A 111920-nucleotide genomic window follows, 5' to 3' on the forward strand; every position below is an offset into this window, starting at 1 on the left:
TTGCTGGGGCATCTGGCGGATGTGCACGGGATTGAGTACGTGTATTTCCTGTGTTCGTTCCTGCCACTATTTGGCGTACTGGCGATTTTCCTGCCACGCACCAAAAAGGCCTGATCCCACAAACATCCCCTGTGGGAGCGAGCTTGCTCGCGAAGGCGTCGTGTCAGTCGACGAATGCTTTGCTGACACTCCGCTTTCGCGAGCAAGCTCGCTCCCACAAATTGTCAGGTGGTGTGGCGGAGAATATTTCAGGCACAAAAAAGCCGCGTATCAAACGCGGCTTTTTTTTGGGCGTGTCGCTTACACGTTGAAGCGGAAGTGCATCACGTCGCCGTCTTTAACGATGTAATCCTTGCCTTCCAGACGCCATTTACCGGCTTCTTTGGTACCGGCTTCGCCCTTGTACTGGATGAAGTCGTTGTAGGCGATCACTTCGGCGCGGATGAAGCCTTTTTCGAAGTCAGTGTGGATCACGCCGGCCGCTTGTGGTGCGGTGGCACCGACTTTGACGGTCCAGGCGCGGACTTCTTCGACACCGGCGGTGAAGTAGGTCTGCAGGTGCAGCATTTCGTAGCCGGCGCGGATCACGCGGTTCAGACCAGGCTCTTCCAGGCCCAGGGCCTCGAGGAACATGTCCTTCTCTTCGCCGTCGTCGAGCTCGGCGATTTCCGCTTCGATCTTGTTGCAGACCGGAACCACCATCGCGCCTTCTTCCTCGGCAATGGCCTTGACCACGTCCAGGTGCGGGTTGTTCTCGAAACCGTCTTCAGCGACGTTGGCGATGTACATGACCGGCTTGGTGGTCAGCAGGTGGAAGCCCTTGATCACGGCCTTTTCGTCAGCGCTCATGTTCTTCATCAGGCTGCGCGCCGGCTTGGCTTCGGTGAAGTGTGCGATCAGTTGCTCCAGCAGAGCCTTCTGAACCACGGCGTCCTTGTCACCGCCCTTGGCGTTGCGCGCAACTTTCTGCAGTTGCTTCTCGCAGCTGTCGAGGTCGGCGAAGATCAGTTCCAGGTCGATGATTTCGATGTCGCGCTTCGGGTCGACGCTGTTCGACACGTGGATCACGTTGTCATCTTCGAAGCAGCGCACCACGTGAGCGATGGCGTCGGTTTCGCGGATGTTGGCCAGGAACTTGTTGCCCAGGCCTTCACCTTTCGACGCGCCGGCCACCAGGCCTGCGATGTCGACGAATTCCATGGTGGTCGGCAGGATGCGCTTCGGATTGACGATGGCCGCCAAGGCTTCCAGACGAGGATCGGGCATCGGCACGATGCCGCTGTTCGGCTCGATGGTGCAGAAGGGGAAGTTCTCGGCCGCGATACCGGATTTGGTCAGGGCGTTGAACAGGGTGGACTTGCCGACGTTAGGCAGGCCGACGATGCCGCAATTGAATCCCATGGTGTTTCCCCTCGGATTAGAGTCAGGCCTTCTGGCTGTGCAGGTTTTTCATCGCGCGGTTCCATTCCCCGGCGAGGATATCCGGCAGCACGCCGAGGGCAAAGTCGATGCTGGCATCGAGTTTTTCCTGTTCGGCGCGTGGCGCACGACCCAGGACGAAATTTGAAACCATACTGGCAACGCCCGGGTGGCCAATGCCAAGCCGCAGGCGGTAGAACGTATTCTGATTACCCAGTTGCGCGATGATGTCGCGCAACCCGTTGTGACCGCCATGGCCGCCGCCCTGTTTGAGCTTGGCGACGCCCGGAGGCAAGTCGAGTTCGTCATGCGCCACCAGGATTTCTTCAGGCTTGATGCGGAAGAAACCGGCGAGTGCCGCCACGGCCTGGCCGCTGCGGTTCATGTAGGTGGTGGGAATCAGCAGACGAACATCCTGACCCTGATGCGAATAGCGCCCGGTCAGGCCGAAATACTTGCGATCGGCCACAAGGTTCACACCTTGCGCGGCAGCGATGCGCTCAACAAAAAGGGCCCCTGCGTTATGCCGGGTCTGTTCGTATTCGGCGCCTGGATTTCCCAGGCCAACGATCAGTTTGATGGCAGTCACGATAGGGGCCCTTCCTTGGAGTGGTGGATAACATCGCCGCAATCGGAGGCTGCGGCGAAAGTGGACGAAAATTGCTCATTTACCATGAATGTAAACTCCGCGTTCTCGCCCGCTTTCTCGCTACGTTCCAGTCCGCGATGTTACTTGCTCACTCCGGCGTAACAGAGTGAATTACTCTGCTGCGCCTTCTTCGGTAGCTTCTGGAGCAACACGTGGAGCGTGGACGTTGGCAACAGCCTTGTCATCGCCGTGTGCCAGAGCAACGAACTCAACGCCTTTAGGAGCTTTGAGGTCCGACAGGTGAATGATCGAACCGATTTCAGCGTCAGCCAGGTCGACTTCGATGAACTCAGGCAGATCTTTCGGCAGGCAGGTCACTTCGATTTCAGCAACAACGTGCGAAATCTCGCCGCCTTTCTTCACTGGAGCAGCTTCGTTGATGAAGTGCACAGGAACGATAGCGGTCAGTTTCTGGTCAGCGACAACGCGTACGAAGTCAGCGTGCATCACGTGGCCTTTGGCCGGGTGACGCTGCAGAGCTTTGATGATTACGTTTTGCTTGGTGCCACCAACGTTCAGCTCGATGATGTGGCTGTAAGCCGCTTCGTTTTCGAGCAGTTTGGCAACTTCTTTGGCCAGCATGCTGATGGATTCAGGGGCTTTTTCGCCACCGTAAACAACAGCTGGAACCAGAGCGGCGAGACGACGCAGGCGGCGGCTCGCACCTTTCCCCAGGTCGGAACGCACTTCAGCATTCAGAGTAAATTCGTTCATTTTGTATCTCCAAAATAGCCATGACCGAGTGGCGTTTGCGACCAGCGCCAAACACGGTATGGGCAAAAAAGCCCCGCCCCGGCAGGAATGCCGGGGCGGGGCGCTTTTCGTCAACGAGACATTTCGAGAAGGGCAGGGCCCTTAACGGAACATCGCGCTGATCGATTCTTCATTGCTGATGCGGCGAACCGCTTCGGCAACAACCGGTGCGATATCCAGTTGACGGATACGTGCACAGGCTTGTGCTGCAGCGGACAGCGGGATGGTGTTAGTCACCACCAGCTCGTCCAGCACGGAATTTTCGATATTCTCGATGGCCCGACCCGACAGCACAGGGTGTGTGCAGTAGGCAAAGACCTTGGCTGCGCCATGCTCTTTCAGGGCCTTGGCCGCGTGGCACAGGGTGCCGGCGGTATCGACCATGTCATCGACCAGAATGCAGGTACGCCCTTCGACATCACCGATGATATGCATCACTTCAGAGTGATTGGCTTTCTCACGGCGTTTGTCGATGATCCCGAGATCCACGCCCAAGGATTTGGCAACGGCACGTGCACGCACGACGCCACCAATGTCCGGGGACACGATCATCAGGTTTTCGAAGCGCTGATCTTCAATGTCATCCACCAGAACCGGGGAGCCGTAGATGTTATCTACCGGAATATCGAAGAAGCCCTGAATCTGGTCAGCATGCAGATCAACCGTGAGAACACGGTCGATGCCGACTACGGTAAGCATGTCAGCGACGACTTTCGCGCTGATAGCCACACGTGCGGAACGCGGACGGCGATCCTGACGGGCATAACCAAAATAAGGAATAACAGCAGTGATACGAGTAGCTGAGGAGCGGCGGAAGGCATCAGCCATCACTACCAGTTCCATCAGGTTATCGTTGGTCGGGGCGCAAGTCGGCTGAATAATGAAAACGTCTTTACCGCGAACGTTTTCATTGATCTCGGCAGTAATTTCGCCGTCGGAAAACTTACCGACAGAGATGTCACCGAGAGGGATATGCAGCTGACGTACAACACGCCGAGCCAGATCGGGGTTAGCATTCCCCGTAAAGACCATCATCTTGGACACGCGCAGTACCTAGAGGCTGAGGGTAACCTGGATGAGTATAGAAAATGGCAGGGGCGGCTGGATTCGAACCAACGCATGGCAGGATCAAAACCTGCTGCCTTACCGCTTGGCGACGCCCCTGTATCTGTTGCATCAAGTGCCGAGCACTTGGTTCCTTTAGAGCAGACTTTGCAGCTTGCGGTGCAACATTGAAATGTTGCTGCCTTTTGCTACAAACCCTGTAAGGGTCTCTGTCAGAAGGGCCGAGACTTTATCAGCTTCAGCTTTGCTTGGGAAGCCCCCAAACACACAACTTCCAGTTCCGGTGAGCTTTGCTTCGGTAAATTTACCTAACAAATCCAACGCGTTACGCACTTCTGGATAACGCCTTGCAACCACCGGCAAGCAGTCATTTCGACTGTTTCCCTCGGGAACGGGGCGCACTTTAATGGGCGGCGTGTTACGTGTCAACAAAGGATCGGAAAAAATTTCTGCCGTACTTACAGAGACTTGCGGCACGAGCACCAGATACCACGGTTCTTCGGGATCGACCGCGGTCAGTTTCTCGCCCACACCCTCGGCAAACGCTGCATGGCCACGGACGAAAACCGGCACGTCGGCACCCAGCGACAGGCCCAGTGCGGCCAGGCGATCTTCATCCCAGCCCAACTGCCAGAGATGGTTGAGCCCCAGCAGAGTGGTCGCCGCATTTGAACTGCCGCCACCAATGCCGCCGCCCATGGGCAGAACCTTGTCGATCCAGATATCAATGCCCAGCGTGCAGCCGGATTGCTGCTGCAACATTTTTGCCGCGCGCACGATCAGGTTGCTGTCGTGGGGCACGCCGGGGAATTCGGTGTGCAGCTGAATTACACCGTCATCGCGCACGGCGAAGGTGATTTCATCGCCGTAATCGACAAATTGAAACAGCGTCTGCAATTCGTGGTAGCCATCTGCGCGACGACCAAGAATGTGCAGCATCAGATTGAGCTTGGCCGGCGACGGCAGGGTCAGGCGTGCTGCGGTCATGCTTATTGCCCCAGCTTGCGTGGCTGCCAGGTCTTGATCACCAGCGTCACGTCCAGGTCGGTGCCGTGCAGTTTGATGCGCTCGGGCAACCAGTAACCGTTTTGTTCGGTGTAGGCGGTGTATTCGACTGTCCAGCCATCCTGTTCAAGATTGGCCAGGCGGCTGTTAGCGTCCAGATTGAGACGGCTTTTGCTGTTGGGCGCCGGCAGGCCGCGCACCCACCAGGCCAGATTCGAGACCGGCAGTTTCCAGCCCAGCTGTTCTTCGAGCAGCGCTTCCGGCGACTCGGAGTCATAACGACCCTGATTGGCGACTTCCAGCGACACCTTGCCCGGACGCCCGGTCAGGCGGGCCGCGCCACGACCCAGCGGGCCGGACAGGCGAATGTCGTAGTAGTCCTGACGTTGCAGCCAGAACAGCGTGCCGCTGCCCGAGTCTTTCGGGGCGCGAATGCCGATCTTGCCGTCGATCTGCCAGCCGTCGAGGCCAGCCAACTGTTGTTTGTTTGCGGCCCATTGAGCCGGGCTGCCGTGGCCCTCGACCGATTCGCGAGCACCGAAACCCGCGCAACCGGCGAGCAGGGCGATGAAGCTGAAAACAATAACGTGGCGCAAAAACATGAGTTAGAGAGTCTCGGATCCGGTCAGGCGCTTGATGGTACTGCGCAGAATGGTGCTGTCGGGCTGATCCTTGAGGAACTTGCCCCAGATCTGTTTGGCTTCCCGTTGGTTGCCCTTGATCCACAGCACTTCGCCCAGGTGAGCGGCCACTTCGTGATCAGGGAAGCGCTCCAGCGCCTGACGCAGATATTTCTCGGCGTCGTCCAGGTTGCCCAGGCGGAAATTCACCCAGCCGAGGCTGTCGAGTACCGCCGGATCTTCCGGGTTGATCTGGTGCGCCTGCTCGATCAGCGCCTTGGCTTCGGCGTAGCGGGTCGTACGGTCAGACAGGGTGTAGCCCAAAGCGTTCAGCGCCATGGCGTTGTCCGGATCGCGCTTGATGATCAGGCGCAAGTCCTTTTCCATCTGTGCCAGGTCGTTGCGTTTTTCCGCGAGCATCGCCCGGGTGTACAGCAGATTCAGATCGTCCGGGTACTGCTGCAGGGCTTGCTGCAAGACTTTCCAGGCCTTGTCGTCCTGTTTGTTGGCCGACAGGGTTTCCGATTCGATCAGGTACAACTGAATCGCATAGTCAGGCTGGGCATCGCGTTCGGCGGCCAGTTTGCTCTGGGCTTCAGCGGTCTTGCCGTTGTTCATCAGGATGTCGGCCTGACGCAACTGCGCTGGCAGGTAATCGTTGCCCGGGCCGACCTGGGCGTACTCGATGAGCGCGCCTTGCGGGTCGTTGCGTTCTTCGGCGATGCGGCCGAGGTTCAGGTGCGCCGAATCGACGTGGCTCTCACGGGCGATCAGGTCTTCCAGATAACCCTTGGCTTCTTCCCAGGCCTTGGCTTCCAGGCAGACCAGTGCCAGCGAATAGCGCAGTTCGTCGTCTTCCGGGTATTGCTGAACCAGGCTGGAGAACTCGGCCTTGGCGTCGTCCATTCGATCCTGTTCGACCAGCATGCGCGCGTAAGTCAGGCGCAGGCGCTTGTCGTCCGGGTATTTCTTGATGCTTTTTTGCAGCAGCGGCAGGGCTTCGTCGCCACGGTTCAACAGCTGAAGCAGGCGCGCGCGCAGCAGAATCGGCGCGATTTCGCCGTCTTCCGGCGGGTGGTCTTCGAGCAGAGCCAGCGCCGCTTTGTTGTCGCCGTCCTGCTGCAGGAGCAGGGCCTTGCCGAAAATCAGCTGACTGTTGTTCGGGTGACGCTGCAACAAACGGTCGAAACTTTTCATCAGACCGTTGCGGGTTTCCTGATCAGTGTCGGCGGCCGACAGTGCAAGGAAGTCGAAATGGGTGTCGCCCTTGCCCTGCAGGACTTTCTCCATATAGACCATGGAGTCGTCATATCGCCCGGCGCGTGCCAGTTGCACGGCCGCGGCGCGTTGCGCTTCGAGGTCTTCCGGGGCGTTTTTTGCCCAAATGAGTGCGGTGTCCAGCGCCGGTTGATCAGCGCCGAGGTATTCGGCAATGCGGAAAGCACGCTCGGAAACGCCCGGATCCTGGGTATTGATCGCCTGGGTCACGTAGTTGTCCAGGGCAATGTCGAAACGATTGCGCTGGCCGGCGAGTTCGGCGCTCAACAGGCTGAAAACGGTTTCCTCGCTGAACGAGCTGTAAACCTTGGGCTTTTCAGGCGCGGGTGTGGTGCCTTCGACCGGCGGCGTGCCGTCCGGCGAAACGGGGGCCAAGGCCTGGCAGCCGCTGAGGAAGACAAAAGCGAGGAGCAACGCGGAAGATCTATTCATATAGGAAGAGGACGACTAACCTGCGGTCGGATCATCATGACACAAGCTTTCGGCCAAACATAACCGCTGAGGCAATTAAGACATCTGCGCATCTCTATGTAGGTGCAGGCTTCGGCAGCGCTGCCGGGGGCGGTGTGTACATAAACGAGAATGGATCGCAGCAGGCGGTGGATACAATAAGGGTGATAGATATCCAATAGTTGTTCTGAATCTGACGAAGTAGGACAATTGCCGGCTTCACGTCACCATCAGCGACCTTGAATGGCCTTCCTTGCACTCGGTATTAACCACAAGACTGCGTCCGTAGACGTCCGCGAGCGCGTGGCCTTTACGCCTGAGCAGCTGGTTGAGGCCTTGCAGCAGCTCTGCCGACTTACCGACAGCCGCGAAGCTGCGATCCTCTCCACCTGCAATCGCAGTGAGCTTTATATAGAACAGGATCAGCTGTCGGCTGACATCGTGCTGCGCTGGCTGGCCGATTATCACCATTTGAGCCTCGACGAGCTGCGCGCGAGTGCTTATGTGCACGAAGATGATGCGGCAGTTCGTCACATGATGCGCGTCGCCTCCGGGCTCGATTCGCTGGTGTTGGGCGAACCGCAGATTCTCGGTCAGATGAAGTCGGCCTACGCCGTGGCCCGAGAGGCCGGCACCATCGGCCCGTTGCTCGGGCGCCTGTTCCAGGCGACGTTCAACGCCGCCAAACAAGTGCGTACCGATACGGCGATCGGCGAGAACCCGGTGTCCGTGGCGTTTGCGGCGGTCAGCCTGGCCAAACAGATTTTCAGCGACTTGCAACGCAGCCAGGCGCTGCTGATCGGCGCCGGCGAGACCATCACCCTGGTCGCCCGCCACTTGCATGAGCTGGGGGTCAAGCGCATCGTCGTCGCCAACCGTACGCTGGAGCGTGCGAGCCTGCTGGCCGAGCAGTTCGGCGCGCATGCGGTGTTGCTCTCGGACATCCCGGCGGAACTGGTGCGCAGTGACATCGTCATCAGTTCGACCGCCAGTCAGTTGCCGATCCTCGGCAAGGGCGCCGTCGAAAGCGCGCTGAAGCAGCGCAAGCACAAGCCGATCTTCATGGTCGACATTGCCGTGCCTCGGGATATCGAACCGGAAGTCGGCGAGCTCGACGACGTTTACCTCTATAGCGTCGACGATCTTCACGAAGTCGTCGCCGAAAACCTCAAGAGTCGCCAGGGCGCAGCGCAGGCGGCCGAAGAAATGGTCTCGGTCGGCGCCGACGACTTCATGGTGCGCCTGCGCGAATTGGCGGCGGTCGACGTGCTCAAGGCCTATCGTCAACAGAGCGAACGCCTGCGCGACGAGGAGCTGCAAAAAGCCCTGCGTCTGTTGGCCAACGGCGGTAACGCCGAAGACGTGCTGGGGCAACTGGCCCGTGGCCTGACCAATAAATTGTTGCACGCGCCCAGCGTGCAACTGAAAAAGCTTTCTGCCGAAGGCCGCCTCGATGCGCTGGCCATGGCCCAGGAACTCTTTGCCCTCGAGGGCTCACCGGATAGCTTTTCGGATAAAAAACCGCAATGAAAGCGTCACTGCTCAATAAGCTGGACATCCTCCAGGACCGTTTCGAGGAACTGACCGCACTGCTCGGCGACGGCGAGGTCATTGCCGATCAGGCCAGGTTTCGCGCCTACTCCAAGGAATACGCCGAACTCGAACCGGTCGTACACGCCTATAAAAAGCTGCTCAGCGTGCAGGGCGATCTTGAAGGCGCGCAGGCGCTGCTCAAGGATAGCGACCCGGACATGCGTGAAATGGCCGTGGAAGAAGTCCGCGAAGCCAAAGAATTGCTGATCACCCTGGAATCCGATCTGCAGCGAATGTTGCTGCCCAAGGATCCCAACGACGGTCGCAACGTCTTCCTCGAAATTCGCGCCGGCACCGGTGGCGACGAGGCGGCGATTTTCTCCGGCGACCTGTTCCGCATGTACTCGCGTTACGCCGAACGTCGTGGCTGGCGGGTGGAGATCCTTTCGGAAAACGAAGGCGAACACGGTGGCTATAAAGAAGTCATCGCCCGCATTGAAGGCGACAACGTTTACGGCAAGCTGAAATTCGAATCCGGCGCGCACCGCGTACAGCGTGTGCCGGCCACCGAATCCCAGGGCCGTATCCACACCTCGGCCTGCACCGTGGCGGTGTTGCCCGAGCCGGACGAGCGCGAAGCCATCGAGATCAACCCGGCGGACTTGCGCGTCGACACTTACCGTTCCTCCGGGGCTGGTGGGCAGCACGTCAACACGACCGATTCGGCGATCCGCATCACGCACATACCGACCGGCACCGTCGTTGAGTGTCAGGAAGAACGTTCCCAGCACAAGAACCGTGCCCGCGCCATGGCGTGGTTGTCGGCCAAGCTCAACGATCAACAAACCGCTGCGGCGGCCAATGCGATCGCCAGCGAGCGTAAATTGCTGGTGGGCTCGGGCGACCGTTCGGAGCGCATCCGCACCTACAACTTTGCCCAAGGCCGGGTCACCGACCATCGCGTCAACCTGACCCTGTATTCCCTGGATGAAATTCTCGCCGGTGGCGTGGAAGCGGTGATCGAGCCTTTGCTGGCCGAGTATCAGGCTGACCAACTCGCAGCGATAGGTGAATAAATGACCATCATTGCCAGCCTGTTGCGCGCCGCCGAATTGCCGGACTCACCGACTGCGCGCCTCGACGCCGAACTGCTCCTCGCTGCTGCGCTGGGCAAGTCGCGCAGCTTTCTGCACACCTGGCCCGAGCGCATCGTGCCGACAGAGGCCGCGCTGACGTTCGCCGAATACCTGCAACGGCGTCGTGGCGGCGAGCCGGTGGCCTATATTCTGGGGCAGCAAGGTTTCTGGAAACTCGATCTGGAAGTGGCGCCGCACACGCTGATCCCGCGTCCGGACACTGAGTTGCTGGTGGAAGCCGCGCTGGAGTTGCTCCCCGCGACCCCGGCCAAAGTCCTCGACCTTGGCACTGGCAGCGGCGCGATTGCTTTGGCGCTGGCCAGTGAGCGTCCGGCGTGGCGTGTCACGGCGGTCGATCGGGTGCTGGAAGCCGTCGCCCTGGCCGAGCGCAATCGCCAGCGTCTGCACCTGGACAACGCCACGGTGTTGAGCAGTCACTGGTTCAGCGCACTGGCAGGCCAGCGGTTTCAATTGATCATCAGCAACCCGCCCTATATTGCAGCGGCAGACCCGCACCTGGTCGAGGGCGATGTACGCTTCGAGCCGGCCAGCGCTCTGGTTGCCGGCGTGGACGGGCTCGACGATCTGCGCCTGATCGTCGCCCAGGCGCCGGAGCATCTGGAGGCGGGTGGCTGGCTGATGCTCGAGCACGGCTATGATCAAGCCGAAGCTGTGCGCGATTTGCTGCTGACCCGCGGTTTCGAAGAAGTCCACAGCCGCACCGATCTGGGCGGCCATCAACGGATCAGCCTGGGGCGCCTGCCGTGCTGAATGATCAGGAATTGCTGCGTTACAGTCGGCAGATTCTCCTGCAACACATCGACATCGACGGCCAACTGAAGCTCAAAGACAGCCGCGTGTTGATCGTCGGCCTCGGCGGGCTCGGTGCACCGGTTGCGTTGTATCTGGCGGCGGCGGGGGTCGGTGAGTTGCATCTCGCGGACTTCGACACGGTCGACCTGACCAACCTGCAACGCCAGATCATCCATGACACCGACAGTGTCGGCATGAGCAAGGTCGACTCGGCGCTCAAGCGACTGGGCGCGATCAACCCCGAGATTCGGCTGATCGCCCATCGTCAGGCGCTGGACGAGGACTCCCTCGCCGCGGCAGTGGCGGCGGTGGATCTGGTGCTCGATTGTTCCGATAATTTTTCGACGCGCGAGGCGGTCAACGCTGCGTGTGTGGCTGCGGGCAAACCGCTGGTCAGCGGCGCGGCGATTCGTCTTGAGGGGCAGTTGTCGGTGTTCGACCCGCGACGTCCCGAGAGCCCTTGCTACCACTGTTTATACGGGCACGGCAGCGAAGCCGAACTGACCTGCAGCGAAGCCGGCGTGGTCGGGCCGCTCGTGGGACTGGTCGGCAGCCTGCAAGCGCTGGAAGCCTTGAAGGTACTGGTCGGTTTCGGTGAGCCGCTGGTGGGCAGGCTGTTGTTGATCGATGCGTTGGGTTCGCGTTTCCGTGAACTGCGGGTCAAGCGCGATCCGGGATGCAGTGTCTGTGGATCGGCTCATGCGTGACGCACCGATCGCGGTGTTCGACTCCGGTGTCGGCGGCCTGTCGGTGCTGGCGGAAATCCAGCACTTGCTGCCCAATGAATCGCTGTTGTACTTCGCCGATTGCGGACACATCCCCTACGGCGAGAAAACCCCGGAGTTCATTCGCCAGCGTTGCAGCGTGATGGCCGGGTTTTTCCGTGAGCAGGGCGCCAAGGCCCTGGTGATCGCCTGCAACACCGCCACGGTGGCGGCGGTTGCCGAATTGCGCCGCGACTTCCCCGACTGGCCGATGGTCGGCATGGAGCCTGCGGTCAAGCCGGCAGCGGCGGCCACCCGCAGCGGCGTGGTCGGCGTACTCGCCACCACCGGCACTTTGCAGAGCGCAAAATTCGCCGCTTTGCTTGATCGTTTCGCCACGGATGTACGCGTCATTACCCAGCCATGCCCCGGTCTGGTCGAGCTGATCGAAAGCGGCGACCTGCACAGCGCCGAGTTGCGGCAGATGTTGCAAGGCTACGTCGAACCGCTGCTGGCCAATGGTTGTGACACGATCATTCTCGGCTGCACCCACTATCCTTTTCTCAAGCCGATGCTCAAGTCGATGATTCCGCCGGACATCAGCCTGATCGACACCGGCGCGGCGGTGGCGCGACAACTTCGGCGGTTGTTGGCCGAGCGCGATCTGCTTGCCGAGGGCCCGAACCGGGCGGTCAGATTCTGGACCAGTGCCGATCCGCAGTACTTCAAAAGTATTTTGCCGCTGTTGGGGCAAACAGCCGGCGATGTGCAAAACTTCAGCTTGTAAAAATAGTGTGAAATAACTAAAAAAACAGCTGAACTTCTGCGTAGGCCCTGGCTTCTATAGCGGTGATGCAACTAGAAAACCAAACGATCGTTCCGGAAAAGGAAGTTTCAAAGTGAAGCGACTATTCTGCTTGGCCGCGATTGCGGCCGCACTGATGGGGCAAAGCATTACCGCACAGGCTGCTGGCGTCGAGTTCGCCGTCGGTGCAACAAGCGATTCGACCATGACTTATCGCCTGGGGATGAATTTCGACTGGGACAAGAGCTGGCTGCAGAGCGACGTCGGTCGCCTGACCGGTTACTGGAGCGGCGCCTATACCTACTGGGAAGGTGACAAGACCTCCAGCAACAACAGCCTGTCGTTCTCGCCGGTGTTCGTTTACGAGTTTGCCGGCCAGTCGGTCAAACCGTATGTCGAGGCGGGTATTGGCGTGGCGGCGTTTTCCAACACTAAATACGAATCCAACAATATCGGCGGCTCTTTCCAGTTCGAAGACCGTTTCGGTGTTGGTCTGCGTTTCAATGGCGGGCATGAAGTCGGGATTCGTGCAACGCACTATTCCAACGCCGGCCTCTCCAGCGACAACGATGGGGTAGAAAGTTACTCGCTGCATTACACGATGCCGCTGTAACGGCTACATCTAATCCCTGTAGGAGTGAGTAGCGCAGTGTCAGTCAGACCAATGTTGACTGACACTGCGCTACTCACTCCTACATTTGTTTTGGGATGGTTTCGACGTTAGCGATACACCGTGGCAATACCTTTGCGCTCTTCGATGCATTCAGGCGCGCCCATTTCGAACTCGCGACAGATCAGCGGGCGCTTCTCATAGATCGTGCACATCATGGTGTTGCGATCCAGCGCTGCACACCAGCCGTCGTCCAGACGCAGCATCACTTCACCGCCCCAGTCATCGGTATCAATAAAGCGCTCGGGCACGCCAGTGTCGGTGATCAGCATCACTTCCAGCTGACAGCAGCAGGCCGCGCAGGTCGAGCACGTGACCGCAGGTTCGACGATTTGCCGGTGGGGAATGGTTTTCATGGCGGCAGTGTAAGGCAGTGACCGATGCGTGTGTGAACGCTCTGACAGACGCTCAGTGGCTCAACCGTCGGGCCATCGCATGCAGCAGCGGAAACAGCAGCGCCCAGAGCAGGCCGATGCCGATCAGGGTCGGTATCTCGCCATAGGGGAATTGCACGCCGGCCAGCCTTCCGCCGGCGTAATACGACAAGCCGCCGCCGACGGCGCCGAGCATGCTCGCCAGCCACCAGGGCCGTGCGCTCCATGCAAGGCAATGGCGCAGGGTGGTGGCCAGCAGGGCCCAGAGCAGCATCAGCCACAGTGGAATCAGCGGTGAAAGATCCTGAAACTCGAATACGTTCAAACCGCGCAACACGCTGTCCACCGCCGTGCCGACAATCACCACGCTCAGAATCAGCCGGCCTTCCTCCACCCAACTGCTGATCCAGCGCAGATGAATCACCAGCACGGCCAGCGCCAGCAGCAACCACAAACTGTTGCCGCCGAGCACGCAGGCCAGCCAGCCGATCTGGAACAGCAGCGCATTAGCCAGCCGCTCAAGCATCGAAGCGACCGAGCAGTGGCATCGGCATCGCCGCCGGTTTGGCCAGCAACAATTGCGCGGTGCCGATGGTGCGCTCGAGGAAGCCGCCCTCGCAGTAACACAGGTAGAACTCCCACAACCGCAGGAAGTAATCGTCGTAGCCCAACTCGCTCAGGCGCCCGTGGGCGTGGCGAAAGTTTTCGTGCCACATACGCAGGGTGCGCGCGTAGTGCAGGCCGAAATCTTCCATGTGCAGCAGGTTCATGTCGGTGTCGCGGCTGACCACTTCGAGCATTTTCTGCACACAGGGCAGGGCGCCGCCCGGGAAGATGTAACGCTGGATGAAATCGACTCCACGTTTGGCCTGTTCATAGCGCTGATCGCGGATGGTGATCGCCTGCAACAGCATCAGGCCGTTGCTTTTAAGCAGCTGTGCGCACTGCTTGAAGTAGGTCGGCAAAAAGCGATGGCCGACGGCTTCGATCATCTCGATCGACACCAGTTTGTCGTACTCGCCGGTGAGGTCGCGATAGTCCTTGAGTAACAGGGTGACGCGTTCCTGCAAGCCGAGCTGTTCGATGCGTCGTGCGGTAAACGCGTACTGCTCTTTGGACAGCGTGGTGGTGGTTACGCGGCAGCCATAATGCTGCGCCGCGTAGAGCGCCATGCTGCCCCAGCCGGTGCCGATCTCCAGCAGATGGTCAGTGGGTTTGAGCGCGAGTTTCTGGCAGATCCGCTCCAGTTTGTTCAGTTGTGCCTGTTCCAGGCTGTCTTCGGGCGAGAGGAATTGTGCGGCCGAGTACATCATGGTCGGATCAAGAAACTGCTCGAACAGCTCGTTGCCCAGGTCGTAGTGCGCGGCAATGTTTCGCTGCGAGCCCTTGCGCGTGTTGCGATTGAGCCAGTGCAAACCCTGCACCAGCGGACGGCCGAGGCGCGCCAGGCCACCCTCCATCGCGTCGAGCACATCAAGGTTGCTGACGAACACCCGTACCACCGCCGTCAGGTCTGGCGAACTCCAGTAGCCGTGGATAAACGCCTCGCCGGCACCGATTGAACCATTGCCGGCCACCATGCCCCACACGGCCGGATCGTTGACGTGGATTTCCCCGAGCACCGGACTGCCCGGCGTCCCGAACGTCAGGTGCTCGCCTTCCTCAATGACCCGCAGTTGCCCGTGTTTGAGCTGGGCCAGTTGGCGCAACACGCCACGGCGCAATAGCGATCCGGTCAGGCTGTGGGGGCTGAACCGGCTGACCGACAGGCTAGAGGATTTCATGGTGATGTTTCCTGGGAGGGACAGTGGCGGTTTGAAAGCTGCCGTCGGCAGCCTGATGAGCGAAAAGGGGCGCGCGTTTGCACAGCAGGCGCAGTGCTTGCCAATAAATCGCCAGGGCCGTTTTCGCGGTCATCCACGGAAAACGCCGCAGGTAACGGTGCAAGCTGCGGCGGTCGAGAGGCTCGCGTTGCAGGTTGAGGGTGGCGTCGAACAGTTTGTGTTCGCCCTGCCAGTCAGCCATGTGCACACCAAGGGTTTGTGCGGCGGGGCTGAAACTCATGCGGTATTCGAGGTCGCGCGGCAGAAACGGCGACACATGAAACGCCTTGGCCACGGCGAAGTGTTGATGAAAGTCCAACAGGTCGACTGGTGTGCGGGCCGGCAATACATAGTGATAGCGTTCACGCCACGGGGTGTTGGTGACTTCACAGACAATCGCTGCCAGTTGTCCGTCAGCCTCATGGCAATAAAAGAAACTCACCGGATTGAACGACAGGCCCCAACTGCGGGGTTGCGTCAGCAGGCAGACCGACCCTTGCGGGGCATGGCCGATGGCAGCGGCGACCTGCTGACGCACCGCGTCGATCAACCGCACACCGCGCTGGGTGAAGGTTTTGAGGTAATCGGTTTCGCGGAAGGAAAAGGGCGCAAACCTGCTCCGCCCCGCCAGTGGCGACAGCGCAAACACTTCGTCCTGTTCGCTCAGGTCGAGGTAGAGCAAACCGATCTTGTAGCGGAACTCATGCCGGCGCGGCGCGAAGCGCCGATGGCCGATCCAGCCGCTGTAAAGGGCACTGTTCATAAGGTTTCCCCGAACGCCGCAGCCACGCGCAATGCGCTGACCACGCCGTCTTCATGGAAGCCGTTGGCCCAATAGGCGCCGCAATAATGGGTGTGCGCGACCCCGTCCAGTTCGCTCCAGCGTTGTTGTGCCGCCACGGCGGCGAGGCTGTATTGCGGGTGGGCGTAGGTGAAGCGCGCCAGGATTTTGTCCGGGGAGATGCCGGCGCTCTGATTCAGGCTGACGCAGAACGTGGTGTCGCTCTGAATACCTTGCAGGATGTTCATGTCGTAGGTCACGGCGGCCTGGGTGTGACCGGCGCCGCCGAGGCGATAGTTCCAGCTCGCCCAGGCCAGTTTGCGCGTGGGCAGCAGGCCGGTGTCGGTGTGCAGCACCACTTCATTGTCGGCATAGGGCAGGGCGCCGAGGATCGACCGTTCGGCAGCGCTCGGGCTGGCGAGCAGTTGCAGGGCCTGATCGCTGTGACAGGCGAATACGACTTTGTCGAAGTGTTCGATGCCTGCCGGGCTGTGGATAAACACACCATGTTCGTCGCGCTCGACGCGGGTCACTCCACAGTTCAGGCGAATGTTGTCTTTGAACGATTCCGTCAACGGCGCAATGTACGCGCTGGAACCCCCTTCGACGACCCGCCATTGCGGACGATTGCTGACCGACAGCAGACCGTGGTTCTTGAAGAACCGTACGAAGAATTGCAGCGGAAACTTGAGCATCTCGGCCATCGGCATCGACCAGATCGCCGCGCCCATCGGCACGATGTAATGCAGGATGAAGCGCTCGCCATACCCGCCGGCCTTGAGGTAGTCGTCGAGCGTCATGTCGCTGGCGATGCGCCGTTCGGCGAGGTCGCGCTGGGCCTCTTTATTGAAGCGCAGTATGTCGCGCAACATGCCCCAGAACCCCGGTGACCAGAGATTGCTGCGCTGGGCGAACAGACTGTTGAGGTTGTTGCCGTTGTATTCCAGGCCAGTGTCCGGATCGCTCACCGAGAAACTCATCTCGGTCGCTTTGCTCGCCACGCCGAGCTGGTCGAGCAGGCGAATGAAATTCGGATACGTCCAGTCATTGAACACGATGAACCCGGTATCCACCGCGTACTGGCGTCCGTCGACCGTGACCGGCACCGTGTGCGTATGACCGCCGACCCAGTCGCTGGCCTCGAACACCGTGACGTCATGTCGACGATCGAGCAGGTACGCGCAGGTGAGCCCGGCGATCCCGCTGCCGACGATAGCGATCTTCATGTTGGATCCGTCAGCGGAGGCGACTTGCGCACCATGCGCTTGCCAATGGCCAACTGCACACGTGCCGGCAGTTTCGACAACGGCCACAAGGCCGCCATGAACAGCGCCGGAAAAGCGATTTCCAGCGGGCGGTCCTTGAGCCTGGCGAAGATGTGACGTGCGGCTTTATCCACAGGCCAGCTGAGGGGCATCGGGAAATCGTTTTTGGCGGTCAGCGGGGTCTCGACGAAACCGGGGCTGACCACGGTGACTTCGATGCCTTCATCCGCCAGATCAATGCGCAGCGATTCGAACAGGTAACGCAGCCCGGCTTTCGATGCGCCGTAGGCTTCGGCTCTGGGCAACGGTAGATACGTCACCGAACTTGCGACCCCGACTAGGTGCGGTGCGGTGCCTTTGCGCAACAGCGGCAGGGCGGCTTCGATGCAGTAACTGCTGGCGAGCAGATTGGTACGCACCACGTGCTCGACGATGGAGGCGTCGAACTGCTTTGCATCGACATATTCACAGGTGCCGGCGTTGAGAATCACGGTGTCCAGTGAGCCCCATTCGGCGCTGATCTGTTCGCCGATCTCGCGCACTACCTGACTGTTGGTCAAATCGCCCGCGACCACCAGCACTTGCCCTGGATAACGCTGCGCCAACACTTTCAGTGGCGCCACCTGGCGCGCACTGACGGCCAGATGCGCACCGGTTTTCAGGATCTCTTCGGCGAGTGCTGCGCCGATGCCACTGCTGGCACCGGTCAGCCAATAACGCCGGGCAAGGGTACGACTCATCCCATTCTCCTTTTTAGCCACCTGATCAGCTGGCCCAATACGGGTAAATGTTCATACAACAGCGCACCGGCATCGAAATAATCCCGGTGGCGATAAACCTTGTCGTGCCAGAGCAGATGCGAGCAGCCGCTGACACGAATCACCTGGCCCCCCGCCAGTCGCGGATGGCGATAACTCATGACCCAACGCAAGTAGCCTTCGCCGTCGCCGATCGGGTCGAAACCATGAAAGTCGAACCGCAGCTCGCTGACATTGCTGTACAGCTCGCGAAAGTAATCTCGCAATTGCACCAGTCCCTGTACTTCGTGCAACGGGTCGGTGAAGTGAATGTCATCGCTGTACAGCTCGCCCAGGCGGTGCAGGTTGTCTTTATTCAACTGCGCGAATTGCCGGGCAAAACCGTGCAGGAATTCACTCATCACCTGCTCCTGTCGAGCGCGAAGGCAGGCTCTTGAACGCGGCCAATGCGCGATCGCGGGAGGCGCTGAGGTTGACGATGGGCGAAGGGTAGTCCGCCACGCCGAACAGCCCGCCGAGATTGGCCGGATTATGTATTTCCTTTTTATTCAACCGGGCCAGTTCAGGCAGCCAGTGCTTGATGAACAGGCCTTCGCTGTCGAATTTTTCCGACTGGCTCAACGGGTTGAAAATGCGGAAATACGGCGCCGAATCGGTACCGGTCGAAGCACTCCATTGCCAGCCACCGTTGTTCGCTGCCAGATCGCCATCGATCAGATGACGCATGAAAAAACGTTCGCCTTCGCGCCAGTCGATCAGCAGGTTCTTGGTCAGGAACATCGCCACCACCATGCGCAGGCGATTGTGCATCCAGCCGGTTTCGAGCAGCTGGCGCATGGCGGCATCAATGATCGGCAGGCCGGTACGCGCTTGTTGCCAGGCGGCGAGTTCGTCCGGTGCATGGCGCCATGCGAGGGCTTCGGTTTCCGGGCGGAAGGCACGATGGCGCGACACCCGTGGATAGCCGACCAGGATGTGCTTGTAGAACTCGCGCCACAGCAGCTCGTTGATCCAGGTGACGGCACCGACCTTGCCGCTGTCGAACTCGCCCTGATTGCTTTGCAGGGCGGCGTGCAGGCATTGGCGCGGCGAAATCACTCCGGCAGCGAGGTAAGCGGAAAGTTGACTGGTGCCGGGTTTTGCCGGGAAGTCGCGTTCGCTTTGGTAGTAATCGATTTGTGCGTCAGCGAAGGTGTCGAGGCGCCGCCGGGCTTCTTGTTCGCCGGCGGGCCACAGGGCGATCAAGGCCTCGCTCGGTGTTTCGAAACCTTTTATGGCGGCCGGCACCGGATCGCTGTGGATCGCCTGCGCGGCCTGTTTGCCGGGTGTCTTGACCAGCGCCGGCACCGAGCGGTGCAACCGTTCATAGCAGACCTTGCGGAACTGGCTGAACACCTGAAAGTAGGTGCCGGTGCGGGTCAGGACCGTGCCCGGCTGGAACAGCAACTGGTCGAGGTAACTGTGAAATTCGATTCCTTCGGCCTTCAGCACTTCGGCCACGGCGGCATCGCGACGGCTTTCGTGGACGCCGTATTCCTCGTTGACGTGCACCGCCTCGACCTTGAGTTCCCGGCAGAGCTTGAGCAACTGCGCCGGGGCCTGATGCCAATGCCCGGCCGTACGGATCAGTAAGGGAATATTCAGTTTGCCGAGGCTGTCGCTCAGTTCGCTCAGGTTGCGCAGCCAGAAGTCGACCTTGCACGGCGCGTCGTCATGTTCCTGCCACTGCTGTGGGCTCAACAGATAAACGGCCACCGTCGGGCCGCGGGCTGCGGCGGCCGCGAGGGCGGTATTGTCATGTTGGCGCAAGTCGCTGCGCAGCCAGATCAGTTGCATGATGTTTCTCGCAAACGCATTAAATCAACCCACGCTGAAGCAGTGCCTGGTGTGCCGATAACGGATCTTCGGCCAGGTACAAATCAGCGATCTCGGTGGTTCTTACGGACAACTCGGCGTGGTGGATGCATACCGTTGGTCCGGCGATCATTGTTGTGCAATTAATGCCATTCAACAGCTTTGGCAACTGCGCCAGGTTCATCGCTTTGCTGGAGTACAGCAGCACGCCACGGGCCTGCAGGTGCTCGACAGTCAAGGCCAGTTCGCCGGGCGGCAGCGGCCAGTCAAATACTTGCACCGGGCAATCGGTACTGCTGATCAGCCACGCGCATAGCCACAGATGAGGTTCCATGTGCAGGTCTGATTGGTTGATCAAGAGCAACGGTGCGGAATGCAACTGACGGTTGTTATGGTAGATGCGTGCGCCGAATTTGCTGCGTAACCAGGAATAAAAGAATGTGCGCTCCATCTGCGCACCGAACTGTCCCTGCCAGCGTTGTTCGAGTTCGGCCAACAGTGGCATCAGCAATTGCTCGCACAGGGTGCGCGGCGGATACAGCGCCATCGCCTGATTGACGCTGTCATCGAGGGTACGTTCGTTAAGGCGGGTGACGGCGTTCAGCAGGGTCTGGCGCAGCAGGTGCCAATCGTTTTCCACGACTTCGCCGGACGCTGGCGCGGTGTCGAGCAGCGGCTTGACCTGGCTGACGGCGACGCCACGGTTAAGCCAGGTGAGGATGGTCAGAATCCGTTGCACATGCTCGGCGCTGTACAGTCGATGGCCTTTGGGCGTGCGCTGCGGCACGACCAGCCCGTAACGGCGCTCCCATGCCCGCAGAGTGATCGCGTTGACGCCGGTCTGCCGCGCCACCTCGCGAATCGGCAACCAGCCCTCATCAAGGGCTTTCTTGAAGTCGGCGCCGAGGTCTTCCTGGGCGCTGGTGTCGGGTTTATCGTTCATTAAATGGCGTTTCGCAGGCTGAGGTTTTCCGGATGCGGTTGCAGGTAAACCTGCTGCGCAATGTACGGATCCGGATGGAGTCGGAAGTGATGCTTGAGCAGCGTCAGCGGGACTACCAGCGGCACGATGCCGAGGCGGTACTGGCCGATGATGTGTTGCACTTCCTGTTTTTCATCGGCACTGATTGCCTGTTTCAGGTAACCGCTGATGTGCAGCAGAACGTTGCTGTGGGTGCCGCGTGTGGCGCATTTTTTCAACGCCTGCATCAGCTCGCTGAAGTAGCGCGGACCGAGTTCGGCAGGGTCGTTGTTCGCCATGTTGCCCAACAGTTTGCCGAGCGCTTTGTATTGCACCGGGTTGTGGGCCATCAGCAGGTATTTGTAGCGCGAATGAAACTCGGTGAGCGCGCGCCGGCTCAGCCCCTGTTCGAGCAGGTGCTGCCACGCGCTGTAGGCGAAGACGCGGGTAATGAAGTTCTCGCGCAGCACCGGGTCGTTCAGGCGTCCGGCTTCTTCCACCGGCAGGTCCGGGTGTTCGGCGCAGAATGCCTGGGCATAGATGCCACGGCCGCCACCGTTCACCGGTGCGCCGTTGGCTTGATAGACCTTGACCCGCTCCAGGCCACACGACGGTGACTGCTGCATGAAGATATAGCCGCAGATGTCATTGAGTTCGCCGGCCATTTTCTGACCGTACGCGGCGAGGGGTTCGGTGACGTTGATCGACGGGTTGACCGTGCCGATCGCCTCGGGCTGATCGGGATTGCCCACCAGCCGAATCGGCTCGCGAGGAATGCCCAGGCCGATGGCCACTTCCGGGCAGACCGGGATGAAGTCGAAATATTCCGTGAGGGTCCGGCTGCACAAGCGCGATTCCTTGTGTCCGCCGTTGTAACGCACTTCAGCACCCATCAGGCAGGCACTGATCGCGATTTTTGGCCGGGATGAGGAAAGATCGGACATGAACACCTCGAAGCTAAACCTGTACAGTGGACTTTATCTGTACAACATGTGCTTAGCATAGATTCAAAGGTGTACAAGTCAAACTATTTGTATAAGTTTTTGCAGGAGGCGCTGTAGATTCCGATCTTATGGTCAATCTCCAGGATTACGATCAGACGATTGCAGCCTTTGGCAGCGCCTAGAGTTGCCAGCCGAATTTCCAGTGGGCGGGGTTTTGCAGGGCCTGCCAGTCGAGTCGTTCGGTGCGCTTGGTCAGCACCGCCTGCAGTTCGACGGCCAGTACTGTGCCTTCCTCGTCGCGGAACAACTCGGTGACCAGAAAATGTTTTTCACGATTTTGCGGGTGAGCTGCTGTCCATTTCGACAGCAGCAGCTTCTGCGGATTGATTCGATTCATTGCAGATGTTCGTGCAAGCGTCTTGCAGCCTCCTGACCACTGAGCCAGGCACCTTCCACGCGGCCGGACAGGCACCAGTCACCACAGGCGTACAAGCCCAGATCGGCATCGGCCAGCGTACCCCATTCATGGCTGGTGGCCGGACGGGCATAGAGCCAGCGGTGGGCGAGGCTGAACGTGGGCGCGGGCATCGCGCTGTGCAACAGTTCGGCAAAGGCACCGTGCAATTGCTCGATCACCGCTTCCTTGGACAGGTCGATGTGTTGCCGGCTCCAGGCGCTGGTGGCGTGCAGCACCCAGGTGTCGAGGGTGTTGTCGCGTCCGGGTTTACTGCGGTTGCGCGCCAGCCAGTCGAGTGGGCTGTCCTGAACGAAGCAGCCCTCGATGGGCGTATCCAGCGGAGTTTCGAAGGCAAGGGCGACAGCCCAGGTCGGGTCCATTTTCACCCCGGCGGCGGCGCCGGCGAGTTTCGGCGCAGCGGCCAGCAAGGCCGTGGCTTGCGGTGCCGGCGTGGCGATCACGACATGGCTGAAGGGGCCGTGAGTGAATCCCTCGGCATCCTGCAGGTGCCAGTGTTGTTCGCCGCGATAGACCTCGGTGATCCGACAGGCGAAATGCACTTCCAGCCCTTCGAGCAGGCCGCGGGTGATGGCGCTCATGCGTGGCGAACCGACCCAGCGCGTCTGCTCGTCCGGCGACAGATTCAGTTGCCCGCCATGGAAGGTATAGAGCTGCGGTGTCCACTCGGCGACCCAGCCCTGGCTTTGCCAGCGCTGCACCTCGGTGACGAAGCGCCGGTCGCGGGCGGTGAAATATTGCGCGCCCATGTCCAGCGAACCGGCGTCGCTGCGTTTGCTCGACATGCGTCCGCCGCTGCCGCGACTTTTATCGAACAACTGGACGGTGTGCCCGGTCTCTGTCAGAGCCTGGGCCGCCGAAAGTCCGGCGATGCCGGTGCCGATGATTGCGATAGGTACAGTCATAGGGGCCTCGTTTACCTTTCTGTACAGACTACGCCGTGATTGAAACCTGTACAATTTTGTTTTTTGGTATAACTTCTAGCGTTCTCGTTCTGGCAGCTTGGCCTATGGTTAAACAATAGAGCCTGCCCGTACGAAAAGATCCCTGCTTATAAAAATAGACTAGTGATCCGGGTAAAACGCCACGCGAGGAAGATGTCATGCACATATTGCTGACCGGCGGTACTGGTTTGATAGGACGTCAGCTCTGCCGGCATTGGTCGCAGCAGGGGCATCGCCTGACCGTGTGGAGCCGTCGCCCGGAAAAAGTCGCGCAACGTTGCGGCGCGCAGGTGCGTGGCATCGCGCGTCTGGAGGACCTGGGCGAGGAGCCTGTGGATGTCATCGTCAATCTCGCCGGTGCGCCGATTGCCGATCGACTCTGGACCCATCGGCGCAAGGCGCTGTTGTGGAGCAGTCGGATCACGCTCACGGAAACCTTGCTGGCCTGGCTTGAAGCGCGAACGCAGAAACCTGCGCTGCTGATTTCGGGCTCGGCGATAGGCTGGTACGGCGATGGCGGCGAGCGCGAGTTGACTGAAGAGTCGCCACCGGTGATCGACGATTTCGCCAGCCAGCTGTGCATCGCCTGGGAGGAAACCGCGCAACGTGCCGAAGCGTTTGGCGTGCGCGTGGTGCTGGTACGAACCGGTCTGGTGCTGTCGGCCGAGGGCGGCTTTTTGTCGCGGCTGCTGCTGCCGTTCAAGCTTGGACTGGGCGGGCCTTTGGGCAATGGCCGGCAGTGGATGCCGTGGATTCATATCGAGGATCAAATCGCCTTGATTGATTTTCTTCTGCACCGCGATCAGGCCCGTGGTCCTTATAATGCGTGCGCGCCGAAACCGGTGCGCAATCGCGAATTTGCCAAGACGCTGGGCAGCGTGTTGCACCGCCCGGCGTTCATGCCGATGCCGACCCTGGCCTTGAAGGTCGGTCTGGGCGAAATGTCTTTGCTGTTGCTGGGCGGCCAACGGGCGATGCCGGCACGCTTGCTGGAAGCGGGCTTCACTTTCCGGTTCACGGATTTACGCGCGGCTCTGGATGATCTCTCCAGCCGCCTCTGAAATAGGACGTTGCATGACCGATCACGCTTTGCTTCTGGTCAACCTGGGTTCTCCGGCCTCCACCTCGGTGGCCGATGTGCGCAGCTACCTCAATCAATTCCTGATGGACCCGTACGTGATCGACCTGCCGTGGCCGGTGCGGCGTCTGTTGGTGTCGCTGATCCTGATCAAGCGCCCCGAGCAGTCGGCCCATGCCTATGCCTCGATCTGGTGGGAGGAAGGCTCGCCACTGGTGGTGCTCAGTCGCCGTCTGCAACAGCAGATGACAACGCAATGGAGCCACGGGCCAGTGGAGCTGGCGATGCGTTACGGCGAGCCGTCGATTGAAACACGGTTGCTGCAACTGGTTGCGGCAGGGCACAAGCGCATCACCCTGGCGCCGCTTTATCCACAGTTCGCTGACAGCACGACGACCACCGTGATCGAAGAAGCCCGGCGCGTGATTCGCCAGAAGAACCTCGACGTGCAGCTGTCGGTGCTGCAACCGTTTTACGATCAGCCGGAATACATCGAGGCCTTGGCCGCCAGCGCCAGACCGCACTTGCAGCAGGATTACGATCACCTGTTGCTGAGCTTCCATGGCTTGCCGGAGCGGCATCTGACCAAGCTCGATCCGACCGGCAATCATTGCTTCAAGAATCAAGACTGCTGCAAGAACGCATCACCGGCAGTGCTGGCGACCTGTTATCGCGCGCAATGCCTGCGTACAGCGGCATTGTTCGCCGAGCGCATGGGCTTGCCGGATGGCAAGTGGTCGGTGTCGTTTCAGTCGCGCCTGGGTCGAGCGAAATGGATCGAACCCTACACTGAAGCGCGGCTGGACGAACTGGCGAAAAGTGGCGTGAAGAAAATTCTGGTGATGTGCCCGGCTTTTGTCGCCGACTGCATCGAGACGCTGGAAGAGATTGGCGATCGCGGCCAGGAACAGTTCCGCGAAGCGGGGGGCGAGGAGTTGGTGCTGGTGCCGTGCCTGAACGACGACCCGCAATGGGCGAAGGCGTTGGCAACCCTCTGCGAAAGAGCGCCGCTGGCCCTCTGAAAGTATCGTCAGCAGGCTTACTCCTACAGGTAGTGCGTTGACCTTGTAGGAGTGAGCCTGCTCGCGATAGCTATCTGTCAGGCAATAAAAATCTTCAGGCCTTAAATCAGCGGCTCATCCGCCTTCTTGTGCTTCCAGCTGTCATTGCCCGGCAGGATCAGGTTCAGCGCAATCGCCACCACCGCGCACAGCGCGATGCCTTTGAGGCCGAAGTCGTCCGGGCCAGTCCCGGTGCCGACCAGCACACCGCCAATCCCGAATACCAGGGTCACCGAGACGATCACCAGATTGCGCGCTTCGCCCAGGTCGATCTTGTGACGGATCAGGGTGTTCATCCCCACCGCCGCGATCGAGCCGAACAACAGGCACAGAATCCCGCCCATCACCGGCACCGGAATGCTCTGCAGCAGCGCGCCGAACTTGCCGATGAACGCCAGGCTGATGGCGAAGATCGCCGCCCAGGTCATGATTTTCGGGTTGTAGTTCTTGGTCAGCATCACGGCGCCAGTCACTTCTGCGTAAGTGGTGTTTGGCGGGCCGCCAAACAGACCGGCGGCGGTGGTGGCAATGCCGTCACCGAGCAAGGTGCGATGCAGGCCCGGCTTCTTCAGGTAATCGCGACCGGTCACGCTGCCGACTGCAATCACGCCGCCGATGTGCTCAATGGCCGGAGCCAGTGCCACCGGAACGATGAACAGAATCGCCTGCCAGTTGAACTCCGGCGCGGTGAAGTGCGGGATCGCAAACCATGGCGCGGCAGCAATCTTCGCGGTGTCGACTACGCCGAAATAGAACGCCATGGCAAAACCGACCAGTACACCGGAAATGATCGGCACCAGGCGGAAGATGCCTTTACCGAACACCGCCACGATCAACGTGGTCAGCAGCGCTGGCATCGAGATCATCATCGCGGTCTGGTAGTGGATCAGTTCAGCACCATCGCCAGCCTTGCCCATTGCCATGTTCGCGGCAATCGGCGCCATGGCCAGGCCGATGGAAATGATCACCGGACCAATCACCACCGGCGGCAGCAAGCGGTCGATAAAACCGGTGCCTTTGATCTTCACGGCCAGGCCGAGGAAGGTGTAGACGAAACCGGCCGCCATCACGCCGCCCATGGTCGCGGCGAGGCCGAACTGGCCCTTGGCGAGAATGATCGGGGTGATGAACGCGAAGCTCGACGCCAGAAACACTGGCACCTGACGCCCGGTGACGATCTGGAACAGAATCGTCCCCAGACCCGCGGTGAACAGTGCCACGTTCGGGTCAAGGCCGGTGATCAGCGGCATCAGCACCAGGGCGCCGAAAGCCACGAACAGCATCTGGGCGCCGGAGAGCACCGTGCGCCAGAGCGGATCGTTGAACTCTTGCTGCATGGTTACGCGTCCTTCTGCTTGGTGCCGAAGATCTTGTCACCGGCGTCGCCAAGTCCAGGAATGATGTAACCGTGCTCGTTCAAGCGCTCATCAATGGACGCGGTGTAGATGGTCACGTCCGGGTGAGCCTGTTCGACGGCAGCAATGCCTTCCGGCGCGGCGACCAGCACCATTGCGCGGATGTCCTTGCAACCGGCTTTCTTCAGCAGGTCGATGGTCGCGACCATCGAGCTGCCGGTGGCGAGCATCGGGTCGATGATCATCGCCAGGCGTTCGTCGATTTCCGGAACCAGTTTTTCCAGATAGGTGTGCGCTTGCAGGGTTTCTTCGTTGCGGGCCACGCCCACAGCGGAAACCTTGGCGCCCGGGATCAGGCTCAGCACGCCTTCGAGCATGCCGATGCCGGCGCGCAGGATCGGCACGACGGTGATCTTCTTGCCGGCGATTTTCTCGACCGACACGGTGCCGCACCAACCCGGGATATCGTAGGATTCGAGCGGCAAATCTTTTGTAGCTTCATAGGTCAACAGTGCGCCGACTTCCTGAGCGAGCTCGCGGAAATTCTTGGTGCTGATATCGGCACGGCGCATCAGGCCGAGTTTATGACGGATCAGCGGATGGCGGATCTCGAGGATGGGCATGGAAAAACTCCGGCGGCGGGCAAAAAAACCGGCCTAGATTAATCTATCCGAGGGTGATGTCCTATAGGACATACAGTACGTTAGTCCATAAAGGCTTGATTCGGCCGTGCGAGATGCGTACCTTTGCCCGCTTTTCGCGGCTATACCCCCCGCCAACCACCCCCCGGAGAGCGCCATGTCCGCTGATCTCGAGCATATCCGTCAAGTCATGCGAGAGGCTGACTGCCTGTACACCGAAGCTGAAGTCGAGGCTGCCATTGCCCGCGTCGGTGCACACATCAACGAACAACTGGCCGAGAGCAACCCTGTGGTGTTCTGCGTGATGAACGGTGGCCTGATCTTCTCCGGCAAACTGCTGACTCATCTGCAGTTCCCGCTGGAAGCGTCCTACCTGCACGCGACCCGCTATCGCAATGAAACCAGCGGTGGCGACCTGTTCTGGAAAGCCAAGCCGGAAGTCTCGTTCATCGACCGCGACGTGCTGATCATCGACGACATCCTCGATGAAGGTCACACCCTGGGCGCGATCATCGACTTCTGCAAACACGCCGGCGCGCGCAAAGTGCACACCGCCGTGCTGATCGACAAGGATCACGACCGCAAGGCGCGTCCTGACCTGAAAGCCGATTTCGTCGGCCTGCCATGCGTTGACCGTTACATCTTCGGTTACGGCATGGACTACAAAGGCTACTGGCGCAACGCCAACGGGATCTTCGCCGTTAAAGGCATGTAAGAAACCTGCACTATCCCCTGTGGGAGTGAGCCTGCCCGCGATAGCGGTCTGTCAGCAACGTTAATGTTGACTGATACGACGCTATCGCGGGCAGGCTCACTCCTACAGTTGTTTTGTGTGTGCTGATCCATCCGCGACACCCATGCTAGAGTGCTCGGCCCCGCCCCCGGAGCCTGTCATGCGCCTCTTGATCCGCAGCCTTGCCGCCCTGTTATTGACCCTCAGCCTGCCGCTGTCCGCCGCGCCGATGCACAGTCAGTTCCTGCCGCCGGACGACTTGACCCTGCGCGATGCCGAGCCCGAGCAGCAACAACTGTTGCAAGTCACCGATTATTCCGTGGTCGTGGGCGCGCAACGTCAGTCCAATCAGCAACCCATACCGGTGACCTCGTCGCTGATGATCCGCCTTAAAGGCAAATCGCTGAACAAAGGCGCGACTGTCAATCAAGTGCTCGTCAGTTTCGACGGTGAAAGCAAAAGCCTGAAAAAACCGGTGTATGACGATAAAAGCAAAACCCTGACGCTGTTTTACCCACTGGCGCAGTACCGCGTGGTGATTGATCTGTTGCGCAACGATACTGTGTATGTGCAATTCCTCAGCTACGCCAACGGCCATATCTGGGCCGATTTGCACACTGGCAGCGTGCGCGCGCGTTGAGCCCGGTGGCAGGGCAGGGGTAAACTGCCCGCCCCGTGTAATGTCTGCGAGCTGGAGTCGGCAATGCGTAAAGATAAGAAACAGGTGATTGGTGACGAGATCGGCGATGAGCAGATCAAGCTGTTCCTCGATTTTGAACCGGTCGACGCCACTTCGCCGTCGCTGCACAAACTGGTCAAGGCTTACCGTGGTTTGCGCATCGACGATTTCGAGCGCTTTCTGACGTTCTTCGTTGAAGCTGGCTATGACGTGGATGGCAAGGATGAGCAGGGCAAGACCTTCGTTGATCTGATTGCCGATCAGCGTAACGCTCAGGACTATATCGAACTGATCAACAAGTCACGCACCTGAGATTTCCCGATACCTGTGGCGACGGTTCGCTAAATCCCCTCGCCACAAAGGTCCGGGTTTCAAATTTCAGGCATAAAAAAACGCCCCGCACTCACTGAGTACGGGGCGTTTTTTATGCGGCGCGATCAAGCGAAGCTTGGGGTCTCGCTGCTTTCTTCAACCAGTTCCAGGGCAATGTTGTTCTGCGTGTTGATCTTGCGATACAGCGCAGCATCGGTTTCCAGAACCTTCTCGCGGGCCGGGAAGATCTCTGCCAGTTTGGCAGCCCATTCACCCTTGGCCTTGGCCGGGAAGCATTTCTCGATCAGTTCCAGCATGATCGAAACGGTCACCGAGGCTCCTGGCGAAGCACCGAGCAGCGCGGCGAGGGAACCGTCCTTGGCCGCGACCAGTTCGGTACCGAATTGCAGGATGCCGCCCTTTTTCGGGTCTTTCTTGATGATCTGCACCCGTTGGCCGGCCACTTCCAGGCGCCAGTCTTCGGCTTTCGCCTGCGGGTAGAAACGGCGCAGGGAATCCAGACGCTGCTCCATCGACTGCATCACTTCGCTGACGAGGTACTTGGTCAGGTCCATGTTGTTTTTTGCCACCGCCAGCATCGGCCCGATGTTGCCGGCGCGAACCGACAGCGGCAGGTCCATGAAGGAGCCGTGCTTGAGGAACTTGGTGGTGAAGCCGGCGTATGGCCCGAACAGTAGGGACTTCTTGCCGTCGACCACGCGGGTGTCCAGGTGCGGCACGGACATTGGTGGCGAACCCACGGCCGCCTGGCTGTAAACCTTGGCCTGGTGCTGCTTGACCACTTCCGGGTTGTCGCAACGCAGCCACTGGCCGCTGATCGGGAAGCCGCCGAAGCCTTTGCTCTCTTCGATGCCCGAGGCCTGCAGCAACGGCAGCGCCGCGCCACCGGCGCCGAGGAAGACGAACCTGGCGTCGACTTCACGGCTGCTGCCGCTGTTGACGTCCTTGATGCTGACGGTCCAGCCGTTGCCGTTGCGCTTGAGACCGGTGACGCGCTTGCAGTATTTGACTTGCGTGTCGGGTGCGCTGGTCAGGTGCTTGAGCAACTGATTGGTCAGGGCGCCGAAGTTGACGTCGGTGCCGTTCATCACGCGGGTCGCGGCGAGGACTTCGTCCGGCGAGCGGCCCGGCATCATCAGCGGCATCCACTCGGCCATTTTGGCCTTGTCTTCGGTGTACTCCATGTCGGCGAAGGCGTGGTGCTTGTGCAGAACCTCGAAACGCTCCTTGAGGAAGGAAACGCCTTTGTCGCCCTGGACGAAACTCAGGTGTGGCACCGGGCTGATGAACGACTTGCACGAGCCGAAGGTGCCTTTTTTGGTCAGGTACGACCAGAACTGCTTGGACACTTCGAACTGGGTGTTGATGTGCACGGCTTTCTTGATGTCGACGGTGCCGTCGGCAGCCTGCGGGGTGTAGTTCAGCTCGCACAGGCCGGCGTGGCCGGTACCGGCGTTGTTCCATGGGTTGGAACTCTCCGCGGCACCGGAATCCATCAGCTCGACGACTTCCAGCTTGATCGCGGGGTCGAGCTCTTTGAGCAGCACTGCCAGGGTGGCGCTCATGATGCCGGCCCCCACCAGAACTACGTCGACTGCTTCGTTATGCGCCATTTAACGCGTCTCCAAAATCTGCAGCACCAAATTGTCGGCATGGCTGCCAGGCATTCAGGGACAGGTCAATTGTGTCCCGGCTATCCGTGGTCAGGTTCGCCATGTCCGAATCTTCGCAATTTTTCGCAACTTCGACGGATGCAGGCGGCCTGGCTTCAAGAGTCACATGAACTCATTTCAGCACGTGGCTGGCAATTCGACTTATGGTCGAGACATCCGTTTTTGTGCAACCAAATCCGTAGCGGACAGGCTTCAGGCTCCGGTATTCGAGGTATATCCGGTCCTGTGTCGTTGGGCTGTTTCAGACGCTAATGGTGCATGTTCAGACGCAAAACTATTCATTTGCTCGCCACACTCTTGTGAAGTTGTGAAAACCCGTTTTTTTCACGCTCTTTTGAAGACGTGAACCTCAAAAAGGGCTGTCCCAGCCTGGCACCCTGCCCGCAAAGGCAAAACAACGCGGTGGCCGAGCGTATGACAGCTCTGCAGATTCGCGAAAAGCAGGGGTTTTGCCGGAAGAACAGGCAAGCGCGCCAACTTCACTCGATCTGTGTGGGCGGCTCTCTGTGGGCGGTTTTGATGTCGATGCATGCGCATTGACGCTGTCGCGGGGCCCGATCAGGAGACGTCCTTATAATCGGGGGGAGATTGTATCGAAGAAATGCGCGGTGTTGCTCGTGTTTAATGACTTTTATTAGGCATCCGGTCAGATGCTCAACATCGCCTGAGCACGTGCGCGGGGCTGCGACGGTATGACGCGGGCGCTGGCCGGCAGTGGCTGGTGCAACCAGTTGAGGCGGATTTCTTCGATTTCGACCCAGCCGTCGCCCATTGGCTGCAGGCTGCATTGCTTGAACGCCTGGCAATGGCCATTGCGATCGAGCAGGGCAAAGCTGCGGTGAAGTGGGCGTGGAGCGAACAACGAGATCAGATAACGCATGGCCGAGTACCTTGTTGGAGGACTGACTGCAAGGTTGCCGGCGGACCATGACGTCATGGTGTATAGGCAGTGAAGAATGTGTGACAGGAACCGCGTTCGACAGGGTTTGTCAGACATTTCAGTATTCATGGTGTGACGCTGGTGACCCGCAGTGGCCCACCGCTATACTGCCGGCCTGTTTGTGCCTGATTCTGGAGATAAGAGCATGTTGCAACGCCTGTTGTTCGGTTTGATCACTGTGGCCGGTTTGACACTGGCCGGCTGCGCCCACAGCCCGCAACAACTGAGTCCGGAGCCGAAGCTGACCACGCAACTGGCACCGGTCGGTCGTGGCCAGCCAGTCATCGTGCGCGTGGTTGACGGTCGTCCGTCGCCAACCCTGGGCACCCGTGGCGGCCTGTACCCGGAAACCAGCGCCATCACCGTGCAGCGCGAGCAGATTCTGCCGAAGCTGCAGGCTCAGGCGGAAGCGGCCGTACGTTTGCTCGGCTTTACCCCGACCAACAACGCGCCTAACGCTCCACAACTGACCGTGACCCTGGCCGAGCTGAAGTATCAATCGCCCAAAGAAGGCATGTACGTGACCGAAGCGACCATCGGTGCAACGTTCCGCTCCGACGTACAGAATGCCAATCGCCGTTACAGCGGTCGTTATGGTGCGTCGCTGGATCAGCGTTTCGGCATGGCGCCGAATCAGGAAACCAACACCAAACTGGTCAGCGACGTGTTGAGCGACGCCTTGACCCGTCTGTTCAAGGATCCGACCGTGGGCCAGATCCTCGCCGAATAAGTGTTCGGTAGATGTGAAAAAGCCCGGGGCCAGTGATGGTTTCGGGCTTTTTTGTGGGTGCAGAGTTTGAGAATTGTGGTGTCGGGAAGATCCTTTCCCCCTCACCCCAACCCTCTCCCTCAGGGGGCGAGGGGGAAAGGGAGCCGATTTGCGTTGTTCTTGAGGTCTACATTCACCTCGAAGTTTCAGGTCGATGTACCTCGACAGACAACCCGGTCAGTCCTCTCTCCCTCCGGGAGAGGGCCAGGGTGAGGGTGCTTTTGCTTTCAGGCTGCCTGCGAGTAGAAGTCGAGAACGCTGACACCCGTCAGCAAGTCGGTCTCGGGCAAATCCGCATGCTGATGCCCGCCGAGGGCGCAATACACCAGCCAATGGCGATCCTGCACATTGAAGGCGAGACCGCCGACGAGGCTCTGTTGTTCTTCGTAAGGGGTGATGAGGTACAGACGATCCTGGTTTTCAGCGTGAAGCATGTCGCGTTCCATGTGTGTTTCGAGGCGCGCAGGGTGGCGTATCCACATGACGAAGCCGTGACACAGGACAGCCATCGGTCGATTGTCGGGTTATTTGTCGCAAAGGGTAGGGTAGTGAAGGAGGCTTTCGGTAGAATCCGTGCCGCGGTCGTCGATCTGGCGCCTGCCACACCGATTTAGTCTGAGGTCTGTGATGTCGCTGCACTTGATGACGCTGTTTACCGCCCATCCCGCCAAATTGATCAACCTGCTGGCGCTGGCCCTGGCCTTTCCGGGCAGTTGGCTGCTGCACGCGACCCGTCGTCGTGAACAACGCGCCATGGCCAGCATCGCCGCGCAACGCCAGGCCTTGCCAGACGCCGAGCCGATTCTGGATTGGGCGACGTTGCGCATGAACCGGTTTTTCTATCGCTTCGGATTTGCCTGCCTCGGCCTGGCCCTGCTCATCTCCTGGATCAGCACCCGCTTCTGAAGTTGAGTACATGACCCTCGCCACAAAAGTATGAGGCAGGCATAAAAAAACGGCGCCCGAAGGCGCCGTTGTCGCGTCTGGTGCATGCCGCTTACAACGGCAACCCAGCCTTGACCCGGTACTGATTGCGCACCGGCGTCGCATATTGCAGCACCAGATACGGACGGTGCTCTTCAGGGCAGGCGTCCAGTCGGCTCTGCCACTCTTCCTGCGCCTTGGCCAGTTCATCGGCCGGGAACACCTCGGCGGCTTTCGGCACGTTCAGTTGCGGATCGGCATCCGCCCACATCGCATACGCCAGGTAATGCACCGGGAACAGGCGATACCCGCCGAGAATCTGCTTGTCCATCTCGATCGCCAATTGCTTGGTGTCTTCGAACAATTCAGTGATCGGCGCGGCAAAGTTCACGTGCACCCGGCCCTTGTAGCCGGTGATCCCCTTGGCAATGCTTACGTCATCCTCGCCCGGCGCCTTGGCGTAGGTGCCAGTGGTGGCACGGATGTACAGCTCGCGGGCCTTGGCCTGGTCGCACGGGTCGTATTCGTAGCTGATCGACACCGGGGTCAGGTTCAGCGACTGGATGACTTCGCCGAACGGCTCGTCCTTGCGGCTCATGTGGAACATCTTGAGGATCGCCGACTCGGTACGGTCGTCGCCGTCCTTGGCCCGGCCTTCGGCCTGCGCGATCCAGATCGACGCGCAATCGTTGCGGATCGAGTGGTTGATGTACGCCGACAGCAATTGGTACGCGGCCATTTTCTCGCGACGTCCGGTGATCGAACGATGCACGATGAAGCTCTTGTTCAGGCGCATCAGGTCGCTGACGAATGGCTTTTGCAGCAGGTTGTCGCCAATCGCGATGCGCGGGGTCGGCAGGCCGGCGTGGTACACGGCGTAGTTGACGAAGGCCGGGTCCATCACGATGTCACGATGGTTGGCGATAAACAGATAGGCACTGCCGGATTTGAATTGCTCGACACCGGTGTAGGTCACGCCGTCGGTGGCGCGCTCGATGGTGTGGTCGACGTAGAACTCGACTTTGTCCTGCAAAGTGGCCACCGAATTGACGTCGGCGAACTCACGACGCAAACGATGGGCTATAAGAGGTTTGAGCATCCAGCCGAAGGCACCGGCAAAACGCGGGAAGCGGAAGTGGGTGAGGATATCTAGAAACGCCTTGTCGCCGAGCAGTCGTGCCAGTACCGCAGGTACTTCGCTGTCGTCGTAAGGTCGGATGGCATCGAATTCGCCCATCATGCTCTCTTGTTGGAAACGGCTAGGGTAAGTAAAGGTTTTGATCGAAAACCCGCGAGGCACGGTCTGAAAAAGTAGCCAGACAAAAATAGCCCTGCAAATAGACCGGCGATTATACGCACAAGTCACCTGGGAGACCGCGATGCTGGAAAGCGCACTGTATGAATGTCCGTATTGTGGGGAAGAGGTTGAGACGACATTGGACCTGTCCGGTGGCGACCAGATCTACATCGAGGACTGTCAGGTGTGTTGTCGACCGATCAAGTTTGTCTTGCAGGTGCACGACGGGGATTGGTTTCTGGAAGTGTTCAGCGAAAACGAGTGAGGGGCGCCCATGCAGCGAATCTACGAGCCGGAAAACCTGATGGAAGGCGAGATGCTCAAGGGCATGCTCGCCAGCGAAGGCATCGAGGCGCATCTGGTGGGCCGCGATTTGCTCGGCGGCACGGGGGAGTTGCCGATTTTCGGTCTGCTGGGGCTGTCGGTCGATAACGATCAGGCCGAATACGCCCGCGAGCTGATCACCGCGTACAATGCCGCGCTGCCGCTGCCCGGCGATGAACCGGAGAGCTTCCCCGGGACGCTGGTCTGTTAGGCTGACGTTCGTTTTCTTTCTGAGTCGTGTTGCCCCATGTGTGGACGTTATGCCCTGTTTCGCTGGAACCGCGATTTCGCGGCCCTGCCCGGTTTTCCCGCCGATCAGCAGGCGCAGTGGAACATTTCTCCCAATGATTCGGTGTTGATGCTGCGGGCCGAAGCCGATGGCCAGCGCACGCTGGCCCGCGCCCGTTGGGGGCTGACACCGCCGTGGCTGACCGACTTGTCGAAAACCCCGGCGCACGCCCGTGCGGAAACCGTGGCCGAACAACCGATGTTTCGTGAAGCCCTGCGCCAGCGCCGTTGCCTGCTGCCGGCCAACGGCTTCTATGAATGGCGCGGGACCCAGCGCAAACGGCCGTTCTGGCTGACGCCGGGGGAGGGTTCGTCACTGTTTTTCGCGGCGATCTGGGAGGCGTATCCGGTGCAGGAGCAGGTCTGGTTGAGCACGGCAGTGATTACGCAGCCGGCCTCGAGTCAGCGCCGGCCGTTGATTCTCGATGAGGCCGGGCAGGCGGCGTGGCTCGATCCCGAGACGCCTTTGCATGTGTTGCAAGGGTTGCTGGCCAGCGAACCGGCGGCGTTGCGCGAGCGGGTGCTGGCGAATCTGATCAATGATCCCAAGCTCAACGGGCCGGAGTGTCTGACCCCGGGCTGAAGCCTGCAGATCAAAAGCCCCTCACCCTAACCCTCTCCCGGAGGGAGAGGGGACTGACCGAGGTGTCTTGCCCTAACCATCGACCTGAGAAATCGAGTCGATTATGGATTCAAGGCAAAACGTTCAGGTCGGCGTATTCCTTAAGCATCCCCCAATCAGTCCCCTCTCCCTTTGGGAGAGGGTTAGGGTGAGGGCCTTTTGGCTTTTCAGACCTTGAACTGATTGATCAACCGCCGCTGCTGCTCCGCCAGTTTGGTCAAATCCGCGCTCGCCGAACTCGACTCATCCGCACCGCCCGCCACTTCATTCGCCACCTGACCGATATTGATCACGTTACGGTTGATGTCATCGGCCACCGCGCTCTGTTCTTCCGCCGCGCTGGCAATCTGCGTATTCATGTCGTTGATCACCGACACCGCCTGGGTGATCGTCTCCAGCGCCTCGGCGGCTTTTGCCGCGTGCTGCACACTTTCGTCGGTGCGGTTCTGGCTGTCTTCCATGACCCGTACCACATCGCGGGTGCCCTGTTGCAATTGCTGGATCATGGTCTGGATTTCTTCGGTGGCTTTCTGGGTCTTCTGCGCCAGATTGCGTACTTCGTCCGCCACCACGGCAAAGCCGCGACCCTGCTCGCCGGCACGCGCCGCTTCGATGGCGGCGTTCAGCGCCAACAGGTTGGTCTGTTCGGCGATGCCGCGAATGGCGGTGAGGATCGCATTGATGTTCTCGCTGTCCTTGGCCAAGTTCTGCACCACGTCCACCGCTTTACCGATTTCCAGCGCCAGTACGCCAATCGAATTGGACGTGTCGCGCACGATCTGCATGCCCTGACTGGCTGCCTGATCCGCATGGCTGGCGGCTTGTGCGGCCTGAGTGGCATTGCGCGCGACGTCTTGCGCAGTGGCGGTCATTTCCTGCACCGCCGTGGCGACCTGATCGATCTCGGCCATTTGTTTCTGGATGCCGATGTTGGTGCGAATCGCGATATCAGCCGTGTGTTCCGAGGAATCGCTGACGCTCTGCACTGACGTCACCACCTGAGTGATCATCGCCTGCAACTTGGCGAGGAAGGTGTTGAAGCCCTTGGCGATCGAACCCAGTTCATCGCTGCGATCACTGCTCAAACGACGGGTCAGATCGCCTTCGCCCTGGGCGATGTCATTGAGCATCGCAACCATTTGTTTCAGCGGTCGGGCGATGCCGTGGCCGACCAGCCAGATCACCAGCAGGCCGAGGCCGGCGATGATCAGGCCGACCATGGCCATGCCGAAGGTGTCGGATTTGCGCTGGGCCTCCAGATCGCCCTGCAGTTTTTGCAGGTCGGCCATCACCGCGTTGAGCGGTAATTGCAGCATCAATGTCCAGCGTGCGTCGGTCTGGCCGATGCCGAAGGGCAGGTACAGTTCGATGCGGCCCTTGTCCTTGTTCACCGAATAGGTGACTTCGCCGCGCTTGAGACTGGCCATGCTGGCGATCTGTTCGGCGTCGAGAATGTCGCTGACCTTCTCACCGAATTTGCTTGGGTCCTTGGTGTAGGCAACGATCCGGCCATTGCCGCCGATCAGGGCCATTTGTCCGGCGCCACTGTAGAGTTTCTGGTTGGCGCCCAGAAGCATTTCCTGAATGAAGTTCACCGACAGGTCAGCGCCAACGATGCCCTGGAACGCGCCGTTGAGCATGATCGGTTCAATGAACGAGGCGAGCATGACGATCTTGTCGCCGACTTTGTACGGCGCCGGATCGATCACGCAGGATTTCTTGGTTTCTTTCGAGCACAGGTAGTACTCGCTGGCGCGCACGCCGGTGGACAGGGTTTTCTGGTCGTCGACGTCCACCAGTTTGTCCAGGCCGAGGGTGCCGTCATCGTTGCGGAACCACCACGGCAGGAAACGTCCGTTGGCCGCGTCGATCCCTACCACGCTGGTGCCGACATAGGCCGCGTCATTGTGGTCGAGGGCGTTTTTCTCCCAGCCGATGTAGGTGCCGAGAATTTTCGGGTTCTTTTCAACGTTCTCTTTGATCAGGCTGATCAGTTGTTCGCGGCTGACGGTCAGACGTGGCTGGCCGTCGGCACCTGGTGTGCCGAGCAGGGCGTTGACCCGCACCAGGCCGCCGGCAATCAACAGTGGCGCTTCGAGTTCACGCTGGATCTGGCTGACCTGAGTCTGCGCCAGCGAGGTCAGGCGCTGTTCGATGACCTGCTCGAACTGGGTCTGGGTGCGCTGTTGCACCATCTCTTGCGTGCGGGCGCCGGAGAACAGCGCATACAGCACCAGCGCAACGACCACGCTGAGCACGATGGCGCCGGCCAGGGCGGCGACGGAAAACTGGATCGACTTGAACTTCATGGGAGCTCCGCACGCAAGAGGACGTCTGCGCTGTTGTATCGGCAGCCGGCATCGGGCCATGAGTGCGAGCAGGTGCAATTGAAAGCCGATGTCGCAAATGGATCAGTGCGCGACGCAGTTGCACGGGACTTGGCGGTCGCTGTGAATTTTTTACGACAGCGCTGGTGGGAAACATCTGAAAGTCGCTGCAACACGTCCGTTGTATCTGGCGTCGATACAATTACCCGCCTAGGATACGCGGCAGGTTTTCAGGGAGCTTTTGAATGAACAAGACATTGGTTGTAAGTGCACTGAGCGCAGCGCTGTTGCTGGCCGGTTGTCAGTCGGTCAACACCACCAGCGGCGGCGCCGTGGGTGTGGAGCGCAAGCAGTACATGTTCAGCATGCTGTCCTCGCAAGAGGTCGACCAGATGTATGCCCAGTCGTATCAGAAGACCGTCGGCGAGGCGTCCAGCAAAGGTGTGCTCGACAAGACCAGCCCGGAGGCCAAACGGGTGCAGGCGATTGCCAACCGCCTGATCGCCCAGGCGCCGAACTTCCGTCCGGATGCGGCGCAGTGGCAGTGGGAAGTCAATCTGATCAAGAGCGATGAGCTCAACGCCAACTGTGGGCCGGGCGGCAAGATCATTTTCTACACCGGGCTGATCGACAGCCTGAAACTGACCGACGATGAAATCGCCGCGGTCATGGGCCATGAAATCGCCCACGCCTTGCGCGAGCACGGTCGTGAAGCGATGTCCAAGGCCTATGGCATTGAAATGGCCAAGCAAGGCGCGGGTGCACTGCTCGGTCTTGGTCAGGACAGCCTGGCGCTGGCCGACACCGTGGCCAACTACGGCATGACCCTGCCCAACAGCCGCGCCAACGAAAACGAAGCCGACCTGATCGGTCTCGAGCTGGCCGCCCGCGCCGGGTACAACCCGAACGCGGCGATCACCCTGTGGAACAAGATGAGCAAGGCCTCGGAAGGCGCACCGCCGGAGTTCATGAGCACGCACCCGGCGTCGTCCAGCCGGATCGCCTCGTTGCAGGCGGCGATTCCGAAGGTCATGCCGCTGTACGAAAAAGCCCCGAAATCCTGATGGATTTTCAGGGCTGCTGATGGCCCCTTCGCAAGCAAGCTCGCTCCCATAGGGTTTGCGGTGATCACAGACAGTGTGAACTCACTGCAACTTGTGGGAGCTAGCTTGTCTGCGGGCGGCGTTCCGACGAAGAACGATGACTCGGTCTATCGGCTTATGCCGTCAAACCCAGCCACTGCTCTGCATCGCCTTGTACACCGCCACGATTGCCAGAATCATGAATGCCGAGGCCGCGAGGCGACGGATCAAGGTCAGCGGCAATTTGTCCGCAGCGAAGTTACCCGCCAATACCACTGGCACGTTGGCAATCAACATGCCCGCCGTAGTACCGATAATCACCAGCCACAGTTCCGGATATTGCGCGGCGAGCATCACCGTCGCGACCTGAGTCTTGTCGCCCATTTCGGCGAGGAAAAACGCAATCAGCGTGGTCAGAAACGGCCCGAACTTGCGTGCGGTGCTGGTTTCATCGTCATCCATTTTGTCCGGAACCAGCGTCCACAGCGCGGTGGCCGTAAAGCTTGCGGCGAGAATCCAGTGCAGCGTCGCATTCGAGAAGAAGCTGCCAAACCAGGCACCTACCGCACCGGCTGCCGCGTGGTTGGCCAGGGTCGCGGCGACAATACCGGCAATGATCGGCCAGGGTTTGCGAAAGCGAGCGGCGAGAATCAGTGCGAGCAGTTGCGTCTTGTCGCCGATTTCGGCCAAGGCAACGATTGCGGTGGGAACGAGTAACGAGTCCAGCATCAGGATTTCCTAAGGGGCGGGTCGACACGGCTATGACACGTACAGCCTTCCCGCCCCGGGTAAGGTGTGCGTGTCATAGGTCTTGTCAAACCCTGCGAACCGTCTGGTGCGGTCGCTTGGGTCGCATGCGCCATGATCTGAGGATCAAGTATGTTGACGCATGCCGGACGAGCTTGGCGCTCGTGGGAGACTACTCCCCTAGGACGGAGCGGATTCTGCCTAGGCAAATCCGATAGAGCAAGCCTCTTTTTGAAAAGAAGTTTCAGCCGCGCTTGGCCCGGTAAATCCGGAAACCATTGCCTTCGGCCTTGATCGCACACACGCCGAGATGCTCTTCGATCAGTGGCTGATACTTCAGGAAGCTGTTAGCAACTAGCCGCAGTTCGCCGCCGTTTTTCAGATGCTTCGCCGCTTTTCGCAGCAAGTTCTCCGTGGCGAAATAATCCGTGTGCACGCCGACATGGAACGGCGGATTGCTCAGGATCGCGTTCAAACCCATCGGCGCAGCGTCGATGCCGTCGCCAGTGATCACCTCGGCTTCCAGACCATTGGCCGCCAAGGTGAGGCGACTGCTTGCGGCGGCGAAGGCATCGACATCCAGCAGCGTGACCTGATTGTGTGGGTAACGACGCTTGACCGCCGCGCCCAGTACACCGGCACCACAACCGAAATCGAGCAGATGTCCGCTCGGCAGTTTGTCCAGGTGTTCCAGCAGCAAGGCGCTGCCGCGATCCAGTCGGCCGTGGCTGAACACCCCCGGCAGGCTGATGACTTTCAGCGGGCCTTCGGCCAGTGGCAGCTCGTAAGTCTGGGCCAGGCTTTCCAGGGATTTGGCTTCAGGCGCGTTGGCCACGGTGACTTGCCACAGTTGGCAGTGTCGCGCGCTGTCGAGTTTGCGCGGCTTGCCAAACGGGTTGAGTTGCTTGGACGCACCCTCGATGCCACTGCGTTTTTCGCCAACCAGAAACACCTCGCGCCCGGCCAGACGCGAGGCCACGGCGTTTAGGATGTAATCGGTCAGGTCTTTGGACTTGGGCAAAAACACCACGGCGCTGTCGAACTCACGCTGAGGAATCTCCACGCCAAAGTGGCTGCGACCCTCGAAACGCGCGTCGAGTGCGGCTTGATCGCCCGCGTGCCAGCACCAGCCAAACGCATCGGGCAGGCGCCCGAGCAAATCGTCGGCGGGCAAACCGGCGAGCAACAGCGAACCCTGGAATAACTCGGCCTGACGAAGCAGTACTTCACTGCGCGGATCCATAACTGCTCCTCGAAAAAAAAGTGCCGCAGTTTATCAACTGACAACCCGCAGCGCCTTACCGCTGAAGAACGCCTGAGCGTTTTCGGTCAATTGACCCACGATGCGCTGCCGCGCTTCGCGGCTGCCCCAGGCATTGTGCGGGGTGACGATCAGGCGCGGGATGTCGGCGGCCAGCAACGGATTGCCGTTGACCGGTGGCTCGACACTCAATACGTCGGTGGCCGCACCGCCCAGATGACCGTTGCGCAAGGCATCGGCCAGGGCTTGTTCATCGACCAGCCCGCCACGGGCAGTGTTGACCACGAAGGCGCCGGGTTTCATCGACGCCAGTTCGCGGGCACCGATGAAGTGGCGGGTGTGTTCGTTGAGCGGGCAATGCAGGGTCAGGGCATCAATCTGTGGCAGCAATTCGTTCAGGGGCAAGCGATCCGGTCGGGCAGGGCGCCCCGGAATCTGCCCGAGCAGTACGCGCATGCCAAAGGCCTCAGCCAGTCGCGCGACGGCGCCGCCGAGTTCGCCGTGACCGAGCAGGCCGAGGGTTTTGCCTTCCAGTTCGACGATCGGGTAGTCCAACAGGCAGAACTGTTTCGCTTGCTGCCAGCGACCGGCGGCAACGGCTTTCTGGTAATCGGCCAGGCGCGTGGCGAGGTTGAGCAGCAGCATGATGGTGTGCTGCGCCACGGATGGCGTGCCGTAACCCTGACAGTTGCACACCGTGATGCCGTGGTCGCGGGCCGCGTCCAGGTCGACGTTATTGGTGCCGGTGGCGGTGATCAGGATCAGCTGCAGATCCGGGCTGGCGGCCATCGCAGCGGCGTCGATGCGGATTTTGTTGGTGATCGCTACCGTGGCGCCGTGCAGGCGCTCGCTGACTTGTTCGGGCAAGGTCTGGGCGAACAGTTGCAAGTCACTGAAGCAGGCATGCAAAGGGCCAAGGTCGAGATCGCCGAGATCCAGTGAAGGGTGATCAAGGAATACGGCGCGGCGCGGGTTCGTCATCAACTGTACCTTTTGTGCTTGGAACGGAAGGCGTAATCTGCCGAGCCTACCAGATGAAACAATTGGTTACTCAGAGCACAAAAGTCTGATGCGATGCATCGCAATGTGGATAACGCTGTGGCGAGGGGATTTATCCCCGTAGGCGCGCGAAGCGCGCTCTGAAACTGGTAATCGTGTTTAAACAGTGACAGCGCATGCACTGAATTTACGACTGCTGCGCAGCCGAACGGGGATAAATCCCCTTGCCACAGGTTCGAGTTCGCCGCGCATTTATTTTTCACCAAGCTGCCCCAGAGGAGCCCCCATGTACTGGACCGAGTTCTTGACCGTTGCATTGATCCACCTGCTGGCCGTGGCCAGCCCCGGCCCGGACTTTGCCGTGGTGGTGCGCGAGAGCGTGACCCACGGGCGCCGCGCCGGCACCTGGACCGCGCTCGGTGTGGGCACGGCGATTTTCCTCCACGTCGGTTATTCGCTGCTGGGCATCGGCCTGATCGTGTCGCAATCGATCATGCTGTTCAACGCGCTGAAGTGGGCGGCGGCGGCTTATCTGCTGTATATCGGCTTCAAGGCGTTGCGCGCGCAACCGGCGAAAACCGTGACCGATGATCTGCACAAGGAAGCCGGCGTGCGCACAGCCCGAGGTGCGTTCACTTCGGGCTTCGTCACCAACGGCCTGAACCCGAAAGCGACGCTGTTCTTCCTGTCGCTGTTCACCGTGGTGATCAACCCGCACACCCCGCTGGCGGTGCAGGCCGGTTACGGGATTTACCTGGCAGTCGCGACTGCGATCTGGTTCTGCCTGGTGGCGATGCTGTTCAGCCAGCAACGCGTACGCGCTGGTTTCGCCCGCATGGGCCATTGGTTTGACCGCACCATGGGGGCGGTGCTGATCGCGCTCGGCGTCAAGATCGCCTTCACCGAAATGCACTGATCGCACACCCCACGATTCAATACTGTGGGAGCGGGTTGTTTGCGATTTCTAAGCGAGTTCGCTGAGTTTGCTCAGGGTATTCAGATACTCGCGGGGATTTTCCCCAAGCAAACGGCAAAACATCGCACTGAACGCCCGCGCGCTGCCGTAACCCAAGTCCCGCGCCACACGCTGCACGCTGTCCCCGGCGAGCAGGCGTGGCAGGGCTTCCATCAGGCGCAGTTGCTGGCGCCAGGCGTTGAAACTCATCTGCAACTGCTGCTGAAACAGCCGTGCCAACGTGCGTGAGCTGGCGCCGACCTGCTGCGCCCAGTCTTCCAGCGTATTGGGATGGTCGGGGCTATGCAGCAGCGCCAGACAGATGTTTTGCAGACGCCGGTCAGTCGGCATCGGAATGTGCAGGGGCAGGTTTTCCAGGCTGGCGAGTTCTTCCAGCATCAACTGTTGAATCAGTGGATTGTCGGCATGCGGCGGCCCTTGCACCGCGCGCAGAATCAATTCGCGCAGTAACGGCGTCACCGCCAGTACGCAGCAATGTTGCAGGCTGGCGGGCGACAGTTCTGGCGCGATGAACAGCGAACGCATCTGCACATCGCCGCTCATGAAAATCTCGTGCGCGACCTCGGGCGGAATCCACACCGCGCGACTCGGCGGAATCACCCACGCGCCCGATGCCGTGACCACACGCATGATCCCGCTGGCCGCATACAACAACTGCGCCTCGCGGTGCAGATGCAGCGGTTGGTGCGCGCCGTCCAGATAATCCCGGGGGTAAGCGCTCACCGGGCCGTGTTTGAAGTGGCTGATCAACATGTCTGATTCAATGACTTGGTAGGCAGAAATGTGCTTTCCGGCCAACTTAGCATAAGCGGCTCATTACTACGTAAAGCGTGCTGCCATGAATCAATCGACCAATGTCATCCGTTACATCAACGCCGCCCATGTGATCGATCACATGTTCATGCTGATTTTTCCCGCCGCCGTGCTCGGCATGACGCAGGCCTTCGGTCTCGACTACGCCACGCTGATCGGCTTGTCACTGGGCGGTTTCATTGCCTTCGGCGCCTGTTCGCTACCCGCCGGTTGGCTGGGTGATCGCTGGAGTCGGCGGCAGATGATGCTGGTGTTTTTCTTCGGCATCGGTGCCTCGGCTATTTTTACCGGCCTGAGTAACAGCCCGACGATGCTGGTGATCGGCCTGACCCTGATCGGTATTTTCGCCGCGATTTATCACCCGGTCGGTACGGCGATGCTGGTCGCTTACGCGCAGAACCGTGGCCGCGAAATCGGCATCAATGGCATGTGGGGCAATCTTGGCGTGGCGTTTTCGGCGCTGGTCACCGGGCTGCTGGTGACGCAATTTGGCTGGCGCTCGGCGTTTCTGTTACCCGGCGCGGTGGCCGTTGTGCTGGGTTTTGGTTTTGCCTGGCAGGTGCGTGAAGAACCGATTCCGAAACGTCCGCACACGCCTCTCAAAGGCGCCGCCGGACAGCGTATTTCGATGGTCATGGTTTTTGGTGTGCTGGCGCTGGCCACAGCCACCGGCGGCGTGGTGTTCAACGCCACCACCATGACTTATCCGAAACTGTTCCAGGAGCGTTTGCAGGAGCTGTTCGCCTCACCGCAAACCCTTGGCGTGGTGGTCAGTCTGGCCTATGCCTTTGGTGCGGTGGCGCAGTTGAGCATTGGCCGGGTGTTGCACCGGCTCAGCCTGAAGTGGCCGTTTGTCGTGCTGACGGTGTGCCAGGCGCCGCTGCTGTTTGCGCTGGCTTATGCCGATGGCTGGGCGGTGATCGCACTCGGTGCGGCGTTCATGTTCGTGGTGTTCGGTCAGGTCACGGTGAACGATGCGATGGTCGCGAACTTCGTCGCCCCGCAGTGGCAATCGCGGGTGTTTGCCCTGCGTTACTGTTTATCGTTCGGTGCCAGTGCGACGGCGATTCCGCTGATTTCCTATGTCGAACCGCGCCATGGTTTTGTAGGCCTTTACTTGATTCTCGCGGGTTTCGGCGCACTGACCTTCCTCGGGGCAATGGTTTTCCCGCGGACGCCTTCTGAAGAGGCTGTAGGACAAACGGCCTGATAGCTGACGAAAACCGGCAAATGCTGGCGCAAAGCTAGCATTTGTACGGTTCTGCAAATCATTCCTTTGGCTGATTTGGCTGGCGTATAAGGGTTCTAGAGTACCAAGCTCTACGCCAACACCGTGCAGCCAGAAAAGGGATTCATATGTTGCAGACTCGCGTCATTCCCCCGGCCGATGGGGCCTACCAGTATCCATTGCTGATCAAGCGGCTGCTGATGTCCGGCGCCCGTTACGAGAAAACCCGCGAGATCATCTACCGTGACCAGTTGCGCTACAGCTATCCGACCCTGATAGAACGTGTGGCGCGCCTGGCCAACGTGCTGACGGCCGCCGGTGTGAAGGCCGGTGACACGGTGGCGGTGATGGACTGGGACAGCCATCGTTACCTGGAATGCATGTTTGCCATTCCGATGATCGGCGCGGTGATCCACACCATCAACGTGCGTCTGTCGCCGGAACAGATCCTCTACACCATGAACCACGCCGAGGACCGCTTCGTGCTGGTCAACAGCGAGTTCGTCGGGCTGTATCAGGCCATCGCGCCGCACCTGACCACGGTCAAGAAAACCCTGTTGCTGACCGATCTGCCGGAAAAAACCGCCGAGCTGCCGAATCTGGTCGGCGAGTACGAACAGTTGCTGGCCGCCGCGAGTGCGCAGTACGACTTTCAGGACTTCGACGAAAATTCGGTCGCCACCACGTTCTACACCACGGGCACCACCGGCAACCCGAAGGGCGTCTACTTCACCCATCGGCAACTGGTGCTGCACACCATGGGCGTGTCGACCATCATGGGCGCGATCGACAGCGTGCGCCTGCTCGGCACCAACGACGTGTACATGCCGATCACGCCGATGTTCCACGTGCACGCCTGGGGGCTGCCGTACGTCGCGACCATGCTCGGCCTCAAGCAGGTTTATCCGGGGCGTTACGACCCGGAATTCCTGGTCGAGCTGTGGCGCAAGGAAAAGGTCACGTTCTCTCATTGCGTGCCGACCATCCTGCAAATGCTGCTCAACGCCAAAGGCGCGCAAGACGCCGACTTCGGCGGCTGGAAGATCGTCATCGGTGGCAGCGCGCTCAACCGCACGCTGTATGAAACCGCCAAGGCGCGCGGCATCCAGCTGACCGCCGCGTATGGCATGTCCGAGACCGGGCCGCTGGTGTCCTGTGCCCACCTCAATGATGAACTGATGGCCGGCACCGAAGACGAGCGCACCACCTACCGGATCAAGGCCGGCGTGCCGGGGCCGCTGGTCGAGGCGGCGATCGTTGACGCAGAGGGCAACTTCCTGCCCGCCGACGGCGAAACCCAGGGCGAACTGGTGCTGCGTGCGCCGTGGCTGACCGAAGGTTATTTCAACGAGCCGCAGAAGGGCGCCGAGCTCTGGGCCGGCGGCTGGCTGCACACCGGCGATGTGGCCACGCTCGACAGCATGGGCGTGATCGACATCCGCGACCGCATCAAGGACGTGATCAAGACCGGCGGCGAATGGATCTCTTCGCTGGACCTCGAAGACCTGATCAGTCGTCACGCGGGGGTACGCGAAGTAGCAGTGGTGGGCATTGCCGATCCGCAGTGGGGCGAGCGCCCGTTTGCCTTGCTGGTGATCCGTGAAGGGCACGTGATCGGGGCGCGCGAGCTCAAGGAACACCTCAAGCCGTTCGTGGAACTGGGGCACCTGAGCAAGTGGGCGATTCCGAGTCAGATTGCCCTTGTTACCGAAATTCCCAAGACCAGCGTCGGCAAGCTCGACAAGAAGCGCATCCGCCTCGACATCACCGAATGGCAGGCCAACAACAGCACCTTCCTCTCGACACTTTGAGTGTCTGCTGGCGCGCCGAAAACGGCGCGCCAGACCCACCAAGCAAGCGCTTGGCTTGTGAAATCGAAAAAATCAGCCATCCTTGCCGTGCCGACATGCGTCGGCCTGGCGAAAGGACTGTTCCAGAGTGGTTGGCAGCTGCAAATCACACTTTAGAGGGATCAAGCAGTACCACCTGCTGGCTATAGTCCGCTCAAGGATTTTTAAGAACGGGGCACACGCACAAAACGGGGCGATGCATTTTTGGAGTGATTTCGGGTTGTCTCTGGCACCCGGTCCTTCAGGCGTTTTTAAAAGTACTCACTGCCATAACAATAATGCACATGGAGTAGCGTCGATGACCTCAGTAAACCAGTTCTGGCGCCGGGCGAAACTGCCTCTGGCGGTCAGTCTTGCCTCCTCGCTCGCCGGGCCCGCATTCGGCGTCAGTTTCAACGTCGGTGAAATCGAAGGCCAGTTCGACTCATCCCTGTCGATCGGTGCCAGTTGGTCTACCCAGAGCCCGAACAAGAACCTCATCGGCGTCAACAACGGCGGCCACGGCCTGTCGCAAACGTCCGATGACGGTCACGCCAACTTCAAGAGCGGTGAAACCTTTTCGAAAATCTTCAAGGGCATTCATGACCTTGAACTGAAGTACGGCGACACTGGCGTGTTTGTCCGTGGCAAATACTGGTACGACTTCGAACTCAAGGACGAAAGCCGCGAGTTCAAGGACATCAGCGATTCGGGCCGTAAAGAGGGCGCCAAGTCGTCCGGCGGGCAGATCCTCGACGCCTTCGTCTACCACAACTACGCGATCGCCGATCAGCCAGGTTCCGTGCGTCTGGGCAAGCAGGTGGTGAGCTGGGGTGAAAGTACCTTCATCGGTGGCGGCATCAACTCGATCAACCCGATCGACGTTTCCGCGTTCCGTCGTCCGGGCGCCGAGATCAAGGAAGGCCTGATCCCGGTCAACATGTTCTACGTGTCCCAGAGCCTGACCGAAAACCTTTCGGCCGAAGCGTTCTATCAGCTGGAATGGGACCAGACCGTCGTCGATAACTGCGGCACGTTCTTCTCGCAGCCAGACATCGTTGCCGACGGGTGCAACGACAACCTGCGCGTGCTGAACAAGCGTTCGCAAATTCCGGCCATCGCCCTGGGGCCGTTGGCGGCCAACGGTGTCAACGTCAACGAAGAAGGCGTTCTGGTGCGCCGTGGTCCAGACCGCGATGCCCGTGACAGCGGCCAGTGGGGCGCGTCCTTCAAGTACATGTACGAACCGCTGGACACCGAGTTCGGCGCCTACTTCATGAACTACCACAGCCGTGCGCCGATCTTCAGCGCCACCGGTGCTCCGCAATCGGTCTACAACGCCGCGCGCGCGCTGCCGAGGCCGTTTGCGGCACTTGCGCCATTGCTGGTCGCGGGCAACTCGAATTACTTCATTGAGTACCCTGAAGACATTCGCCTCTACGGTCTGAGCTTCTCCACCACCCTGCCTACCGGTACCGCGTGGAGCGGTGAGATCAGCTACCGTCCGAACGCGCCGGTACAACTGAACTCCACCGACATCCTGTTCGCCGGTGTGCGTCCGATCGGCGGGTCACTGACCAACGCTTCGATCCTCAATGGCGTACCGGGTCAGGATCTGCACGGTTACGAGCGCAAGGAAATCACCCAGATCCAGACCACGTTCACGCACTTCTTCGATCAGGTCATGGGCGCCAGCCGTCTGACCCTCGTCGGCGAAGTCGGCGCGACCTACGTCGGCGGGCTGGAAAGCCGTTCCGACAAGCGCTATGGCCGCGATCCGGTGTACGGCCCGGGTGAGTTGCCGGCCACTGGCGGTGTGAATACCTGCGCCAATATTCTCAACGCCAGCACCATCAATGGTGCCGGGCCGGGTTCACCGCAGAACAACCGCAGCCGCAATTGCGACAACGACGGCTTCACCACCTCGATGTCGTGGGGCTACCGCGGTCGCGCCATCTGGGAATACAACGACGTCTTCGCCGGTGTGAACCTCAAGCCGAACGTGGCCTGGTCCCACGACGTCAGCGGTTACTCGCCAGGCCCTGGCGGCAACTTCGAGGAAGGTCGCAAGGCGGTCAGCCTGGGCGTCGACGCCGAGTACCAGAACACCTACACCGCAAGCCTGGCTTACACCAACTTCTTTGACGGCAAGTACACCACCGTGGATGACCGTGACTTCGTTGCGCTCAGCTTTGGCGTGAACTTCTAAGCACTGCATTTTCAGGACGAACGAATTTATGAAAATAACAAAGAGTCTGTTCCACGCCGGTGTTCTGGGCCTGTCATTGCTGGCGACCGGCGTCATGGCGGCGGTGCCTGCCGCCGAAGCCGACAAGCTGGGCAAGAGCCTGACCCCGATGGGCGCCGAAATGGCCGGCAACGCCGACGGTTCGATCCCGGCCTGGAAGCCGCTGCCGAAGAACGCTGGCAGCGTCGACAGCAAAGGTTTCCTGTCCAACCCGTACGCCAGTGAACAGCCGCTGTTCACCATCACTGCCAAAGACGTCGACAAGTACAAGGACAAGCTTGCACCGGGCCAGTACGCGATGTTCAAGCGTTATCCTGACACCTTCAAAATGCCGGTCTATCCGTCCCATCGCGGTGCGACCGTGCCGGATGAAGTGTTTGCCTCGATCAAGAAGAACGCCACCAACACCAATCTGGTGTCCGGCGGCAACGGTCTGGAAAACTTCGAAACGGCGGTGCCGTTCCCGATTCCGAAAAGCGGCGTGGAAGTCATCTGGAACCACATCACCCGCTATCGCGGCGGCAGCGTGACCCGTCTGGTGACCCAGGCCACGCCGCAGCCGAACGGCTCGTTCAGCCTGGTGTACTTCCAGGACCAGTTCGTGTTCCGCGACAAGATGAAGGACTACGACCCGAAAAATCCGGGCAACATTCTGTTCTACTTCAAGCAGAAAGTGACTGCGCCGGCGCGTCTGGCCGGTGGTGTGCTGCTGGTGCACGAGACCCTCGACCAGGTGAAAGAGCCACGTTCGGCGTGGGTCTACAACGCCGGTCAGCGTCGTGTGCGCCGTGCGCCACAAGTGTCCTATGACGGTCCGGGTACTGCCGCCGACGGTCTGCGTACCTCCGACAACCTCGACATGTACAACGGTGCACCGGATCGCTACGACTGGAAGCTTGAAGGCAAGAAAGAGATGTACATCGCCTCCGACAGCTACAAGCTCGACGATCCGAAGCTGAAATACACCGACATCATCAAGGCCGGTCACATCAACCAGGATCTGGCGCGTTACGAGCTGCGCCGCGTCTGGCACGTGGTTGCAACCCTGAAAGAAGGTCAGCGTCACATCTACGCCAAGCGTGACTTCTACATCGACGAGGACACCTGGCAGGCTGCCGTGATCGACCACTACGACGGTCGCGGTCAGCTGTGGCGCGTAGCTGAAGCGCATGCCGAGAACTACTACGACAAGCAAGTGCCGTGGTATGCCCTGGAGACCCTCTACGACCTGCAATCGGGCCGTTACCTGGCGCTGGGCATGAAGAACGAAGAGAAGCAGGCGTATGACTTCGGCTTCACCGCCACCACCAGCGATTTCACCCCGGCCGCGCTGCGTCAGGACGGTGTTCGCTAAACCGTTGTAAAAACCGAGGCCGCATCCTCGTGGAACGCCCCGACCGGTTCGGGGCGTTTTTTTTGCTTTTGCAGGCGTTGCCGGAAGACGTGTGCAGGGGCGTGTAGTCTTTTTGTAGCCATTTGTAGCAGTAACCTTCATAACCGGTTCGTTTAAGGCTAGTCTGCGGACATCTGCAACGCCGCCAACAGCAATTCGAACAAGAGCCGGCCATGACTGATCTGTCCCCGCTTCCGGGTCCCGCAAGTGTTGCCGTCACGGCATTGGACGGGCGTTTTTTTCGCCCGCCGTTGCCGGACGGCTACGTGTTGCGACCACGCCTTTGCGAGCGCCTGCAAGCCGGGCTCGGTGGACGGCTGTTGCTGGTCAGTGCCCCCGCCGGGTTCGGCAAGAGTTCACTGGCGATAGAGTTCTGTCAGAGCTTGCCGGAGCATTGGCAAAGTCTGTGGCTGGGTTTGAGCCCGCGTGACAGCGATCCCGGACGCTTTCTCGAACGTCTGCTCGAAGGCTTGCAGGACTACTTCCCACAATTGGGTAGCCGCGCACTCGGCCTGTTGAAAATGCGCCAACGCCATCAACCCTTTGCCTTCGAGGAATGGCTCGACGGCATGCTCGATGAGTTGGCGCTGCACCTCGACCCTGCGACGCCACTGTTACTGGTACTCGACGATTACCATCTCGCCCAAGGGCCGGTGCTCGACCGCTGCCTGCAATTTTTCCTCAATCATCTGCCGGATGGCTTGCTGGTCATGGTCACCAGCCGCCAGCGCCCGGACTGGCATCTGGCGCGCTTGCGGCTGTCGCGCCAACTGCTTGAACTCAATGAGCAGGATCTGCGCCTGACCCACGACGAAGCCTTGTCTCTGCTTGATCGACACAGCACGTCACTGCGCGGCGAGGCGCTGGAGAACCTGATCCAGCGCAGCGAGGGCTGGGTCGCCGGGTTGCGTTTCTGGCTCCTGGCAGCGTCCGAAGCCGGCAGCGAGGCGGCGTTGCCGCAAGCGCTGAACGGCGGGGAAGGGCTGATCCGTGATTACCTGCTTGAAGAAGTGATTGATTGCCTGCCGCCCGAAGTACAGGCGTTTCTCTACGACACGGCGCCGCAGGAACGCTTCTGCAGCGAACTCTGCGACGCCGTGCGCGAAGCCCATGACAGCGGCGAGATCCTGCGCTTTCTGCTGGCGCACCAGGTGTTTCTGGTGCCGCTGGACGAACACGGCCACTGGTATCGCTATCACCATCTGTTTTCCGATCTGTTGCGCAGTCGGCCATTCGCTCAGGCACTGGTGCCGACCGCCACTCTGCACTTGCGCGCCTGTCGCTGGTTCAACGCACAGGGCTTGCTCGACGAGGCCGTGGAGCAAGCGTTGCGTGCCGGCCATCTCGACGTGGCGGCGAATCTGGTGCAGAACCTGTCCGAGGAGCAATTGCTGGCCGAGCAAAACGTCGGCATGTTGCTGCGCTGGAAAATGGACTTGCCCGACAGCCTGCTGATCAGCACCCCGCGCCTGATCGTGCTGTACAGTTGGGCGCTGGGGCTGGCGTGTCAGCTCGATGCTGCCGAGGAACTTGCCAGCCATTTGAGTCGTTTCCTGCCGGCACCTTCGGCCACCGCGCAAAAGTCGATGCTGGCGCAATGGCTGGCGCTGAGCGGGATCATCGCCCGGGGGCGCGGACATCGAGAACTGACGATCCGATATTGCACCGAGGCTTTGGAGAGCTTGCCAGCCAAGCGCTACGGCCAGCGGTTGATGTGCCTGTCGACATTGTCCAACCTCGCGATTGCCGACGGCGACCTGTGGCGCGCCCGAGGCTTGAATCGTGAATCCCTCGAACTGGCGCAACGCGTCGGCAATCCCTTGTTCGAGGCGCTGGCGCATTACGACCGTGCCCGCGTCCTGCAATCGCGTGGCGAGATTCTGCGCGCACTGGATGAAGTGCATCAGGGCCTGGAGCGCTTGCGTGGCCTGTCGCCGCAACGCTTGTATGCGGTGCGCGCACGGTTGACGTTGTACGAAGGCTTCCTGCTGGCGATGCGCTTGCAGCCTCAGGCCGCACGCGTGCGATTACTGGCCGGTATCGGTGAGGCACGAGCCTGCCGCGACATCAGTGTGTTGATCGGGCACTGCGTGATCGCCAGGCTGGACGGTGCGACTGGCGAGTTCGCCAAGGCCTTCGCCGAACTGGCCGAAGCCGAGCGTCTGATGCACATCTGGGATGTGCCGCCGATTTACTATCTGGCGATGATCACCCTGGTCAAATGCGAATTGTGGCTGGCGCAGGGGCGCACCGATCTGGCCGAGGCCTGGCTGGCGCGACTCGGGCAAACCTATACCGGTGAGCGTGCGGCGGCGCCGCCGGAGTTTCATCCGCAATTGCCGTTGCATGTCGAACTGCAGCAGGCACTGCTCGACATGATTCAAGGGCAACCGATGCTCGCCGAAGGACGCTTGAACGTGCTGCATGAAAACGGCCAGCAGACCGGGCGGCAATTGCTCAGTGTGATGGCGTTGACGCAGAAGGTCGCATTGCTGTTGGCAGGCGCGCGCGAGCCGGAAGCGCGCAGGGCGTTGGGCCAGGCGCTGGAAGCCGCAGCCGGAGGCGTGCTGCAGCCATTCGATGCCTTGATCGCGGGACATGTGGGTTGGTTACGTAGCCAACTGCAGGCTTCACCGTTGCTGACAGGACAACAACTACTTGAACACTTCCCGCCAGTAGCGTCTCGCCCAGTGTTGGATTGCGGAGTGGCCGAACAACTCAGTAGCCGCGAATTGGCGGTACTGCGCCTGATCGCCCAAGGCTGTTCGAATCAGGAGATCAGCGAGCAGTTGTTCATCTCTCTGCATACGGTGAAAACCCATGCCAGCCATATCAACAGCAAATTGGGGGTCGAGCGGCGCACACAGGCGGTGGCGCGGGCGAAGGAGCTGGGATTGTTAATGTGAAAAGTTAGCCATAGGGTATTTCGCTATGGCTACCCTCATTTTGACTATTTCAGTCTATTAGCAACGTCATGAAATTAAGTCTCGCTTTGGAATATTCTGAAATGAAGTCGGTCGCGTCGGGAAAGTTGTCCGATAGGAATTTTGCGCAGCGAGGGAAGTTTCAAACTCAAAGAGTGTGTTGACGCCAGTGGGAACTTCCTGGATGCCATCAGGATATTTTTCTCTCTTGAACGTGAGATAGTAATCCATGTACCCACCAGCTCCCGGGTTCAGAGTTGGGTTGTAGTCATCTTTAGGGAAGATGAACGAAAAATTTTCACCTTTTTTTAGGGGGAGCCTTTTATGGTCGGAGACCAAATACAAGGAGACCTCTTCGATTTTTAGTTTTACCGGGAAGGTACCCTTGTTGGTTAGGAAACAGTTGATGTGCCAAGTCCAGGTGTCATTTTTTTCGCTAGTGCATTTGGTGTCTACATTTGTTGAAAGGTTTGAAATTATTCTTTGAACTTCAATGGCTGTCTTTTTTTCTTCAATGGCGATTTTTGGTTTTTCTACGAGCTGATAGGTGATTGCGAACTGCAGCAATGCACCTATAATGACTCCCGCCAGTCCCGAGGCTATTGAAACAGAGTGTTCTTTCATGGTGTGCCCGTTGTGTTTTTTAGAGCGATAGTGGTGATGTGGGGTGATGGCTATAAAATGTACTTTTTGATAGAGGAAAAATCTAGGCTGTTATTTTTAATTGTTGCAATAATGCTGCTCAAGCAGTAGAGAACAAAATCAACCTCTTCGGAGGTTATTTCTGTTCCAGTGCAGGCGTGGGCAATTTTGTTGCGTAAGTTTTAGTTTTTTTTAATTCTTCCGTTAAGTTTTCCCATACAGAAATCTTCTTGAGGTCTTCAATTTCAATCATGCATGCTTCTTTTGTTGCAATTCTGATTTTTTTGTCGATGCTTAAATGTTCAAGTGCATGGTAGAGTTCTGGGTGTAAGCCTTTTTATAATAGTCAAGCTCTAGTGTTGTGAATGCTTCTAGTTCGGTGAAATAAGTGAAGAAGCTTAGTTTTACATCGCCGCGCTTTTCCAAAAGGAATGCTTCGCATGCCAGGGTTTTGTAAAGATCTAATTTTTTATAAGTGTTAGGTCTGAAGCCGGATATCAGCAGCCTGGCAATCGGGTTGTTGGCGGAGGCGTGGATTATGTCGCCGAATATTCCACCTTCTAATGTTGGTTTCTGATTCTTATGGTCGATTTCAAGTATCTCTAATCGGAGCGGCTCGCTGTCATTTGATCCCAGGTTTTTCTCGAGTTCGTCTTCATCGAAATTCGCGCCGTAGTCTGAAAGTTCTATGTTAGCGATTAATTCGAAATAAACTTCCAGGTAAAGTGATTCTTTTGTCGTGTAATGTTTGTCTTCGGATTTTTTGAATGGTGTAGAGGTGTCAAGTGTCAAGTGTCAAGTGTTCAGTTTTTGTCCGGGAACTCACTTTTGGAATCCGTGATTTTCTCAATTGCACGGAGTTGTTCATTTTTTAGTTTGTGTTTCAATGTTTTCAATTGTCTATTCCTTTAGAGTTTGTTGTCGTGGTCGGCAGGCAGATATTCTACAGGCGGGCGACAGTTTGAGAAACTCCAGCAATGCTGAAGATGCGACTGTTTGCCATCACACTTCATTACCATGGCGCTTAGATGAATATGGTTGTTGATGTCGTTTTTTATCTTGGTTAAAATACTTTAGAACTTTTCACGCAAATCGAAAAAAGGGTTTAGCTCGATCATAAATGTCTACGAATAAACATGATTACTTACTGATCCGCGAAACCTTTCCCGTCGGCCCGCTCCAGTGCAACTGCACCATCATCGGCGACCCGATCACGAAAAAAGCCATCGTCGTCGATCCGGGTGGCAATCCCGATCTGATCATGGCGCGTCTCGACGCTTTGGGTTTGAAGGTGGTCAGCATCATTCACACCCACGCGCATCTCGATCACTTCCTCGCTTCCGGGCAGATGAAAGAAAAAACCGGTGCGACCCTGCATCTGCATAAAGACGATCAGTTCCTCTGGGACAACCTGGAGATGCAATGCCAGATGTTTGGTGTGCCTTACACCCCGGTGCCATCACCGGACCGCTGGCTGAGCGATGACGAAGAGCTGGCGTGCGGCTGCGGCGTGGCGCTGCACACGCCGGGGCATACGCCAGGTTCCATGAGCTTTTGGTTTTCCGAGGCTAAGCTGTTGATTGCCGGCGACACGCTGTTTCGTCGCGGGGTAGGGCGCACTGATTTATGGGGCGGCGATCAGGCCACCATCGTGCGTTCGATCAAGCAGCGGCTGTACACCCTCGACGAAGACGCAATCGTCGTTGCCGGACATGGTCCGGACACGCGTCTCGGGGACGAAATGCGGGAAAACCCGTTCGTGCGTGCCTAAACATTTTGTCATGAGTGTGTGGCGGAATTTTTCGGCATTGTCATGATCCAACGCCCGCACAGGTCTATTGCCTAGGGCCGCTGCCACACAGAATGCGAAAAAACCAGGAGCTCTTCATGTTCACCACGCCTCGTTTGATTATTGTTGCTACCGCTGTGGCCATGTTGGCCGGCTGCGCCTCGCCCAACCCGTATGACAATCAGGGCCAGGCCGACGGTGGCTCGCAAGGCATGAGCAAAACCGCCAAATACGGTGGCCTCGGCGCGCTGGCCGGTGCACTGGCCGGTGCCGCCATCGACCACAACAACCGTGGCAAGGGGGCCTTGATTGGTGCCGCAGTGGTGGGGGCGTCGGCAGCCGGTTACGGTTATTACGCCGACCAGCAAGAGAAAAAACTGCGTGCGAGCATGGCCAACACTGGGGTTGAAGTGCAGCGTCAGGGCGATCAGATCAAGCTGATCATGCCGGGCAACATCACGTTTGCCACCGATTCGGCGAACATCGCGTCGAGCTTCTATCAGCCGTTGAACAACCTGGCCAACTCGCTGAAAGAGTTCAGCCAGAACCAGATCGAAATCGTTGGCTACACCGACAGTACCGGCAGCCGTCAGCACAACATGGACCTGTCCCAGCGGCGTGCGCAGAGCGTGGCCACCTACCTGACCTCGCAAGGTGTCAGCGGTGCCAACCTGTCGGCCCGTGGCGCCGGTCCGGATAACCCGATTGCCAGCAACGGTGACGTCAATGGCCGGGCGCAGAACCGCCGCGTTGAAGTCAACCTGAAGGCGATTCCGGGTCAGCAGTACGGTGGTCAGCAGCAACAGCAGCCGGGTACGGTTCAGCAGTATCCGTAAGCGATTGCCTGAATGAAGAAATGCCCGGTCCTTTGATCGGGCATTTTTGTGTGTGGCCTGCTCGCGATGGCGATCAAATCGGCACCACAAAACCATCAGGCACAAAAAAGCCCCCGGACAACGGAATTGTCCGGGGGCTTTTTGTTGCGCGCGAAGCTGATTACTTCTTCAGACCATAGTGCTCATCGAGCATGCCCGGCGAGTTCGGGGTCTTCGGTGCGTAGTCGCGTGGCGGCTCCTGATCGCGCGGTGGCGTCAGGCGTTCGCGCGGTGCCTGTGCGGCATCGGCGTGCAGGGCGGCGATCAGGCGCTGGCGGGTCTGCTCGTCCAGGGCCAGACGATTGGCGCCCTCGGCGAGATGATCCTGCACTTCCTGATAGCTCTGGGTCAGCTTCTTGACCAGCATCGCGGTGCTGTTGAAGTGGGTGACCACCTCGTTTTGATAACTGTCGAAGCGCTCCTGGATATCATCCAGTTGACGCTGCGTGCGGCTCGGTGCGGCGTTCGGCGCAACGCGCGCGATCAGGAATCCAATGGCGACACCCACAACCAGGGCAAGAGTCGGTAACAACCAAACTAAGAGCGAGTGTTCCACGAGTCCTTCCTCTATAAACGGCTTTGCTTTACGTTAACGGCTCGAACCTGCGCTGTATACCGCGATTCACTCGCAATAGATTGGCACAGACAATTTGCTAGACGAGTCGACCCGATTCGAGGTCACGGAGTTCCTTCCTTGCTGATGCGTGAAACCCCTGTAGTGATTGACGGCCCGGTGGGCCAACTTGAGTCTCTGTACCTGGATAACGAGCAGCCAATCGGCATCGCGTTGATCTGTCATCCGAACCCGGTACAGGGCGGTACCATGCTCAACAAGGTCGTGTCGACCCTGCAGCGCACCGCGCGCGACGCCGGCCTGATTACCTTGCGCTTCAACTATCGCGGCGTTGGTGCCAGCGAAGGTTCCCATGACATGGGCAGCGGTGAAGTCGACGATGCTCAGGCTGCAGCCGCATGGCTGCGGGAAAAACACCCGGATCTGCCACTGACCCTGTTCGGTTTCTCCTTCGGCGGATTTGTTGCAGCAAGTCTCGGCGGTCGTCTTGAGGCCGAGGGCGTGCCGCTCAAGCAGCTGTTCATGGTGGCGCCGGCGGTCATGCGCCTGGGCGATCAGGATCAACTGCCGCAGCACGGCGAGCTGACCGTGATCCTGCCGGAAACCGACGAAGTGATCGATCCGCAACTGGTCTACGACTGGTCGGAAAAACTCCAGCGCCCCCATGAGCTGCTGAAAGTGGCAGAATGCGGACACTTTTTTCATGGCAAGCTGACCGATCTCAAGGATCTGATCCTGCCGCGTCTTTCGAATTGATTGCAGTCTGACAAGCGATTACCCATGACGAACCGTACCCGCATCCTCACCGGCATCACCACTACCGGCACGCCGCACCTGGGCAACTATGCCGGCGCCATCCGCCCGGCGATCCTTGCCAGCCGCGACAGCAATGCCGACTCGTTCTACTTCCTGGCCGACTACCACGCCCTGATCAAATGCGATGACCCGCTGCGCATTCAGCGCTCGCGTCTGGAAATCGCCGCGACCTGGCTGGCCGGTGGCCTGGATGTCGACCGCGTAACCTTCTACCGCCAGTCCGACATCCCGGAAATCCCTGAGCTGACCTGGCTGCTGACCTGCGTCGCCGCCAAGGGCCTGCTCAACCGTGCGCACGCCTACAAGGCCTCGGTGGACAAGAACGTCGAGACCGGTGAAGACCCGGATGCCGGCATCACCATGGGCCTCTACAGCTACCCGGTGCTGATGGCGGCGGACATCCTGATGTTCAACGCACACAAGGTGCCGGTCGGTCGTGACCAGATCCAGCACGTGGAAATGGCCCGTGACATCGGCCAGCGCTTCAACCACCTGTTCGGCCAGGGCAAAGAGTTCTTCACCATGCCCGAAGCGCTGATCGAGGAGAGCGTGGCGACGTTGCCAGGCCTCGACGGGCGCAAGATGTCGAAGAGCTACGACAACACCATCCCGTTGTTCTCCAGCGCCAAAGAGATGAAGGACGCGATCTCGCGGATCGTCACTGACTCCAAAGCGCCAGGCGAAGCCAAGGATCCGGACAACTCGCACCTGTTCACCCTGTTCCAGGCGTTTGCCACACCGGCGCAGGCTGACGAGTTCCGCAGCGAACTGCTCGGCGGTCTGGGTTGGGGCGAGGCGAAGAATCGCCTGTTCCAGTTGCTCGACAACGAACTGGGCGAGGCGCGCGACAAGTATCACCAGTTGATCGAACGTCCGGCAGATCTGGAAGACATCCTGCAGATCGGCGCGAAGAAAGCCCGTGCCGTGGCAACGCCGTTCCTCAACGAACTGCGCGAAGCCGTGGGCCTGCGTTCCTTCGTCAATCAAGTGCAAGTCGCTGCGACCACCAAGAAGAAGGCCGCGAAAGCCGCGCGCTTCGTCAGCTTCCGTGAAGACGATGGCAGCTTCCGCTTCCGTCTGCTGGCGGCCGATGGCGAGCAACTGCTGTTGTCGCGCAACTTCGCCGACGGCAAAACTGCAGGCCAGGTGACCAAGCAACTGCAATCCGGCCAGCCGCTGGATGTGCGCAATGAAGACCTGAGCTTCAGCGTATGGCTGGAAGGCGAGTGCGTCGGCGACAGCCCGGCGTTCGCTGATACCGCTGCGCGGGACGCGGCCGTCGAGGCGTTGCGCGTTGCACTGACCCCGGTTCAGGACTAAACAACGGCGCGGCCCGACCAAGGGCTGATTGCCATTCCCACGGGCCGTCGCTACAGTGACGGCCCGTTTTTGTTGCCTTGCTAACGAATTATGACGCCCCTAGAACGATACCAAGCTGATCTGAAACGCCCGGACTTCTTCCATGACGCCGCGCAGGAAACTGCTGTGCGTCATTTGCAGCGTCTGTATGAAGATCTCATCGCTGCCGACCAGAACAAGCCGGGTTTGCTGAGCAAGCTGTTTGGCAAAAAGGATCAGACGCCGGTCAAGGGTCTGTATTTCTGGGGCGGCGTGGGTCGCGGCAAGACCTACCTGGTCGACACCTTCTTCGAAGCGCTGCCGTTCAAGGAAAAGACCCGCACCCACTTCCACCGCTTCATGAAGCGTGTGCACGAAGAGATGAAAACCCTCGGCGGCGAGAAAAACCCGCTGACCATCATCGCCAAGCGCTTCGCGACCGAGTCGCGGGTGATCTGTTTCGATGAGTTCTTTGTCTCCGACATCACCGACGCGATGATCCTCGGCACGCTGATGGAAGAACTGTTCAAGAACGGCGTGACTCTGGTCGCGACCTCGAACATCGTTCCGGATGGCCTGTACAAGGACGGTCTGCAACGCGCGCGTTTCCTGCCGGCGATTGCGCTGATCAAGCAGAACACCGAGATCGTCAACGTCGACAGTGGCGTCGACTACCGTCTGCGTCACCTCGAACAAGCCGAGCTGTTCCACTATCCGCTCGACGAAGCGGCGCACGAAAGCCTGCGCAAGAGCTTCCGCGCACTGACGCCGGAGTGCACTGCCGCGATCGAGAACGATGTGCTGATCATCGAAAACCGTGAGATCCGTGCCCTGCGCACGTGCGACGACGTGGCCTGGTTCGACTTCCGCGAACTGTGCGATGGCCCGCGCAGCCAGAACGACTACATCGAACTGGGCAAGATCTTCCACGCCGTGCTGCTCAGCGGCGTCGAGCAGATGAGCGTCACCACCGACGACATCGCCCGGCGCTTCATCAACATGGTCGACGAGTTCTACGACCGTAACGTCAAGCTGATCATTTCTGCCGAAGTCGAGTTGAAAGACCTGTACACCGGCGGGCGCCTGACGTTCGAGTTCCAGCGCACGCTCAGCCGTCTGCTGGAGATGCAATCCCACGAATTCCTGTCGCGGGCGCACAAGCCTTAAACAGAATCGGCGTACAAAAAAAGGGCCTGCAATTGCAGGCCCTTTTTATGCGCTGAAGAAAAACTCGAACGCACTGCAATCCCTGTGGGAGCTGGCAAGCCAGCCCCCACAGGTTTTGTATTTGCTTCGGGGGGTTATGCAGCCTGCTGAAACTGCTGCCGATACTGGTTCGGCGACAGCTCGGTGTGCTGGCGGAACAACCGCGCAAAGAAGCTCGCATCGTCGTAGCCGACCTCATAACTGATGGTCTTGATGCTCTTGCGGCTGCCGGACAGCAGGCCCTTGGCGGTCTCGATGCGCAGGCGTTGCAGGTAATGCAGCGGCTTGTCGCCGGTGGCGGTCTGGAAGCGGCGCATGAAGTTGCGGATGCTCATGCCGTGCTCACGGGCGACGTCTTCGAAGCGGAACTTGTCGGCGTAGTGCTCTTCGAGCCAGTGCTGTATCTGCAGGATGATCACGTCCTGATGCAGCTTCTGCCCGCCGAAGCCGATGCGCCCTGGCGAATAGCTGCGCTGCACTTCGTAAAGGATGTCGCGGGCCACGGCTTGCGCCACGTTGGCGCCGCAGAAGCGTTCGATCAGGTAGATATAGAGATCGCACGCCGATGTCGTGCCGCCGGCGCAATACAGGTTGTCGGCATCGGTCAGGTGCTTGTCCTGATTCAGGTAAACCTTGGGGAATCGCTCGGCGAAGGCATTGAAGAAGCGCCAGTAGGTGGTCGCTTCCTTGCCATTGAGCAAGCCGGCCTCGGCCAGCCAGAACACGCCGGTGGCTTCGCCGCAGAGCACGGCGCCACGGGCGTGCTGTTCACGCAGCCACGGCAAGACCTGAGGATAACGGCTGCAAAGGGTATCGAAATCATCCCAGAACGCCGGAAGGATGATCACATCGGCGTTTTCCAGGCCGCCGTCCACCGGCATCACCACGTCACTGAAACTGTTCACCGGTTTGCCGTCGGGGCTGACCAGGCGCGTTTCGAACGCCGGTGTCAGGCCGTGGCCCAGTTGTTTGCCGTAACGCAGGCTGGCCAGGTGGAAGAAATCCTTGGCCTGCATGAGTGTGGATGCGAAAACCCGGTCGATTGCCAGGATGCTGACGCGCCGCAAGGGCGTGGAGACTTGCTTGGACATAATTCAACTTTTGTTTTGTTTTTATAAGGGAAAGTGGTCACCAGACGGCTGGATCGTCTTATTTTTTGTCGGATGTGTCCAGTGTCCTGTATCGGAGGTGAGGCATAGTCTCTGAAGGTCATCTCCCTCCAACAAGAAAGAAAGGTGCCGCATGATCCCCAGAACCTTGTTCAGCTCCGAGCACGAATTGTTCCGCGACAGCGTACGAACCTTCCTCGAAAAAGAGGCTGTGCCGTTCCATGCGCAATGGGAGAAACAAGGCTACATCGACCGCAAACTGTGGAACAAGGCGGGGGAGGCGGGGATGCTCTGCTCGCACTTGCCCGAAGAGTACGGCGGCCTGGGCGCGGACTTTCTCTACAGCACCGTGGTGATCGAGGAAGTGGGGCGGCTGGGGCTGACCGGCATCGGCTTTTCGCTGCATTCGGACATCGTTGCGCCGTACATCCTGCATTACGGCAGCGAGGCGCTGAAGCACAAGTACCTGCCCAAACTGGTCTCGGGCGAGATGGTCACGGCCATCGCCATGACCGAGCCGGGCGCCGGTTCCGACCTGCAAGGCGTGAAGACCACCGCTGTGCTGGATGGCGATGAGTACGTGATCAACGGCTCCAAGACCTTTATCACCAACGGCTTTCTCGCGGATCTGGTGATCGTTGTCGCCAAGACCGATCCGAAGGCTGGCGCCAAGGGCACCAGCCTGTTCCTGGTCGAAGCGAATACGCCTGGCTTCGAGAAGGGCAAGCGCCTGGAGAAGGTCGGCATGAAGGCCCAGGACACGTCGGAATTGTTCTTCCAGGACGTCCGTGTACCCAAGGAAAACCTGTTGGGGCAGGCCGGGGCGGGGTTCGCTTATTTGATGCAGGAATTGCCGCAGGAGCGCCTGACCGTGGCAATCGGCGGGCTGGCTTCAGCCGAAGCTGCGTTGCAGTGGACGCTGGATTACACCCGTGATCGCAAGGCCTTCGGCAAGGCAATTGCCGATTTCCAGAACACCCGCTTCAAGCTGGCGGAGATGGCCACCGAGATTCAGATCGGCCGGGTCTTCGTCGACCGCTGTCTCGAGTTGCATTTGCAAGGCAAGCTGGATGTGCCGACGGCGGCGATGGCCAAGTACTGGGGCACCGACCTGCAATGCAAGGTGCTCGACGAGTGCGTGCAATTGCACGGCGGGTACGGCTTCATGTGGGAATACCCGGTGGCCCGGGCGTGGGCCGATGCGCGGGTGCAGCGGATCTATGCCGGCACCAATGAAATCATGAAGGAGATCATTGCGCGGTCGCTGTAGGTTTTCGGTGGCTGTCAGACCGCTATCGCGAGCAGGTTCGTTCCTGCAAAGGAACGCATTCCCAAATGTAGGAGTGAGCCTGCTCGCGATTTGATTTATGGATTAATCAAGGCGCCGGATTCGGATGATCCTTGTGAATCGCCTCAATCCCGGCCAGCACTTCGTCGGAAAGCTTCAGCTCGAAACTGGCGATGTTGCTGTCCAGTTGCTCAAGGGTCGTCGCGCCAATGATGTTACTGGTGACGAACGGTTGCTGGGTCACGAATGCCAAGGCCATTTGCGCCGGGTCCAGGCCATGTTCGCGGGCCAGGGCCAGGTAACGGCTGCACGCCGCTTCCGACTGCGCATTGAAATAGCGGCTGAAGCGGCTGTAGAGGCTCAGGCGACCTTTTGGCGGGCGGGCGCCACCTTCGTACTTGCCCGACAGGAAACCGAACGCCAGCGGCGAATAGGCGAGCAGGCCGCACTGTTCGCGGATGGCGATTTCCGCCAGGCCGATTTCGAAGCTGCGGTTGAGCAGGTTGTACGGGTTCTGGATCGACACCGCGCGCGGCCAGCCACGGGCTTCGGCCAGAGCGAGGAAACGCATGGTGCCCCACGGGGTTTCGTTGGACAGACCGATGTGGCGGATCTTGCCGGCCTTGACCTGTTCGTCGAGGGCTTCGAGGGTGTCTTCGAGCGGCGTCAGGTTGGCTTCGATCTTGTGCTTGTAGCCCAGCTGTCCGAAAAAGTTGGTGCTGCGCTCCGGCCAGTGCAATTGATACAGGTCGATGTAGTCGGTCTGCAGGCGCTTGAGGCTGGCATCGACCGCTTCGGTGATGTGTTGACGGTTGTGGCGCAGGTTTTTGTCGCGGATGTAGTCGATGGTGTTGCCGGGGCCGGCGATCTTGCTGGCGAGGATCCAGTCGGCGCGGTCACCGCGACTTTTGAAGTAATTGCCGATGTAGCGCTCGGTGGTGGCGTAGGTTTCGGCTTTCGGCGGCACCGGGTACATCTCGGCGGTGTCGATGAAATTGATCCCCGCTTCCTTGGCCCGTTCGATCTGGGCAAAGGCTTCAGCTTCAGTGTTTTGCTCGCCCCAGGTCATGGTGCCGAGGCAGATTGCACTCACGTTCAGGTCGGTACGGCCTAGCTGGCGATAGTCCATCGGGTGCTCCTTGGGCAAAACAATCATAAAAGCAGGTTGAAAATTTTTTCGCAATCTGCATAATTGCCGACCTCTTTCTGCAGTGGAAGTGATGCGCCGCCGCCGAAGAATCTTGCCGTTGAACGGACGCGCCGACCCGAGCCCCCGAAAGCGTCTGTATCCGGCTGCCTTTGACTTGTCAAAGTACGCACTATTCAGTAAGATCCGCCGTCTTATTTACAGGCGGCCCCTGAGGCTATAAAGAATGAAAACTTTTACTGCTAAACCGGAAACAGTAAAGCGCGACTGGTTTGTCGTCGACGCTGCTGGTCAGACCCTGGGTCGTCTGGCCACCGAAATCGCGAGCCGTCTGCGTGGCAAGCACAAGCCTGAGTACACTCCTCACGTTGACACCGGCGACTACATCGTCGTAATCAACGCCGAGCAGATCCGTGTTACCGGCGCTAAAACCACTGACAAAATGTACTACTCCCACTCCGGTTTCCCGGGCGGCATCAAGTCGATCAACTTTGAAAAGCTGATCGCCAAAGCCCCTGAGCGCGTGATCGAGACCGCGGTTAAAGGCATGCTGCCTAAGAACCCGCTGGGTCGTGACATGTACCGTAAGCTGAAAGTCTATGCGGGCGCTGCACACCCTCATACTGCTCAGCAGCCCCAAGAACTGAAGATTTAACGGAATAGTTCATTATGTCGGCGACTCAAAATTACGGCACTGGCCGTCGCAAGACCGCAACCGCACGCGTTTTCCTGCGTCCGGGTACTGGTAACATCTCCATCAACAACCGCTCCCTGGACTCGTTCTTCGGCCGCGAAACTGCCCGCATGGTAGTTCGTCAGCCGCTGGAACTGACCGAGACTGTCGAGAAGTTCGACATCTACGTCACCGTCATCGGCGGCGGCGTAAGTGGTCAAGCTGGCGCAATCCGCCACGGTATCACTCGCGCTCTGATGGACTACGACGAAACCCTGCGCAGCGCTCTGCGCAAAGCTGGCTTCGTTACTCGCGACGCCCGTGAAGTTGAACGTAAGAAAGTCGGTCTGCGTAAAGCGCGTAAGCGTCCGCAGTACTCGAAGCGTTAATTCCGCTTCCACGTTCAAAAAGAACGCCCGATTCCTCACGGAAGCGGGCGTTTTTTTATGCCTGCGATTTATCAAAAGAATTGCGCTGTGACAACTTGCCTCATCCGTAGACCCCCTATACTGCAAGGCTTGGGGGTGGAAGCTCCGGGTAATTCCCTTGTCAGAATTGGGGCTTTTCATTACCATTCGGCAAAATTTTTATAAGTAACATTGATTTATTTAGTAGATGCCTGATTTAACAGGCCACAAAAGCTGATGGGAGAGGACTGAATGAGCAATGACGGCGTGAATGCAGGCCGGCGTCGCTTCTTGGTAGCAGCCACATCCGTGGTGGGTGCTGCAGGAGCGGTGGGGGCTGCGGTCCCGTTCGTGGGGTCATGGTTTCCCAGTGCCAAGGCGAAAGCCGCCGGCGCACCGGTGAAAGTGAATGTCAGCAAAATCGAGCCAGGGCAGCAGATGATTGCTGAGTGGCGCGGCCAGCCGGTGTTCATTGTCCGCCGTACTGCGGAAATCCTGGGGAATCTCAAAAAGATCGAGGGCCAGCTCTCCGATCCGACTTCCAAAAACTCCACGCAACCTACTTATGTCGATCCTGAAGTGCGTTCGATCAAGCCGGAAATTCTGCTGCTGATCGGGATTTGCACGCACCTGGGTTGCTCACCAACTTTCCGTCCCGAAGTGGCACCTGCGGATCTGGGTAAAGACTGGGTCGGTGGCTATTTCTGCCCTTGCCACGGTTCCCACTACGATCTGGCTGGCCGCGTCTACAAGTCGCAACCTGCGCCTTTGAACCTGCCAGTTCCCCCGCATTCCTATGAGACCGATGACCTGATTGTCATTGGCGTCGATACGGAGAAAGCGTGATGAGCAAGTTCATGGATTGGGTTGATGCGCGCTTTCCTGCGACCAAAATGTGGGAAGACCATCTCAGCAAGTATTACGCTCCAAAAAACTTCAACTTCTTCTATTTCTTCGGCTCCCTGGCGCTGCTGGTGCTGGTCAACCAGATCGTCACCGGTGTCTGGCTGACGATGAGCTACACGCCGTCGGCGGAAGAAGCGTTCGCTTCCGTCGAATACATCATGCGCGATGTCGAGTACGGCTCGATCCTGCGTCTGCTGCACTCCACCGGTGCTTCGGCATTCTTCATCGTGGTCTATCTGCACATGTTCCGTGGCTTGCTCTACGGTTCGTATCAGAAGCCGCGTGAACTGGTGTGGGTGTTCGGCATGCTGATTTACCTGGCGCTGATGGCCGAAGCGTTCATGGGTTATCTGCTGCCGTGGGGTCAGATGTCCTACTGGGGTGCCCAGGTGATCATCTCGCTGTTCGGTGCGATTCCGGTCATTGGTAACGACCTGACCCAGTGGATCCGTGGTGACTACCTGATCTCCGGGATTACCCTGAACCGCTTCTTCGCCTTGCACGTTGTCGCGCTGCCGATCGTGATTCTCGGTCTGGTGGTGCTGCACATCCTGGCGCTGCACGAGGTCGGTTCGAACAACCCTGACGGCGTCGACATCAAGAAGCACAAAGACGAGAACGGTATCCCGCTGGACGGCATTGCCTTCCACCCGTACTACACCGTGAAAGACATCGTCGGTGTGGTGGTGTTCCTGTTCATCTTCTGCTTTATCGTGTTCTTCTTCCCGGAAATGGGCGGCTACTTCCTCGAAAAACCAAACTTCGAGCAGGCCAACCCGTTCAAGACGCCAGAGCACATTGCACCGGTCTGGTACTTCACGCCGTTCTACGCGATCTTGCGTGCGATCCCAGACAAGCTCATGGGCGTGATCGCCATGGGTGCTTCGATCGCCTTGCTCTTTGTCCTGCCCTGGCTTGACCGCAGTCCGGTCAAATCGATGCGCTACAAGGGCTGGATGAGCAAGATCTGGCTGGTGGTGTTCTGCATTTCCTTCGTGATTCTCGGCATTCTCGGTGTGCTTGCGCCGACGCCGGAGCGCACGCTGGTATCGCAGATCTGCACCTTCCTGTACTTCGCCTACTTCATTCTGATGCCGTTCTACACCAGGCTCGAGAAGACCAAACCGGTTCCGGAAAGGGTGACTGGCTGATGAAAAAGTTATTTTTTGCTCTGATTTTTGCTGCGCTGCCTGTGCTGTCTTTCGCCGCTGAACACGGTGGTCCAGAACTGGAAAAGGTCGACATTGACGTGTCCGACAAGGCTGCCCTGCAAGATGGCGCGCGCACTTTTGCCAACTATTGCATGGGTTGCCACAGTGCCAAGTTCCAGCGTTACGAGCGGGTGGCCGATGACCTCGGCATTCCACACGAAATGATGCTGGAGAAGCTGGTGTTCACCGGTGCCAAGATCGGCGATCACATGAACATCGGCATGCAGCCGGCGGACGCCAAGACCTGGTTCGGTGCGGCACCGCCGGATCTGACCCTGGTGGCGCGTGTGCGCGGCACCGACTGGCTCTACGGTTACCTGCGCTCGTTCTACGAAGATCCTGCACGTCCATGGGGCGTGAACAACAAGGTCTTCCCGAACGTCGGCATGCCTAACGTGCTGGTCGGCCTGCAAGGTCGTCAGGTGGTTGGCTGCAAACAAGTGCAGATCGTCGAAGACGGCAAGAAGCAATATGATCCGCTGACCGGTACGCCGCTGACTCATGAAGCGTGCGATCAGTTGACCATCGTGCCGAAAACCGGTGCTCTGAACGAAGAGCAGTTCGATGAGAAGGTCAAGAATCTGGTAACCTTCCTGGCTTACTCGGCTAACCCGGTTAAGCTGCAACATCAGCGCATCGGTACTTACGTCTTGCTGTACCTGGCGTTCTTCTTTGTGTTCGCCTACCTGCTCAAGCGTGAATACTGGAAAGACGTGCACTGATACGCTTCAAGCATTGCTGTTAATCGCGCGCGCCCAAGGGCGCCTCTGATAACGCAACGTCTGGTCAGCCAGAGGTTGCGGGAGGCGCCCTCTGGGCGCGCGCGTTTTTCCGGTTCCGACAATTTCAACAAGCGAGGAGGATCGCCATGGGCGTGACCAATCGGTTGGCCTGTTACTCCGACCCCGCCGACCACTATTCCCACCGAGTGCGCATCGTACTTGCAGAGAAGGGTGTCAGCGCCGAGATCATTTATGTGGAAGCTGGTCGCCAGCCGCCTAAACTGATTGAGGTGAACCCTTACGGCAGTCTCCCTACGCTGGTCGATCGTGACCTGGCGCTCTGGGAGTCGACCGTGGTGATGGAATATCTGGATGAGCGTTACCCGCACCCGCCCTTGATGCCGGTTTATCCGGTGGCGCGTGCCAACAGTCGTCTGCTGATTCACCGCATCCAGCGCGACTGGTGTGGTCTGGTGGATCTGATTCTGGATCCGAAAACCAAGGAAGCCGCGCGTGTCGTGGCGCGCAAGGAATTGCGTGAAAGCCTGACCGGCGTGTCGCCGCTGTTCGCCGACAAGCCGTTTTTCCTCAGCGAGGAACAAAGTCTGGTGGATTGCTGCCTATTGCCAATACTCTGGCGTTTGCCGATTCTGGGTATTGAACTGCCGCGGCCGGCCAAGCCGCTGCTTGATTATATGGAGCGCCAGTTTGCGCGTGAGGCTTTCCAGGCGAGTCTGTCTGGCGTCGAACGCGATATGCGCTAAGGCTTAAGGAGCCGCTATGAACTCCAGTCGACCTTATCTGGTCCGCGCGCTCTACGAGTGGATTGTTGATAACGATTGCACCCCGCACATGCTGGTCAATTCCGAATACCCGGCGGTGCAGGTGCCGCAGGGTTTCGCCAGTGACGGACAGATTGTCCTGAACATCTCGCCCAGTGCCGTGCGCCATCTGCACATGGATAACGACGTGGTGACCTTCGAAGGTCGCTTCGGCGGTGTTCCGCACAGCCTGTACGTGCCGATCAGCGCGATCCTGGGGATCTATGCCCGGGAGAACGGTCAGGGCATGGTGTTCGATCTTGAGTCGCCGATGGATGACGAAGACGACATCGAACCGGATGACGACTTGCCGCCGCCGGACAGCGAGCCGCCGCGCCCGAGTGGCCGGCCAAGCCTGAAGGTGGTGAAGTAAAAAAAAGGCGACCCGAAAGGGTCGCCTTTTTTATTGCGCAGGTGCTGCAAATCAGTCGATGTATTCGAACAGCTTCACGATCTTCTGCACGCCAGAAACGCTTTGCACCAGATTGGTTGCCTGTTGCGCTTCCTGCTTGGTCAGCAGGCCCAGCAGGTAGACGATACCGTTCTCGGTCACGACCTTGATGCGCGAGCCAGGAATACTGGCGTCGGTCAGCATCTGAGTCTTGATCTTGGTGGTCAGCCAGGCGTCGTTCTGGCGGGCGAGGAAGCTTGAAGGTGCAATCACTTGCAGTTCGTTGTGCACCTTCTTCACACGCTGGACGTTGGCGGCAGCCTGTTCGGCTTTGGCCTTGAGGTCTTCGCGCGGCGTCTGGCCGGCCAGCAGCACGACGCCGTTGAAGCTGGTGACGACGATGTGCGAGCCGTTGTCCAGGGCCGGGTCGGCCTTGGCCACGTTCACGCCCACTTTGGTTTCGATCAACGAGTCGTCGATCTTGCTGCCGAAGGTGCGGGTGCCGCGGTCGTCTTCGATCGGCGCTTCACGGCTGGCGTTCACCACCGAGGTGCAGCCGCTGATGCCGAGGCACAGGGTCAAGGCCAGAAGGCCAAGGCGATTAGGGGTCATTCTTCACTCCCGAACAGTTGGCTGTCGATCAGATCGCAGAGGCAATGGATCGCCAGCAAGTGGACTTCTTGAATACGTGCAGTGACGTTGGCCGGTACGCGAATTTCGACATCCTCGGGCAACAGCAGCGACGCCATGCCGCCGCCATCGCGTCCGGTCAAAGCTACGACAATCATTTCGCGATCATGTGCGGCCTGGATCGCCTGAATAATGTTCGCCGAGTTGCCGCTGGTCGAAATCGCCAGCAAGACATCGCCCGGCTGGCCGAGCGCACGGATCTGTTTGGAGAACACTTCGTTGTAGCTGTAGTCGTTGGCGATCGAAGTGATCGTCGACGTGTCGGTGGTCAGCGCGATGGCTGGCAGGCTCGGGCGTTCGCGCTCGAAGCGGTTGAGCAGCTCCGACGAAAAGTGCTGGGCGTCCCCAGCGGAGCCGCCGTTGCCGCACGAAAGCATTTTGCCCTCGTTGAGCAGGGCGTTGACCATGATCTGGCTGGCTTGCTCGATGTGCGGTGCAAGTACGTCCATCGCCTGTTGCTTGGTGTCGATACTGGCCTGGAAAAGCTGGCGAATTCGGGATTGCATGTCCATCTGTGTGACCTTAAGTAGCGCGGCTGTCCGGCACATGAATGTGCAGCCCGCAAAGCAAAGAGCAAAATGTGTCGGGTGAAAATCCGGTCGGGTACAGGCGATCAGCTGTCGAACGCATTCTGCAACCAGTTCAGCTGATCCGGATGGCTGTCGATGGCCACCACGTCGAAGCGGCAGGGGGAATTGGCCCAACGCGACTCGCGCTGAAGAAAATACTGCGCAGCGAAAATCAGTTTCTGCTGCTTGCGCTCATCAATGCTAGCGAGCGCGCCACCCCATTGAGTGTTTTTTCTGTAGCGAACTTCAACGAATACTACTGTATCGCCATCAAGCATGACCAGATCAAGCTCGCCGCGTTTACATAACCAGTTCTGCGCCAACAGGCGCAGCCCCTGGTTCTGCAGATGCTCGAGCGCCTGGCGCTCGGCATCCTTGCCGCTTTGCGAGCGTGACCTGTCAGGCATCAGCGCGGAGTGTCCGGCAGGCGTTGAACCTGACCGCTGACGAACTGTGCCCACGGCAGCTGACGCACGACACGCTGGGTCTGGGTCATGCCGAGGCTGCCCGACTCGCCGTCGATGCGGCTGTCCGGCAGTGCCTTGAGCTGACCCAGGCGCGGAGCCAGACGATAAGCATCGACGCCCATGGCGTACAGGCGACCGAGGCTGCCGGCAGCCTGTGGCCACTGTGCAACCACTTGCTGACGCAGCGGGTCGCTGGTTTCCAGCAGCCACGGGGTTTCGCAGAAGCGAATGCCGTTCATGTCGTTGTACTGGTTGACGTCGCCACTGGCGCTGTACACGTGTGAGGTCGCGTACACCGGTACGTCACCGGCGTACTGGAAGTTCAGGGTCGGCTTGATCTGTTGCGCCTGTTGCGGAGTGGCGGCCAGGAAGATGAATTCGATGTCCTGACGACGCGAAGGCTGCGCGGCCACGTTGGTGCCGGCGGCATTCTGCAGACTCTTGGCGCGGGCTTCGCTCTGGCGCAGCTGGAACATGTCGGCGATCTGCTGAGCCAGTTGCACTGGCTGATCAACACGTTCGGTGGCAACGATGCTGCCACCGTTGGCCTGCCAGTCCTGGCTGAACGCACGCAGTACGCGCTCGCCCCATTCGCCTCTCGGTACCATGATTGCGGCGCGATGCAGGCCGTCGGCACGTGCGCGGCGCGAGACTTCGCGGGCTTCGTCTTCAGCGGCCAGACCGAACTGGAACAGCTGCGCCGGGCCTTGATCGCCTTCGCTGTAGTTCAGCGCGAGTGTCGTGATCGGCAGTTGCGGGCGAGTGCTCAGTTGTTTGACCAGCGGTTTTTCCAGCGGGCCGACTACCAGTTGCACGCCGTCAGCCTGAGCCTTGCGGTAGAACTCGTCCATCGAGGTCAGTTTCGAACTGTCATAGAACTCAATGGCTGGCGGCTTCTGGCCGGCCTGTTGGGCCTGGTAGTGCGCAGCCATGAAGCCTTCACGCAGGGCTTTGCCGACCGAGGCCAGCGGGCCATCTTGCGGCAGCAGCAGCGCGATTTTGCTCAGGGGCTGGCTGGCCAGCTCCTTGAGTTTGGTCAGTGGCAGCGGCAGGTTGATCGCGGCCGGGTGCTTCGGATTCTGCGCACGCCAGGCGTCGATCGCGGCTTGTTGCTGTTCCAGGGTGCCCGCGGATTTCACCGCCAGGGCCAGGCCCATCCAGCCGCCGAGGTCGTCGCTGGTGTTCGGTTGCAACTGGTCGGTTGGCAGCGAGCCGATCAGCGTCCAGATCGCTTCGTGGTTCTTGCTCGCCGCCTCGCCTTGCAGCATCGGCGCGATGAACACACGCTCACGGGCGGCGGCCAGTGTCTGCCCATCGGCTTCCAGTGCACGGGCATGCACGGTGCCGGTGCGCACCTGCTGCTCTTCCGGCATTTCGCCCAGGTGTTGCAGGCTTGGGTGGCTCAGGGCAGTCAGCGCGGCTTTCGGCTGATTGCGGGTCATGGCCAGTTCGGCGGACAGGGTGCTGGCGAAAATCTGCTGGCCTGGCTTCAACTGCTCGATTGGCACTTGTTGCAGGATTTGCGCGGACTGGCCGGCATTGCCCTGGCGATAAGCCAGGTCCGCCGCGCTCAGGCGCAACAGGGCAGCTTTTTCCGGGGTTTTAGCCTGGGTGGCCTGTTCGAGCAGTTGCTCGATGCTGGCATCCGGGGTCCGTGGAAGTTCGCCAAGGCTGGAGGAAGGGGAGCTGGCGCAGGCCGCCAGCAAGGCAGCGAGGCAGAGGGCAGTGAACAGCCGCAGGCAAGCGATCATGTAAGTGTTCCTGATACTCGATCAAATTAGCGTCGAATTGTACCCAAGCACTGGCCGGGGCGCGATGTTAGTGGCGTGAAACGGACAATTTAGCTGGAGCAAATGTTGCAGTGGCGCACAGCCGAGGGAAAAGCCGTGCCTGGGCGGAGCGCCGCGCACGCCTCGTGACGCGCTACAATGGCCGCTTTTACCGATCACGAGGTGTGCGCTTTGACTGCTCCAGGTTCCCTGAATTCCGCTGCTGGCTCGCTTTATGTGGTGGCGACGCCCATCGGCAACCTGGACGACATCAGCGCCCGGGCCCTGAAAATCCTGCGCGAAGTGGCGCTTATTGCGGCCGAAGACACGCGGCACTCGGCGCGCCTGATGCAGCACTTCGGCATTGCTACGCCGCTGGCTGCCTGCCACGAACACAACGAGCGCGATGAAGGCAGCCGCTTTATTACCCGTTTGCTGGCAGGCGATAACGTGGCGCTGATCTCCGACGCCGGCACGCCGTTGATTTCCGATCCGGGTTATCACCTGGTGCGTCAGGCCCGCGCCGCCGGGATCAATGTCGTACCGGTGCCGGGTGCTTGCGCATTGATTGCGGCGCTGTCGGCGGCGGGGCTGCCGTCCGACCGTTTTATCTTCGAAGGCTTTCTGCCAGCCAAGTCGGTCGGGCGCAAGGCGCGTCTCGAGGCCGTCAAGGAAGAACCGCGCACGCTGATTTTCTATGAGGCGCCGCATCGCATCCTTGAGTGTCTGCAGGATATGGAAGAGGTCTTCGGCGGTGAGCGCCAGGCTTTGCTGGCCCGCGAGATCACCAAGACGTTCGAGACGCTCAAGGGCCTGCCGCTGGCTGAGTTGCGCGCATTCGTTGAGTCCGACAGCAATCAGCAGCGCGGCGAATGTGTTGTGCTGGTCGCGGGCTGGGCGGCGCCAGAGTCGGAAGATGCGGTCAGCAGTGAGGCGATGCGCATCCTCGATCTGTTGCTTGAAGAGATGCCGCTCAAGCGCGCCGCTGCTTTGGCAGCGCAGATCACCGGCGAGCGCAAAAACGTGCTGTATCAGGTAGCGCTGGATAAACAGAAGGGCGTGTAAGCCGTCGCCCATAGCGGTCTTGAGGCTTTTAGCGCTTGTTCTTCAGGCGCTCTGCCGTTAACCTTCGCGGCGGAGAGTCGATCGGACAGTCGCTGCCCTCTATGAAAATTAGGGGGGGGAGGAAAGTCCGGGCTCCATAGGGCGAAGTGCCAGGTAATGCCTGGGAGGCGTGAGCCTACGGAAAGTGCCACAGAAAATAACCGCCTAAGCGCTTCGGCGCCGGTAAGGGTGAAAAGGTGCGGTAAGAGCGCACCGCACGTCTGGCAACAGTTCGTGGCTAGGTAAACCCCACTTGGAGCAAGACCAAATAGGGTCCCAAGGCGTGGCCCGCGCTGGGACCGGGTAGGTTGCTAAAGATGTCCAGTGATGGCCATCGTAGACGAATGACTGTTCAAGACAGAACCCGGCTTACAGATCGACTCTCCACCTTTTTCTTTTCCCTGCTTGAATTAAAGGCGACAGGGCTGTTTATTATCAGCAGGCCTGGGCTGGATATCCGGCAGCGGCAAACTCAGTAATAGCCATTTCCCACCTTGCTTCAATCAACAGCAGAAGCGCCTTTGTAATACCGAAAAAATCTTACTCTTAACAAATTACTTTAACTTTCGAGCGCAGCTTTCAGTGCTGCCTCAAGTTATGGGTCGAATGCATCCGCCAGATTCTCGTTGCTTCTTCTTTTATGCTCCTAAATCTCCGTTCTGTAAGGGTTTTCCTTTAATCCGCGCCTTGACGGTGTGGTGGGCGCATTCCTATAGTGTGCGCAAGTGGCGGAAAGTGGCATGAAGTGGGTTTTTTGAGCTCAAAACGATAAAAATTGGAGAAACGCTGACGTGTTTCGCGGAGCTAACGCTATCAGTCTCGACGCAAAGGGCCGTCTCGCCATGCCGAGCCGGTACCGTGACGAGCTCGATTCGCGCAGTTCCGGCCAATTGATCGTGACCATTGATGCCGTTGATCCGTGTCTGTGTGTCTATCCGCTCGACGAGTGGGAAATTATTGAAACCAAGTTGCGCGCGCTCCCTTCGCTTCGCGAAGAGAACCGTCGCCTGCAGCGTTTGCTGATTGGTAATGCCGTCGACCTCGAACTCGATGGCAGTGGTCGTTTTCTGGTTCCACCGCGTCTGCGCGAATACGCCAAATTGGATAAGCGCGCGATGCTGGTAGGCCAACTGAACAAGTTCCAATTGTGGGACGAGGATGCATGGAACGCGGTGTCTGCCGCTGACCTTGCTGCTATTCAACAACCGGGCGCGATGCCTGATGAACTGCGTGATTTGATCCTGTGACTATTGATAGCGGCTTTAACCACATCACCGTACTGCTTGACGAAGCCGTCGAGGCTCTCGCTGTACGTCCTGATGGCTGCTATCTGGACGGCACGTTCGGGCGCGGCGGGCATAGTCGGCTGATCCTCAGCCAGCTCGGGACGGACGGGCGGCTCATCGGATTCGACAAAGATCCACAAGCGATTGCCACCGGGCAAGCGCTAGCGGCCGAAGACGGCCGCTTTGTCGTTGTGCAGCGCAGCTTTGCCGAGCTCGGCTCGGTGGTTGCCGAGCGCGGCCTGGCGGGCAAGGTCAGCGGCATTCTGCTGGATCTGGGCGTGTCGTCGCCGCAGCTCGATGACGCCGAGCGCGGCTTCAGCTTTCTCAATGACGGCCCGCTGGACATGCGCATGGATCCGTCCCGTGGCATCAGCGCGGCGGAATTCGTCAATACCGCACCGGTGGAAGAAATTGCCCGGGTGTTCAAGGAATACGGCGAAGAACGTTTCTCCGGTCGCATGGCCCGTGCCGTGGCCGAGCGTCGCGATATCAAGCCTTTCGAGCGCACAGCCGACCTGGCTGAAGTGCTGAAAGTCGCCAACCCGGCGTGGGAGAAGGGCAAGAACCCGGCCACCCGTGCGTTTCAGGGTTTGCGCATTCACGTCAACAACGAGCTGGGCGATCTGGAAGCCGGCCTTGATGCCGCGCTGGAAGCGCTGGAAGTGGGCGGCCGCCTGGTCGTGATCAGCTTTCACTCGCTGGAAGACCGCATCGTCAAACTGTTCATGCGCAAGCTGGTGAAAGGCGAAGCCGACAACCTGCCGCGCAACCTGCCGGTTCGCCACGTGGCGTTCGAACCGAAAATCAAAATTCATGGCAAAGCGCAGACGGCCTCCGATGCCGAACTCAAAGCCAACCCACGTTCCCGTAGCGCCGTCATGCGCGTCGCGGAGAAGTTGCGGTGAGCAAGCTTTTCGCCAAGCCCCTGCCGGGCGGCAGCTTTCTGATGCTGCTGCTGTTTATCGGCGTGCTCGTGTCGGCCATCGGCGTGTCTTACAGCGCGCACTGGAACCGTCAGTTGCTCAACACCCTGTATAACGAGCTCAGCGTGCGCGACAAGGCGCAGGCCGAGTGGGGGCGCCTGATTCTCGAGCAAAGCACCTGGACCGCGCACAGTCGGATCGAAGTGCTGGCCACCGAACAACTGAAAATGCACATCCCTGGCGCGGCTGACGTGAAGATGGTGGCGCCATGATGAAACTCGAAGGGGCACTCTTTCCGTGGCGCTTCCGGTTGATGGTGGCGCTGCTCGGCATCATGGTTGCAGCGATCTGCTGGCGCATCATCGACCTGCAAGTAATCGACCGTGATTTCCTTAAAGGACAGGGCGACGCACGTAGCCTGCGTCACATTCCGATTCCAGCGCACCGCGGCCTGATCACCGACCGTAACGGCGAGCCGTTGGCCGTGAGTACCCCGGTGACCACGCTGTGGGCCAACGCCAAGGAAATGCAGACGGCCAAAGAAAAGTGGCCAGCACTCGCCGCCGCGCTGGGGCAGGATCCGAAAGCCCTGACTGAACGCCTCGAGGCCCAGGCCAACAAAGAATTCATTTATCTGGTGCGTGGGTTGACCCCCGAGCAGGGCCAGGCCGTGCTCGACCTTAAAGTACCGGGTGTGTATGGCATCGAAGAATTCCGCCGGTTCTACCCGGCCGGTGAAGTCACCGCGCACATGGTCGGCTTTACCGACATTGACGATCACGGGCGCGAAGGCGTTGAGCTGGCCTACGACGAGTGGCTGGCCGGGGTGCCGGGCAAACGACAGGTCATCAAGGATCGGCGCGGACGGCTGATCAAGGATGTCCAGGTCACCAAAAACGCCAAGGCCGGCAAGCCCTTGGCGTTGTCCATTGACCTGCGTCTGCAGTATCTGGCCAACCGCGAACTGCGTAACGCCATCATCGAGAACGGTGCCAAGGCCGGTAGCCTGGTGATCATGGACGTGAAGACCGGTGAGATTCTGGCCATGGTCAACCAGCCGACCTACAACCCGAACAATCGGCGCAACCTGCAACCGGCGATGATGCGTAACCGCGCGATGATCGACGTGTTCGAACCGGGTTCGACCATGAAAGCCATCTCGATGAGCGCCGCGATCGAAACCGGCCGCTGGAAGCCGAGCGACACCGTCGAGGTGTATCCGGGTTCGCTGCAGATCGGCAAATACACCATCAAGGACGTGTCGAAGACCGAAGGTCCGGTGCTCGACCTGACCGGCATTCTGATCAATTCCAGTAACGTCGGCATGAGTAAGGTCGCGTTCGATATCGGCGGCGAAACGATTTTCCGCCTCGCGCAGAAAGTCGGCCTCGGCCAGGACACCGGCCTCGGTTTCCCGGGCGAGCGCGTCGGTAACCTGCCGAACTACCGTGAGTGGCGTAAAGCTGAAACCGCAACGCTGTCGTACGGTTATGGTATTTCCGTGACCGCGATCCAGCTGGTGCACGCGTTCTCGGCGCTGGCCAACAACGGTCGTCTGGCACCGCTGACCCTGATCAAAACCGACAAGATGCCGCAGACCACGCAAGTGCTGCCGGAAGCCGTCGCGAAAACCATGCAAGGCATGTTGCAGCAAGTGATCGAAGCGCCGCGCGGCGTTTTCCGTGCGCAGGTGCCGGCGTATCACGTGGCGGGCAAGTCGGGTACTGCGCGTAAGACCTCGGTGGGCACGAAAGGCTACGCGGAAAACTCTTATCGCTCGCTGTTCGCCGGTTTCGGCCCGATGAGCGATCCGCGTTACGCGATTGTTGTGGTGATTGATGAGCCGTCCAAGGCCGGTTACTTCGGTGGTCTGGTTTCCGCGCCGGTGTTCAGCCGTGTGATGTCCGGCACCCTGCGCCTGATGAACGTGACGCCGGACAACCTGCCGACGACGCAACAAGCCAACGCCACCCCGGTCGTTCCGCTGAAAGCCAATGGAGGGCGCGGCTGATGTCATTAAGTCTGAACAAAATATTCCCCCACGCCGGCCACGATCTGTTGATCCGTGAATTGGCGCTGGACAGCCGCAACGTGCGCGCCGGCGATTTGTTCCTCGCGGTGCCAGGCGGCAAATTCGATGGCCGTGCGCACATCGCCGATGCCCTGCAGCGCGGCGCGGCAGCGGTGGCCTATGAAGTGGAAGGCGCCACTGTGCTGCCGATCACCGAAGTGCCACTGATTCCGGTCAAAGGTCTGGCGGCGCAGTTGTCGGACATCGCCGGACGTTTTTACGGCGAGCCGAGCCATCATCTGAACCTGATTGGCGTGACCGGCACCAACGGCAAGACCAGCGTGACCCAATTGGTCGCGCAGGCGCTGGATCTGCTCGGCCAGCATTGCGGCATCGTCGGGACCCTGGGCTCCGGCTTCTATGGCGCACTGGAAAGCGGCCTGCACACCACGCCGAATCCGATCGCCGTGCAAGCGACCCTGGGCGACCTGAAAAAGGCCGGCGCCAAAGCCGTGGCCATGGAAGTCTCGTCCCACGGCCTGGATCAGGGCCGGGTCACGGCGCTGGCGTTCGACGTCGCGGTGATGACCAACCTGTCCCGCGATCATCTGGATTATCACGGCACCATGGAGGCGTACGCCGAGGCCAAGGCCAAGCTGTTCGCCTGGAATGATCTGAAGTGCCGCGTGGTCAACCTCGACGACGATTTCGGTCGGCAACTGGCCGCTGAAAAACGTGAGTCGCGCCTGATCACCTACAGCTTGCTCGACAGCAGCGCTTATCTGTTCTGCCGCGAAGCGCAGTTCGACGACCATGGCGTGCGCGCCACATTGGTGACGCCGCAGGGCGAGCATCATTTGCGCAGCACGCTGCTGGGGCGTTTCAACCTGAGCAACGTACTGGCTGCCGTCGGCGCCTTGCTCGGTCTGGACTACGCCCTCGACGAAATTCTCAAGGTTCTGCCGAAACTCGAAGGCCCGGCCGGTCGCATGCAGCGTCTGGGCGGCGGCACACAGCCGCTGGTGGTGGTCGATTACGCCCACACCCCGGACGCGCTGGAAAAAGTCCTGACGGCATTGCGCCCGCACGTCAAAGGTCAGTTGCTGTGCCTGTTCGGCTGCGGCGGCGACCGTGATCGCGGCAAGCGTCCATTGATGGCCGAAGTGGTCGAGCGTCTGGCCGATCAGGTACTGGTTACCGACGACAACCCGCGCACTGAAGATCCTGCGGTGATTTTCGATGACATCCGCGCCGGGTTCACCGCTGTGGATAAAGTCACGTTCGTGGCGGGCCGTGGTCAGGCGATTGCGCAATTGATTGCCGGCGCGTCGGCTGACGACGTGATCGTCCTGGCCGGTAAAGGTCACGAGGATTATCAGGAAATCAACGGCGAGCGCCACGCGTTCTCCGATCTGGTCGAAGCCGATCATGCCCTCACCGCATGGGAGGTGGCCCATGCTTAAGGCCCTGACATTAAGTGAACTGACCAACGTGCTCGATGCACGTCTGATCAGCGGCGATGCGCGTTTCGACGGCGTCAGCATCGACAGTCGCGCGATCAAGCCTGGCCAGCTGTTCATTGCCCTGACCGGTCCGCGTTTCGACGGTCATGACTACCTGAACGATGTTGCCGGCAAAGGCGCCGTCGCTGCCTTGGTCGAACGCGAAGTCGCTGACAGCACCTTGCCGCAACTGCTGGTCAAGGACACCCGTCAGGCCCTCGGTCAGTTGGGTGCATTGAACCGCGCCGCGTTCACTCAGCCGGTCGCCGCCATTACCGGCTCCAGCGGCAAGACCACGGTCAAGGAAATGCTCGCGAGCATCCTGCGCACTCGCGGCGCCGTGCTCGCCACTCGCGGTAATCTGAACAACGACCTGGGCGCACCGCTGACCTTGCTCGAACTGGCCCCGGAACATACCGCGGCCGTGATCGAGCTGGGGGCTTCGCGCCTGGGCGAAATCGCCTACACCGTGGGCTTGACCAAGCCGCACGTGGCGATTTTGAACAATGCCGGCACCGCCCACGTCGGTGAGTTCGGCGGCCCGGAAAAAATCGTCGAGGCCAAAGGCGAGATCATCGACGGCCTGGCGGCTGATGGTGTGGCGGTGCTCAACCTCGACGACAAGGCTTTCGGTATCTGGAAGCTCCGTGCCGGCGGACGCAAGGTGCTGACCTTCTCCCTGGGCAATCCTCAGGCAGACTTTTACGCCAGTGACCTGAGCACCGATGCCCGGGGTTGCCCGGCTTTCAACCTGCATACACCTGAAGGTGTCGAGCATGTTCAGTTGAACCTGCTCGGTACCCATAACGTCGCCAATGCCATGGCCGCCGCCGCTGCCGCCCACGCCTTGGGCGTGTCGCTGTTCGGCATCGCCACCGGGCTGGGTGCCGTGCAACCGGTCAAGGGCCGCACCGTCGCGCAACTGGCGAAAAACGGCATGCGCGTGATTGATGACACTTACAACGCAAACCCCACCTCCATGTGTGCCGCCGTTGATATACTCGCCGGCTTTTCCGGCCGCACCGTTCTGGTGCTCGGGGATATCGGCGAGTTGGGCGATTGGGCGGAGCAGGGGCACCGCGACGTGGGCGAGTACGCCCGGGGCAAGGTTTGCGCACTTTACGCAGTCGGACCGAACATGGTTCACGCCGTAAAGGCATTCGGTGAACAGGCGCATCACTTCGGCACGCAAGCCGAATTGATCCAGGCCCTCGACGCCGAGCAGGACACAAACACCACCATTTTGATCAAGGGTTCGCGCAGTGCAGCGATGGAAAACATCGTTGCGGCTCTGTGCGGGTCCAGTCTGGAGAAACATTAATGCTGCTGCTGCTAGCGGAGTATCTGCAACAGTTCTACAAAGGCTTCGCGGTCTTCCAGTACCTGACCCTGCGCGGGATCCTCGGTGTACTGACCGCGCTGGTTTTGTCGCTGTGCTATGGCCCGTGGATGATCCGCACCCTGCAGAACCGTCAGATCGGTCAATCCGTTCGTAACGACGGTCCGCAATCGCACCTGTCCAAATCCGGTACGCCGACCATGGGCGGTGCGCTGATTCTGTCTTCGATCGGTGTCAGCACCCTGTTGTGGGCGGACTTGAGCAACCGTTACGTGTGGGTCGTGTTGCTGGTGACCCTGTTGTTCGGCGCCATCGGCTGGGTCGACGATTACCGCAAGGTCATCGAAAAGAACTCCCGTGGCTTGCCGAGCCGCTGGAAGTACTTCTGGCAGTCGGTGTTCGGCCTCGGTGCGGCGATCTTCCTTTATATGACCGCTGCCACCCCGGTGGAAACCACCCTGATCCTGCCGATGCTCAAGGATTACAGCATTCCGCTGGGCGCCGGTTTCATTGTGCTGACCTACTTCGTGATCGTCGGTTCGAGCAACGCGGTCAACCTGACCGACGGCCTCGACGGTCTGGCGATCATGCCGACGGTGATGGTCGGCGGTGGCCTGGGCATTTTCTGCTACCTGTCGGGTAACGTGAAATTCGCCGAATACCTGCTGATTCCTTACGTTCCGGGCGCGGGCGAGCTGATCGTGTTCTGCGGCGCGCTGATCGGTGCCGGCCTGGGGTTCCTCTGGTTCAACACCTATCCGGCACAAGTGTTCATGGGCGACGTCGGTGCACTGGCGCTCGGCGCGGCACTGGGCACCATTGCGGTGATCGTCCGGCAGGAAATCGTCCTGTTCATCATGGGCGGCGTGTTCGTGATGGAAACCCTGTCAGTGGTCATTCAGGTTGCCTCCTTTAAGCTGACCGGTCGCCGTGTGTTCCGCATGGCGCCGATTCACCACCACTTTGAACTCAAGGGCTGGCCCGAGCCGCGCGTGATCGTCCGTTTCTGGATCATCACCGTGATTCTCGTGCTGATCGGCCTTGCCACCCTGAAGCTGAGGTAGAACGAGTGTCTCTGATCGCTTCTGACCACTTCCGCATCGTTGTCGGCCTCGGCAAGAGCGGCATGTCCCTGGTTCGCTTCCTGGCGAACCGGGGCGTCGCGTTTGCCGTGGCCGATACGCGGGAGAATCCACCGGAACTGGCCACGCTCAAGCGTGACTATCCGCACGTGGAAGTGCGTTGTGGCGAGCTGGACGTGGAATTCCTGTGCCGTGCCGACGAGCTCTACGTGAGCCCCGGCCTGGCGTTGGCGACCCCGGCCCTGCAAGCCGCTGCGGTGCGTGGCGTGAAACTGTCCGGCGACATCGAGCTGTTCGCGCGTAACGCGCAGGCGCCGATCGTGGCCATCAGCGGTTCCAACGCGAAAAGCACCGTCACCACCCTGGTCGGCGAGATGGCGGCAGCGGCGGGCAAGCGCGTTGCGGTCGGCGGCAACCTCGGCACTCCGGCGCTGGATCTGCTCAGCGACGACGTCGAGCTGTACGTGATGGAACTGTCGAGTTTTCAGCTGGAAACCACCGACCAGCTCAACGCCGAAGTGGCCACCGTGCTGAACATCAGCGAAGACCACATGGACCGCTACAGCGGCCTGCCGGCGTATCACCTGGCCAAACACCGGATCTTCCGCGGCGCGAAGCAGTTCGTGGTCAACCGTCAGGATGCGCTGAGCCGTCCGCTGATGGGCGAGGGCCAGCCTTGCTGGACCTTCGGCCTGACCAAACCGGACTTCAAGGCTTTCGGTATCCGTGAAGAGAACGGCGAGAAGTATCTGGCCTTCGAATTCCAGAACCTGATGCCGGTGCGCGAGCTGAAGATTCGTGGCGCGCACAACCAGTCCAACGCCCTCGCGGCATTGGCGCTCGGCCATGCGGTGGGCCTGCCGTTCGATGCGATGCTCTCGGCACTGCGCACGTTTGCCGGTCTCGAACACCGCTGTCAATGGGTGCGTGATCTCGATGGCGTGGCGTACTACAACGATTCCAAAGCGACCAACGTTGGCGCCGCTCTGGCCGCCATCGAAGGCCTCGGTGCGGACATCGCCGGCAAGGTCATTCTGATTGCCGGTGGCGATGGCAAGGGTGCCGAATTCAACGATCTGCGCGATCCGGTAGCGGCCAACTGCCGCGCCGTAATCCTGATGGGCCGCGACTCTGACAAGATCGGCGAAGCCATTGGCGACGCCGTGCCGCTGATTCACGCCGGTTCGCTGGTCGAAGCCGTCGAGCAATGCCGTGCGGTCGCCCAACCGGGTGACGTGGTGCTGCTGTCGCCAGCCTGCGCCAGTTTCGACATGTTCAAGAATTACGAAGACCGTGGTCACCAGTTCGTCCGCGCCGTGGAGGATCTGGTATGAGCCTGCGCAATATCATCAAGCCGTACCCGTCGCCGATCATCACCGGGCGTGGCATCGACCTCGACTTCCCGATGCTCGCCGGTTGCCTGGCGCTGCTGGGCCTGGGCCTGATCATGATTGCCTCGGCGTCCACCGAAGTGGCGGCGGCGCAATCGGGCAGCGCGCTGTACTACATGATTCGCCACCTGATCTACGTGGCGCTGGGCCTGGGTGCCTGCATCGTGACCATGATGATTCCGATCGCCACCTGGCAGCGTCTGGGCTGGATGATGCTGATCGGCGCATTCGGTCTGCTGGTGATGGTGATCGTCCCGGGGATCGGTCGTGAAGTGAACGGGTCGATGCGCTGGATCGGTTTCAGCTTCTTCAACGTTCAGCCCTCCGAGATCGCCAAGGTGTTTGTGGTGATCTACCTCGCCGGTTATCTGGTACGTCGTCAGAAAGAAGTGCGCGAAAGCTGGATGGGCTTCTTCAAGCCATTCATCGTGCTGCTGCCAATGGCCGGCCTGTTGCTGATGGAACCGGACTTCGGTGCCACCGTCGTGATGATGGGGGCGGCGGCAGCCATGCTGTTCCTCGGCGGGGTCGGGTTGTTCCGCTTCTCGCTGATGGTGGTGTTGGCGGTCGGCGCCGTGGTCTTGCTGATTCAAATGCAGCCGTACCGGATGGCGCGTCTGACCAACTTCGCCGACCCGTGGGCCGACCAGTTCGGCGCCGGCTATCAGTTGTCGCAGGCGTTGATCGCTTTCGGTCGCGGTGAGTGGCTGGGCGTCGGCCTGGGCAACAGCGTGCAGAAACAGTTCTACCTGCCTGAAGCACACACCGACTTCGTGTTCTCGGTACTGGCCGAAGAGCTGGGCGCGGTCGGTTCGCTGTGCACCGTGGCGCTGTTCGTGTTCGTGTGTATTCGCGGCATGTACATCGGCCTGTGGGCCGAGAAAGCCAAACAGTTCTTCGCCGCTTATGTGGCTTACGGTCTGTCGTTCCTGTGGATTGGTCAGTTCCTGATCAACATCGGGGTGAACGTCGGCCTGCTGCCGACCAAAGGCCTGACCTTGCCGTTCCTCAGTTATGGCGGCAGCTCCCTGGTGATCTGCTGCGCCTGCCTCGGCTTGTTGCTGAGGATCGAGTGGGAGAGTCGAACCCACCTGGGCAGTGAAGAGATGGAATTCCATGAGAGCGACTTCGCCGAGGAGCCGAACCATGGGCGCTAACGTATTGATCATGGCCGGCGGCACCGGCGGCCACGTGTTCCCGGCGCTGGCCTGTGCCCGCGAGTTTCAGGCGCGCGGCTACACCGTGCACTGGCTCGGCACACCACGCGGGATCGAAAACGATCTGGTCCCGGCGGCCGGCCTGGAACTGCACCGCATCCATGCCACCGGTTTGCGTGGCAAGGGCAAGCTGTCGCTGCTCAAGGCGCCGTTCATGCTGCTCAAATCGGTGTGGCAGGCGCGGGCAATCATTCGTCGGCTGAAGCCGGTGTGTGTCGTCGGCTTCGGAGGTTATGTGACCGGTCCAGGCGGTCTTGCCGCGAAACTGGCCGGTGTGCCGGTGATCGTTCACGAACAGAACGCCGTGGCCGGCACCGCCAATCGGTTGCTGGTGCCGTTCGCCGCCCGGGTGTGTGAAGCGTTCCCCGACACCTTTACTCTGTCGGACACCCGCCGTACCACCGGAAACCCGGTGCGCAGCGAGCTGTTCCTCGAAACATCGCGACCTGCCCTGGCCGGCCGCAAAGCGCGTTTGCTGATCCTTGGCGGTAGCCTGGGCGCAGAACCGTTGAACAAGTTGCTGCCTGAAGCCCTGGCCCAAGTCGCTGCCGATTTGCGCCCGGAAGTGTTTCATCAGGCCGGCAAAAACCACGATGAAGTGACTGCAGAGCGCTACCGCGCCGCCGGCGTGGACGCGCAGGTGCAGCCGTTCATCAAAGACATGGCCCAGGCCTATGGCTGGGCTGACCTGGTGGTGTGCCGCGCAGGCGCGTTGACCATCAGTGAGCTGGCTGCCGCCGGTCTGCCGTCGATGCTGGTGCCCTTGCCCCACGCAATCGACGATCACCAGACCCGCAACGCCGATTATTTGGCCCGCGAAGGCGCTGCCTTCCTGATGCCGCAAAGAACGACTGGTGCTGCGGACCTTGCCGCGCGCCTGACAGAGGTCTTGATGCAACCGCAACGACTTGAAGAAATGGCCCGAGCGGCCCGCCGTCTGGCGAAACCCGATGCCACCCGTAGCGTGGTCGACACCTGTCTGGAGGTGGCTCATGGTTGAGAATCAGAAAGCCATGCCACAACCGGAAATGCGCCGCATCCGACGCATCCACTTCGTCGGTATCGGCGGCGTAGGCATGTGCGGCATCGCCGAAGTGTTGCTGAACCTGGGCTATGAAGTGTCCGGTTCCGACCTGAAAGCCTCGCCGGTGACCGAACGCCTGGAATCGTTCGGTGCGCACATCTTTATCGGCCACCGTGCCGAGAACGCCGCGACTGCCGATGTGCTGGTGGTCTCGAGCGCTGTGAACACCTCCAACCCGGAAGTGGCGACCGCCCTCGAGCGTCGCATTCCGGTGGTGCCGCGTGCCGAAATGCTCGCCGAACTGATGCGCTATCGCCACGGCATCGCCGTCGCCGGTACGCACGGCAAAACCACCACCACCAGCCTGATCGCTTCGGTGTTCGCCGCCGGTGGCCTGGACCCGACGTTCGTCATCGGTGGTCGTCTGAACGCGGCGGGCACCAATGCCCAACTGGGCACCAGCCGTTACCTGATCGCCGAAGCCGATGAAAGCGATGCGAGCTTCCTGCACCTGCAACCGCTGGTGGCAGTGGTGACCAACATCGACGCCGACCACATGGCGACCTACGACGGTGACTTCAACAAACTGAAGAAAACCTTCGTCGAATTCCTGCACAACCTGCCGTTCTACGGTCTGGCGGTGATGTGCCTGGACGATCCGGTGGTGCGGGAAATCCTGCCGCAGGTCAAACGTCCGACCGTGACCTACGGCTTCAGCGAAGACGCCGACGTACGTGCGATCAATGTGCGCCAGCAAGGCATGCAGACGTTCTTCACCGTGCTGCGTCCGGATCGTGAGCCACTGGAAGTCTCGGTGAACATGCCGGGCAACCACAACGTACTCAACTCGCTGGCGACCATCTGCATCGCCACCGACGAAGGCGTCAGCGATGAAGCCATCGTCCAGGGCCTGTCCGGGTTCCAGGGCGTGGGCCGACGTTTCCAGGTCTACGGCGAACTGCCGGTGGACGGCGGCAACGTGATGCTGGTCGACGACTACGGTCACCACCCGACCGAAGTCGCCGCGGTGATCAAGGCCGTGCGCGGTGGCTGGCCGGAGCGCCGTCTGGTGATGGTCTACCAGCCACACCGCTACAGCCGCACCCGCGACTTGTACGACGATTTCGTCAATGTCCTGGCCGACGCCAACGTGCTGCTGCTGATGGAAGTCTATCCGGCCGGCGAAGAGCCGATTCCGGGGGCCGACAGCCGCAAACTGTGCAACAGCATCCGCCAGCGCGGTCAGCTCGACCCGATCTACATCGAGCGTGGCGTCGATCTGGCGCCGCTGGTCAAGCCGCTGCTGCGTGCCGGTGACATCCTGCTGTGCCAGGGCGCAGGTGATATCGGCGGACTCGCGCCGAAGCTGTTGAAAAGTGAATTGTTCGCCGGCGCCGTGGCCGCGCCGGTCGAGGGGAAGTTGAAATGACTGCTGCCTACGCCAACCTGTTCTCCACTATCGCGCCGAAAGACTTCGGCCGTGTCGCCGTGCTGTTCGGTGGCCTGAGTGCCGAGCGTGAGGTTTCGCTGAAGTCCGGTAATGCTGTGCTCGAAGCGCTGCAGAGCGCCGGTGTGGACGCGTTCGGCATCGACGTTGGTGCCGACATTCTGCAACGTCTGCTCAGCGAAAAGATCGACCGCGCCTTCATCATTCTTCACGGCCGTGGCGGTGAAGATGGCTCGATGCAGGGCCTGCTCGAAGTGGCGGGCATTCCGTACACCGGCAGCGGCATTCTGGCCTCGGCCCTGGCGATGGACAAACTGCGCACCAAGCAGGTTTGGCATAGCCTCGGGATTCCGACGCCGCGTCACGCCGTGCTGTGCAGCGAAGCCGATTGTATTTCGGCGGCGACGGAACTGGGCTTCCCTTTGATCGTCAAACCGGCGCATGAAGGTTCAAGTATCGGGATGGCCAAAGTGAGTTCTGCGTCCGAGTTGATCGACGCATGGAAAGCGGCCAGTACCTACGATTCGCAAGTCTTGGTCGAACAATGGATTCAAGGTCCGGAGTTCACCATCGCCACCCTGCGTGACCAGGTGTTGCCTCCTATTGCCCTGGGTACACCGCACACGTTCTACGACTACGACGCCAAGTACATCGCCAACGATACCCAGTACCGCATTCCGTGCGGGCTGGATGCCGCCAAGGAACAGGAACTCATGGATCTCACGGCCAAGGCCTGTGAGGCGCTGGGTATTGCCGGTTGGGGCAGGGCGGACGTGATGCAGGACGCCGACGGGCAGTTCTGGTTTCTCGAAGTGAACACCGCTCCGGGCATGACCGACCACAGTCTGGTGCCGATGGCTGCCCGTGCGGCCGGTCTGGATTTCCAGCAACTGGTTCTGGCCATTCTGGCCGCCAGTGTTGAAGACGCTAGAGGTTAAGACGATGCAAGGCGCTCAGCTCAGACATCAGTCACCCGCCCCCGGCCGTAAGCCGGTGCCGCGGGGTGCCAGCCGAATGGTGGCCAAAGAGCCGATGTCTGCGCGCCTGCCGAAAGCCAACTTCGGTTTTCTGAAAAGCCTGTTCTGGCCAGTGCTGCTGGTGGTCCTGGGGTTTGGCACTTACGAAGGCGCGCAGCGGTTACTGCCGTACGCCGACCGGCCAATCACCAAGATCGCCGTGCAGGGCGACCTGAGCTACATCAGCCAGCAAGCGGTGCAGCAGCGAATCGCCCCGTACGTGGCGTCGAGCTTCTTCACCATCGACCTGGCCGGTATGCGCACCGAGCTTGAGCAGATGCCGTGGATTGCCCACGCCGAGGTACGTCGGGTATGGCCCGATCAGGTGGTGATCCGCCTCGAAGAGCAACTGCCCGTGGCCCGTTGGGGCGACGAGTCGCTGCTCAACAACCAGGGCCAGGCGTTTACGCCCAAGGAACTGGCGAACTACGAACACCTGCCACAGCTGTTCGGTCCACAACGGGCCCAGCAGCAAGTGATGCAGCAGTATCAGGTGCTGAGCCAGATGCTGCGGCCGTTGGGCTTCTCGATTGCACGCTTGGAACTGCGTGAACGCGGGAGTTGGTTCCTGACCACCGGTGCCGGCAGTTCCGGCCCCGGCATCGAGTTGCTGCTGGGACGCGGCAACCTGGTGGAAAAGATGCGCCGCTTCATTGCCATCTATGACAAGACGCTTAAAGACCAGATTACGAACATTGCGCGCATCGATCTGCGCTACGCCAACGGCCTCGCCGTTGGCTGGCGGGAACCTGTAGCGCCGACGACAGCCCAACCCGCTGTCGCAAAGAATTAAGAAGAGGCAGGACCCATGGCAAACGTGCAAAGCGGCAAAATGATCGTCGGTCTGGATATCGGCACCTCCAAAGTGGTGGCGCTGGTAGGCGAGGTCGCGGACGACGGCACGCTGGAAATCGTCGGTATCGGTACTCACCCGTCCCGCGGCCTGAAGAAGGGCGTGGTGGTGAATATCGAGTCCACCGTGCAATCGATCCAGCGCGCGATCGAAGAAGCCCAACTGATGGCGGGCTGCCGCATTCACTCGGCGTTCGTCGGCGTGGCGGGCAATCACATCCGCAGCCTGAACTCCCACGGCATCGTCGCGATTCGTGATCGCGAAGTGAGCTCCGCTGACCTCGAGCGTGTACTCGACGCCGCCCAGGCCGTGGCGATCCCGGCTGACCAGCGCGTGCTGCACACCCTGCCGCAGGATTACGTGATCGACAACCAGGAAGGCGTCCGCGAGCCTCTGGGCATGTCCGGCGTCCGTCTGGAAGCCAAGGTTCACGTGGTCACCTGCGCCGTCAACGCCGCACAGAACATTGAAAAATGCGTGCGTCGCTGCGGTCTGGAAATCGACGACATCATTCTCGAGCAACTGGCCTCGGCCTACTCGGTGCTGACCGACGACGAAAAAGAGCTAGGCGTGTGCCTGGTCGACATCGGCGGCGGCACCACCGACATCGCGATCTTCACTGAAGGCGCGATCCGCCACACCGCAGTGATCCCGATTGCCGGTGATCAAGTGACCAACGACATCGCCATGGCGTTGCGCACCCCGACCCAGTACGCCGAAGAAATCAAGATCCGCTACGCCTGCGCCCTGGCCAAACTGGCCGGTGCCGGTGAAACCATCAAGGTGCCGAGTGTCGGCGACCGTCCACCGCGTGAACTGTCGCGTCAGGCTCTGGCCGAAGTGGTCGAGCCGCGTTACGACGAACTGTTCACCCTGATCCAGGCTGAGCTGCGTCGCAGCGGCTACGAAGACCTGATCCCGGCGGGCATCGTCCTGACCGGCGGCACGTCGAAGATGGAAGGCGCCACCGAACTGGCCGAAGAAATCTTCCACATGCCGGTCCGCCTCGGCGTGCCGCATGGCGTCAAGGGCCTGGATGACGTGGTGCGCAACCCGATTTATTCCACTGGCGTGGGTTTGTTGATGTACGGCCTGCAGAAGCAGTCCGACGGGGTTTCGTTCTCCGGCATCGGCAGCCGCGACAGCTACAGCAACGAAGAGCCACAGGCGCCGTTGCTGGACCGATTGAAGAAGTGGGTTCAAGGCAACTTTTAAAAGCAGCTCGGAGCGTCAAGCTTCAAGCGGCACGCAATAGCAGTAGATGCACCGCAACAAACAGCAGTAGGCGAAAAAACTAGAGAATGTAAGGAGAGGGAAAATGTTCGAACTCGTAGACAACATCCCCGCAAGCCCGGTAATCAAAGTTATCGGTGTTGGCGGTGGCGGCGGCAACGCTGTCAACCACATGGTCAAGAGCAACATCGAAGGCGTTGAGTTCATCTGCGCCAACACCGATGCTCAAGCGCTGAAAAACATCGGCGCGCGGACCATCCTGCAACTGGGCACCGGCGTGACCAAAGGTCTGGGCGCTGGTGCCAACCCTGAAGTAGGTCGTCAGGCCGCTCTGGAAGACCGTGAGCGCATTGCCGAAGTCCTGCAGGGCACCAACATGGTGTTCATCACCACCGGCATGGGTGGCGGTACCGGTACCGGTGCTGCGCCGATCATCGCCGAAGTGGCCAAGGAAATGGGCATTCTGACCGTTGCTGTCGTAACGCGTCCGTTCCCGTTCGAAGGCCGCAAGCGTATGCAGATCGCCGATGAAGGCATCCGCATGCTCTCCGAAAGCGTCGACTCGTTGATCACCATTCCCAACGAGAAGCTGCTGACCATCCTCGGTAAAGACGCAAGCCTGCTGTCGGCTTTCGCCAAGGCAGACGATGTACTGGCCGGTGCCGTTCGCGGTATCTCCGACATCATCAAGCGTCCGGGCATGATCAACGTCGACTTCGCCGACGTGCGTACCGTGATGAGCGAAATGGGCATGGCGATGATGGGCACTGGCTGCGCCAGCGGTCCGAACCGTGCACGTGAAGCCACTGAAGCGGCGATCCGCAACCCGCTGCTGGAAGACGTGAACCTGCAAGGCGCGCGCGGCATCCTGGTGAACATCACCGCCGGTCCTGACCTGTCCCTGGGTGAGTACTCCGACGTGGGTAGCATCATCGAAGCCTTCGCTTCTGAGCACGCGATGGTCAAGGTCGGTACCGTGATCGATCCGGACATGCGCGACGAACTGCACGTTACCGTGGTTGCCACCGGTCTGGGCGCGAAAATCGAGAAGCCTGTGAAGGTCATCGACAACACCGTTCACACTTCGATGGCGGCTGCTCAGGTGCAACAACCGGCTCCGACCCGTCAGGAAGCACCCGCGGTGAACTACCGTGACCTGGACCGTCCGACCGTCATGCGCAACCAGGCTCAGGCCGGTGCTGCGGCTGCCGCGAAGATGAATCCGCAAGATGACCTGGACTACCTGGACATCCCGGCTTTCCTGCGTCGTCAGGCTGATTGATGGAATGTATCAGGGCTATGAAGGTGATTGGTGTTCAGCAAAGGCTCGGTCTGCTATCATCGCCAGCCTTTGTTGATACCAGTTCGCAATTTGCGCTGAAGCGGCCCAAGCCATGATTAAACAACGCACACTGAAAAATATTATCCGTGCCACAGGTGTAGGCCTGCACTCCGGTGAGAAGGTCTATCTGACCCTCAAGCCTGCGCCTGTCGACACTGGCATTGTGTTTTGTCGCGCTGACCTCGACCCTGTGGTGCAGATACCTGCCCGCGCGGAAAACGTCGGTGAAACCACTATGTCGACGACGCTGATTAACGGCGACGTCAAAGTGGACACGGTAGAGCACTTGCTCTCGGCCATGGCTGGCCTGGGCATCGATAACGCCTACGTCGAGCTCTCCGCGTCCGAAGTCCCGATCATGGATGGCAGCGCTGGACCTTTCGTATTCCTGATTCAATCGGCTGGCCTGGAAGAACAGGACGCCGCCAAGAAATTCATCCGCATCCTGCGTGAAGTGACAGTGGAAGACGGCGACAAGCGCGCCACTTTCGTCCCTTTCGAAGGGTTCAAGGTGAGCTTCGAGATCGATTTCGATCACCCGGTATTCCGGGACCGCACCCAAAGTGCAAGCGTGGATTTTTCCAGCACTTCGTTCGTAAAAGAAGTCAGCCGCGCCCGTACCTTTGGTTTCATGAGTGATATCGAGTACCTGCGCAAGCACAACCTCGCACTCGGCGGCAGCGTTGAAAACGCAATCGTGGTCGATGCCGATGGCGTACTGAACGAAGATGGTCTTCGCTATGAAGACGAATTCGTGAAGCACAAGATCCTCGATGCCATTGGCGATCTGTACCTGCTGGGTAACAGCCTGATTGGTGAGTTCAAAGGCTTCAAGTCCGGTCATGCACTGAACAACCAGTTGCTGCGCAAGTTGATTGAGCAGACAGATGCTTGGGAAGTGGTGACGTTCGAAGACGCCAGTACCGCACCGATCTCTTACATGCGCCCGGTTGCGGCAGTGTAAGTAAAAAACCTCTCTAGTTTTTTGAAGGCCATCCTCGGATGGCCTTTTTTTATGCCTGTGGTTTCTCTAGTGCCTGATCTGGCCTCTTCGCGAGCAAGCTCGCTCCCACAGGGGAATGCACTTCAAATGTGGGAGCGAGCTTGCTCGCGAAGGCGCCGGTGCAATCGCCACAGACCTTTCAGGTAGCCACCACCACCCGATTGCGCCCACCTTCCTTGGCCTGATACAGCGCCTTGTCCGCCGCAAACAACAGCTGCTCCAGCATCATTTCCTTCGCCGCCGTCCACGTCGCGATGCCAATGCTCACGGTCATCGGCCACTCCGCGCCGTCGACCAACGGCAACTGCTCCACCGCCTGACGAATATGCTCGGCAATCTGCTGTGCGCCATGGCCATCGGTCTCGGCCAGAATCACCGAAAACTCCTCGCCGCCATAGCGCGCCACCAGATCCGCCGGTCGCCGCACATTTTCGGTGATGACCTTGGCCAGCGTTTTCAGCGCCCGGTCGCCGGCCTGATGGCCATGCCGGTCATTGAATGCCTTGAAGTGATCGGCATCGATCATCATCACCGACAACGGCTGGCCTGAACGCTGGGCGCGGAACCACTCGTGGCGCAACGACTGATCGAGCATGCGCCGGTTGGCCACGCCGGTCAGTGCATCGGTGGCGGCCAGTTGCGCCAGCTCGCGCTCGGCGCGCTGGCGCAAACGCAGCTCCCGGGCGAGCAGCCAGGTCAGCCAGAGTAATCCGGCGCAGAGCACGCCGGTGGCACCACTGATCAGTATCGCGGTACGACGCCAGGTGCCGAACACTTCATCGCTGGACAGCGCGACCATCACCGTCAGGGGCAGATTGCCGACCCGGGAATAGGTGTAGAGGCGTTGCTGATGGTCCATGCTCGAGGTGCTGGTGAAACTGCCACTGCCGTCCTTGTCGCCCAATATCCGCACCACGTTTGGTCGGTTGCCGAAACTCTTGCCGATGGAGTCGCTTTGCAGATACGGCTTCTGCGCCAACAGGACGCCGTCGCTGTTGATGATGTTCAGCGTGCTGTCTTTGCCGATGTCGAGGCTGTTGAACAACTGATCGAAGTAGTCGAGCTTCATCGACGCCACCGCCACGCCGACGAACTCGCCGGTGTCCGAGGAGATCCGCCGGCTGAAGCTGATGCGCCACTGGTTGGCCTCGTCGCAATCGCAGCGGGTTTTGAATGGACGACTGATGAACATACCGGTGTCGCGGTTTAAGGCATGGGCGAGGAAGTACTCGCGGTCGGCAAAGTTGCCCGGCTTGGGCACTATCCGTGAAGAGTCGGCGACCACATCGCCGTGCTTGTCGAGCAACAGGATGTCGCCCTTGAAGCGGGCCGCCGTGGAGCGGTCGAACAGCGCCAGATGGCGGATCTGCGGGGTGACGTCGTGCAAGTCATCGCGTTGGGCGGCGGCGATCAGGCCTTGCAGGGTCAGGTCGTACAGTTCGACCGTGCGCAGCACGTCGGCGTCGATCAACTGCGCGATGGTGGTAGCGCTGCGGGTGGCCGTTTCCTGAGCGCTGGCGTGCTCGCGAATCAGTAGAAAAGTGACGATGCACAGAATCGCGATCACCGTCAGCGAACTGCCGCAGATCAGCAGCAATTCGGGGCGTCCGGTCTTGCCCGCAGGTGAGGTACGGTTCGCGATCATGGTGGGGGCTGTCGGTTGAGGAGATCTTGTTAGCGTAGTTGCACAAACACTGAATCGACTGTGGCGAGGGCGCTTGCTCCCGTTGGGCCGCGTAGCGACCCCTCTTTTTTGCGGAGGGGCCTGCTGCGCAGTCCAGCGGGAGCAAGCGGCCTCGCCACAGGATCTGTGCGAGTCGCGCCTGACTTTGGGGTGATCTTAGAAGACGTTGATCGGGTAGTCGATGATGACACGGTATTCATCTGTGTCAGTGTCGATCGCGCCGTAGCCGTTGCCGCCACGGTTGGTCGCCCATTGCAGGCGTATCGCGAGGTCTTTGGCCTGGCCGCTCTGCACCAAGTATTTCAGGTCGATGTCGCGCTCCCAGTGCCTGGCGTTGCGACCGTTGGCGCTGTACCACGAGGCGTAACCTTTGCTGGCCGGGTCGACCTTGGTCAGGTCCACGGTACCGCGTGAGTAGGACACCGCCGAGGTCAGGCCCGGCATGCCGAGACCAGCGAAGTCATACGCGTACTTGAGCTTCCACGAGCGCTCGTTCGGACCATTGAAGTCCGAGTACTGCTGGGAGTTGTCGAGGTAAACGCTGTCACCCTGGCTGATGTAGTCGAACGGCGTGTTGCCGTTGACCCGTTGGTACGCGGCCGTGACGCTGTGGCTGCCGATACCGATGGTGAAATGCAGGCTGTAGGTGTTGTTGTCGATGTCACCCAGCAATGCGTCGCCGGTGTCCTGCGTGTGATAGAAGTGCAGGCCCGGGTTGAGGCTGACCAGATCGTTAAGCGTCCAGGTGTAGTCGAGGTCGTAGTAGTACTGGTTCCAGATGTCCTTCAGCTCGGCGGCGTACAGGTTGCTGGTCAGGCCTTCGACGCCGCTCCAGGAAACCCCGGCCCAGTTCAGATGGCGGCTTTCGTCACCGTCGGCGAGTTGGCCGTACGAGGTGCCGATGCGCTGGCGACCGCTCTGGTTGTAAGGCTTGGTGAAACTGGCCTGGCCACCCTCGAACATCCAGCCGTCGAAGCTGTGGTTGGTCAGGCTGACGCCACGGAAGGTCTGCGGCAGCATGCGGCTGTCACCACCGGCGATCACCGGGTTGGTGAGGAACAGGTCGCCGGCCTTCAACTCGGTATCGAACGCACGCATTTTCAGGGTGCCGCCGGCAGTCGAGAATGCGCCCGGTGCCTTGCCGTTGCCATCGCTCACCGGGAGGATGCTCGAACCATCCGTGCCGCCACCGCCATCGAGCTTCAGCCCGAGCATGGCGTGCGCGTCGATGCCGAAGCCGACGGTGCCTTCGGTGTAACCCGACTGGAAGATCCCGAGAAACCCCTGGCCCCACTCGATGTTGTCGTCCGTCTGCTGCAGACGGTTGCGATTCATGTAGTAGTTACGGGCGTTGAGGTTGAGGCTCGCGCCTTCAACGAAACCTGCTTTGGCCGCTTCGTCGGCCTGGGCGGCGGGAGCAATCGTTGCGGCGATTGCAATGAATAACGGGGTATAGCGGACTGGGTAACGCACTTGCGGTAAAGCTCCTTGGGTCAACTGACCCCTCAATGTCTTGAGGGGCTGGATGTTTCTTGTTGTTACAGACGAACCGGATGGCTTTCAGACCACAACGAAAAAAGGCCGCTGAACATCAGCGGCCTGGAATGACGACGGTTGAACGGGAAGAGCCAAACAACCGCGTCGAGGGAAACGTTGGAACGGCGCGCGACTCAGCTGTCCTTCTCGGACGCTTTAGCCTGGGAAGCGGCGGCCTGCGGGGCTTGTGTGGCGTCTTGCGATTTGGCCATCACTTCTGCCTGAGACTGTTCGAATGCGTGAGCGCGAGCGGCATTCTGCGCTACGAACGACTGCGATTCTTCAGCCATCGCCATCGGCGACAGGATCAACGAGGACAAAACGAAAGCGCTGGCAATACCCATACTGTTGGACATCTTGAAAACCTTCTTGCTTGGCAAGTGCTGTTTGGTGCGGGCAAAGATAAGGTTGCCGGGCGTTGGGAAACAGCGTGATTTTCATAAATGACTGTTACAGCAGAAGCAAAAGTCACCCCCTCACCCCAGCCCTCTCCCCCAAGGGGGAGAGGGGGAAAGGGAGCAGATCTCCATGCTTTTCAAAGCCTGAGTTCGACTGGTTATTTCAGGTCGGCGTACTTTGGAAGAGCAACGCGGTCAGTCCCAGTGGGCTAGGGGGAAAGGGAGCAGACCTCCATGCTTTTCAAAGCCGGAGTTCGACTGGTTATTTCAGGTCGGTGTATTTCGGAAGAACAACGCGGTCAGTCCCCTCTCCCTCTGGGAGAGGGTTAGGGTGAGGGGCTTTTCAGACCGGCAGATAAATCCCGAAGGTATTCATCCCTCGATCGCTGCGCACAAACACATCCCCGCCATGCATCAGCGCAATCGCCTTGACGATCGCCAGCCCCAAACCATGGTTGTTGCCGCTGTTGCTGCGCGACGCATCCACTCGATAGAAGCGCTCGAACAGGCGCGGCAAATGCTCGCTGGCAATCGGCGATCCGGGGTTGGCCACGCCGATGCTCACCTGGTGCTCTTCCACCTCGATGTGCACTTCGATCACCTGGCCCGGCCCGGTGTGCTGCACCGCGTTGCTCAACAGATTGATCAACGCCCGACGCAAATGCGCGATCTCGATCCGCACCTGCGCATCGCCACTCACGTGTACCTGTACTTGCGCGTCTTCGAGGATGAAATCCAGGTACTCCAGCGTGGTCGCCACTTCATCGGCCAGCGAAGCTTCGGTGAGCCTGGTCGCCTTGCTGCCCTGATCGGCGCTGGCCAGAAACAGCATGTCGTTGATGATCGAGCGCAGCCGTTCCAGCTCTTCAAGATTGGATTGCAGCACCTCGAAATAATGCTCGGCAGAGCGCCCGCGGGTCAGTGCGACCTGGGTCTGGCCGATCAGGTTGGTCAGCGGTGAGCGCAGTTCATGGGCCACGTCGGCGTTGAACGATTCCAGCCGCGAATAGGCTTGTTCGACCCGTTCCAGCGTCGAGTTGAACGAGTCGACAAACTGCTCAAGCTCCGGCGGCAACGGCGACATCCGCAAGCGCCCGGCCCGCAGTGGCGGCGCCAGTCGTTGCGCCTCCTGAGACAGTTTGATCAGCGGTTTGAGGCCGATGTGCGCCACCCAGTAACCCAGCGCGGAAGCCATCAACACCCCGGCAATCGCCAGGCCGATCAGGGCGATCAGCAGATTGTGCTGGGTCTCGTGGAAGGTCTCGGTGTCGATGCCGATCATGAAGCGCAGCGGCGGACGCTGATCCTTGGCCGGCAATTCGGTGAGCAGCACTTTCAGCGGATAGGGATGATCGGGCAACTGCAGGTCATGCATGCCCGTCGGGCCTTTGGCGAAGGCGCGGATCAGCGCATCCGGCTGACCATATTCGTAGCCCGGATCACCACTCACCACCCAGAACCGAATGCGTTTGTCCTCTTCGCCCAGCAGCTTCAGCTTGGCGTTGATCTTCACCCAGTGTTCCGGCGTGCCGTAGCGATTGAGCGCCGACTCGAGCACGCTGTAACGTGCGTCCAGTTCGGCTTCCGGCAGCAGGCCGAGGCCCTTGTCGACCTGCTGATACAACGCGCCGCCGATCAACAGAAACACCAGCAGCGCCACCAGCGTAAACATGCCGCTTAAACGCAGGGCAATCGAGTTACTGGACACCGCGGCTCTCCAGCACATAACCCATGCCGCGAATGGTGTGCAGCAGTTTCTCGTCGAACGGCCCGTCGAGCTTGGCGCGCAGGCGTTTGATCGCGACTTCGACGACGTTGGCATCGCTGTCGAAATTGATGTCCCAGACCATCTCGGCAATCGCGGTTTTCGAGAGGATTTCACCCTGGCGGCGGGCGAGGACGCTCAACAGCGAGAACTCTTTGGCGGTCAGATCCAGTCGGGTACCGGCCCGAGTGGCCTTACGGCTGATCAGATCTATCCACAGGTCGGCGATGCTCACCTGCACCGGTTCATGGCCGCCGCTGCGCCGGGTCAGCGCTTGCAGGCGCGCCACCAGTTCGAGGAAGGAAAATGGCTTGCCGAGGTAATCGTCGGCACCGTCGCGCAGGCCTTTGATCCGGTCTTCGACCCGTTCGCGGGCGGTGAGCATGATCACTGGCGTCTGCTTGCGCGCACGCAACGCGCGCAGCACACCGAAGCCATCCAGGCCCGGCAACATCACGTCGAGGACAATCACCGCGTAGTCGCCTTCCAGCGCCAAGTGCAGGCCTTCGACGCCGTCGCGGGCCAGGTCCACGGTATAACCCTGTTCCGTCAGACCGCGGTGCAGATAATCCGCGGTTTTTTCCTCGTCTTCGATAATCAGAACGCGCATGACCCTGCCTCAGTCTGTGGTCGCCAGTGCCGCCGTGGGTACTGGTTTGGGGCGGTGAAACAGCCGCTCAAGCCACAAGTATATGACCGGCGTGGTGAACAGCGTCAGCATCTGGCTGACCAGCAACCCGCCGACCACGGCGATCCCCAGCGGCTGGCGCAGTTCGGCGCCGGTGCCGTAGCCGAGCATCAGCGGCAGGGCGCCGAGCAGGGCGGCGAGGGTGGTCATGATGATCGGCCGGAACCGCGTGATGCACGCCTCGAAAATCGCCTCCTGCGGTGACAGCCCTCGATTACGCTGCGCCTCCAGGGCAAAGTCGATCATCAGAATGCCGTTCTTCTTGACGATACCGATCAGCAACACCAGCCCGATCAACGCCATGATCGAAAAGTCCTGGCCGCAGATCCACAGCATGATCACCGCACCCAAACCTGCCGCCGGCAGGGTCGAGATGATCGTCAGCGGGTGCACGAAGCTCTCATAAAGCACGCCGAGAATGATGTACACCGCCACCAGCGCCGCAAGAATCAGCCACGGCTGACTGGCCAGCGAACTCTGGAACGCCTGCGCCGCGCCCTGGAAATTGCCGCTGATCGCCGTCGGCATGCCGATCTCGGCCTTGGCCTGATTGAGCAGGATCACCGCATCACCCAGTGCCACGCCGGGCGCGAGGTTGAACGACAGGTTGGCGGCCGGGAACATGCCGTCGTGGGCAATCGACAGCGGACCGATGGTCGGCGCGTCGAATTTGGCCAGCGCCGACAGCGGCACCATCTCGCCACTCAACGGCGAGCGCAGGTAAAAGTAATTGAGGCTTTCGGCCTTGCCACGTTGTTGGGGGTCCAGCTCCAGAATCACGTTGTACTGGTTGACCTGGGTCTGGAACTCATTGATCTGGCGCTGGCCGAAGGCGTCGTACAGCGCCTCGTCTACATCGCTCGCGGTCAGGCCGAAACGTGCGGCGGCGCTGCGGTCGATGCTGATGTGGGTGATGCTGCCGCCCAGTTGCAAGTCGTTGGAGATGTCGCGGAACGCCGGGTTGCTGCGCAGTTTTTCCGTGAGGCGTTGCGTCCATGTCGCGAGGGTCGCGCCGTCGTTGCTCTTGAGCACGTATTGGTACTGCGCGCGGCTCGGGCCGGAGCTGAGGTTGATGTCCTGGCCGGCACGCAAGTAGAGAACGATGCCGGGGACTTTCATCAGTTGCGGACGGATGCGGTCGATGAACTGGCTGGCTGAAACGTCGCGGTCGCCGCGTTTTTTCAGGGCGATCCAGAAGCGCCCGTTGGCGATGGTCTGGTTGCTGCCGGACACACCCACCGAGTGGGAAAACGCTTGCACGGCCGGGTCGGCAGCGACGATTTCGGCCATCGCCAGGTGTTTTTTCACCATGTCGCCGTAGGAGATATCCGCCGCGGCTTCGGTGGTGCCGAGGACGAAACCGGTGTCCTGCACCGGGAAGAAACCCTTGGGGATAAAGATGTAACCGCCAATCGCCATCGCCAGCGACAGGCCAAACACACCAATCATCAGTTTCTGATGGGCGAGGGCGCGGCGCAGGCCTTTCTCATACCAGCCGAGCAGGCGTTCGCTGAAGCCCGGTTTATCGCTGGCGTGATGCACCGGTTTACGCATGAACAGCGCCGCCAGCGTTGGCGCCAGGGTCAGCGACACCACCACGGAAATCATGATGGTCGAGGTCGCCGTCAGGGCGAATTCCTTGAACAGCCGTCCGACCACGCCGCCCATGAACAGCAGCGGAATGAACGCCGCCACCAGCGAAAAGCTGATCGACACCACGGTGAATCCGATCTCGCCGGCGCCCTTGATCGCCGCTTCGCGCATATCGTCGCCGGCCTCCAGATGTCGGTGGATGTTTTCCACCACCACAATCGCATCGTCGACCACGAAGCCGACCGCGACGACGATCGCCACCAGCGTCAGGTTGTTCAGGCTGAAGCCCAACAGGTACATGAGGGCGAAACTGGCGGTCAGCGACACGCCGAGTACCGCCGACACAATCATCGTCGCCGACAACTGGCGCAGGAACAGCGCCATCACCGCCACCACCAGCAGGATCGCGATCAACAGGGTGATCTCGACTTCATGCAGCGAGGCACGAATGGTCTGGGTGCGGTCGATCAGGGTTTTCACCTGCACCGAGGCCGGCAACATGGCTTCGAGGCCGGGCAGGGCGGCTTGAATGCGGTCAACGGTTTCCACAATGTTGGCGCCGGGCTGGCGCGAGATCACCAGGTTTACCCCCGGTTGATCGCCGGCCCACGCTTGCACATAGTCATCTTCCGAACCGTTGATAACGTTAGCGACATCTCTTAGGTGAACCGGGGCGCCGTCCTTGTAGGAAACGATGAGCTGGCGGTATTCCTCGGGCTGGAACAACTGGTCGTTGGTCGACAGCGTGGAAATACTCGACTCGCCATACAGCGCACCTTTGGCCAGGTTGAGGCTGGTCTGCTGGATCGCCAGACGAATGTCGGCGAGGGTCAGGCCGATCGCCGCCAGTTTGTCGGCTGAGGCTTGGACGCGGATTGCCGGACGTTGCTGACCGGTGATGTTGATTTGGCCTACACCGTCGATCTGACTGATCTGACGCGACAGCAGGGTTTCCACCAGGTCGCTGAGTTCGGTGCCGGGCATCTGCGTCGAGCTGACGCTGAGGATCAGCACCGGGCTGTCGGCGGGGTTGACCTTCTTCCACGTTGGCAGCGTCGGCATGTCCTTGGGCAGTTTGCCGGCGGCGGTGTTGATCGCCGCCTGGACTTCTTGCGCGGCGGTGTCGATGCTCTTGTCGAGGGTGAATTGCAGGGTCAGCAGGCTGGAGCCGAGGGCACTGCTGGAGGTCATCTGGGTCATGCCGGGAATGGCGCTGAATTGCACCTCCAGCGGCGTGGCCACGGACGAGGCCATGGTGTCGGGGCTGGCGCCGGGTAACTTCGCCGAAACTTGAATCGTCGGAAATTCCGCTTCCGGCAGTGGTGCAATCGGCAAGCGCGGGAAGGCAATCGCGCCGACCAACACCAAGGCAATCGTCAGCAGAATCGTCGCGACCGGGTGGTCGATGCACCACGTGGAGATGCCTTTGTGCTCCTTCATGGTTTCGGCTCCGCTTGCACCACCTGTGGCGGCTCGCTCATGACCTGCACCGTGGAACCAGGTTTGAGCCGCGACTGGCCGTCGGTCACCAGCACGTCACCGGCCTTCACGCCTTTGATGATGTCCTGGCCGCTGCCCTGATAAACCATCTGCACTTGTACGACTTCGACCTTGTCGCCGTTCACCCGGTAGACGAAGTGTTGATCGAGCCCACGTTGTACGACGGTGGGCGGGACCACCAGCGCATCTTTGTCGAGGGCTGTCTGAATTTTTACCGTCACCAGCAGGCCGGGCCAGAGCTTCTGGCTGGCGTTGTCGAACTCGGCCTTGGCGCGGATGGTGCCGGTGTTGGCGTTGATCTGGTTGTCGATCAGGGTCAGGTGGCCTTCGCCGAGCAGGTTGCCGGTTTCGCCGTCGGTGTCGGCGCCGATGTAGGCTTTGACCGGGGCGTGTTGCGGGTCGTTGATCAGGCCCTGCAGGGTCGGCAGCATTTGCTGGGCCAGGGAGAACTCCACGGCGATCGGGTCGATCTGGGTCACGGTGAACAGGCCCTGGGCATCGGTCATGCGCAGGAAGTTGCCTTCGTCGACGGTACGAATACCGACGCGACCGGTGACCGGGGAGCGAATCTGTGTGTAGGACAGTTGTACCTGCGCCGCGTCGATCGAAGCCTGATTGCCTTGGGCGGTGGCTTTCAGTTGGTTGACCAGGGCTTGTTGCTGATCGTAGGTCTGCTTGGAGACACCGTCGTCGACGCTGAGCAGTTTGTAGCGTTTGAGGTTGACCAGGGCGACTTGCAGTTGCGCCTGGCTTTCGCCCAGTTGCGCGCGGGCCTGGTCGAGGCTGGCGCGGATGGAGCGGTCGTCGATGGTGGCCAGCAGGTCGCCTGCTTTGACGAGTTGGCCTTCTTTGACGAGGATTTTGGTGAGGATGCCGTCGACTTGCGGGCGCACGACCACGCTGTGGAGCGAGAGTACCGAGCCGATGCCGCTGGTGTAGCGGGGGACGTCTTTTTCGCTGACCGCTATGACTCGCACCGGGATTGCTGTGGGGGTGGCGAGTTTGGTTGGGGCGGGTTTCAGGGCGTACCACAGACCTGCGCCTGCGAGGACGATCAATAGGGTGGCGAGCAGGGCTTTGTTTTTTTGGATTCGCATGCGGGGTGGGCGCCGGACGGAGTTTGGGCAGGGTTGTTGTCTTTATAAACCTGTCTGCGGGTCAGTAGGGTGACGGCTAGCTGTCAGCGCTGTCAGTTTTCTTTGCGGTGGATCCGTTGCTGCGGTAGCGGCGGCTTAGGGTTCCGCCCTTACGGCGGGTCACTTTTGACAACCGCCTCAAAAGTAACCAAAAACGCTTGCTCCTACGTGCGGCCCGCTCGCTGGGGCTCGGGGTTCCTTCGCTGCGGGATCGATCCGGGCGCAGCGCCTACGGTTTGCTTCGCTGCACCTCCTCTCGCTGTGTTTGGCTGCGCCAAACGGTCGCTGCGCTCCCACGCCCGGATCAATCCCTCCACTCAGCCTTCCGACGTCGCCCGTGGATCAAGATCAAGATCAAGAGCAGGCGAGCTGACACTCGGCCTATTGAGTGGTGAAGAGCACGGCGCGCACGGCTTTGGTTTTTGTGGTGCTCTTGCCCCTCATCGGAACGCCGCCCGCCCAGCCCTCTCCCGAGGGAGAGGGAGCCGATTTGTGGGCTTTTCAAAGCCTGAGTTCGACGCGGTAGCGCACGTCGGCGTACATCTCCCAAACACCTCGGTCAGTCCCCTCTCCCTCTGGGAGAGGGCTAGGGTGAGGGTTGGCTTTTGGTTGTTTAAATTTGTGTCGAATAATCAGAACCTTCCCACAAGATTTTCAGGTTGTCCGTCGGACGTGCGCTCTCTAGTCTTTGGTTGTCGCCGACAACTCGGTGATCGGGTGTGAGAACCCTGAAAAATTAGTGATTCAGTCCATCAGTCCGCATAATTGCCGGCGGCTTGTCCGCTGCTTGCAAATGCTTCATGGCGGCTATGTGCGGGCAGACTTCGGTCTGGCCGGTTTCCTATTTTTCCGGTTTCTCACCCCGCACATAGCTGCCACCCACTTCGCCGCGTGAGAAACGGCAAGGGATGGCTCCCATTTGCAAAATAGGGTTTCCAATGACTAAGCCAGTTCCAGATCCACCCAACGATCCCACCACCCCACTCGAAGACGCCCTCCGCGCCGACGACCAGCTCAAAACCCGCGAAGCCATCAAGCGCGCTCTCGATTTCTACCTCTGCCCCGAACCGGTCAAACCGCGTCAGCCCAGTACGATGTTCCTCATCCAGCCGAACATCGACACCGAAAGCCTGCTTGCCCACGCCTGCGAATCGCTGGCGTCAGCCAATGTCATGGCCGGTGATCTGGCCGATCAGCTCAGTCGCCCGCAGCGCAGTACGGCGCTGGCGATCCAGCAGATCGTCATGCTTGCCGAGCTTGCGGTAAACCGGGCGCTGGATCGGGTCGATCCTCAGGGTTGAACACCGCGTCATCGTTCATCGCCAGCAGGCTGGCTCCCACAGTTGAAACGCATTCCAATTGCAGGAGTGAGCCTGCGCGCGATGGCGGTATAACGGTCCCAAAAAGGGACCGATCAGTCCCTATTCGGGACCCATTTGCCAACTATGCTTCTCAAGATCCGTCCCAGCACGCGGATAACATTGTGTAGCCCGGGTTTTCTGGGCCGCTCACCGCGGGAGTGTCTTGACATGAAGCTGAAAACCGCTCTGCCGTATGTACTTCTGTTGGTTCCCCTCACAACCTTCGCCGCGCCGGCCAGTCAATCCGGCGAGATCCGCTTCACCGGGCAAATCGTTGACTCGGGCTGTCAGGTCGGACCGGTCGGGGCGTTTGCTGCTCGTGAGTCTCGCCAGATCGAAATCAAGCCCGGCGTGAAAGTCGATGTCGACACTGAGCGCAACGCTTGCAGTCATCAGGCGCTGCCGATTTCCATGCGTTACGAAGCGCTGAAGACATCGACTGACAAAGGCATCGTGATCATCACCTACCTGTAAACCGTTCGGCGTGCGCTGCAAATCTTCAGGTGCCGAGCCATGGCGCACAGGTATACTGCGCGCCTTCGCGGCTCAATGATCGGGCCCGACTTTTTGCTTTCCGGAGCTTTTATGACTTCCCCGACCCTGCCGCCGGTTGACGACGCTGTGAGCGATGTCTCGGCTGAACTGGCCGATACCAGCGACACCAAAGCCGAAATCCCGGCCTTCAAGTTCCCCTTCAAACCGGGCGAACTGGCCGCAGCCAAAGGCTCGAACCAGCCGTGGTACAAGAACGGCGCCAAGAACGGCCACACCAAGACCCCGGGCATGGCGCCGCCGGGTACCCGTCGTTCGATGGGCAAGCGCTGAGTTTTATTCCCGCCCTGCGCCATCGACTGCGATTTTCGGTCGCAGTGATGGCTAAGTGCTCAGATCCTGAGCCAGATCAATATTTGACCAATTGGTGCGCTTAGAGTCAGCAGCCCTGCCGACTCTTTCCAATAAAACGAGCGCGCTATTCATGAAGATCAATCTCCCGGTGACCGGTCGCAATGTCGATGTGGCGCTGGATGCGAACATTCTCTCGACCACCGATCTGACCAGCGCGATCACTTACGCCAACGACGACTTCATCAAGATCAGCGGTTACAGCCGCGATGAGTTGCTGGGTGCGCCGCACCATCTGTTGCGTCATCCGGACATGCCGGCGCAGGCGTTTGCGCATATGTGGCAGACGCTCAAGGGCGGGCGGTCGTGGATGGGGCTGGTGAAAAATCGCTGCAAGAACGGTGATCATTACTGGGTCAGTGCCTATGTCACGCCGGTGACGCAGAACGGTACGGCGGTGGAGTATCAGTCGGTGCGCACGCGGGCGGATGCGCGGCAAGTGGCGGCGGCGGAGCTGGCGTACGCGCAGTTGCGCGGCGAGCGTGTGACGCGCTGGCAACCGCAAGCGTTGGGGGTGCGGACCAAGGTCACGGCGCTGGCCAGTGCGCTGCTCGGCGTTGTGCTGGGTGCCGAGACCTGGTTGCAGCCGGATTCTGCCTGGTTGAACCTGGCAGCATTTGTGTTGGGCAGCGGCGCTTGTGCGTTGGCGCTGCGCTGGATTTTGTGCCCGTTGGAGCAACTGGCCGAGCGTGCGCGGAGCGTTGCGGACAATCCGTTGAGTCAGTCTGTGTATACCGGACGTCGCGATGAAATCGGCCAGATCGAGTTCGCCTTGCAGATGCTCGAAGCGCAGGTCGGCGCGGTGCTCGGGCGTATCGGCGATGCGTCGCAACAGTTGGCCGGACACGCTGCGCAACTGGTCGATCACCTGCAAAGCAGCCATAACAGTTCACTGCAGCAGCAGGCGGAAACCGACCAGGTGGCGGCGGCCATTCACCAGATGGCCGCGAGTGTCGCGCAGGTTGCCAGTCATGCGCAGCAGGCGTCTGTAGCGGCGGATATGGCCGGAACGGAAACCCGTGAAGGGCATTGGCTGGTCGGTGAAAGTCGCAGCGCCGTGTTGCGCCTGGCTGAAGAACTTGGCCGGGCGACCGAGGTGATTCATCAGCTCGAAGGCCACAGCAGTGAAATTTCCGGTGTGCTGGAGGTGATCCGCAGCATCGCCGAGCAAACCAATCTATTGGCCCTCAACGCGGCGATCGAAGCCGCACGCGCCGGCGATGCCGGGCGCGGATTTGCCGTGGTGGCGGATGAGGTTCGCGGACTGGCGCAACGCACGCAGCAATCGACCAACGAGATTCAACGAATGATCAGCACCCTGCAGAACGGCGCGCGCGACGCGGTGCTGGTGATGCAGCAAAGCAGTGAACATGTGGATAACAGCGTCGAACAGGCGCAGCGGGCGGCGCGGGCGCTGGACGGGATCAGCGAGCGGGTCGAGCAGATCACCGAGATGAGCCTGCAGATTGCGGCAGCGGTGGAGCAGCAGAGCGCGGTGAGCGAGGACATCAACCGCAACATCGTCAGCATTCGTACGGCGTGCGAGGTGACGGTGGATGAGGGGCGCGAGAGTCAGCGCAATTCCGAAGATGTGGCGGGGCTGGCGGGGGATTTGAGGTTGCTGGCGCGGGAGTTCTGGGGGCGGCGGCAGGTTCGCGATTGAGGGTGTGCTCACTTGCGCTATCGCGAGCAGGCTCACTCCTGCAAGGGAATGCATTTCAAATGTAGGAGTGAGCCTGCTCGCGATGAGGTCCGGGCGGACGCTAAAGAATCTGGATCAGGCCGCCCGCAACGAAATAAACGCATACGTCTGCGCCGGCTCCGTCACCACCTGTGCCCCGGCCGCCAACACTTGCCCGGCCACATCATCGCCCGACAGATGAAACACCCACTCACTCGGCGCCATCGTCAACGGCTGGGCAGTCACCTGATCAATCACTGCCGCAAACGCCTCCATATTCGGCAAGTAGGCAGTAAACCCGTCCCCCTTCAGCGCCGTGGTACGAATCCCCAGCATCGCGCAGATCGCGTCCTTGATGCCGATGTCATCGCGATCGGCCTGGCGCGAGCGTTGAATCAATTCAACCAGCGCCTGATCGACCAACTCGCCCCCGGCAATCAGCACGGGCCCCTGTTGCCAGGACTCCGGCGGGCAATCCTTGGCAGCAGGGGTGAGCGGGATATGCGGATTGATTTCCGCCGGGTAAATACGACACACCAGCGGCCGGCGCTCGTAGATGCGGCACAGGTTGTCTTCGTCAAGATTCCGGCAGGGACCGACGTTGTACGCGGCGAAGGTGATTGCCACATGGGCGTCTGTCGTGCCGCTGCGAACGAGCGCTGAACGCCGTTCGGCATGTTCTCGCTGCTGCGCCGGCAAACCCAGGCCATTACCGAGAAAAGCCTCCACCAGCACGATCACCTGACCGCCATCCGCCGCCCACATGCGGGCCTCGGCCAGGGTCAGCGGGACATGGTGGTCGGTGCAGCATTTGCCGCAGCCTACGCAGGAAAACGTCGTATTCATTGAGCGATCTGTCTTCAATCAGGGCGTGAAACGGTGGCGGAAAACCACCGCACAGGCGCGGATCGAAGCAAGTTATGCGCCACTCACTGCGCTTTGCCGGTCGGACGAATCGAGTCCCACTCGGTGACGAAGGCGGTTTTCGCCTTTTTGTTGTACAGGCACAGCTCGGTGCCCTGCTGGCCTTTCATGTGTTTTTGCGGGTATTGGCCTTGCAGCAACACGGCGGTGTAGCCGACGCGGTCGTCGAATTGCGCGGGTGTGCCGACCGGTTTGGCGTTTTTCAGGCCACTGGCCTTGGTGCAACTGGCGAGCACGGTTTTGTCGTAGGCGGCCCAGGCGTCAGGGCTGGAGGCGTGGGCCTGGGAGGTGAGGGCGGTGAGGCAGAGCAGGCTGAGGGTGAGCACTTTCATGGTGGGCGTCCTTGGTCGTGAGTGGCCAAGGTTGGAGTCTGCCTGAGAAAGGAAGTTGCCTGTGCTGGCCTGCTCGCGAAAGCGGTCGATCAGTCCGGCACCAGTTCCCGGCGGACCACATACATCCCGGCACTTTCATACAAGCGCTGCGCGCGCCGGTTGCCTTCCAGCACCTTCAGATCAACAAACCCTTCGCGCCGTTGCTGAAATACCTTGAATGCATTGAGCAACAACGCCCGGCCCAATCCACGCCCTTGCATGCGCGGATGCACCACCAGATTCTTGATATATGAGCTGGTCCAGCATTGCGCCACGCCGACCACACCTTCGCCGTCGCGGGCAATCAAGCACAGCGACGGATCGTATTCGGGATCGGTCTCGAATTGCTGCTGCCAAGTGTCCAGCGCCGGCACCCTGCCGCCGCCTTCGTGGTAGCCGAGTTGCATTAGGGCGTGCACGTCCGGCGCGAGTTCGACGGAGTACGTACACAGTTCAATGCCTTGAGGCCAAAGCGCATCCGGCGCGTCCTTGGCAAGATCGCGCCGCATCAAAAAACAATACGTCTGAGCCAAGACTCAGTGACCGTTGGCCGCGACGTGTTTGGCCGCTTCGATCAGGCGTTGAGTCAGTTCCGGTGAGGAGAACTTGGTCAGCACCGCATTCGCTCCGGCCAATCGGGCCTTTTCGCTGTTCATCGCGCTGTCGAGCGAGGTGTGCAGCAGCACGTAGAGGTGGGCGAAGTCCGGGGTTTCGCGCAGGGTGCGGGTGAAGGCGTAGCCGTCCATCTCGGACATTTCGATGTCGGAGACGATCAGGTTGATCTGCTGCGCGGTGCCTTGCAGGTCGAGCAGGCAGTCGATAGCTTCCTTGGCGCTGCGCGCGGTGTGGCACTGCAGGCCAAGGTTGCGCAGGGTGTGCACCGATTGCTGCAGCGCCACCTGACTGTCATCGACCACCAGAATCCGCGCATTGCCGAGGACTTCGGCGTCTTCCATGCTCAGGTCGGTCGGGGCCATTTCGATCTGCGCCGGGGCGATGCTGTGGATAACCTTTTCGATATCCAGCACCTGCACCAGCGTGCCGTCCACCGAGGTCACGCCGGTGATGTAGGCACGTGAGCCACCGGAACCGAACGGTGGCGGCTTGATGTCGGTGGTCAGGCAATGGACGATTTTGCTCACGGCCTGCACGTGCAGGCCCTGTTTGGAGCGGCTGACATCGGTGACGATCAGGCAGCCGCCGTTCGGGTCTTCCAGCGGCCGTTCGCCGATCGCGCGGCTGAGGTCGATCACCGACAGCGACGCGCCGCGCAGGGTGGCGATGCCTTTGACGTGCGGGTGCGACTCCGGCAGCTTGGTCAGCGGCGGGCAGGGGATGATTTCACTGACTTTCAGCAGGTTGATCGCCATCAGCTTGCCGCTGCGCAAGGTAAACAGCAGAAGCGAAAGTGAATCTGCGCGGGCTTTGGTGGAAGACATATAAACCTTCTGTGGAAAAAGGTGATGGGCGAGGGGCAAATCGCCAGAAACTATTGATGCCGGGTTATCGGCGTCAAAAGGTTGGGCTTTAGGTTAGTTGTCGGGTAGTCGGCCTGGGTTGATCGCTGTTCTCTCGATCACTGCCCCTCACCCCAGCCCTCTCCCGGAGGGAGAGGGGGCCGATTGGGGGATATTGTAGTAATTCACCGACCTGAACCTGCGCTGCCGAATCCATAATCGACTCGATGTTTCAGGTCGGCGTATTACGCAAACACCTCAGTCAGTCCCCTCTCGCTCCTCCCGGAGGGAGAGGGGGCCGATTGGGGGATATTGTAGTAACTCACCGACCTGAACCTGCGCTGCCGAATCCATAATCGAATCGATATTTCAGATCGGCGTATTACGCAAAACACCTCGGTCAGCCCCTCTCGCTCCTCCCGGAGGGAGAGGGCGCCATTGGGGGACATTGTCGTAACTCACCGACCTGAACCTGCTCTGCCGAATCCATAATCGAATCGATATTTCAGGTCGGCGTATTACGCAAAACACCTCGGTCAGTCCCCTCTCGCTCCTCCCGGAGGGAGAGGGGCGCCATTGGGGGACATTGTAGTAACTCACCGACCTGAACCTGCGCTGCCGAATCCATAATCGACTCGATGTTTCAGGTCGACGTATTACGCAAAACACCTCGGTCAGTCCGCTCTCGCTCCTCCCGGAGGGAGAGGGCGCCATTGGGGGACATTGTCGTAACTCACCGACCTGAACCTGCTCTGCCGAATCCATAATCGAATCGATATTTCAGGTCGGCGTATTACGCAAAACACCTCGGTTAGTCCCCTCTCCCTCCGGGAGAGGGCTAGGGTGAGGGTGCTTTTAGCTCTTCATCCCCAGACGTTTAGCCATGCGGCCCAGGTTCGCCCGATCCAGCCCCAACTCCCGCGCCGCACTCGCCCAGTTATCCTGATTGCGTTCCAGCGCCGCACTGATCAAACGCCGCTGATACTGCTCGGTAGCACTGCGCAGATCCCCGCTGATCAGCGGCATCTCAGCCACGACACCGGCAACCGGCTCAACCGAGTTATCCACAACCTCACGCGGCAGATCCAGATCTGCCGCACTGAGGCTGAGGATCTTCGGCCGCACTTTGCAGTTGCCCAAGGCCTTCAGCGCGCTGCGCCCGATCAAGTGTTCCAGTTCGCGCACGTTGCCCGGCCAAGTGTAGGCGAGCAACGCTTCCTGGGCGTCGCTGCTCAGGCGCAGGCTGTTGAGGCCCATGCGCGAGCGGTTCTGTTCCAGAAAAAAGCCGCTGAGCAACAACACATCACGCCCGCGATCGCGCAATGCCGGCACCCGCAGTGGGTACACGCTCAAGCGATGGTAGAAGTCGGCGCGATAACGACCGCTGCGCACTTCTTCGGCCAGGTCGCGGTTGGTCGCGGCGATCAGGCGTACATCGACCTGATGTTCCTTGTCCGAACCCAGCCGCTGTAACTGGCCGCTCTGTAACACGCGCAACAACTTGGCCTGCACGGTCAGCGACAACTCGCCGACTTCATCGAGAAACAGCGTGCCGCCATTGGCCAGTTCGAACTTGCCGCGACGGTCGCTGGTGGCGCCGGTGAAAGCGCCGCGCACGTGGCCGAACAGTTCGCTCTCGACCAGCGTGTCGGGCAGCGCGGCGCAGTTGAGGCTGATGATCGGTTGGTCGGCGCGCGGTGACGCGGCGTGGATGGCTTGGGCGACCAATTCCTTGCCGACCCCGGTTTCGCCAGTGATCAACACGGTCAGATCGCTGCCGCCGACCAGGTTGATTTCTTCCACCAATTTCTTGAGCGCCTTGCTCTGACCGATCATTTCGCGGTGCTGCTGGCCGCTGGCCTGGCGATAGACCTCGGCGCGCTGGTGTTCGTCTTCGGCGCGGACGGCCAGGCGTTCGATGCGCTCGGCGGCGTTGACCGTGGCCGAGGCGAGGCTGGCAAAGGCTTGCAGGACGTCGAGTTCGATCGGCTCGAAACGCTCGGGATCGAGGGCGTCAAGGGTGATCAGGCCCCAGAGTTTTTCATCGACGAACAGCGGGCACCCGAGGCAGTCGTGGACTTCGAGGTGATCGGCGAGGCCTTCGACCAGGCCGTCAT

General features: G+C 60.0%; 108 protein-coding genes, 1 tRNA gene, 1 other RNA gene, 1 pseudogene and 1 riboswitch (1 of these 112 running past the window's edge). Of the genes and pseudogenes, 59 read left to right on the plus strand and 52 right to left on the minus strand.

Annotated elements, in window-relative coordinates; genetic code table 11:
- Window positions 1–300: 300 nt before the first annotated feature.
- The 8 genes from ychF to PseuLF5_RS26120 all read right to left on the minus strand — a co-directional run bounded on the left by ychF (window position 301) and on the right by PseuLF5_RS26120 (window position 7221).
- The gene (ychF, locus tag PseuLF5_RS26085) at window positions 301–1401 is read right to left on the minus strand and encodes a redox-regulated ATPase YchF (RefSeq protein ID WP_103306068.1); all 1101 of its coding nucleotides are present in this window, start codon (window positions 1399–1401) and stop codon (window positions 301–303) included.
- A 22-nt stretch (window positions 1402–1423) separates the two neighbouring features.
- A complete protein-coding gene (pth, locus tag PseuLF5_RS26090) occupies window positions 1424–2008 on the minus strand; it encodes an aminoacyl-tRNA hydrolase (protein ID WP_003228164.1) in 585 nt (194 codons plus the stop codon).
- A gap of 171 nt (window positions 2009–2179) precedes the next feature.
- Window positions 2180–2782, minus strand: coding sequence for a 50S ribosomal protein L25/general stress protein Ctc (locus PseuLF5_RS26095; protein WP_340134993.1), 603 nt, complete (start codon window positions 2780–2782; stop codon window positions 2180–2182).
- 141 nt (window positions 2783–2923) lie between these two features.
- On the minus strand, window positions 2924–3865 hold the full coding sequence (locus PseuLF5_RS26100; protein ID WP_003171603.1) for a ribose-phosphate pyrophosphokinase: 942 nt from the start codon (window positions 3863–3865) through the stop codon (window positions 2924–2926).
- A 45-nt stretch (window positions 3866–3910) separates the two neighbouring features.
- Window positions 3911–3985, minus strand: a tRNA-Gln gene (locus PseuLF5_RS26105).
- Window positions 3986–4021: 36 nt separating this feature from the next.
- Window positions 4022–4873: a 4-(cytidine 5'-diphospho)-2-C-methyl-D-erythritol kinase gene (gene ispE / locus PseuLF5_RS26110; protein WP_340134994.1), complete on the minus strand. Its 852-nt coding sequence runs from the start codon at window positions 4871–4873 to the stop codon at window positions 4022–4024.
- A 2-nt stretch (window positions 4874–4875) separates the two neighbouring features.
- The gene (gene lolB, locus PseuLF5_RS26115) at window positions 4876–5493 is read right to left on the minus strand and encodes a lipoprotein insertase outer membrane protein LolB (protein WP_123463027.1); all 618 of its coding nucleotides are present in this window, start codon (window positions 5491–5493) and stop codon (window positions 4876–4878) included.
- 3 nt (window positions 5494–5496) lie between these two features.
- Complete coding sequence (locus PseuLF5_RS26120; protein WP_222834305.1) at window positions 5497–7221, minus strand: tetratricopeptide repeat protein; 1725 nt, start codon at window positions 7219–7221, stop codon at window positions 5497–5499.
- Window positions 7222–7482: 261 nt separating this feature from the next.
- Here PseuLF5_RS26120 and hemA point away from each other — a divergent pair, with 261 nt between their 5' ends.
- From hemA to PseuLF5_RS26150, 6 genes are all read left to right on the plus strand, one after another.
- Window positions 7483–8769 (plus strand): glutamyl-tRNA reductase, encoded by a 1287-nt coding sequence (hemA, locus tag PseuLF5_RS26125; protein WP_102356846.1) that lies wholly within the window; start codon window positions 7483–7485, stop codon window positions 8767–8769.
- Complete coding sequence (gene prfA / locus PseuLF5_RS26130; protein WP_123463031.1) at window positions 8766–9848, plus strand: peptide chain release factor 1; 1083 nt, start codon at window positions 8766–8768, stop codon at window positions 9846–9848. The genes hemA and prfA overlap by 4 nt, the downstream gene beginning before the upstream one ends.
- Window positions 9849–10679 carry a peptide chain release factor N(5)-glutamine methyltransferase gene (gene prmC / locus PseuLF5_RS26135; RefSeq protein ID WP_186748001.1) on the plus strand — a complete coding sequence of 277 codons (831 nt, stop codon included), beginning with the start codon at window positions 9849–9851 and terminating at the stop codon, window positions 10677–10679.
- Window positions 10673–11428, plus strand: a complete 756-nt coding sequence (locus PseuLF5_RS26140) for a molybdopterin-synthase adenylyltransferase MoeB (protein ID WP_123463035.1) — start codon at window positions 10673–10675, stop codon at window positions 11426–11428. The genes prmC and PseuLF5_RS26140 overlap by 7 nt, the downstream gene beginning before the upstream one ends.
- Window positions 11421–12212 (plus strand): glutamate racemase, encoded by a 792-nt coding sequence (gene murI / locus PseuLF5_RS26145; protein WP_123463037.1) that lies wholly within the window; start codon window positions 11421–11423, stop codon window positions 12210–12212. Before PseuLF5_RS26140 ends, murI begins: the two co-directional genes overlap by 8 nt.
- A 112-nt stretch (window positions 12213–12324) precedes the next feature.
- On the plus strand, window positions 12325–12843 hold the full coding sequence (locus PseuLF5_RS26150) for an acyloxyacyl hydrolase (protein ID WP_340134996.1): 519 nt from the start codon (window positions 12325–12327) through the stop codon (window positions 12841–12843).
- Between the two features lie 107 nt (window positions 12844–12950).
- Here PseuLF5_RS26150 and PseuLF5_RS26155 read toward each other — a convergent pair whose 3' ends face one another.
- From PseuLF5_RS26155 to PseuLF5_RS26210, 12 genes are all read right to left on the minus strand, one after another.
- Window positions 12951–13256: a YkgJ family cysteine cluster protein gene (locus tag PseuLF5_RS26155; protein WP_123463041.1), complete on the minus strand. Its 306-nt coding sequence runs from the start codon at window positions 13254–13256 to the stop codon at window positions 12951–12953.
- Between the two features lie 52 nt (window positions 13257–13308).
- Window positions 13309–13800, minus strand: coding sequence for a DUF2878 domain-containing protein (locus tag PseuLF5_RS26160; protein ID WP_123463043.1), 492 nt, complete (start codon window positions 13798–13800; stop codon window positions 13309–13311).
- Entirely contained in the window at window positions 13793–15058 is a 1266-nt protein-coding gene (locus tag PseuLF5_RS26165) for an SAM-dependent methyltransferase (protein ID WP_123463045.1), read from the minus strand. Before PseuLF5_RS26165 ends, PseuLF5_RS26160 begins: the two co-directional genes overlap by 8 nt.
- Window positions 15045–15860 carry a DUF1365 domain-containing protein gene (locus PseuLF5_RS26170; RefSeq protein ID WP_123463047.1) on the minus strand — a complete coding sequence of 272 codons (816 nt, stop codon included), beginning with the start codon at window positions 15858–15860 and terminating at the stop codon, window positions 15045–15047. Before PseuLF5_RS26170 ends, PseuLF5_RS26165 begins: the two co-directional genes overlap by 14 nt.
- Complete coding sequence (locus tag PseuLF5_RS26175) at window positions 15857–17104, minus strand: NAD(P)/FAD-dependent oxidoreductase (RefSeq protein ID WP_222834309.1); 1248 nt, start codon at window positions 17102–17104, stop codon at window positions 15857–15859. Before PseuLF5_RS26175 ends, PseuLF5_RS26170 begins: the two co-directional genes overlap by 4 nt.
- A complete protein-coding gene (locus tag PseuLF5_RS26180) occupies window positions 17101–17883 on the minus strand; it encodes an SDR family NAD(P)-dependent oxidoreductase (RefSeq protein ID WP_123463051.1) in 783 nt (260 codons plus the stop codon). Before PseuLF5_RS26180 ends, PseuLF5_RS26175 begins: the two co-directional genes overlap by 4 nt.
- A complete protein-coding gene (locus PseuLF5_RS26185; RefSeq protein ID WP_123463053.1) occupies window positions 17880–18302 on the minus strand; it encodes a nuclear transport factor 2 family protein in 423 nt (140 codons plus the stop codon). Before PseuLF5_RS26185 ends, PseuLF5_RS26180 begins: the two co-directional genes overlap by 4 nt.
- Entirely contained in the window at window positions 18295–19737 is a 1443-nt protein-coding gene (phrB, locus tag PseuLF5_RS26190) for a deoxyribodipyrimidine photo-lyase (protein ID WP_340134997.1), read from the minus strand. The genes PseuLF5_RS26185 and phrB overlap by 8 nt, the downstream gene beginning before the upstream one ends.
- A gap of 19 nt (window positions 19738–19756) precedes the next feature.
- Complete coding sequence (locus tag PseuLF5_RS26195; RefSeq protein ID WP_123463057.1) at window positions 19757–20698, minus strand: MerR family transcriptional regulator; 942 nt, start codon at window positions 20696–20698, stop codon at window positions 19757–19759.
- Window positions 20698–21660: a YbgA family protein gene (locus tag PseuLF5_RS26200; protein WP_123463059.1), complete on the minus strand. Its 963-nt coding sequence runs from the start codon at window positions 21658–21660 to the stop codon at window positions 20698–20700. The genes PseuLF5_RS26195 and PseuLF5_RS26200 overlap by 1 nt, the downstream gene beginning before the upstream one ends.
- A 178-nt stretch (window positions 21661–21838) precedes the next feature.
- Window positions 21839–22057: a TIGR02450 family Trp-rich protein gene (locus PseuLF5_RS26205; protein ID WP_123463061.1), complete on the minus strand. Its 219-nt coding sequence runs from the start codon at window positions 22055–22057 to the stop codon at window positions 21839–21841.
- Window positions 22054–23040: an NAD(P)/FAD-dependent oxidoreductase gene (locus PseuLF5_RS26210; protein WP_123463063.1), complete on the minus strand. Its 987-nt coding sequence runs from the start codon at window positions 23038–23040 to the stop codon at window positions 22054–22056. The genes PseuLF5_RS26205 and PseuLF5_RS26210 overlap by 4 nt, the downstream gene beginning before the upstream one ends.
- A gap of 197 nt (window positions 23041–23237) precedes the next feature.
- On the opposite strand from PseuLF5_RS26210, the gene PseuLF5_RS26215 reads away from it, so the two are divergent.
- A complete protein-coding gene (locus tag PseuLF5_RS26215) occupies window positions 23238–24140 on the plus strand; it encodes a TIGR01777 family oxidoreductase (protein ID WP_322375591.1) in 903 nt (300 codons plus the stop codon).
- Window positions 24141–24153: 13 nt separating this feature from the next.
- Window positions 24154–25179, plus strand: a complete 1026-nt coding sequence (gene hemH / locus PseuLF5_RS26220) for a ferrochelatase (protein ID WP_123463067.1) — start codon at window positions 24154–24156, stop codon at window positions 25177–25179.
- Window positions 25180–25280: 101 nt separating this feature from the next.
- On the opposite strand, the gene PseuLF5_RS26225 is transcribed toward hemH, so the two are convergent.
- Both PseuLF5_RS26225 and upp read right to left on the minus strand, forming a co-directional pair.
- Entirely contained in the window at window positions 25281–26555 is a 1275-nt protein-coding gene (locus PseuLF5_RS26225; RefSeq protein ID WP_186747995.1) for a uracil-xanthine permease family protein, read from the minus strand.
- A gap of 2 nt (window positions 26556–26557) precedes the next feature.
- Entirely contained in the window at window positions 26558–27196 is a 639-nt protein-coding gene (upp, locus tag PseuLF5_RS26230) for a uracil phosphoribosyltransferase (protein ID WP_123463070.1), read from the minus strand.
- Window positions 27197–27371: 175 nt separating this feature from the next.
- Between upp and PseuLF5_RS26235 the strand changes: the two genes are divergently transcribed.
- The 3 genes from PseuLF5_RS26235 (at window position 27372) to PseuLF5_RS26245 (ending at window position 28938) form a co-directional block, all read left to right on the plus strand.
- On the plus strand, window positions 27372–27929 hold the full coding sequence (locus PseuLF5_RS26235; RefSeq protein WP_123463072.1) for a hypoxanthine-guanine phosphoribosyltransferase: 558 nt from the start codon (window positions 27372–27374) through the stop codon (window positions 27927–27929).
- Window positions 27930–28107: 178 nt separating this feature from the next.
- Entirely contained in the window at window positions 28108–28587 is a 480-nt protein-coding gene (locus PseuLF5_RS26240) for a hypothetical protein (RefSeq protein ID WP_128614482.1), read from the plus strand.
- Window positions 28588–28650: 63 nt separating this feature from the next.
- Window positions 28651–28938, plus strand: a complete 288-nt coding sequence (locus tag PseuLF5_RS26245; RefSeq protein WP_123463076.1) for a PA4642 family protein — start codon at window positions 28651–28653, stop codon at window positions 28936–28938.
- A gap of 125 nt (window positions 28939–29063) precedes the next feature.
- Here PseuLF5_RS26245 and mqo read toward each other — a convergent pair whose 3' ends face one another.
- Both mqo and PseuLF5_RS26255 read right to left on the minus strand, forming a co-directional pair.
- Window positions 29064–30572 carry a malate dehydrogenase (quinone) gene (gene mqo, locus PseuLF5_RS26250; RefSeq protein WP_123463077.1) on the minus strand — a complete coding sequence of 503 codons (1509 nt, stop codon included), beginning with the start codon at window positions 30570–30572 and terminating at the stop codon, window positions 29064–29066.
- A 706-nt stretch (window positions 30573–31278) separates the two neighbouring features.
- The gene (locus PseuLF5_RS26255; RefSeq protein ID WP_123463079.1) at window positions 31279–31512 is read right to left on the minus strand and encodes a hypothetical protein; all 234 of its coding nucleotides are present in this window, start codon (window positions 31510–31512) and stop codon (window positions 31279–31281) included.
- Between the two features lie 205 nt (window positions 31513–31717).
- Between PseuLF5_RS26255 and PseuLF5_RS26260 the strand changes: the two genes are divergently transcribed.
- On the plus strand, window positions 31718–32302 hold the full coding sequence (locus PseuLF5_RS26260) for a YajG family lipoprotein (RefSeq protein WP_123463081.1): 585 nt from the start codon (window positions 31718–31720) through the stop codon (window positions 32300–32302).
- Window positions 32303–32568: 266 nt separating this feature from the next.
- Here the strand turns inward: PseuLF5_RS26260 and PseuLF5_RS26265 are convergent, their stop codons facing one another.
- Window positions 32569–32775 carry a hypothetical protein gene (locus PseuLF5_RS26265; protein WP_123463209.1) on the minus strand — a complete coding sequence of 69 codons (207 nt, stop codon included), beginning with the start codon at window positions 32773–32775 and terminating at the stop codon, window positions 32569–32571.
- 193 nt (window positions 32776–32968) lie between these two features.
- Here PseuLF5_RS26265 and PseuLF5_RS26270 point away from each other — a divergent pair, with 193 nt between their 5' ends.
- Window positions 32969–33247 (plus strand): hypothetical protein, encoded by a 279-nt coding sequence (locus tag PseuLF5_RS26270; protein ID WP_123463083.1) that lies wholly within the window; start codon window positions 32969–32971, stop codon window positions 33245–33247.
- 91 nt (window positions 33248–33338) lie between these two features.
- On the opposite strand, the gene PseuLF5_RS26275 is transcribed toward PseuLF5_RS26270, so the two are convergent.
- Window positions 33339–34502, minus strand: a complete 1164-nt coding sequence (locus tag PseuLF5_RS26275) for a 1-acyl-sn-glycerol-3-phosphate acyltransferase (protein ID WP_177490484.1) — start codon at window positions 34500–34502, stop codon at window positions 33339–33341.
- 142 nt (window positions 34503–34644) lie between these two features.
- On the opposite strand from PseuLF5_RS26275, the gene PseuLF5_RS26280 reads away from it, so the two are divergent.
- The 3 genes from PseuLF5_RS26280 to PseuLF5_RS26290 are packed head-to-tail and all read left to right on the plus strand — an operon-like array spanning window position 34645 to window position 35757.
- Window positions 34645–34827: a CPXCG motif-containing cysteine-rich protein gene (locus PseuLF5_RS26280; RefSeq protein ID WP_123463087.1), complete on the plus strand. Its 183-nt coding sequence runs from the start codon at window positions 34645–34647 to the stop codon at window positions 34825–34827.
- 9 nt (window positions 34828–34836) lie between these two features.
- Window positions 34837–35097: a putative signal transducing protein gene (locus tag PseuLF5_RS26285; RefSeq protein ID WP_025109321.1), complete on the plus strand. Its 261-nt coding sequence runs from the start codon at window positions 34837–34839 to the stop codon at window positions 35095–35097.
- Window positions 35098–35133: 36 nt separating this feature from the next.
- Complete coding sequence (locus PseuLF5_RS26290) at window positions 35134–35757, plus strand: SOS response-associated peptidase (RefSeq protein WP_123463089.1); 624 nt, start codon at window positions 35134–35136, stop codon at window positions 35755–35757.
- Between the two features lie 206 nt (window positions 35758–35963).
- On the opposite strand, the gene PseuLF5_RS26295 is transcribed toward PseuLF5_RS26290, so the two are convergent.
- The gene (locus PseuLF5_RS26295) at window positions 35964–38105 is read right to left on the minus strand and encodes a methyl-accepting chemotaxis protein (RefSeq protein ID WP_322375598.1); all 2142 of its coding nucleotides are present in this window, start codon (window positions 38103–38105) and stop codon (window positions 35964–35966) included.
- Between the two features lie 263 nt (window positions 38106–38368).
- On the opposite strand from PseuLF5_RS26295, the gene PseuLF5_RS26300 reads away from it, so the two are divergent.
- A complete protein-coding gene (locus PseuLF5_RS26300; protein ID WP_027612207.1) occupies window positions 38369–39187 on the plus strand; it encodes a M48 family metallopeptidase in 819 nt (272 codons plus the stop codon).
- A gap of 162 nt (window positions 39188–39349) precedes the next feature.
- Here the strand turns inward: PseuLF5_RS26300 and PseuLF5_RS26305 are convergent, their stop codons facing one another.
- The 3 genes from PseuLF5_RS26305 to PseuLF5_RS26315 form a co-directional block, all read right to left on the minus strand.
- Window positions 39350–39934, minus strand: coding sequence for a TMEM165/GDT1 family protein (locus tag PseuLF5_RS26305; protein WP_077574495.1), 585 nt, complete (start codon window positions 39932–39934; stop codon window positions 39350–39352).
- A gap of 87 nt (window positions 39935–40021) precedes the next feature.
- Window positions 40022–40146: riboswitch (yybP-ykoY riboswitch) on the minus strand.
- 50 nt (window positions 40147–40196) lie between these two features.
- Entirely contained in the window at window positions 40197–41195 is a 999-nt protein-coding gene (locus tag PseuLF5_RS26310; RefSeq protein ID WP_123463094.1) for a class I SAM-dependent methyltransferase, read from the minus strand.
- A 33-nt stretch (window positions 41196–41228) separates the two neighbouring features.
- A complete protein-coding gene (locus tag PseuLF5_RS26315; protein ID WP_123463096.1) occupies window positions 41229–42194 on the minus strand; it encodes a 2-hydroxyacid dehydrogenase in 966 nt (321 codons plus the stop codon).
- A gap of 304 nt (window positions 42195–42498) precedes the next feature.
- Between PseuLF5_RS26315 and PseuLF5_RS26320 the strand changes: the two genes are divergently transcribed.
- Window positions 42499–43128, plus strand: coding sequence for a LysE family translocator (locus PseuLF5_RS26320; protein ID WP_166221232.1), 630 nt, complete (start codon window positions 42499–42501; stop codon window positions 43126–43128).
- Between the two features lie 48 nt (window positions 43129–43176).
- Here PseuLF5_RS26320 and PseuLF5_RS26325 read toward each other — a convergent pair whose 3' ends face one another.
- Window positions 43177–43941: an AraC family transcriptional regulator gene (locus PseuLF5_RS26325; RefSeq protein ID WP_340134999.1), complete on the minus strand. Its 765-nt coding sequence runs from the start codon at window positions 43939–43941 to the stop codon at window positions 43177–43179.
- A gap of 85 nt (window positions 43942–44026) precedes the next feature.
- Here PseuLF5_RS26325 and PseuLF5_RS26330 point away from each other — a divergent pair, with 85 nt between their 5' ends.
- From PseuLF5_RS26330 to PseuLF5_RS26350, 5 genes are all read left to right on the plus strand, one after another.
- A complete protein-coding gene (locus tag PseuLF5_RS26330; protein ID WP_340135000.1) occupies window positions 44027–45211 on the plus strand; it encodes an MFS transporter in 1185 nt (394 codons plus the stop codon).
- A 146-nt stretch (window positions 45212–45357) separates the two neighbouring features.
- Window positions 45358–47040 carry a fatty acid--CoA ligase gene (locus PseuLF5_RS26335; protein WP_340135001.1) on the plus strand — a complete coding sequence of 561 codons (1683 nt, stop codon included), beginning with the start codon at window positions 45358–45360 and terminating at the stop codon, window positions 47038–47040.
- A gap of 337 nt (window positions 47041–47377) precedes the next feature.
- On the plus strand, window positions 47378–49267 hold the full coding sequence (locus PseuLF5_RS26340) for a DUF1302 domain-containing protein (RefSeq protein WP_340135002.1): 1890 nt from the start codon (window positions 47378–47380) through the stop codon (window positions 49265–49267).
- Between the two features lie 28 nt (window positions 49268–49295).
- On the plus strand, window positions 49296–50660 hold the full coding sequence (locus PseuLF5_RS26345; RefSeq protein WP_123463107.1) for a DUF1329 domain-containing protein: 1365 nt from the start codon (window positions 49296–49298) through the stop codon (window positions 50658–50660).
- 212 nt (window positions 50661–50872) lie between these two features.
- A complete protein-coding gene (locus PseuLF5_RS26350; protein ID WP_340135003.1) occupies window positions 50873–53605 on the plus strand; it encodes a LuxR C-terminal-related transcriptional regulator in 2733 nt (910 codons plus the stop codon).
- A gap of 66 nt (window positions 53606–53671) precedes the next feature.
- On the opposite strand, the gene PseuLF5_RS26355 is transcribed toward PseuLF5_RS26350, so the two are convergent.
- Window positions 53672–54247, minus strand: a complete 576-nt coding sequence (locus PseuLF5_RS26355) for a hypothetical protein (protein ID WP_340135004.1) — start codon at window positions 54245–54247, stop codon at window positions 53672–53674.
- A gap of 312 nt (window positions 54248–54559) precedes the next feature.
- The gene (locus PseuLF5_RS26360; protein WP_340135005.1) at window positions 54560–55057 is read right to left on the minus strand and encodes a hypothetical protein; all 498 of its coding nucleotides are present in this window, start codon (window positions 55055–55057) and stop codon (window positions 54560–54562) included.
- A gap of 328 nt (window positions 55058–55385) precedes the next feature.
- On the opposite strand from PseuLF5_RS26360, the gene PseuLF5_RS26365 reads away from it, so the two are divergent.
- Entirely contained in the window at window positions 55386–56036 is a 651-nt protein-coding gene (locus PseuLF5_RS26365; protein WP_128614465.1) for an MBL fold metallo-hydrolase, read from the plus strand.
- 116 nt (window positions 56037–56152) lie between these two features.
- Complete coding sequence (locus PseuLF5_RS26370) at window positions 56153–56890, plus strand: OmpA family protein (protein WP_222834320.1); 738 nt, start codon at window positions 56153–56155, stop codon at window positions 56888–56890.
- Window positions 56891–57050: 160 nt separating this feature from the next.
- Here PseuLF5_RS26370 and PseuLF5_RS26375 read toward each other — a convergent pair whose 3' ends face one another.
- A complete protein-coding gene (locus PseuLF5_RS26375) occupies window positions 57051–57485 on the minus strand; it encodes a YhcB family protein (protein WP_064392879.1) in 435 nt (144 codons plus the stop codon).
- Between the two features lie 144 nt (window positions 57486–57629).
- On the opposite strand from PseuLF5_RS26375, the gene PseuLF5_RS26380 reads away from it, so the two are divergent.
- The 3 genes from PseuLF5_RS26380 to zapE all read left to right on the plus strand — a co-directional run bounded on the left by PseuLF5_RS26380 (window position 57630) and on the right by zapE (window position 60824).
- Complete coding sequence (locus tag PseuLF5_RS26380; protein WP_336348153.1) at window positions 57630–58259, plus strand: alpha/beta hydrolase; 630 nt, start codon at window positions 57630–57632, stop codon at window positions 58257–58259.
- Window positions 58260–58283: 24 nt separating this feature from the next.
- Window positions 58284–59639 carry a tryptophan--tRNA ligase gene (locus PseuLF5_RS26385; protein WP_222834321.1) on the plus strand — a complete coding sequence of 452 codons (1356 nt, stop codon included), beginning with the start codon at window positions 58284–58286 and terminating at the stop codon, window positions 59637–59639.
- 90 nt (window positions 59640–59729) lie between these two features.
- Window positions 59730–60824: a cell division protein ZapE gene (zapE, locus tag PseuLF5_RS26390; RefSeq protein ID WP_123463119.1), complete on the plus strand. Its 1095-nt coding sequence runs from the start codon at window positions 59730–59732 to the stop codon at window positions 60822–60824.
- A gap of 134 nt (window positions 60825–60958) precedes the next feature.
- On the opposite strand, the gene PseuLF5_RS26395 is transcribed toward zapE, so the two are convergent.
- A complete protein-coding gene (locus PseuLF5_RS26395) occupies window positions 60959–61855 on the minus strand; it encodes a GlxA family transcriptional regulator (protein ID WP_185015770.1) in 897 nt (298 codons plus the stop codon).
- A 250-nt stretch (window positions 61856–62105) separates the two neighbouring features.
- On the opposite strand from PseuLF5_RS26395, the gene PseuLF5_RS26400 reads away from it, so the two are divergent.
- Window positions 62106–63242, plus strand: a complete 1137-nt coding sequence (locus PseuLF5_RS26400; RefSeq protein ID WP_267805038.1) for an acyl-CoA dehydrogenase family protein — start codon at window positions 62106–62108, stop codon at window positions 63240–63242.
- Between the two features lie 106 nt (window positions 63243–63348).
- Here PseuLF5_RS26400 and PseuLF5_RS26405 read toward each other — a convergent pair whose 3' ends face one another.
- Complete coding sequence (locus PseuLF5_RS26405) at window positions 63349–64389, minus strand: NADP(H)-dependent aldo-keto reductase (protein ID WP_340135006.1); 1041 nt, start codon at window positions 64387–64389, stop codon at window positions 63349–63351.
- Between the two features lie 244 nt (window positions 64390–64633).
- On the opposite strand from PseuLF5_RS26405, the gene rplM reads away from it, so the two are divergent.
- From rplM to PseuLF5_RS26440, 7 genes are all read left to right on the plus strand, one after another.
- Window positions 64634–65062: a 50S ribosomal protein L13 gene (gene rplM / locus PseuLF5_RS26410; RefSeq protein ID WP_003228062.1), complete on the plus strand. Its 429-nt coding sequence runs from the start codon at window positions 64634–64636 to the stop codon at window positions 65060–65062.
- Window positions 65063–65076: 14 nt separating this feature from the next.
- Window positions 65077–65469 (plus strand): 30S ribosomal protein S9, encoded by a 393-nt coding sequence (gene rpsI, locus PseuLF5_RS26415; RefSeq protein WP_007961615.1) that lies wholly within the window; start codon window positions 65077–65079, stop codon window positions 65467–65469.
- Between the two features lie 270 nt (window positions 65470–65739).
- A complete protein-coding gene (gene petA / locus PseuLF5_RS26420) occupies window positions 65740–66333 on the plus strand; it encodes a ubiquinol-cytochrome c reductase iron-sulfur subunit (protein ID WP_003228055.1) in 594 nt (197 codons plus the stop codon).
- The gene (locus PseuLF5_RS26425; RefSeq protein WP_122590050.1) at window positions 66333–67544 is read left to right on the plus strand and encodes a cytochrome b; all 1212 of its coding nucleotides are present in this window, start codon (window positions 66333–66335) and stop codon (window positions 67542–67544) included. Before petA ends, PseuLF5_RS26425 begins: the two co-directional genes overlap by 1 nt.
- Window positions 67544–68326: a cytochrome c1 gene (locus tag PseuLF5_RS26430; protein ID WP_064589123.1), complete on the plus strand. Its 783-nt coding sequence runs from the start codon at window positions 67544–67546 to the stop codon at window positions 68324–68326. Before PseuLF5_RS26425 ends, PseuLF5_RS26430 begins: the two co-directional genes overlap by 1 nt.
- 146 nt (window positions 68327–68472) lie before the next feature.
- A complete protein-coding gene (locus PseuLF5_RS26435) occupies window positions 68473–69090 on the plus strand; it encodes a glutathione S-transferase N-terminal domain-containing protein (RefSeq protein WP_003228048.1) in 618 nt (205 codons plus the stop codon).
- A 16-nt stretch (window positions 69091–69106) separates the two neighbouring features.
- Window positions 69107–69520 carry a ClpXP protease specificity-enhancing factor gene (locus tag PseuLF5_RS26440; protein WP_003228047.1) on the plus strand — a complete coding sequence of 138 codons (414 nt, stop codon included), beginning with the start codon at window positions 69107–69109 and terminating at the stop codon, window positions 69518–69520.
- A gap of 51 nt (window positions 69521–69571) precedes the next feature.
- On the opposite strand, the gene PseuLF5_RS26445 is transcribed toward PseuLF5_RS26440, so the two are convergent.
- The 4 genes from PseuLF5_RS26445 to PseuLF5_RS26460 all read right to left on the minus strand — a co-directional run bounded on the left by PseuLF5_RS26445 (window position 69572) and on the right by PseuLF5_RS26460 (window position 73015).
- Complete coding sequence (locus PseuLF5_RS26445) at window positions 69572–70150, minus strand: BON domain-containing protein (protein ID WP_123463129.1); 579 nt, start codon at window positions 70148–70150, stop codon at window positions 69572–69574.
- Complete coding sequence (locus PseuLF5_RS26450; RefSeq protein WP_008082788.1) at window positions 70147–70740, minus strand: phosphoheptose isomerase; 594 nt, start codon at window positions 70738–70740, stop codon at window positions 70147–70149. Before PseuLF5_RS26450 ends, PseuLF5_RS26445 begins: the two co-directional genes overlap by 4 nt.
- 101 nt (window positions 70741–70841) lie before the next feature.
- Window positions 70842–71204 carry a YraN family protein gene (locus tag PseuLF5_RS26455; protein WP_123463131.1) on the minus strand — a complete coding sequence of 121 codons (363 nt, stop codon included), beginning with the start codon at window positions 71202–71204 and terminating at the stop codon, window positions 70842–70844.
- Window positions 71204–73015 (minus strand): penicillin-binding protein activator, encoded by a 1812-nt coding sequence (locus PseuLF5_RS26460; protein WP_123463132.1) that lies wholly within the window; start codon window positions 73013–73015, stop codon window positions 71204–71206. The genes PseuLF5_RS26455 and PseuLF5_RS26460 overlap by 1 nt, the downstream gene beginning before the upstream one ends.
- 177 nt (window positions 73016–73192) lie before the next feature.
- On the opposite strand from PseuLF5_RS26460, the gene rsmI reads away from it, so the two are divergent.
- From rsmI to lpxC, 18 genes are all read left to right on the plus strand, one after another.
- Window positions 73193–74098 carry a 16S rRNA (cytidine(1402)-2'-O)-methyltransferase gene (gene rsmI, locus PseuLF5_RS26465; RefSeq protein WP_123463134.1) on the plus strand — a complete coding sequence of 302 codons (906 nt, stop codon included), beginning with the start codon at window positions 73193–73195 and terminating at the stop codon, window positions 74096–74098.
- 73 nt (window positions 74099–74171) lie between these two features.
- An RNA gene (gene rnpB / locus PseuLF5_RS26470) (RNase P RNA component class A) lies at window positions 74172–74525 on the plus strand.
- Between the two features lie 403 nt (window positions 74526–74928).
- Entirely contained in the window at window positions 74929–75384 is a 456-nt protein-coding gene (gene mraZ / locus PseuLF5_RS26475; protein ID WP_007917012.1) for a division/cell wall cluster transcriptional repressor MraZ, read from the plus strand.
- Window positions 75381–76328 (plus strand): 16S rRNA (cytosine(1402)-N(4))-methyltransferase RsmH, encoded by a 948-nt coding sequence (rsmH, locus tag PseuLF5_RS26480; protein WP_409202041.1) that lies wholly within the window; start codon window positions 75381–75383, stop codon window positions 76326–76328. The genes mraZ and rsmH overlap by 4 nt, the downstream gene beginning before the upstream one ends.
- Complete coding sequence (ftsL, locus tag PseuLF5_RS26485; RefSeq protein ID WP_085700842.1) at window positions 76325–76618, plus strand: cell division protein FtsL; 294 nt, start codon at window positions 76325–76327, stop codon at window positions 76616–76618. Before rsmH ends, ftsL begins: the two co-directional genes overlap by 4 nt.
- Complete coding sequence (locus PseuLF5_RS26490; RefSeq protein WP_185015771.1) at window positions 76618–78357, plus strand: peptidoglycan D,D-transpeptidase FtsI family protein; 1740 nt, start codon at window positions 76618–76620, stop codon at window positions 78355–78357. Before ftsL ends, PseuLF5_RS26490 begins: the two co-directional genes overlap by 1 nt.
- Window positions 78357–79820, plus strand: a complete 1464-nt coding sequence (locus tag PseuLF5_RS26495) for a UDP-N-acetylmuramoyl-L-alanyl-D-glutamate--2,6-diaminopimelate ligase (RefSeq protein ID WP_186748490.1) — start codon at window positions 78357–78359, stop codon at window positions 79818–79820. Before PseuLF5_RS26490 ends, PseuLF5_RS26495 begins: the two co-directional genes overlap by 1 nt.
- Window positions 79813–81180 carry a UDP-N-acetylmuramoyl-tripeptide--D-alanyl-D-alanine ligase gene (locus PseuLF5_RS26500; RefSeq protein ID WP_123463140.1) on the plus strand — a complete coding sequence of 456 codons (1368 nt, stop codon included), beginning with the start codon at window positions 79813–79815 and terminating at the stop codon, window positions 81178–81180. Before PseuLF5_RS26495 ends, PseuLF5_RS26500 begins: the two co-directional genes overlap by 8 nt.
- On the plus strand, window positions 81180–82262 hold the full coding sequence (gene mraY, locus PseuLF5_RS26505; RefSeq protein WP_015096766.1) for a phospho-N-acetylmuramoyl-pentapeptide-transferase: 1083 nt from the start codon (window positions 81180–81182) through the stop codon (window positions 82260–82262). The genes PseuLF5_RS26500 and mraY overlap by 1 nt, the downstream gene beginning before the upstream one ends.
- 5 nt (window positions 82263–82267) lie before the next feature.
- The gene (murD, locus tag PseuLF5_RS26510; RefSeq protein ID WP_340135008.1) at window positions 82268–83614 is read left to right on the plus strand and encodes a UDP-N-acetylmuramoyl-L-alanine--D-glutamate ligase; all 1347 of its coding nucleotides are present in this window, start codon (window positions 82268–82270) and stop codon (window positions 83612–83614) included.
- Window positions 83611–84828, plus strand: a complete 1218-nt coding sequence (ftsW, locus tag PseuLF5_RS26515) for a putative lipid II flippase FtsW (RefSeq protein WP_047296416.1) — start codon at window positions 83611–83613, stop codon at window positions 84826–84828. The genes murD and ftsW overlap by 4 nt, the downstream gene beginning before the upstream one ends.
- Window positions 84818–85888 (plus strand): undecaprenyldiphospho-muramoylpentapeptide beta-N-acetylglucosaminyltransferase, encoded by a 1071-nt coding sequence (gene murG / locus PseuLF5_RS26520; RefSeq protein WP_123463144.1) that lies wholly within the window; start codon window positions 84818–84820, stop codon window positions 85886–85888. Before ftsW ends, murG begins: the two co-directional genes overlap by 11 nt.
- Entirely contained in the window at window positions 85881–87341 is a 1461-nt protein-coding gene (murC, locus tag PseuLF5_RS26525; protein WP_340135009.1) for a UDP-N-acetylmuramate--L-alanine ligase, read from the plus strand. Before murG ends, murC begins: the two co-directional genes overlap by 8 nt.
- Entirely contained in the window at window positions 87338–88297 is a 960-nt protein-coding gene (locus PseuLF5_RS26530) for a D-alanine--D-alanine ligase (RefSeq protein ID WP_340135010.1), read from the plus strand. The genes murC and PseuLF5_RS26530 overlap by 4 nt, the downstream gene beginning before the upstream one ends.
- Before the next feature lie 4 nt (window positions 88298–88301).
- Window positions 88302–89168 (plus strand): cell division protein FtsQ/DivIB, encoded by an 867-nt coding sequence (locus PseuLF5_RS26535; RefSeq protein ID WP_123463150.1) that lies wholly within the window; start codon window positions 88302–88304, stop codon window positions 89166–89168.
- A gap of 15 nt (window positions 89169–89183) precedes the next feature.
- Window positions 89184–90443 (plus strand): cell division protein FtsA, encoded by a 1260-nt coding sequence (gene ftsA, locus PseuLF5_RS26540; protein WP_123463152.1) that lies wholly within the window; start codon window positions 89184–89186, stop codon window positions 90441–90443.
- Window positions 90444–90546: 103 nt separating this feature from the next.
- Window positions 90547–91743, plus strand: a complete 1197-nt coding sequence (gene ftsZ / locus PseuLF5_RS26545) for a cell division protein FtsZ (RefSeq protein ID WP_123463154.1) — start codon at window positions 90547–90549, stop codon at window positions 91741–91743.
- Window positions 91744–91855: 112 nt separating this feature from the next.
- Window positions 91856–92767, plus strand: coding sequence for a UDP-3-O-acyl-N-acetylglucosamine deacetylase (lpxC, locus tag PseuLF5_RS26550; RefSeq protein ID WP_007916984.1), 912 nt, complete (start codon window positions 91856–91858; stop codon window positions 92765–92767).
- A gap of 178 nt (window positions 92768–92945) precedes the next feature.
- On the opposite strand, the gene PseuLF5_RS26555 is transcribed toward lpxC, so the two are convergent.
- The 7 genes from PseuLF5_RS26555 to PseuLF5_RS26585 all read right to left on the minus strand — a co-directional run bounded on the left by PseuLF5_RS26555 (window position 92946) and on the right by PseuLF5_RS26585 (window position 103067).
- Window positions 92946–94451 (minus strand): sensor domain-containing diguanylate cyclase, encoded by a 1506-nt coding sequence (locus PseuLF5_RS26555; protein ID WP_340135011.1) that lies wholly within the window; start codon window positions 94449–94451, stop codon window positions 92946–92948.
- Between the two features lie 195 nt (window positions 94452–94646).
- A complete protein-coding gene (locus tag PseuLF5_RS26560; RefSeq protein ID WP_340135012.1) occupies window positions 94647–95963 on the minus strand; it encodes an OprD family porin in 1317 nt (438 codons plus the stop codon).
- A 197-nt stretch (window positions 95964–96160) separates the two neighbouring features.
- Entirely contained in the window at window positions 96161–96382 is a 222-nt protein-coding gene (locus tag PseuLF5_RS26565) for a hypothetical protein (protein WP_123463160.1), read from the minus strand.
- A gap of 385 nt (window positions 96383–96767) precedes the next feature.
- Window positions 96768–98132, minus strand: coding sequence for a heavy metal sensor histidine kinase (locus PseuLF5_RS26570; RefSeq protein WP_186748519.1), 1365 nt, complete (start codon window positions 98130–98132; stop codon window positions 96768–96770).
- A complete protein-coding gene (locus PseuLF5_RS26575) occupies window positions 98122–98799 on the minus strand; it encodes a heavy metal response regulator transcription factor (protein WP_025109277.1) in 678 nt (225 codons plus the stop codon). Before PseuLF5_RS26575 ends, PseuLF5_RS26570 begins: the two co-directional genes overlap by 11 nt.
- 9 nt (window positions 98800–98808) lie before the next feature.
- Window positions 98809–101910: a multidrug efflux RND transporter permease subunit gene (locus PseuLF5_RS26580; RefSeq protein WP_340135013.1), complete on the minus strand. Its 3102-nt coding sequence runs from the start codon at window positions 101908–101910 to the stop codon at window positions 98809–98811.
- Window positions 101907–103067 (minus strand): efflux RND transporter periplasmic adaptor subunit, encoded by a 1161-nt coding sequence (locus PseuLF5_RS26585; RefSeq protein ID WP_340135014.1) that lies wholly within the window; start codon window positions 103065–103067, stop codon window positions 101907–101909. The genes PseuLF5_RS26580 and PseuLF5_RS26585 overlap by 4 nt, the downstream gene beginning before the upstream one ends.
- Before the next feature lie 977 nt (window positions 103068–104044).
- Here PseuLF5_RS26585 and PseuLF5_RS26590 point away from each other — a divergent pair.
- The 5 genes and pseudogenes from PseuLF5_RS26590 to PseuLF5_RS26605 all read left to right on the plus strand — a co-directional run bounded on the left by PseuLF5_RS26590 (window position 104045) and on the right by PseuLF5_RS26605 (window position 107033).
- Window positions 104045–104407, plus strand: coding sequence for a DUF6124 family protein (locus PseuLF5_RS26590; protein WP_123463167.1), 363 nt, complete (start codon window positions 104045–104047; stop codon window positions 104405–104407).
- Between the two features lie 228 nt (window positions 104408–104635).
- Window positions 104636–104941: a type 1 fimbrial protein gene (locus PseuLF5_RS26595; protein ID WP_322375162.1), complete on the plus strand. Its 306-nt coding sequence runs from the start codon at window positions 104636–104638 to the stop codon at window positions 104939–104941.
- A gap of 111 nt (window positions 104942–105052) precedes the next feature.
- Complete coding sequence (locus PseuLF5_RS26600; protein WP_123463171.1) at window positions 105053–105292, plus strand: hypothetical protein; 240 nt, start codon at window positions 105053–105055, stop codon at window positions 105290–105292.
- A 151-nt stretch (window positions 105293–105443) separates the two neighbouring features.
- Window positions 105444–105725 (plus strand): annotated as a pseudogene (locus PseuLF5_RS28385) (PAS domain-containing protein); the annotation flags it as partial.
- Window positions 105726–105929: 204 nt separating this feature from the next.
- On the plus strand, window positions 105930–107033 hold the full coding sequence (locus PseuLF5_RS26605; protein ID WP_371921272.1) for a methyl-accepting chemotaxis protein: 1104 nt from the start codon (window positions 105930–105932) through the stop codon (window positions 107031–107033).
- Window positions 107034–107147: 114 nt separating this feature from the next.
- On the opposite strand, the gene PseuLF5_RS26610 is transcribed toward PseuLF5_RS26605, so the two are convergent.
- The 5 genes from PseuLF5_RS26610 to norR form a co-directional block, all read right to left on the minus strand.
- Window positions 107148–107897: a YkgJ family cysteine cluster protein gene (locus tag PseuLF5_RS26610; RefSeq protein WP_186748523.1), complete on the minus strand. Its 750-nt coding sequence runs from the start codon at window positions 107895–107897 to the stop codon at window positions 107148–107150.
- An 83-nt stretch (window positions 107898–107980) separates the two neighbouring features.
- Entirely contained in the window at window positions 107981–108307 is a 327-nt protein-coding gene (locus PseuLF5_RS26615) for a hypothetical protein (protein ID WP_322375159.1), read from the minus strand.
- Window positions 108308–108396: 89 nt separating this feature from the next.
- The gene (locus tag PseuLF5_RS26620; RefSeq protein ID WP_340135015.1) at window positions 108397–108855 is read right to left on the minus strand and encodes a GNAT family N-acetyltransferase; all 459 of its coding nucleotides are present in this window, start codon (window positions 108853–108855) and stop codon (window positions 108397–108399) included.
- A gap of 27 nt (window positions 108856–108882) precedes the next feature.
- Window positions 108883–109785 carry a chemotaxis protein CheV gene (locus PseuLF5_RS26625; RefSeq protein WP_025109268.1) on the minus strand — a complete coding sequence of 301 codons (903 nt, stop codon included), beginning with the start codon at window positions 109783–109785 and terminating at the stop codon, window positions 108883–108885.
- Window positions 109786–110658: 873 nt separating this feature from the next.
- Window positions 110659–111920 carry the 3' portion of a nitric oxide reductase transcriptional regulator NorR gene (norR, locus tag PseuLF5_RS26630; protein WP_123463181.1) on the minus strand. 298 nt of this gene lie beyond the right edge of the window, so the window shows 1262 of its 1560 coding nt (coding positions 299–1560); the start codon falls outside the window, past its right edge — the gene reads right to left on this strand; the stop codon is at window positions 110659–110661.

The organism is Pseudomonas sp. LF-5, from assembly GCF_037626295.1.
GTDB lineage: Bacteria > Pseudomonadota > Gammaproteobacteria > Pseudomonadales > Pseudomonadaceae > Aquipseudomonas > Aquipseudomonas monsensis.

What these genes read in the sequence shown, in the direction of transcription:
- ychF (WP_103306068.1), bottom strand. Translation starts at nt 1,401, where the DNA reads ATGGGATTCAATTGCGGCATCGTCGGCCTGCCTAACGTCGGCAAGTCC.
- PseuLF5_RS26095 (WP_340134993.1), bottom strand. Translation starts at nt 2,782, where the DNA reads ATGAACGAATTTACTCTGAATGCTGAAGTGCGTTCCGACCTGGGGAAA.
- ispE (WP_340134994.1), bottom strand. Translation starts at nt 4,873, where the DNA reads ATGACCGCAGCACGCCTGACCCTGCCGTCGCCGGCCAAGCTCAATCTG.
- lolB (WP_123463027.1), bottom strand. Translation starts at nt 5,493, where the DNA reads ATGTTTTTGCGCCACGTTATTGTTTTCAGCTTCATCGCCCTGCTCGCC.
- PseuLF5_RS26120 (WP_222834305.1), bottom strand. Translation starts at nt 7,221, where the DNA reads ATGAATAGATCTTCCGCGTTGCTCCTCGCTTTTGTCTTCCTCAGCGGC.
- hemA (WP_102356846.1), top strand. Translation starts at nt 7,483, where the DNA reads ATGGCCTTCCTTGCACTCGGTATTAACCACAAGACTGCGTCCGTAGAC.
- prfA (WP_123463031.1), top strand. Translation starts at nt 8,766, where the DNA reads ATGAAAGCGTCACTGCTCAATAAGCTGGACATCCTCCAGGACCGTTTC.
- prmC (WP_186748001.1), top strand. Translation starts at nt 9,849, where the DNA reads ATGACCATCATTGCCAGCCTGTTGCGCGCCGCCGAATTGCCGGACTCA.
- murI (WP_123463037.1), top strand. Translation starts at nt 11,421, where the DNA reads ATGCGTGACGCACCGATCGCGGTGTTCGACTCCGGTGTCGGCGGCCTG.
- PseuLF5_RS26155 (WP_123463041.1), bottom strand. Translation starts at nt 13,256, where the DNA reads ATGAAAACCATTCCCCACCGGCAAATCGTCGAACCTGCGGTCACGTGC.
- PseuLF5_RS26160 (WP_123463043.1), bottom strand. Translation starts at nt 13,800, where the DNA reads ATGCTTGAGCGGCTGGCTAATGCGCTGCTGTTCCAGATCGGCTGGCTG.
- PseuLF5_RS26165 (WP_123463045.1), bottom strand. Translation starts at nt 15,058, where the DNA reads ATGAAATCCTCTAGCCTGTCGGTCAGCCGGTTCAGCCCCCACAGCCTG.
- PseuLF5_RS26170 (WP_123463047.1), bottom strand. Translation starts at nt 15,860, where the DNA reads ATGAACAGTGCCCTTTACAGCGGCTGGATCGGCCATCGGCGCTTCGCG.
- PseuLF5_RS26175 (WP_222834309.1), bottom strand. Translation starts at nt 17,104, where the DNA reads ATGAAGATCGCTATCGTCGGCAGCGGGATCGCCGGGCTCACCTGCGCG.
- PseuLF5_RS26180 (WP_123463051.1), bottom strand. Translation starts at nt 17,883, where the DNA reads ATGAGTCGTACCCTTGCCCGGCGTTATTGGCTGACCGGTGCCAGCAGT.
- PseuLF5_RS26185 (WP_123463053.1), bottom strand. Translation starts at nt 18,302, where the DNA reads ATGAGTGAATTCCTGCACGGTTTTGCCCGGCAATTCGCGCAGTTGAAT.
- phrB (WP_340134997.1), bottom strand. Translation starts at nt 19,737, where the DNA reads ATGCAACTGATCTGGCTGCGCAGCGACTTGCGCCAACATGACAATACC.
- PseuLF5_RS26195 (WP_123463057.1), bottom strand. Translation starts at nt 20,698, where the DNA reads ATGAACGATAAACCCGACACCAGCGCCCAGGAAGACCTCGGCGCCGAC.
- PseuLF5_RS26200 (WP_123463059.1), bottom strand. Translation starts at nt 21,660, where the DNA reads ATGTCCGATCTTTCCTCATCCCGGCCAAAAATCGCGATCAGTGCCTGC.
- PseuLF5_RS26205 (WP_123463061.1), bottom strand. Translation starts at nt 22,057, where the DNA reads ATGAATCGAATCAATCCGCAGAAGCTGCTGCTGTCGAAATGGACAGCA.
- PseuLF5_RS26210 (WP_123463063.1), bottom strand. Translation starts at nt 23,040, where the DNA reads ATGACTGTACCTATCGCAATCATCGGCACCGGCATCGCCGGACTTTCG.
- PseuLF5_RS26215 (WP_322375591.1), top strand. Translation starts at nt 23,238, where the DNA reads ATGCACATATTGCTGACCGGCGGTACTGGTTTGATAGGACGTCAGCTC.
- hemH (WP_123463067.1), top strand. Translation starts at nt 24,154, where the DNA reads ATGACCGATCACGCTTTGCTTCTGGTCAACCTGGGTTCTCCGGCCTCC.
- PseuLF5_RS26225 (WP_186747995.1), bottom strand. Translation starts at nt 26,555, where the DNA reads ATGCAGCAAGAGTTCAACGATCCGCTCTGGCGCACGGTGCTCTCCGGC.
- upp (WP_123463070.1), bottom strand. Translation starts at nt 27,196, where the DNA reads ATGCCCATCCTCGAGATCCGCCATCCGCTGATCCGTCATAAACTCGGC.
- PseuLF5_RS26235 (WP_123463072.1), top strand. Translation starts at nt 27,372, where the DNA reads ATGTCCGCTGATCTCGAGCATATCCGTCAAGTCATGCGAGAGGCTGAC.
- PseuLF5_RS26240 (WP_128614482.1), top strand. Translation starts at nt 28,108, where the DNA reads ATGCGCCTCTTGATCCGCAGCCTTGCCGCCCTGTTATTGACCCTCAGC.
- PseuLF5_RS26245 (WP_123463076.1), top strand. Translation starts at nt 28,651, where the DNA reads ATGCGTAAAGATAAGAAACAGGTGATTGGTGACGAGATCGGCGATGAG.
- mqo (WP_123463077.1), bottom strand. Translation starts at nt 30,572, where the DNA reads ATGGCGCATAACGAAGCAGTCGACGTAGTTCTGGTGGGGGCCGGCATC.
- PseuLF5_RS26255 (WP_123463079.1), bottom strand. Translation starts at nt 31,512, where the DNA reads ATGCGTTATCTGATCTCGTTGTTCGCTCCACGCCCACTTCACCGCAGC.
- PseuLF5_RS26260 (WP_123463081.1), top strand. Translation starts at nt 31,718, where the DNA reads ATGTTGCAACGCCTGTTGTTCGGTTTGATCACTGTGGCCGGTTTGACA.
- PseuLF5_RS26265 (WP_123463209.1), bottom strand. Translation starts at nt 32,775, where the DNA reads ATGCTTCACGCTGAAAACCAGGATCGTCTGTACCTCATCACCCCTTAC.
- PseuLF5_RS26270 (WP_123463083.1), top strand. Translation starts at nt 32,969, where the DNA reads ATGTCGCTGCACTTGATGACGCTGTTTACCGCCCATCCCGCCAAATTG.
- PseuLF5_RS26275 (WP_177490484.1), bottom strand. Translation starts at nt 34,502, where the DNA reads ATGGGCGAATTCGATGCCATCCGACCTTACGACGACAGCGAAGTACCT.
- PseuLF5_RS26280 (WP_123463087.1), top strand. Translation starts at nt 34,645, where the DNA reads ATGCTGGAAAGCGCACTGTATGAATGTCCGTATTGTGGGGAAGAGGTT.
- PseuLF5_RS26285 (WP_025109321.1), top strand. Translation starts at nt 34,837, where the DNA reads ATGCAGCGAATCTACGAGCCGGAAAACCTGATGGAAGGCGAGATGCTC.
- PseuLF5_RS26290 (WP_123463089.1), top strand. Translation starts at nt 35,134, where the DNA reads ATGTGTGGACGTTATGCCCTGTTTCGCTGGAACCGCGATTTCGCGGCC.
- PseuLF5_RS26295 (WP_322375598.1), bottom strand. Translation starts at nt 38,105, where the DNA reads ATGAAGTTCAAGTCGATCCAGTTTTCCGTCGCCGCCCTGGCCGGCGCC.
- PseuLF5_RS26300 (WP_027612207.1), top strand. Translation starts at nt 38,369, where the DNA reads ATGAACAAGACATTGGTTGTAAGTGCACTGAGCGCAGCGCTGTTGCTG.
- PseuLF5_RS26305 (WP_077574495.1), bottom strand. Translation starts at nt 39,934, where the DNA reads ATGCTGGACTCGTTACTCGTTCCCACCGCAATCGTTGCCTTGGCCGAA.
- PseuLF5_RS26310 (WP_123463094.1), bottom strand. Translation starts at nt 41,195, where the DNA reads ATGGATCCGCGCAGTGAAGTACTGCTTCGTCAGGCCGAGTTATTCCAG.
- PseuLF5_RS26315 (WP_123463096.1), bottom strand. Translation starts at nt 42,194, where the DNA reads ATGACGAACCCGCGCCGCGCCGTATTCCTTGATCACCCTTCACTGGAT.
- PseuLF5_RS26320 (WP_166221232.1), top strand. Translation starts at nt 42,499, where the DNA reads ATGTACTGGACCGAGTTCTTGACCGTTGCATTGATCCACCTGCTGGCC.
- PseuLF5_RS26325 (WP_340134999.1), bottom strand. Translation starts at nt 43,941, where the DNA reads ATGTTGATCAGCCACTTCAAACACGGCCCGGTGAGCGCTTACCCCCGG.
- PseuLF5_RS26330 (WP_340135000.1), top strand. Translation starts at nt 44,027, where the DNA reads ATGAATCAATCGACCAATGTCATCCGTTACATCAACGCCGCCCATGTG.
- PseuLF5_RS26335 (WP_340135001.1), top strand. Translation starts at nt 45,358, where the DNA reads ATGTTGCAGACTCGCGTCATTCCCCCGGCCGATGGGGCCTACCAGTAT.
- PseuLF5_RS26340 (WP_340135002.1), top strand. Translation starts at nt 47,378, where the DNA reads ATGACCTCAGTAAACCAGTTCTGGCGCCGGGCGAAACTGCCTCTGGCG.
- PseuLF5_RS26345 (WP_123463107.1), top strand. Translation starts at nt 49,296, where the DNA reads ATGAAAATAACAAAGAGTCTGTTCCACGCCGGTGTTCTGGGCCTGTCA.
- PseuLF5_RS26350 (WP_340135003.1), top strand. Translation starts at nt 50,873, where the DNA reads ATGACTGATCTGTCCCCGCTTCCGGGTCCCGCAAGTGTTGCCGTCACG.
- PseuLF5_RS26355 (WP_340135004.1), bottom strand. Translation starts at nt 54,247, where the DNA reads ATGAAAGAACACTCTGTTTCAATAGCCTCGGGACTGGCGGGAGTCATT.
- PseuLF5_RS26365 (WP_128614465.1), top strand. Translation starts at nt 55,386, where the DNA reads ATGTCTACGAATAAACATGATTACTTACTGATCCGCGAAACCTTTCCC.
- PseuLF5_RS26370 (WP_222834320.1), top strand. Translation starts at nt 56,153, where the DNA reads ATGTTCACCACGCCTCGTTTGATTATTGTTGCTACCGCTGTGGCCATG.
- PseuLF5_RS26380 (WP_336348153.1), top strand. Translation starts at nt 57,630, where the DNA reads ATGCGTGAAACCCCTGTAGTGATTGACGGCCCGGTGGGCCAACTTGAG.
- PseuLF5_RS26385 (WP_222834321.1), top strand. Translation starts at nt 58,284, where the DNA reads ATGACGAACCGTACCCGCATCCTCACCGGCATCACCACTACCGGCACG.
- zapE (WP_123463119.1), top strand. Translation starts at nt 59,730, where the DNA reads ATGACGCCCCTAGAACGATACCAAGCTGATCTGAAACGCCCGGACTTC.
- PseuLF5_RS26400 (WP_267805038.1), top strand. Translation starts at nt 62,106, where the DNA reads ATGATCCCCAGAACCTTGTTCAGCTCCGAGCACGAATTGTTCCGCGAC.
- PseuLF5_RS26405 (WP_340135006.1), bottom strand. Translation starts at nt 64,389, where the DNA reads ATGGACTATCGCCAGCTAGGCCGTACCGACCTGAACGTGAGTGCAATC.
- rplM (WP_003228062.1), top strand. Translation starts at nt 64,634, where the DNA reads ATGAAAACTTTTACTGCTAAACCGGAAACAGTAAAGCGCGACTGGTTT.
- rpsI (WP_007961615.1), top strand. Translation starts at nt 65,077, where the DNA reads ATGTCGGCGACTCAAAATTACGGCACTGGCCGTCGCAAGACCGCAACC.
- petA (WP_003228055.1), top strand. Translation starts at nt 65,740, where the DNA reads ATGAGCAATGACGGCGTGAATGCAGGCCGGCGTCGCTTCTTGGTAGCA.
- PseuLF5_RS26425 (WP_122590050.1), top strand. Translation starts at nt 66,333, where the DNA reads ATGAGCAAGTTCATGGATTGGGTTGATGCGCGCTTTCCTGCGACCAAA.
- PseuLF5_RS26430 (WP_064589123.1), top strand. Translation starts at nt 67,544, where the DNA reads ATGAAAAAGTTATTTTTTGCTCTGATTTTTGCTGCGCTGCCTGTGCTG.
- PseuLF5_RS26435 (WP_003228048.1), top strand. Translation starts at nt 68,473, where the DNA reads ATGGGCGTGACCAATCGGTTGGCCTGTTACTCCGACCCCGCCGACCAC.
- PseuLF5_RS26440 (WP_003228047.1), top strand. Translation starts at nt 69,107, where the DNA reads ATGAACTCCAGTCGACCTTATCTGGTCCGCGCGCTCTACGAGTGGATT.
- PseuLF5_RS26445 (WP_123463129.1), bottom strand. Translation starts at nt 70,150, where the DNA reads ATGACCCCTAATCGCCTTGGCCTTCTGGCCTTGACCCTGTGCCTCGGC.
- PseuLF5_RS26450 (WP_008082788.1), bottom strand. Translation starts at nt 70,740, where the DNA reads ATGGACATGCAATCCCGAATTCGCCAGCTTTTCCAGGCCAGTATCGAC.
- PseuLF5_RS26455 (WP_123463131.1), bottom strand. Translation starts at nt 71,204, where the DNA reads ATGCCTGACAGGTCACGCTCGCAAAGCGGCAAGGATGCCGAGCGCCAG.
- PseuLF5_RS26460 (WP_123463132.1), bottom strand. Translation starts at nt 73,015, where the DNA reads ATGATCGCTTGCCTGCGGCTGTTCACTGCCCTCTGCCTCGCTGCCTTG.
- rsmI (WP_123463134.1), top strand. Translation starts at nt 73,193, where the DNA reads ATGGCCGCTTTTACCGATCACGAGGTGTGCGCTTTGACTGCTCCAGGT.
- PseuLF5_RS26490 (WP_185015771.1), top strand. Translation starts at nt 76,618, where the DNA reads ATGAAACTCGAAGGGGCACTCTTTCCGTGGCGCTTCCGGTTGATGGTG.
- PseuLF5_RS26495 (WP_186748490.1), top strand. Translation starts at nt 78,357, where the DNA reads ATGTCATTAAGTCTGAACAAAATATTCCCCCACGCCGGCCACGATCTG.
- PseuLF5_RS26500 (WP_123463140.1), top strand. Translation starts at nt 79,813, where the DNA reads ATGCTTAAGGCCCTGACATTAAGTGAACTGACCAACGTGCTCGATGCA.
- mraY (WP_015096766.1), top strand. Translation starts at nt 81,180, where the DNA reads ATGCTGCTGCTGCTAGCGGAGTATCTGCAACAGTTCTACAAAGGCTTC.
- ftsW (WP_047296416.1), top strand. Translation starts at nt 83,611, where the DNA reads ATGAGCCTGCGCAATATCATCAAGCCGTACCCGTCGCCGATCATCACC.
- murG (WP_123463144.1), top strand. Translation starts at nt 84,818, where the DNA reads ATGGGCGCTAACGTATTGATCATGGCCGGCGGCACCGGCGGCCACGTG.
- murC (WP_340135009.1), top strand. Translation starts at nt 85,881, where the DNA reads ATGGTTGAGAATCAGAAAGCCATGCCACAACCGGAAATGCGCCGCATC.
- PseuLF5_RS26530 (WP_340135010.1), top strand. Translation starts at nt 87,338, where the DNA reads ATGACTGCTGCCTACGCCAACCTGTTCTCCACTATCGCGCCGAAAGAC.
- PseuLF5_RS26535 (WP_123463150.1), top strand. Translation starts at nt 88,302, where the DNA reads ATGCAAGGCGCTCAGCTCAGACATCAGTCACCCGCCCCCGGCCGTAAG.
- ftsA (WP_123463152.1), top strand. Translation starts at nt 89,184, where the DNA reads ATGGCAAACGTGCAAAGCGGCAAAATGATCGTCGGTCTGGATATCGGC.
- ftsZ (WP_123463154.1), top strand. Translation starts at nt 90,547, where the DNA reads ATGTTCGAACTCGTAGACAACATCCCCGCAAGCCCGGTAATCAAAGTT.
- lpxC (WP_007916984.1), top strand. Translation starts at nt 91,856, where the DNA reads ATGATTAAACAACGCACACTGAAAAATATTATCCGTGCCACAGGTGTA.
- PseuLF5_RS26555 (WP_340135011.1), bottom strand. Translation starts at nt 94,451, where the DNA reads ATGATCGCGAACCGTACCTCACCTGCGGGCAAGACCGGACGCCCCGAA.
- PseuLF5_RS26565 (WP_123463160.1), bottom strand. Translation starts at nt 96,382, where the DNA reads ATGTCCAACAGTATGGGTATTGCCAGCGCTTTCGTTTTGTCCTCGTTG.
- PseuLF5_RS26575 (WP_025109277.1), bottom strand. Translation starts at nt 98,799, where the DNA reads ATGCGCGTTCTGATTATCGAAGACGAGGAAAAAACCGCGGATTATCTG.
- PseuLF5_RS26580 (WP_340135013.1), bottom strand. Translation starts at nt 101,910, where the DNA reads ATGAAGGAGCACAAAGGCATCTCCACGTGGTGCATCGACCACCCGGTC.
- PseuLF5_RS26585 (WP_340135014.1), bottom strand. Translation starts at nt 103,067, where the DNA reads ATGCGAATCCAAAAAAACAAAGCCCTGCTCGCCACCCTATTGATCGTC.
- PseuLF5_RS26590 (WP_123463167.1), top strand. Translation starts at nt 104,045, where the DNA reads ATGACTAAGCCAGTTCCAGATCCACCCAACGATCCCACCACCCCACTC.
- PseuLF5_RS26595 (WP_322375162.1), top strand. Translation starts at nt 104,636, where the DNA reads ATGAAGCTGAAAACCGCTCTGCCGTATGTACTTCTGTTGGTTCCCCTC.
- PseuLF5_RS26600 (WP_123463171.1), top strand. Translation starts at nt 105,053, where the DNA reads ATGACTTCCCCGACCCTGCCGCCGGTTGACGACGCTGTGAGCGATGTC.
- PseuLF5_RS26610 (WP_186748523.1), bottom strand. Translation starts at nt 107,897, where the DNA reads ATGAATACGACGTTTTCCTGCGTAGGCTGCGGCAAATGCTGCACCGAC.
- PseuLF5_RS26615 (WP_322375159.1), bottom strand. Translation starts at nt 108,307, where the DNA reads ATGAAAGTGCTCACCCTCAGCCTGCTCTGCCTCACCGCCCTCACCTCC.
- PseuLF5_RS26620 (WP_340135015.1), bottom strand. Translation starts at nt 108,855, where the DNA reads ATGCGGCGCGATCTTGCCAAGGACGCGCCGGATGCGCTTTGGCCTCAA.
- PseuLF5_RS26625 (WP_025109268.1), bottom strand. Translation starts at nt 109,785, where the DNA reads ATGTCTTCCACCAAAGCCCGCGCAGATTCACTTTCGCTTCTGCTGTTT.